The 108,986-nt window shown below is 67.5% G+C and carries 111 protein-coding genes and 5 pseudogenes; 39 read left to right on the top strand and 77 right to left on the bottom strand.

Annotated elements, in window-relative coordinates; translation table 11 throughout:
• Positions 1-111, top strand: a 111-nt coding sequence (locus tag A5753_RS24895) for a hypothetical protein (RefSeq protein ID WP_231990085.1), incomplete at its 5' end; no start/stop codon positions are given.
• 74 nt (positions 112-185) lie between these two features.
• Positions 186-1,343 (top strand): alpha-hydroxy-acid oxidizing protein, encoded by a 1,158-nt coding sequence (locus tag A5753_RS15325; protein WP_067129544.1) that lies wholly within the window; start codon positions 186-188, stop codon positions 1,341-1,343.
• Here A5753_RS15325 and A5753_RS15320 read toward each other — a convergent pair.
• The 5 genes from A5753_RS15320 to A5753_RS15300 all read right to left on the bottom strand — a co-directional run bounded on the left by A5753_RS15320 (position 1,334) and on the right by A5753_RS15300 (position 6,338).
• Positions 1,334-2,917, bottom strand: a complete 1,584-nt coding sequence (locus A5753_RS15320) for a DNA polymerase Y family protein (protein ID WP_197694702.1) — start codon at positions 2,915-2,917, stop codon at positions 1,334-1,336. The genes A5753_RS15325 and A5753_RS15320 overlap by 10 nt on opposite strands.
• A gap of 4 nt (positions 2,918-2,921) precedes the next feature.
• Positions 2,922-3,605, bottom strand: a complete 684-nt coding sequence (locus A5753_RS15315; protein ID WP_067129533.1) for a hypothetical protein — start codon at positions 3,603-3,605, stop codon at positions 2,922-2,924.
• Positions 3,606-3,753: 148 nt separating this feature from the next.
• Positions 3,754-5,349, bottom strand: coding sequence for a glutamine-hydrolyzing GMP synthase (gene guaA / locus A5753_RS15310; protein ID WP_067129531.1), 1,596 nt, complete (start codon positions 5,347-5,349; stop codon positions 3,754-3,756).
• A gap of 5 nt (positions 5,350-5,354) precedes the next feature.
• The gene (locus A5753_RS15305) at positions 5,355-5,654 is read right to left on the bottom strand and encodes a hypothetical protein (RefSeq protein WP_067129529.1); all 300 of its coding nucleotides are present in this window, start codon (positions 5,652-5,654) and stop codon (positions 5,355-5,357) included.
• A gap of 42 nt (positions 5,655-5,696) precedes the next feature.
• Complete coding sequence (locus A5753_RS15300) at positions 5,697-6,338, bottom strand: helix-turn-helix domain-containing protein (RefSeq protein WP_067129578.1); 642 nt, start codon at positions 6,336-6,338, stop codon at positions 5,697-5,699.
• An 80-nt stretch (positions 6,339-6,418) separates the two neighbouring features.
• On the opposite strand from A5753_RS15300, the gene A5753_RS15295 reads away from it, so the two are divergent.
• Genes A5753_RS15295 through A5753_RS15280 form a run of 4 tightly spaced genes read left to right on the top strand, consistent with a single transcriptional unit; the run spans position 6,419 to position 10,542 of the window.
• Entirely contained in the window at positions 6,419-7,972 is a 1,554-nt protein-coding gene (locus tag A5753_RS15295; RefSeq protein WP_067129527.1) for an MFS transporter, read from the top strand.
• A gap of 41 nt (positions 7,973-8,013) precedes the next feature.
• Positions 8,014-8,850 carry a class I SAM-dependent methyltransferase gene (locus tag A5753_RS15290; protein ID WP_067129575.1) on the top strand — a complete coding sequence of 279 codons (837 nt, stop codon included), beginning with the start codon at positions 8,014-8,016 and terminating at the stop codon, positions 8,848-8,850.
• Positions 8,847-9,650, top strand: a complete 804-nt coding sequence (locus A5753_RS15285; RefSeq protein ID WP_067129525.1) for a class I SAM-dependent methyltransferase — start codon at positions 8,847-8,849, stop codon at positions 9,648-9,650. Before A5753_RS15290 ends, A5753_RS15285 begins: the two co-directional genes overlap by 4 nt.
• Positions 9,651-9,654: 4 nt before the next feature.
• Complete coding sequence (locus A5753_RS15280) at positions 9,655-10,542, top strand: alpha/beta fold hydrolase (protein ID WP_067129522.1); 888 nt, start codon at positions 9,655-9,657, stop codon at positions 10,540-10,542.
• A gap of 67 nt (positions 10,543-10,609) precedes the next feature.
• On the opposite strand, the gene A5753_RS15275 is transcribed toward A5753_RS15280, so the two are convergent.
• From A5753_RS15275 to A5753_RS15265, 3 genes are all read right to left on the bottom strand, one after another.
• Positions 10,610-10,837: a hypothetical protein gene (locus A5753_RS15275; protein ID WP_067129520.1), complete on the bottom strand. Its 228-nt coding sequence runs from the start codon at positions 10,835-10,837 to the stop codon at positions 10,610-10,612.
• A complete protein-coding gene (locus tag A5753_RS15270) occupies positions 10,834-11,739 on the bottom strand; it encodes an SPFH domain-containing protein (RefSeq protein ID WP_067129518.1) in 906 nt (301 codons plus the stop codon). The genes A5753_RS15275 and A5753_RS15270 overlap by 4 nt, the downstream gene beginning before the upstream one ends.
• Positions 11,740-11,814: 75 nt before the next feature.
• Complete coding sequence (locus tag A5753_RS15265; RefSeq protein ID WP_082971335.1) at positions 11,815-12,972, bottom strand: NmrA family NAD(P)-binding protein; 1,158 nt, start codon at positions 12,970-12,972, stop codon at positions 11,815-11,817.
• A 111-nt stretch (positions 12,973-13,083) separates the two neighbouring features.
• On the opposite strand from A5753_RS15265, the gene A5753_RS15260 reads away from it, so the two are divergent.
• From A5753_RS15260 to A5753_RS15250, 3 genes are read left to right on the top strand one after another with little or no spacing between them, the layout of a single operon-like run.
• Positions 13,084-13,722 carry a TetR/AcrR family transcriptional regulator gene (locus A5753_RS15260; RefSeq protein WP_067129514.1) on the top strand — a complete coding sequence of 213 codons (639 nt, stop codon included), beginning with the start codon at positions 13,084-13,086 and terminating at the stop codon, positions 13,720-13,722.
• A gap of 52 nt (positions 13,723-13,774) precedes the next feature.
• Positions 13,775-14,536: a beta-phosphoglucomutase family hydrolase gene (locus tag A5753_RS15255; RefSeq protein WP_197694705.1), complete on the top strand. Its 762-nt coding sequence runs from the start codon at positions 13,775-13,777 to the stop codon at positions 14,534-14,536.
• The gene (locus tag A5753_RS15250) at positions 14,533-16,899 is read left to right on the top strand and encodes a glycoside hydrolase family 65 protein (protein ID WP_067129510.1); all 2,367 of its coding nucleotides are present in this window, start codon (positions 14,533-14,535) and stop codon (positions 16,897-16,899) included. The genes A5753_RS15255 and A5753_RS15250 overlap by 4 nt, the downstream gene beginning before the upstream one ends.
• On the opposite strand, the gene A5753_RS15245 is transcribed toward A5753_RS15250, so the two are convergent.
• Positions 16,893-17,468, bottom strand: coding sequence for a TetR/AcrR family transcriptional regulator (locus A5753_RS15245; protein WP_067129507.1), 576 nt, complete (start codon positions 17,466-17,468; stop codon positions 16,893-16,895). The genes A5753_RS15250 and A5753_RS15245 overlap by 7 nt on opposite strands.
• Before the next feature lie 61 nt (positions 17,469-17,529).
• On the opposite strand from A5753_RS15245, the gene A5753_RS15240 reads away from it, so the two are divergent.
• Positions 17,530-18,423: a TauD/TfdA family dioxygenase gene (locus tag A5753_RS15240; RefSeq protein ID WP_067129505.1), complete on the top strand. Its 894-nt coding sequence runs from the start codon at positions 17,530-17,532 to the stop codon at positions 18,421-18,423.
• Here the strand turns inward: A5753_RS15240 and A5753_RS15235 are convergent.
• From A5753_RS15235 to guaB, 3 genes are read right to left on the bottom strand one after another with little or no spacing between them, the layout of a single operon-like run.
• On the bottom strand, positions 18,420-20,165 hold the full coding sequence (locus tag A5753_RS15235; RefSeq protein ID WP_067129502.1) for a GMC oxidoreductase: 1,746 nt from the start codon (positions 20,163-20,165) through the stop codon (positions 18,420-18,422). The two genes, A5753_RS15240 and A5753_RS15235, sit on opposite strands and share 4 nt — an antisense overlap.
• 48 nt (positions 20,166-20,213) lie before the next feature.
• Positions 20,214-21,341: a GuaB3 family IMP dehydrogenase-related protein gene (locus A5753_RS15230; protein ID WP_067129499.1), complete on the bottom strand. Its 1,128-nt coding sequence runs from the start codon at positions 21,339-21,341 to the stop codon at positions 20,214-20,216.
• A gap of 8 nt (positions 21,342-21,349) precedes the next feature.
• Entirely contained in the window at positions 21,350-22,945 is a 1,596-nt protein-coding gene (gene guaB / locus A5753_RS15225; RefSeq protein WP_065028373.1) for an IMP dehydrogenase, read from the bottom strand.
• A 160-nt stretch (positions 22,946-23,105) separates the two neighbouring features.
• Here guaB and A5753_RS15220 point away from each other — a divergent pair, with 160 nt between their 5' ends.
• Positions 23,106-23,519: a DUF5319 domain-containing protein gene (locus A5753_RS15220; protein ID WP_003879523.1), complete on the top strand. Its 414-nt coding sequence runs from the start codon at positions 23,106-23,108 to the stop codon at positions 23,517-23,519.
• 4 nt (positions 23,520-23,523) lie between these two features.
• On the opposite strand, the gene A5753_RS15215 is transcribed toward A5753_RS15220, so the two are convergent.
• From A5753_RS15215 to A5753_RS15205, 3 genes are all read right to left on the bottom strand, one after another.
• On the bottom strand, positions 23,524-24,303 hold the full coding sequence (locus tag A5753_RS15215; RefSeq protein ID WP_197694701.1) for an anti-sigma-D factor RsdA: 780 nt from the start codon (positions 24,301-24,303) through the stop codon (positions 23,524-23,526).
• Positions 24,290-24,868 (bottom strand): sigma-70 family RNA polymerase sigma factor, encoded by a 579-nt coding sequence (locus tag A5753_RS15210; protein ID WP_067129494.1) that lies wholly within the window; start codon positions 24,866-24,868, stop codon positions 24,290-24,292. The genes A5753_RS15215 and A5753_RS15210 overlap by 14 nt, the downstream gene beginning before the upstream one ends.
• Positions 24,869-24,958: 90 nt before the next feature.
• Entirely contained in the window at positions 24,959-25,783 is an 825-nt protein-coding gene (locus tag A5753_RS15205; protein WP_067129492.1) for a hypothetical protein, read from the bottom strand.
• Between the two features lie 359 nt (positions 25,784-26,142).
• Between A5753_RS15205 and A5753_RS15200 the strand changes: the two genes are divergently transcribed.
• The 5 genes from A5753_RS15200 to A5753_RS15180 all read left to right on the top strand — a co-directional run bounded on the left by A5753_RS15200 (position 26,143) and on the right by A5753_RS15180 (position 29,060).
• Positions 26,143-26,451, top strand: a complete 309-nt coding sequence (locus tag A5753_RS15200) for a WhiB family transcriptional regulator (RefSeq protein ID WP_067129490.1) — start codon at positions 26,143-26,145, stop codon at positions 26,449-26,451.
• 155 nt (positions 26,452-26,606) lie between these two features.
• On the top strand, positions 26,607-27,521 hold the full coding sequence (locus A5753_RS15195; RefSeq protein WP_067129487.1) for a Rieske 2Fe-2S domain-containing protein: 915 nt from the start codon (positions 26,607-26,609) through the stop codon (positions 27,519-27,521).
• Positions 27,518-28,003 carry a hemerythrin domain-containing protein gene (locus A5753_RS15190; RefSeq protein WP_067129484.1) on the top strand — a complete coding sequence of 162 codons (486 nt, stop codon included), beginning with the start codon at positions 27,518-27,520 and terminating at the stop codon, positions 28,001-28,003. Before A5753_RS15195 ends, A5753_RS15190 begins: the two co-directional genes overlap by 4 nt.
• A 65-nt stretch (positions 28,004-28,068) precedes the next feature.
• Complete coding sequence (locus tag A5753_RS15185; protein WP_067129481.1) at positions 28,069-28,254, top strand: hypothetical protein; 186 nt, start codon at positions 28,069-28,071, stop codon at positions 28,252-28,254.
• Between the two features lie 41 nt (positions 28,255-28,295).
• Positions 28,296-29,060 (top strand): superoxide dismutase family protein, encoded by a 765-nt coding sequence (locus tag A5753_RS15180; RefSeq protein WP_067129478.1) that lies wholly within the window; start codon positions 28,296-28,298, stop codon positions 29,058-29,060.
• A gap of 92 nt (positions 29,061-29,152) precedes the next feature.
• Here the strand turns inward: A5753_RS15180 and A5753_RS15175 are convergent, their stop codons facing one another.
• The 3 genes from A5753_RS15175 to A5753_RS15165 all read right to left on the bottom strand — a co-directional run bounded on the left by A5753_RS15175 (position 29,153) and on the right by A5753_RS15165 (position 32,423).
• Positions 29,153-29,575, bottom strand: coding sequence for a Rid family hydrolase (locus A5753_RS15175; protein WP_067129460.1), 423 nt, complete (start codon positions 29,573-29,575; stop codon positions 29,153-29,155).
• Between the two features lie 67 nt (positions 29,576-29,642).
• The gene (locus A5753_RS15170) at positions 29,643-30,851 is read right to left on the bottom strand and encodes an FAD-dependent oxidoreductase (protein ID WP_082971334.1); all 1,209 of its coding nucleotides are present in this window, start codon (positions 30,849-30,851) and stop codon (positions 29,643-29,645) included.
• A gap of 45 nt (positions 30,852-30,896) precedes the next feature.
• On the bottom strand, positions 30,897-32,423 hold the full coding sequence (locus A5753_RS15165) for an adenylate/guanylate cyclase domain-containing protein (protein ID WP_067129458.1): 1,527 nt from the start codon (positions 32,421-32,423) through the stop codon (positions 30,897-30,899).
• A gap of 134 nt (positions 32,424-32,557) precedes the next feature.
• Here A5753_RS15165 and A5753_RS15160 point away from each other — a divergent pair, with 134 nt between their 5' ends.
• Positions 32,558-33,391 carry a mycofactocin-coupled SDR family oxidoreductase gene (locus A5753_RS15160; protein ID WP_067129456.1) on the top strand — a complete coding sequence of 278 codons (834 nt, stop codon included), beginning with the start codon at positions 32,558-32,560 and terminating at the stop codon, positions 33,389-33,391.
• Here A5753_RS15160 and A5753_RS23915 read toward each other — a convergent pair.
• The 6 genes and pseudogenes from A5753_RS23915 to groES form a co-directional block, all read right to left on the bottom strand.
• A pseudogene (locus A5753_RS23915) lies at positions 33,354-33,830 on the bottom strand (adenylate/guanylate cyclase domain-containing protein); the annotation flags it as partial. The gene A5753_RS15160 and the pseudogene A5753_RS23915 overlap by 38 nt on opposite strands.
• Positions 33,831-34,044: 214 nt before the next feature.
• Positions 34,045-34,509 (bottom strand): hypothetical protein, encoded by a 465-nt coding sequence (locus A5753_RS24370; protein WP_156656115.1) that lies wholly within the window; start codon positions 34,507-34,509, stop codon positions 34,045-34,047.
• A gap of 123 nt (positions 34,510-34,632) precedes the next feature.
• Entirely contained in the window at positions 34,633-34,962 is a 330-nt protein-coding gene (locus A5753_RS15145) for a hypothetical protein (protein ID WP_156656114.1), read from the bottom strand.
• A complete protein-coding gene (locus tag A5753_RS24365; protein ID WP_156656113.1) occupies positions 34,952-35,908 on the bottom strand; it encodes a hypothetical protein in 957 nt (318 codons plus the stop codon). The genes A5753_RS15145 and A5753_RS24365 overlap by 11 nt, the downstream gene beginning before the upstream one ends.
• 306 nt (positions 35,909-36,214) lie before the next feature.
• Positions 36,215-37,840 carry a chaperonin GroEL gene (gene groL, locus A5753_RS15140; protein WP_067129447.1) on the bottom strand — a complete coding sequence of 542 codons (1,626 nt, stop codon included), beginning with the start codon at positions 37,838-37,840 and terminating at the stop codon, positions 36,215-36,217.
• A gap of 80 nt (positions 37,841-37,920) precedes the next feature.
• A complete protein-coding gene (groES, locus tag A5753_RS15135; protein WP_067129444.1) occupies positions 37,921-38,223 on the bottom strand; it encodes a co-chaperone GroES in 303 nt (100 codons plus the stop codon).
• A gap of 283 nt (positions 38,224-38,506) precedes the next feature.
• On the opposite strand from groES, the gene A5753_RS15130 reads away from it, so the two are divergent.
• The gene (locus tag A5753_RS15130) at positions 38,507-39,145 is read left to right on the top strand and encodes a C39 family peptidase (RefSeq protein WP_156656112.1); all 639 of its coding nucleotides are present in this window, start codon (positions 38,507-38,509) and stop codon (positions 39,143-39,145) included.
• On the opposite strand, the gene tsaD is transcribed toward A5753_RS15130, so the two are convergent.
• From tsaD to glmS, 11 genes are all read right to left on the bottom strand, one after another.
• The gene (gene tsaD, locus A5753_RS15125) at positions 39,142-40,167 is read right to left on the bottom strand and encodes a tRNA (adenosine(37)-N6)-threonylcarbamoyltransferase complex transferase subunit TsaD (RefSeq protein ID WP_067129442.1); all 1,026 of its coding nucleotides are present in this window, start codon (positions 40,165-40,167) and stop codon (positions 39,142-39,144) included. The two genes, A5753_RS15130 and tsaD, sit on opposite strands and share 4 nt — an antisense overlap.
• A complete protein-coding gene (gene rimI / locus A5753_RS15120; protein ID WP_067129440.1) occupies positions 40,164-40,631 on the bottom strand; it encodes a ribosomal protein S18-alanine N-acetyltransferase in 468 nt (155 codons plus the stop codon). Before rimI ends, tsaD begins: the two co-directional genes overlap by 4 nt.
• On the bottom strand, positions 40,628-41,251 hold the full coding sequence (gene tsaB, locus A5753_RS15115; protein ID WP_067129439.1) for a tRNA (adenosine(37)-N6)-threonylcarbamoyltransferase complex dimerization subunit type 1 TsaB: 624 nt from the start codon (positions 41,249-41,251) through the stop codon (positions 40,628-40,630). The genes rimI and tsaB overlap by 4 nt, the downstream gene beginning before the upstream one ends.
• Complete coding sequence (tsaE, locus tag A5753_RS15110) at positions 41,248-41,745, bottom strand: tRNA (adenosine(37)-N6)-threonylcarbamoyltransferase complex ATPase subunit type 1 TsaE (protein ID WP_255361366.1); 498 nt, start codon at positions 41,743-41,745, stop codon at positions 41,248-41,250. The genes tsaB and tsaE overlap by 4 nt, the downstream gene beginning before the upstream one ends.
• On the bottom strand, positions 41,738-42,787 hold the full coding sequence (locus tag A5753_RS15105) for an alpha/beta fold hydrolase (RefSeq protein ID WP_197694700.1): 1,050 nt from the start codon (positions 42,785-42,787) through the stop codon (positions 41,738-41,740). Before A5753_RS15105 ends, tsaE begins: the two co-directional genes overlap by 8 nt.
• Positions 42,788-42,839: 52 nt before the next feature.
• Positions 42,840-44,006, bottom strand: coding sequence for an alanine racemase (gene alr / locus A5753_RS15100; protein WP_067129434.1), 1,167 nt, complete (start codon positions 44,004-44,006; stop codon positions 42,840-42,842).
• Between the two features lie 181 nt (positions 44,007-44,187).
• On the bottom strand, positions 44,188-45,552 hold the full coding sequence (locus tag A5753_RS15095) for a glutamate decarboxylase (protein ID WP_156656120.1): 1,365 nt from the start codon (positions 45,550-45,552) through the stop codon (positions 44,188-44,190).
• Between the two features lie 44 nt (positions 45,553-45,596).
• Positions 45,597-47,018 (bottom strand): NAD(P)H-hydrate dehydratase, encoded by a 1,422-nt coding sequence (locus tag A5753_RS15090; RefSeq protein ID WP_067129416.1) that lies wholly within the window; start codon positions 47,016-47,018, stop codon positions 45,597-45,599.
• 126 nt (positions 47,019-47,144) lie between these two features.
• A complete protein-coding gene (locus A5753_RS15085; protein WP_231990083.1) occupies positions 47,145-47,861 on the bottom strand; it encodes a rhomboid-like protein in 717 nt (238 codons plus the stop codon).
• A gap of 69 nt (positions 47,862-47,930) precedes the next feature.
• Positions 47,931-48,866, bottom strand: a complete 936-nt coding sequence (locus A5753_RS15080; protein WP_067129413.1) for a DUF4436 domain-containing protein — start codon at positions 48,864-48,866, stop codon at positions 47,931-47,933.
• 123 nt (positions 48,867-48,989) lie between these two features.
• Complete coding sequence (gene glmS, locus A5753_RS15075; RefSeq protein ID WP_067129410.1) at positions 48,990-50,864, bottom strand: glutamine--fructose-6-phosphate transaminase (isomerizing); 1,875 nt, start codon at positions 50,862-50,864, stop codon at positions 48,990-48,992.
• Positions 50,865-51,007: 143 nt separating this feature from the next.
• Here glmS and A5753_RS15070 point away from each other — a divergent pair, with 143 nt between their 5' ends.
• The 5 genes from A5753_RS15070 to A5753_RS15050 all read left to right on the top strand — a co-directional run bounded on the left by A5753_RS15070 (position 51,008) and on the right by A5753_RS15050 (position 54,127).
• The gene (locus A5753_RS15070; RefSeq protein WP_082971336.1) at positions 51,008-51,349 is read left to right on the top strand and encodes a DUF2510 domain-containing protein; all 342 of its coding nucleotides are present in this window, start codon (positions 51,008-51,010) and stop codon (positions 51,347-51,349) included.
• Positions 51,350-51,547: 198 nt separating this feature from the next.
• Positions 51,548-51,745 (top strand): Rv1535 family protein, encoded by a 198-nt coding sequence (locus A5753_RS15065; protein WP_067129562.1) that lies wholly within the window; start codon positions 51,548-51,550, stop codon positions 51,743-51,745.
• Between the two features lie 81 nt (positions 51,746-51,826).
• A complete protein-coding gene (locus A5753_RS15060) occupies positions 51,827-52,666 on the top strand; it encodes a dienelactone hydrolase family protein (protein ID WP_067129406.1) in 840 nt (279 codons plus the stop codon).
• A 31-nt stretch (positions 52,667-52,697) separates the two neighbouring features.
• Positions 52,698-53,048 (top strand): ester cyclase, encoded by a 351-nt coding sequence (locus A5753_RS15055; protein ID WP_067129403.1) that lies wholly within the window; start codon positions 52,698-52,700, stop codon positions 53,046-53,048.
• Positions 53,049-53,086: 38 nt separating this feature from the next.
• On the top strand, positions 53,087-54,127 hold the full coding sequence (locus A5753_RS15050; RefSeq protein WP_067129400.1) for an LLM class F420-dependent oxidoreductase: 1,041 nt from the start codon (positions 53,087-53,089) through the stop codon (positions 54,125-54,127).
• A gap of 4 nt (positions 54,128-54,131) precedes the next feature.
• On the opposite strand, the gene A5753_RS15045 is transcribed toward A5753_RS15050, so the two are convergent.
• From A5753_RS15045 to eccCb, 9 genes are all read right to left on the bottom strand, one after another.
• Complete coding sequence (locus A5753_RS15045; RefSeq protein WP_067129398.1) at positions 54,132-55,541, bottom strand: hypothetical protein; 1,410 nt, start codon at positions 55,539-55,541, stop codon at positions 54,132-54,134.
• Between the two features lie 3 nt (positions 55,542-55,544).
• Entirely contained in the window at positions 55,545-55,874 is a 330-nt protein-coding gene (locus A5753_RS15040; RefSeq protein WP_067129395.1) for a type VII secretion target, read from the bottom strand.
• A 42-nt stretch (positions 55,875-55,916) separates the two neighbouring features.
• A complete protein-coding gene (gene glmM, locus A5753_RS15035) occupies positions 55,917-57,263 on the bottom strand; it encodes a phosphoglucosamine mutase (protein ID WP_067129392.1) in 1,347 nt (448 codons plus the stop codon).
• Positions 57,264-57,412: 149 nt separating this feature from the next.
• The gene (gene rpsI, locus A5753_RS15030) at positions 57,413-57,931 is read right to left on the bottom strand and encodes a 30S ribosomal protein S9 (RefSeq protein WP_369829321.1); all 519 of its coding nucleotides are present in this window, start codon (positions 57,929-57,931) and stop codon (positions 57,413-57,415) included.
• A 17-nt stretch (positions 57,932-57,948) separates the two neighbouring features.
• Positions 57,949-58,392 (bottom strand): 50S ribosomal protein L13, encoded by a 444-nt coding sequence (gene rplM / locus A5753_RS15025; RefSeq protein ID WP_067129560.1) that lies wholly within the window; start codon positions 58,390-58,392, stop codon positions 57,949-57,951.
• Positions 58,393-58,640: 248 nt separating this feature from the next.
• The gene (locus A5753_RS15020; RefSeq protein ID WP_067129390.1) at positions 58,641-58,937 is read right to left on the bottom strand and encodes a WXG100 family type VII secretion target; all 297 of its coding nucleotides are present in this window, start codon (positions 58,935-58,937) and stop codon (positions 58,641-58,643) included.
• Between the two features lie 15 nt (positions 58,938-58,952).
• Positions 58,953-59,270 (bottom strand): WXG100 family type VII secretion target, encoded by a 318-nt coding sequence (locus tag A5753_RS15015; RefSeq protein ID WP_067129374.1) that lies wholly within the window; start codon positions 59,268-59,270, stop codon positions 58,953-58,955.
• Between the two features lie 43 nt (positions 59,271-59,313).
• A complete protein-coding gene (locus A5753_RS15010; protein ID WP_067129372.1) occupies positions 59,314-60,558 on the bottom strand; it encodes a type VII secretion-associated protein in 1,245 nt (414 codons plus the stop codon).
• Complete coding sequence (gene eccCb / locus A5753_RS15005) at positions 60,555-64,247, bottom strand: type VII secretion protein EccCb (RefSeq protein ID WP_067129364.1); 3,693 nt, start codon at positions 64,245-64,247, stop codon at positions 60,555-60,557. The genes A5753_RS15010 and eccCb overlap by 4 nt, the downstream gene beginning before the upstream one ends.
• Positions 64,248-64,341: 94 nt before the next feature.
• Between eccCb and eccD the strand changes: the two genes are divergently transcribed.
• On the top strand, positions 64,342-65,760 hold the full coding sequence (gene eccD / locus A5753_RS15000; RefSeq protein WP_067129361.1) for a type VII secretion integral membrane protein EccD: 1,419 nt from the start codon (positions 64,342-64,344) through the stop codon (positions 65,758-65,760).
• Positions 65,760-67,070, top strand: coding sequence for a type VII secretion-associated serine protease mycosin (mycP, locus tag A5753_RS14995; RefSeq protein ID WP_067129358.1), 1,311 nt, complete (start codon positions 65,760-65,762; stop codon positions 67,068-67,070). Before eccD ends, mycP begins: the two co-directional genes overlap by 1 nt.
• On the opposite strand, the gene eccB is transcribed toward mycP, so the two are convergent.
• Positions 67,035-68,411, bottom strand: coding sequence for a type VII secretion protein EccB (gene eccB / locus A5753_RS14990; RefSeq protein ID WP_067129350.1), 1,377 nt, complete (start codon positions 68,409-68,411; stop codon positions 67,035-67,037). The genes mycP and eccB overlap by 36 nt on opposite strands.
• Before the next feature lie 121 nt (positions 68,412-68,532).
• Between eccB and A5753_RS14985 the strand changes: the two genes are divergently transcribed.
• The 3 genes from A5753_RS14985 to A5753_RS14975 are packed head-to-tail and all read left to right on the top strand — an operon-like array spanning position 68,533 to position 70,781.
• Positions 68,533-69,450 (top strand): cutinase family protein, encoded by a 918-nt coding sequence (locus A5753_RS14985; protein WP_197694699.1) that lies wholly within the window; start codon positions 68,533-68,535, stop codon positions 69,448-69,450.
• 42 nt (positions 69,451-69,492) lie between these two features.
• The gene (locus A5753_RS14980) at positions 69,493-70,128 is read left to right on the top strand and encodes a cutinase family protein (RefSeq protein WP_067129347.1); all 636 of its coding nucleotides are present in this window, start codon (positions 69,493-69,495) and stop codon (positions 70,126-70,128) included.
• 2 nt (positions 70,129-70,130) lie between these two features.
• A complete protein-coding gene (locus tag A5753_RS14975) occupies positions 70,131-70,781 on the top strand; it encodes a cutinase family protein (RefSeq protein WP_082971332.1) in 651 nt (216 codons plus the stop codon).
• 4 nt (positions 70,782-70,785) lie between these two features.
• On the opposite strand, the gene truA is transcribed toward A5753_RS14975, so the two are convergent.
• The 8 genes from truA to infA form a co-directional block, all read right to left on the bottom strand.
• Positions 70,786-71,640 (bottom strand): tRNA pseudouridine(38-40) synthase TruA, encoded by an 855-nt coding sequence (gene truA / locus A5753_RS14970; RefSeq protein WP_082971331.1) that lies wholly within the window; start codon positions 71,638-71,640, stop codon positions 70,786-70,788.
• A complete protein-coding gene (gene rplQ, locus A5753_RS14965) occupies positions 71,627-72,259 on the bottom strand; it encodes a 50S ribosomal protein L17 (RefSeq protein WP_067129342.1) in 633 nt (210 codons plus the stop codon). Before rplQ ends, truA begins: the two co-directional genes overlap by 14 nt.
• Before the next feature lie 116 nt (positions 72,260-72,375).
• A complete protein-coding gene (locus tag A5753_RS14960) occupies positions 72,376-73,419 on the bottom strand; it encodes a DNA-directed RNA polymerase subunit alpha (protein ID WP_067129339.1) in 1,044 nt (347 codons plus the stop codon).
• Positions 73,420-73,495: 76 nt separating this feature from the next.
• Positions 73,496-74,101, bottom strand: coding sequence for a 30S ribosomal protein S4 (rpsD, locus tag A5753_RS14955; protein WP_067129336.1), 606 nt, complete (start codon positions 74,099-74,101; stop codon positions 73,496-73,498).
• Between the two features lie 9 nt (positions 74,102-74,110).
• Positions 74,111-74,530, bottom strand: coding sequence for a 30S ribosomal protein S11 (gene rpsK / locus A5753_RS14950; RefSeq protein WP_067129334.1), 420 nt, complete (start codon positions 74,528-74,530; stop codon positions 74,111-74,113).
• A gap of 5 nt (positions 74,531-74,535) precedes the next feature.
• Positions 74,536-74,910 carry a 30S ribosomal protein S13 gene (gene rpsM / locus A5753_RS14945; RefSeq protein WP_067129331.1) on the bottom strand — a complete coding sequence of 125 codons (375 nt, stop codon included), beginning with the start codon at positions 74,908-74,910 and terminating at the stop codon, positions 74,536-74,538.
• 186 nt (positions 74,911-75,096) lie between these two features.
• Entirely contained in the window at positions 75,097-75,210 is a 114-nt protein-coding gene (rpmJ, locus tag A5753_RS23910; protein ID WP_003879483.1) for a 50S ribosomal protein L36, read from the bottom strand.
• Positions 75,211-75,262: 52 nt separating this feature from the next.
• Positions 75,263-75,484: a translation initiation factor IF-1 gene (infA, locus tag A5753_RS14940; RefSeq protein WP_003418601.1), complete on the bottom strand. Its 222-nt coding sequence runs from the start codon at positions 75,482-75,484 to the stop codon at positions 75,263-75,265.
• Between the two features lie 251 nt (positions 75,485-75,735).
• Here infA and A5753_RS14935 point away from each other — a divergent pair, with 251 nt between their 5' ends.
• The 5 genes from A5753_RS14935 to rfbC all read left to right on the top strand — a co-directional run bounded on the left by A5753_RS14935 (position 75,736) and on the right by rfbC (position 81,545).
• Positions 75,736-77,400 carry an FAD-dependent oxidoreductase gene (locus A5753_RS14935; protein WP_067129328.1) on the top strand — a complete coding sequence of 555 codons (1,665 nt, stop codon included), beginning with the start codon at positions 75,736-75,738 and terminating at the stop codon, positions 77,398-77,400.
• Complete coding sequence (locus A5753_RS14930) at positions 77,397-78,923, top strand: ATP-binding protein (RefSeq protein WP_067129324.1); 1,527 nt, start codon at positions 77,397-77,399, stop codon at positions 78,921-78,923. The genes A5753_RS14935 and A5753_RS14930 overlap by 4 nt, the downstream gene beginning before the upstream one ends.
• A gap of 28 nt (positions 78,924-78,951) precedes the next feature.
• Positions 78,952-79,800, top strand: a complete 849-nt coding sequence (locus tag A5753_RS14925) for an LLM class F420-dependent oxidoreductase (protein ID WP_067129321.1) — start codon at positions 78,952-78,954, stop codon at positions 79,798-79,800.
• Between the two features lie 118 nt (positions 79,801-79,918).
• Positions 79,919-80,914, top strand: coding sequence for a dTDP-glucose 4,6-dehydratase (gene rfbB, locus A5753_RS14920; protein WP_067129318.1), 996 nt, complete (start codon positions 79,919-79,921; stop codon positions 80,912-80,914).
• 1 nt (position 80,915) lies between these two features.
• Positions 80,916-81,545 (top strand): dTDP-4-dehydrorhamnose 3,5-epimerase, encoded by a 630-nt coding sequence (gene rfbC / locus A5753_RS14915; protein ID WP_156656118.1) that lies wholly within the window; start codon positions 80,916-80,918, stop codon positions 81,543-81,545.
• On the opposite strand, the gene A5753_RS14910 is transcribed toward rfbC, so the two are convergent.
• The 7 genes and pseudogenes from A5753_RS14910 to A5753_RS25210 form a co-directional block, all read right to left on the bottom strand.
• Complete coding sequence (locus A5753_RS14910; RefSeq protein ID WP_067129312.1) at positions 81,517-81,903, bottom strand: hypothetical protein; 387 nt, start codon at positions 81,901-81,903, stop codon at positions 81,517-81,519. The genes rfbC and A5753_RS14910 overlap by 29 nt on opposite strands.
• Positions 81,900-82,828: pseudogene (locus A5753_RS14905) on the bottom strand (metallophosphoesterase). Before A5753_RS14905 ends, A5753_RS14910 begins: the two are co-directional and overlap by 4 nt.
• Positions 82,825-83,226 carry a cupredoxin family copper-binding protein gene (locus A5753_RS14900; RefSeq protein ID WP_067129309.1) on the bottom strand — a complete coding sequence of 134 codons (402 nt, stop codon included), beginning with the start codon at positions 83,224-83,226 and terminating at the stop codon, positions 82,825-82,827. Before A5753_RS14900 ends, A5753_RS14905 begins: the two are co-directional and overlap by 4 nt.
• Before the next feature lie 30 nt (positions 83,227-83,256).
• On the bottom strand, positions 83,257-83,961 hold the full coding sequence (locus tag A5753_RS14895; RefSeq protein ID WP_067129306.1) for a ubiquinol-cytochrome c reductase iron-sulfur subunit: 705 nt from the start codon (positions 83,959-83,961) through the stop codon (positions 83,257-83,259).
• Positions 83,958-84,509, bottom strand: coding sequence for an RNA polymerase sigma factor (locus A5753_RS14890; RefSeq protein WP_067129303.1), 552 nt, complete (start codon positions 84,507-84,509; stop codon positions 83,958-83,960). The genes A5753_RS14895 and A5753_RS14890 overlap by 4 nt, the downstream gene beginning before the upstream one ends.
• 124 nt (positions 84,510-84,633) lie before the next feature.
• Positions 84,634-84,732: pseudogene (locus A5753_RS24890) on the bottom strand (hypothetical protein); the annotation flags it as partial.
• Positions 84,733-85,042: 310 nt separating this feature from the next.
• Positions 85,043-85,225: pseudogene (locus tag A5753_RS25210) on the bottom strand (DUF4226 domain-containing protein); the annotation flags it as partial.
• Positions 85,226-85,401: 176 nt separating this feature from the next.
• Here A5753_RS25210 and A5753_RS14880 point away from each other — a divergent pair.
• Genes A5753_RS14880 through mmsB form a run of 3 tightly spaced genes read left to right on the top strand, consistent with a single transcriptional unit; the run spans position 85,402 to position 88,987 of the window.
• A complete protein-coding gene (locus A5753_RS14880) occupies positions 85,402-86,922 on the top strand; it encodes a CoA-acylating methylmalonate-semialdehyde dehydrogenase (protein WP_067129297.1) in 1,521 nt (506 codons plus the stop codon).
• A gap of 7 nt (positions 86,923-86,929) precedes the next feature.
• Complete coding sequence (locus tag A5753_RS14875; protein WP_067129294.1) at positions 86,930-88,090, top strand: acyl-CoA dehydrogenase family protein; 1,161 nt, start codon at positions 86,930-86,932, stop codon at positions 88,088-88,090.
• Positions 88,091-88,102: 12 nt separating this feature from the next.
• Entirely contained in the window at positions 88,103-88,987 is an 885-nt protein-coding gene (gene mmsB, locus A5753_RS14870; RefSeq protein WP_067129291.1) for a 3-hydroxyisobutyrate dehydrogenase, read from the top strand.
• Between the two features lie 2 nt (positions 88,988-88,989).
• On the opposite strand, the gene A5753_RS14865 is transcribed toward mmsB, so the two are convergent.
• The 14 genes from A5753_RS14865 to secY all read right to left on the bottom strand — a co-directional run bounded on the left by A5753_RS14865 (position 88,990) and on the right by secY (position 103,076).
• Positions 88,990-90,081: a methyltransferase gene (locus A5753_RS14865; protein WP_067129290.1), complete on the bottom strand. Its 1,092-nt coding sequence runs from the start codon at positions 90,079-90,081 to the stop codon at positions 88,990-88,992.
• Between the two features lie 14 nt (positions 90,082-90,095).
• Positions 90,096-91,295, bottom strand: a complete 1,200-nt coding sequence (locus A5753_RS14860; protein WP_067129287.1) for an NAD(P)/FAD-dependent oxidoreductase — start codon at positions 91,293-91,295, stop codon at positions 90,096-90,098.
• A 75-nt stretch (positions 91,296-91,370) separates the two neighbouring features.
• Positions 91,371-91,877, bottom strand: coding sequence for a MarR family winged helix-turn-helix transcriptional regulator (locus tag A5753_RS14855; protein WP_067129284.1), 507 nt, complete (start codon positions 91,875-91,877; stop codon positions 91,371-91,373).
• A 34-nt stretch (positions 91,878-91,911) separates the two neighbouring features.
• Positions 91,912-92,949: a histidinol-phosphate transaminase gene (locus A5753_RS14850; protein WP_067129281.1), complete on the bottom strand. Its 1,038-nt coding sequence runs from the start codon at positions 92,947-92,949 to the stop codon at positions 91,912-91,914.
• On the bottom strand, positions 92,949-93,968 hold the full coding sequence (locus A5753_RS14845) for a 3-oxoacyl-ACP synthase III family protein (RefSeq protein ID WP_067129278.1): 1,020 nt from the start codon (positions 93,966-93,968) through the stop codon (positions 92,949-92,951). The genes A5753_RS14850 and A5753_RS14845 overlap by 1 nt, the downstream gene beginning before the upstream one ends.
• Before the next feature lie 10 nt (positions 93,969-93,978).
• Entirely contained in the window at positions 93,979-94,644 is a 666-nt protein-coding gene (locus A5753_RS14840; RefSeq protein WP_067129274.1) for a hypothetical protein, read from the bottom strand.
• Entirely contained in the window at positions 94,625-96,370 is a 1,746-nt protein-coding gene (locus tag A5753_RS14835; RefSeq protein WP_067129272.1) for a thiamine pyrophosphate-binding protein, read from the bottom strand. Before A5753_RS14835 ends, A5753_RS14840 begins: the two co-directional genes overlap by 20 nt.
• Before the next feature lie 92 nt (positions 96,371-96,462).
• Positions 96,463-97,803 (bottom strand): FAD-binding oxidoreductase, encoded by a 1,341-nt coding sequence (locus tag A5753_RS14830; RefSeq protein WP_067129269.1) that lies wholly within the window; start codon positions 97,801-97,803, stop codon positions 96,463-96,465.
• Between the two features lie 9 nt (positions 97,804-97,812).
• On the bottom strand, positions 97,813-99,003 hold the full coding sequence (locus tag A5753_RS14825; RefSeq protein ID WP_067129266.1) for an NAD(P)/FAD-dependent oxidoreductase: 1,191 nt from the start codon (positions 99,001-99,003) through the stop codon (positions 97,813-97,815).
• A gap of 45 nt (positions 99,004-99,048) precedes the next feature.
• Complete coding sequence (locus tag A5753_RS14820; RefSeq protein WP_067129552.1) at positions 99,049-99,759, bottom strand: anti-sigma factor; 711 nt, start codon at positions 99,757-99,759, stop codon at positions 99,049-99,051.
• 39 nt (positions 99,760-99,798) lie between these two features.
• Positions 99,799-100,344, bottom strand: a complete 546-nt coding sequence (locus A5753_RS14815) for a sigma-70 family RNA polymerase sigma factor (RefSeq protein ID WP_082971329.1) — start codon at positions 100,342-100,344, stop codon at positions 99,799-99,801.
• Between the two features lie 61 nt (positions 100,345-100,405).
• A complete protein-coding gene (map, locus tag A5753_RS14810) occupies positions 100,406-101,206 on the bottom strand; it encodes a type I methionyl aminopeptidase (protein WP_067129260.1) in 801 nt (266 codons plus the stop codon).
• 2 nt (positions 101,207-101,208) lie between these two features.
• Complete coding sequence (locus A5753_RS14805; RefSeq protein WP_067129257.1) at positions 101,209-101,754, bottom strand: adenylate kinase; 546 nt, start codon at positions 101,752-101,754, stop codon at positions 101,209-101,211.
• Positions 101,751-103,076 carry a preprotein translocase subunit SecY gene (gene secY / locus A5753_RS14800; protein ID WP_067129549.1) on the bottom strand — a complete coding sequence of 442 codons (1,326 nt, stop codon included), beginning with the start codon at positions 103,074-103,076 and terminating at the stop codon, positions 101,751-101,753. Before secY ends, A5753_RS14805 begins: the two co-directional genes overlap by 4 nt.
• Positions 103,077-103,364: 288 nt before the next feature.
• On the opposite strand from secY, the gene A5753_RS14795 reads away from it, so the two are divergent.
• Positions 103,365-104,279: a class I SAM-dependent methyltransferase gene (locus A5753_RS14795; RefSeq protein WP_067129254.1), complete on the top strand. Its 915-nt coding sequence runs from the start codon at positions 103,365-103,367 to the stop codon at positions 104,277-104,279.
• Positions 104,280-104,282: 3 nt separating this feature from the next.
• Here A5753_RS14795 and A5753_RS14790 read toward each other — a convergent pair whose 3' ends face one another.
• Entirely contained in the window at positions 104,283-104,948 is a 666-nt protein-coding gene (locus A5753_RS14790; RefSeq protein WP_067129251.1) for a GNAT family N-acetyltransferase, read from the bottom strand.
• Positions 104,949-104,957: 9 nt separating this feature from the next.
• Entirely contained in the window at positions 104,958-106,319 is a 1,362-nt protein-coding gene (locus A5753_RS14785) for an FGGY-family carbohydrate kinase (protein ID WP_067129546.1), read from the bottom strand.
• Positions 106,320-106,349: 30 nt separating this feature from the next.
• Between A5753_RS14785 and A5753_RS14780 the strand changes: the two genes are divergently transcribed.
• Together A5753_RS14780 and A5753_RS14775 are read left to right on the top strand one after the other, a co-directional pair.
• Complete coding sequence (locus tag A5753_RS14780) at positions 106,350-107,330, top strand: NAD(P)-dependent oxidoreductase (RefSeq protein WP_067129248.1); 981 nt, start codon at positions 106,350-106,352, stop codon at positions 107,328-107,330.
• Complete coding sequence (locus A5753_RS14775; protein WP_067129245.1) at positions 107,327-107,980, top strand: L-fuculose-phosphate aldolase; 654 nt, start codon at positions 107,327-107,329, stop codon at positions 107,978-107,980. Before A5753_RS14780 ends, A5753_RS14775 begins: the two co-directional genes overlap by 4 nt.
• On the opposite strand, the pseudogene A5753_RS14770 reads toward A5753_RS14775, so the two are convergent.
• Positions 107,959-108,888 (bottom strand): annotated as a pseudogene (locus A5753_RS14770) (zinc-binding dehydrogenase); the annotation flags it as partial. The gene A5753_RS14775 and the pseudogene A5753_RS14770 overlap by 22 nt on opposite strands.
• Positions 108,889-108,986: the final 98 nt, after the last annotated feature.

Below are 108,986 nucleotides of genomic sequence, written 5' to 3'. Positions count from 1 at the left end.
GACCTCGACGTCGTGGCCGGCAAACCACGGCCGGGCAACTACGAGTACGCGATCAACAACTCGTTCGGGTTCGGCGGACACAACGTGGCCATCGCCTTCGGGCGCTACTGACCCGAAGGCCCGTCCGCGCCGGGCTGATCCTCGAGCGCTCGTTTGGTGATCCAAGCACGGGGAAGTCGGCGACTATGGCCTTCGCCGATTATCAAAAAGAGCTCTACGACCAGTCACTGCACGGAAATCAGCCGCAGTACCCGATCAAGTTCGAGGACCTGGAGGCAAAGGCCGCCGCGGCGATGACGCCGAAAGTGCTGCAATACGTCGCGGGCGGCGCCGGTGACGAGCACACCCAACGCGCCAACTGTGCGGCCTTCAAGCGCTGGGGTCTGTATCCGCGGATGGGGATCGCCCCAGAGGAACGCGACATGTCGGTCGAGTTGTTCGGCATGAGGTTTCCGTCTCCGATCTTCATGGCGCCCATCGGCGTGATCGGGGTGTGCGACCAGAACGGCCACGGGGACATACTCTGCGCGCGGGCCTCGGTCCGCACCGGCGTCCCGTTCTTCGTCGGCACGCTTACCTCCGACCCGATGGAAGATATTGCCGCCGAGCTGGGCGATACGCCGGCGTTTTTCCAGCTGTACACGCCGCCGGATCGCAAGATGGGCGCCAGCCTGGTGCACCGCGCCGAGGCGGCCGGCTTCAAAAGCATCGCCGTCACTCTGGACACCTGGGTCACGGGCTGGCGGCCTCGCGACCTGAGCGGGGGGAACTACCCGCAGGTGCCCAGTGGATGCCTGGCCAACTACACCAGCGATCCGGTTTTTCGCGCCGACCTGAGCCCAGGCGAAGACGCCACCGAGGCGGCGGTGCGCAAGTTGCCGATCTTCGGCGGCCCGTTCCGGTGGGAGGACCTGGAGTGGCTGCGGGCGGAAACCGACCTGCCCCTGATGGTCAAGGGCATCTGCCACCCCGACGATGTTCGCCGCGCCAAAGACATTGGCGTGGACGGCATTTACTGCTCCAACCACGGCGGGCGGCAGGCCAACGGTGGGCTGCCCTGCTTGGATTGTCTGCCCGAAGTGCTCGAGGCCGCCGATGGGATGCCGGTACTTTTCGACTCGGGTGTGCGCAGCGGGGCCGACATCATCAAGGCGCTCGCGCTGGGGGCGACGGCCGTCGGGATCGGCCGGCCCTACGCCTACGGTCTGGCGCTCGGCGGCGTCGACGGCATCGTGCACGTGCTGCGCTCGCTGCTGGCCGAAGCGGACCTGATCATGGCCGTCGACGGATACCCGTCGCTGAAGGACCTGACACCCGAGGCGCTGCGGCCCACCTATTCGTAACTCCCCTCCACATACCAGCGTCGCTGGCGATAGCACAGCAGCAGCGCACGCTCGCTCTCCAGCAACACCTGGGCGCGGGCGGTGCGACCCTTACTCAATTCGGGGTCCCACCATCGCTCGTCGACCGGCCAGGGCCCGGACCACCAGTACAGCCGTTCGTCGCGGCCATGGGCGATCATGCGCGCGGGGTCGGCGGAGAACAGCCCCCGGATGGTCACTCGTATCGGGTTTCCTTGGGCGTCAAGCAGTTCCACCGGGTCATCCAGCAGGACCGCCGGTGACGGCTCGGGCAGCCGGCCGGGCCACGGCGGATCGGGATCGGCCCGCGGCACCGGCTCGTCGCCGAGCGGGATCAGCGTGATGCGCTCGGCCGGGCCGCGCCCGCCGGACAGCACCGGCACTCGCACCGCCTCCGGGCCGAGCAGACCCTGCACCCGCACCAGCGCCCGGCGAGCCCGCAGCCTGTCCTCCTCGCCCAGGCCGCCCCAGAGCGGCAACTGCAGCGCCTCGGCGGATACCACCTCCACCGCCTTGAGCCGCAACAGCGTCACCGCAGCGGTGGGACGGGGATTGCGCGTGGTGCGGCTGCTCAACCATCCGTCGAGCTGCCAGCGCACCCGGTCGGCGGTGGCGTCCTCGGTCAACGGCTCAGCGCACCGCCACACCCGCTGCAGTTCTTCGCCGTTGGCGGTGACGGCGTGGATGGCCAGCCGGGTGCATCCCACGCCCGCGGCCATCAGCGTCTGATGCAGCCTGCCGGCCAGTGAGCGCCCGGCGAACGCCGCGGCATCCACCCGGTCGATCGGTGGGTCACAGTCCAGCACGGCCTCGAGTTCGGCCGGCGGCTCCCTGCCGGAGGGGGGCCGGTCGGGTTCGCCGCGGGCCAACCGGTGCGCGGTTACCCCGTCGGCGCCGAACCGGGAAGCCACGTCGCTGCGCGACAGCGCGGCGAACTGCCCGATGGTGCGAATCCCCATCCGCCACAACAGGTCCGTCAGCTCTTCGCGGCCGGCGCCGGACAGGCTCGGCTCGGTGGCAAGTTGGCGGATGGACAGCACCGACAAGAATTTCGCGTCACCCCCCGGCTCGACGACACGACCCGCCCGCGCCGCGAAGACCGCGGTGGACAACTGGTCGGCGACCCCGGCCTGACACTCGGCGCCGGCCGCGGCCACCGCGTCGATCAGCCGTTCGGCGGCGGTGGCTTCGGACCCGAAATAGCGGGCCGCCCCGCGCACCGGCAACACCAGGAGGCCGGGCCGCAGCACCTCGGCGCGGGGCACCAGGTCGTCCACCGCCGCTATCACCGCTTCGAAAAAGCGGGCGTCGCGGTCCGCGTCGGCGGCGGTGACGTGCAGTTGCGGGCATCGGGCGGCCGCCTCCCGGCGCCGCAGGCCCCGCCGCACCCCCGCCGCGCGGGCCGCCGACGAGCAGGCGATCACCCGGTTGGCCAGCGTGACCGCGATCGGGGCGGTCGCGGACAGACCCGCGGCCGCCGCCGCCGCGACCGCGGGCCAATCCATGCACCAGATCACCAAAACCCTTGAACCAGAAGGGCCAGAAAGACCGGCCATGGGTTTACCCGGCTCGCGCTGGGGTCATCACCCGTCGTCCCGCGCACGTCCCGCTGACCTGCAGCCGCACCCCGCCGATCCGGCCGAATCCGGGACGGCCGTCTGCGGTGATCTCATAACCACAGACCCGGGCGGCAAGGCGCGTCGGTGCCCCCTGCCAATCGCCGCCGGTGACCAACAGGGTGCAGCCCTTGTTCCGGGCGCGGGCCACCACCGCCCGCGCCCGGGTGGGCGGTACCCGGCGCCCACCCAGCCCCAGGACCACGAGATCCATGCCGTCGGTGAGCACCGCGGCCACCTCCACCGGATCGGTGCCGGGATCCGGTATCACCGCGAGCCGGCTCAGATCCGCCCCCATCTCCGCGGCGGCCAACAGCCCGATGTCCGGCTGGCCGACGATTGCGGCGTTGCCACCGGCCGCCGTGACGGCGGCCACCATGCTCAACAGCAGCGACCGGGCACCCGAGAGCACCGCGACCGTCCCCCGCGGCACCGGCACCGGCAGCAGTTCGGCCAGCCACGGCGGCAGAGCCAGCTGGGATTCCGAGTTCGGCAGCAGGTCCTCGGCGGGCGCGGCGGCGGCAGGCGCGGCCTTCCTCCCGGAGATGCTCGCCATCCGCCGGCGAAGCGATTCCAGCTGCTCAGCCCGGGTTTCCCGATGGGGATTGGAGGCAAAAGCCGCGGTCATGACCCAGCCTCCTCGATCGGCGTTCGAAAGTATGTTCGAAGTAAACACTCGCCCTCCGACACCCGTCAAGCAACGTGAGGGACAGCGTTATGCGATCGATACTGATGGGGCTGATGGTGCTGTTTTGGTGAAAATTTCCGGCCGAGGGTCACTCCCATTCGATGGTGCCGGGCGGTTTGCTGGTGATGTCCAGCACCACGCGGTTGACCTCGGCCACCTCGTTGGTGATGCGGGTCGAGATGCGCTCCAGCACCTCGTAGGGAACCCGGGTCCAGTCGGCGGTCATGGCGTCCTCACTGGACACCGGGCGCAGCACGATCGGGTGCCCGTAGGTCCGGCCGTCGCCCTGCACACCGACCGATCGGACGTCGCCCAGCAGCACCACCGGGCACTGCCAGATCAGGGTGTCCAGGCCCGCCGCGGTCAGCTCCTCGCGCGCGATCGAATCCGCACGCCGCAGGGTGTCCAACCGCAACGCGGTGACCTCGCCGACGATCCGGATTCCCAGGCCGGGACCCGGGAACGGTTGGCGCGCAACGATTTCCTCCGGCAGGCCCAGTTCGCGCCCGACGGCGCGGACCTCGTCCTTGAACAACAGCCGCAGCGGCTCGACGAGCTTGAACTTCAGATCGCCGGGCAGACCGCCGACATTGTGGTGGCTTTTGATGTTCGCGGTGCCGCTGCCGCCACCGGACTCCACCACGTCCGGATACAGCGTGCCCTGCACCAGGAACTCAACGTCGGAATCCCCGTGTGCGCCGCTGTCTTGCACGATGTCTCGCACCGCGCCCTCGAAGGCGCGGATGAACTGGCGGCCGATGATCTTGCGCTTGCCTTCGGGATTGGTCACTCCCGCGAGCGCATCCAGGAAGGTGTCGGCCGCATCGACGGTGACCAGTTTGGCGCCGGTGGCGGCGACGAAATCGCGCTGCACCTGCGCGCGCTCGCCGGCGCGCAACAGCCCGTGGTCGACGAAGACACACGTCAGCCGGTCACCGATGGCGCGCTGCACCAGCGCCGCGGCGACCGCGGAATCCACCCCACCAGACAGCCCGCAGATCGCGTGGCCGTCCCCGATCTGGGCACGCACCTGCTCGATCAACGCCTCGGCGATGTTGGCGGCCGTCCACTGAGCGCCGAGCCCGGCGAAGTCGTGCAGGAATCGGCTGAGCACCTGCTGCCCGTGCGGGCTGTGCATCACTTCCGGGTGGTACTGCACCCCGGCCAGCTGCCGCGCCCGGTTCTCGAAGCCAGCGACCGCAGCGCCGGGGCTGCTGGCCACCACCTCGAACCCGTCCGGCGCGGCCGTGACCGCGTCGCCGTGGCTCATCCATACCGGTTGCGAACTCGGTAGCCCCGAATGCAGTTCGCCACCAAGGACTTTAAGCTCGGTGCGACCGTATTCGCTGGTGCCGGTGCGGGCCACGGTCCCACCCAGCGCCTGCGCCATCGCCTGAAACCCGTAGCAGATGCCGAACACTGGCACCCCGAGATCGAACAGGGCCGGATCGATTTGGGGCGCGCCGTCGGCGTAGACACTGGACGGGCCGCCGGAGAGCACCAGCGCCAGCGGGTCGCGGGCCTTGATGTCGTCGACCGTGGCGGTGTGTGGAATGACCTCTGAGAACACCCGCGCCTCGCGGACGCGCCGCGCGATCAACTGCGCATACTGCGCGCCGAAGTCCACGACGAGCACCGGTCGAGCCGGCGATCCGGACGCGGCTGGATCAGCGGGTTCGGCCATGGCAATCAGCTTAGCGGCGATGCGACCGAGGTCCTGGTGTGGTTCAGCTGGGAGGTTCCGGTCACAGGGACCAGATCGAATTCGACCGACATGGTGGGCAGGTGGGGCGCTGCAGCCAGCACAAGCGTCGCGGTGCCTCTGCCGAGGTCGCGCGGCACAGCGCGGTTTTGGCGCCGCCGATGCGGTGACGGGCCAGCCGGAACCTCGTGCCCACTGAAGCCGTTGCTCACCGCCGCGTGTTCGACGGCGTCCCACGCCTCGTACCGCTCGGTGATGCCGGCGACGGTGGTGATCAGGTCCCACACCTTGTCGGGCGGCGTCGCGATGCGTATCGACTCGGACAGCGTTTACAGCGAAAACACGCGACGCATTATGTCGATGGCCTCCGGGTCGCCTTTGAACTCGATGCGCCGCAGCGCCGCCTTGCGCTTACCCTCGCTCGCCCCCAGCCGGGCGGTGACCAGGTCGGCCGCGGTGGCGGTGAGGGTCACCGCAGGTTCGCCGCGTGCGGCACCGAGCCCGCCCTGCGTCACGGCGAACTCGAAACGACGGCCGTCGATCTCGGCGCGATACGTCGCCTCCACGCCTGCCGCGTTAGCGGCGTTGCCACCCAGCAGTATTCCCGCGAGGAACCCGTTCAGCGGCGACACCGGGCCGTCCTCGACGGGGTCCAGCCGGTCCAGCCCGAACCACGCAATGCTGTGCAGGATCGGCAGTACCCGCTGCCAGCCCATGTCGCTGAGCGTGTACACGGTGCGACCGATCGGGGCGGGCAGGTCGGCACGGTCGACGAGCCCGGCCTCTTGTAATTCCTTGAGCCGCTCGGCGAGCAGATTTGTCGCGATACCGGGCAGCGCGTCGCGCAGGTCGCCGTAGCGGCGGGCGCCGCCGACCAGCTCGCGCAGGATCAGCAACGTCCACCGCTCACCGAGGACGTCGAGTCCGCGGGCGATCGGACAGTTCTGGTTGTAGTTCCTGCGGGGCGGCACCACGCCAGCCTACCAGCGTTTAGACATCTTTTTCAACTATTTACTTGATTTATTTGTCTAATAGCTTTAGCGTCGTGTCCATGCGCACCGCCCCGATACTTCCGGTTTTTCGGAATCACCCCGTCGCTGCCCTCGCCGTCATCTGCCTCGGTGTCTTCGTCATCAGCGTCGACGCCACCATCGTCAACGTCGCGCTGCCCACCCTGTCACGCGAACTCGGCGCCGACACCGCACAGCTGCAATGGATCGTCGACGCCTACACCCTGGTCATGTCCGGCCTGCTGCTCTCGGTGGGCAGCCTGTCCGACCGCTATGGCCGGCGGGGCTGGCTCAACTCTGGGCTGGCGCTGTTCGCCGTCACCTCCGCCGTTGCGGCGCAGGTGAATTCGGCTGACGCGTTGATCGCGGCGCGCGCCGCGATGGGCATCGGAGCGGCGGTGATCTTCCCAACCACTCTCGGGCTGATCACCAACATCTTCACCGACCCGGCGCCGCGCGCCAAGGCGATCGGGCTGTGGGCGGCCATGGTCGGCGTTGGCGTGGCCGTGGGGCCGATCAGCGGCGGCTGGCTGCTCGAGCACTTCTGGTGGGGCTCGATCTTCATGGTCAACATCCCGATCGCCGCGGTGGCCATCGTCGGCGGCGTCCTGTTCGTTCCGACCTCGCGTGACCCGGCGGCGCCCCGCGTCGACGTGCCCGGGTTGCTGCTCTCCGCAGCCGGGATCACGACGCTGGTCTACACGGTCATCGAGGCACCCAGCTGGGGATGGACCAACGGCCGAACCGTGGCCGGATTCGCCGCATCCGCATTCGTTCTCGTCGGGTTTGCGCTGTGGGAGCGGCGCAGCACCCACCCCATGCTGGACGTCACCGTGTTCTTGAACCGCCGGTTCTCCGGCGGCAGCCTGGCCGTGACGGCCGGCTTCCTGACGCTCTTCGGCTTCATCTTCGTCATCACCCAGTACTTCCAATTCATCAAGGACTACACCGCCTTTCAGAGCGGCGTGCGGTTGCTGCCGGTTGCCGCCTCGATCGCGCTGGCCAGCATCCTTGGACCGCGGCTCGTCGAACGGATCGGCACCACAGCCGTCGTCTGCGCGGGCCTCGCCATATTCGCCGGCGGGCTGGCGTGGGCATCCACGGCCGACGCGGCGACGCCCTACAACCAGATCGCACTGCAGATGCTCCTGCTCGGCGGCGGTCTCGGCCTGACCTTTTCACCGGCCACCGAGGCGATCATGGGATCGCTGTCCGCCGACAAGGCCGGGGTCGGCTCCGCCGTCAACGACACGACGCGCGAGCTCGGCGGCACCCTCGGCGTTGCCATCGCGGGCAGCATCTTCGCCTCGGTGTACTCCGGCCGCCTGGGCACCTCGGCGTTGACAGGATTGCCCGCCGATGCCATGCATCACTCAATGGCGGTGGCCCACACGGTGATCCAGCAGCTACCGGCGCCACAGGCCGGCGCCGTCCGCGACGTCGTCAACCGCGCGTTCCTGGACGGGATGCAGGCCAGCTCGTTGGTATGCGCGGGCATCGCGCTGGGCGCGGCGATCGTCGTCGGCTGGCTGCTGCCGGCGCGGACCCACCAATCGACACCGTCCGCCAAGGCCTCGGCGCTGGCCGAGGCCTAAAGAAGCCCTGAAGCGTCCCGACACCGAAAGGCATGAAAAGCATGACTACAACGCCATCCGCTACCGGCAGCACTTATGTCCTGGGCCACGCCGACGTGGAGGTGCAGCGGTTGCTCCTGCAAGGACGGCTGTACAACGACTACACCGAGCACGCGCTGCGGCTCGCGGGGCTTCGGCAGGGCATGCGGGTGCTCGATGTCGGCTGCGGCCCCGGCGATGTCTCGTTCATCGCCGCCCGACTGGTCGGCCCGACGGGATCCGTCCTCGGTGTGGACGCCGCACCCGAGATGATCGCGCTGGCCCTGGCCCGCGCCGCCGAACAGGGCCTGCCGACAGTGCATTTCATACAGGCCGCGATTGACGCGCTCGCCTTGGACGAACCGGTCGATGCCGTAATTGGCCGGCTGATCCTGATGCACCTGCCCGATCCGGCCGCCACGCTGCGGCGTCTGAGCTCCCACGTGCGCCCGGGCGGCGTGGTCGCGTTCTCCGAAAACGACATCACCGGTGCGCACGGCGTTCCGGACACGCCGCTGTTCCGGCGGGTGACGGGTGGGATCGTCCGCGCCTTCGAGGCTATGGGGCTCAGCGCCCGGTTCGGCACCACGCTGCACACCATCTTCGCCGACGCCGGCCTGGGCGCGCCACGGCTGACCCTCGGCACGCCGATCGGAACCGCCGCCGACACCGACATCCTTGCCTACCTCACGGAAGTCTGGCGGCTGGTGTCCCCCATCGCCGAACAAGGGGGCTTCGCCGTCGACGAGCTCGCCGACATCGACGAGTTCGTCCCGCGATTCCGCCGAGAGGCGCTCGCGGTCAACGCGCTCATTGCGATGCCTCCCATCATTACCGCATGGGCTCAGGTGCGGCGATGAACGACACGATCCAGGACCAGTATTCGACGGGCCTGTCACGCAATAACATCGAGCGGGCGCTGGTGTCGGCCGGGAAGGACCTCGACCGCCTCGCAGCCGCCGACCTGGGCCTGCTGGAGGACTTTCACACCATGGGCCGCATTGCCACCGCGCAGCTGGTGGACTTGGCACAGATCACCAGGGACAGTGAAGTTCTCGACGCCGGCAGCGGTGTCGGCGGCACCGCCCGCTACGTCGCCGACCGCTACGGCTGCCGAGTCGCCGCGGTCGATCTCACCGATGAATACTGCGAAACGAACCGCTGGCTCAATAGGCTCGTCGGGCTCGACGACCGGATCTCGGTCCGTCAGGCGGACGTGACCAAACTCCCCTTCACCGACGGCGCTTTCGATGTCGCCATCAGCCAGCACGTCCAGATGAATGTGGCCGACAAGACCCGGCTGTACTCCGAGGCGCGCAGAGTCCTCAAAGGCGGCGGACGGCTTGCCCTGTGGGACATCACAATCGGGGACGGTCGCGCGCTCGACTATCCGCTGCCGTGGGCCGACCAGCCCATGCGCAGTCACCTGGTCACCCCCGACGAGCTGCGAGCCGCCGTAGAGTCCGCCGGCTTCGCGGTCATAGCGTGGAATGACCTCACCGACCAGGCGGCCGCGGTCATGCGCGCCGTGCTGGCCCAGCCCGCCAGCCCGCTGGGTCTGCACGCGTTCGTCACCGACTTCGAGCGGAAGGCCGAAAACCTCACCCAGGCCCTGGCCGACGGACGGCTGCGGGCCATCCAAGCAATTAGCGAACGGTAACACCATGCAGTCCAACGAGGTTCCCGATCAGCGCTACACCATGACGTGGAGCGGCGGCCGCGGCGAGGTCAAGTTCCTAAGCCGGTCCGATGGGTCGCGGCTGCGCTACTTCACGACCGGAACCGGCCCGCCGCTGGTCCTGCTGCACACGGTCCGCACACAGCTGGACTACTTCCAGCGCGTCGTACCCGCGCTCTGGGACGAATTCACCGTCTACGCAGTGGATTTTCCCGGTATGGGGTGGTCCGACATTGTTCGGGGCGCCCGATACGGCGAGCCCGAACTGCGCGGCGCCGTCGTCGAATTCGTCAGAACGCTCGGCCTGCACGACGTCACACTGGCCGGCGAATCGATGGGGGCCGCGATCGCGCTATTGGCCTCCATCGAACTGACGGACGACGTCCGCAACGTGATCGCCTTCAACGCCTACGACTACCCGAGCGGACTCGAACGGGGCAACTGGTTTGCCCGCGTGATCGGAAGGGGCGTCCGGCTGCCCGGTTCGGGGCCGATCTTCGCCCGAATGGAAACCCGGATGATCTTACGAGGCATCCTGCGCGGCGGCTTCGCCGACCACCACGCGCTGGAGGAAGACTTTCTTGGCGAGTTACGGCGAAGCGGCCGCCGGCGGGGCTACCCGACAGTGGCCCGGGCCATCATGCGCAGCCTCACGGATCTGGTCAACGCACGAAGCCGCTACCCGCAGGTGAAGGTCCCCGTCACGTTGGTCTACAGCGAAAACGATTGGTCTCGCAAGGCGGAGCGGGAGCACGCTGCTCGCCTACTGAAAGTCGACAGCATCACAGTGCCCGGCGCGGGCCACTTTTCCGCCCTTGAGCGCCCGGCGGAGATGGTGCGCATCATTCGCCAACGCGCACCCGCCCATCGCTGAAGCAGACCCTCGCCGCGTCGTGGCTTCCGGTGACGATCTGCCTGACCACGATCGGTATCTTGGGGTGCTAATCGCTCTCCGTCGCGGTGCCGGATTTATCCGCTGTCGCTCTGGGACGGCCCCTCTTGGGCGGGGGCGCAACGTGTTTCGGCATCCGACCGGCGTCGTCGAGTGCTCTGCGCAGGATCATTTCGACCTGGGCATTGAGGCTGCGGAACTCGTCGTTGGCCCAGCGAGTGAGCGCGTCGTGCACGGCGGGGTCGATCCGCAGCAGTACCTGTCGGCGGCCGCTCACGTGTAGAGCGTGCCGGTGTTGACCACGGGCGAGGGCGGTTGGTCGGCGCACAGCACCACCATGAGGTTGCTGACCATGCTGGCGGTGCGCTCCTCATCGAGCGCCACGACGCCGCTGTCGGCGAGTCGCTCTAACGCCAGGTGGACCATCCCGACGGCGCCCTCGACGATGCGGGTGCGCGCGGCGATGACCGCGCCCGCCTGCTGACGACGCAACATGGCTTGCGCGATTTCTTGGGCGTAGGCCAGGTGGGAGATGCGAACCTCGACAATCTCTACGCCAGCGATATGGACGCGCTCAGCTAGTTCGCGGGCGAGGTCGGCGACCACTTGTTCGGTGGAGCCGCGCAACGAAGTGCCGGCGCCGGTGGGCTCGTCATAAGGATGACTGGTGGCGACGTGGCGCAGCGCCGACTCGGCCTGCATTGACACGAAGCCTTGGTAGTTATCCACCGCGTAGGTCGCCTTGGCGGTATCGGCAACCTGCCAGACCACGATCGCTGCGATCTCTACCGGGCTACCGTCGGCGTCGTTGACCTTCAAGTGCGCCGTCTCAAAGTTGCGCACCCGCAGGCTGACCCCGCGGCGCACCGTCAGCGGCGCCACCCACCAGAACCCCGGACGGCTCACGGTGCCGATGTAGCGCCCGAAGAACTGGATCACCGAGCTCTGCCCGGGCGCAACGACCACCAACGAGCTGACGACCAAGGCAAGGATCACGATCGGCAGCCACAGCAGGTCACGTTTGTTGTTGGCCGTCAGGACAATTCCGGCGATGCACGCGGCGATGACGAGCACACCGAGCCAGCCGGTGACGGCGCTGGCCCGACGCTGATCGATCTCGACCTGGGCTCCCTGGTGTCCGACGACGTGGGCGTTGTTGGGTAATTCAGAGCTGTCCACCGGTACCGACCTCCTCCCAAAATATGATATAAAAAGATATCATTTTTTGGTGCGCGGAGCGGTACCCGAATCCTCTTAGGACGACAATCGCTGGCCCCACAGGCGCTCCGGGGCGTCCGATACGGGAGTGATCGTGGCTGGGCCGAACCGGTACCGGAGCGGGTCAACGGACGGTGTGTGCTCGCTTCGCCACACGGCCGACTCGGCCGAATGCCGGGGCTGGGCGGGCTGGGGATGCTGCTGGCGCCGGTCGAAGCGGTCAAGCCGGTGCGCTGGCACCACCCCGGTCAGCATGAGAGTCCCGATCTCACGCAGCATGTTTCGTGCGGTGCGCCGGGTGTCTGCCGCGGTGACGTAGCGGCGGGCGATGGTGAGAAAGTCTTCGGGTTCAACCCCGGCGACATCACGCACATGGGTGGTCGGACCGCCCACTTCCCAGGTCCCCAGGCCGGTCTCGGGCAGGTAATGACGCAAACCGGACTCGAAGTACATGTCCACTCCGAGTCGCTTGGCGCCCACGCGCACCGCTCGCATGAACATCCACGGGGGAATTTCCATGAGGCGAACCCGCCGTCCCAGCGCCTCGCCTATCGCGTCGGCAATGTCATTGGCGGACAATAGCTTTGGCCCGGTCGGGCGATAGGCCCGTCCGTCGTGGCGGTGCGGGTCGAGCAACGCGCCCACCGCGACCCGCGCGATGTCTTCGTTGGACGGCGGCGCGTTGAGTCGGCCCCCCGTCTTCGGCATCGGCAACACCCCGAGCTGGGCGGCAACGGGCAGAACTTGGAAATAGTTGTCAGCAAAAAACCCGGGATCAACCGCGACGTGGGCGGTGTCCGGCAGCAGTTGAAACAGTTTGTCGGACAACCACTGCTGGCGCGTCATCAGCGCGGGATGCTCCGGACTGGCCAGCCACTGGCCCAGCGCGACCACTGCCTCAACGCCTGCGCTGCGCGCGGCCACGGCAAAGGCGACCGAGCTGTCCAGTGCATGCGGGTGGTACGGGGGGTTGAAGAACAATCGATTCACACCGTCGACTGCGGCCCGAACCTGTTGAATATCAAGCATATCCGCCACCACGATCTCGGCGCCTAAGGCACGCAAACGGGCGCTGCGCCAGTCGTCGCGACGTACCAGGGCCCGCGTAGCCACGCCCCTTTCCAACAATTGGGCCGCCACCGCCCCGCCGATTCTTCCGGTGGAGCCGGTGACCAGCACACGTGTGTTTGTCATTGGAGTTCCCTTCCTATCGGATACCCATGATGTGACCGGTGGTTACTTTCCCAGTATGCGACCGCGATGTGACCGTTGTCAACATACGGGCCGGCGTGAGATCGTGATGGCATGGGATCCGTCGGCGCCGACCCTCCGGGCAAAAAGGGCTACCACCACGGTGCGTTGCGCTCGACCCTGATCGAGGCGAGCATCGCGCTGGCCCGCGAGGGCGGACCCGATCGGGTGATCCTGCGCGAGGCGGCCAGGACGGCCGGAGTGTCGCACTCGGCCGCCTACCGCCACTTTTCCGACCGCGAGGCACTGCTCGCCGAGGTGTCGCGCTTTGCGCGCAGCGAGCTCGCCGCGCGGATGCGTCAACGCGTCGATCGCACCAAGGACCCTCGCAAGAAACTGCGCGCGGTGGGCAACGCCTACATCGACTTCGCAACTTCGCAGCCGGGACTGTTTCGCGCCGCGTTCACCTCGCACCCCGCGACATCCCCCGACGCTGAGCCCACTGCCGCCGGTGCCGACCCCTTCGAGGTCCTTGGCCAGGTGCTCGACGAAGCGCAAGCCGCCGGTCTACTGGACGCTCGCCGCAGGCCGGGCGCCGAGATCGCCGCCTGGTCAGCGGTGCACGGGCTGGCTTACCTGCTGCTCGACGGGCCGCTACCGACGAGCCCCGCCGCCGTCAGCTTCGCGCGAGCCCAAGTGTTGGGCCTCATCGAGCACGGACTCCTGGACGGGCACCCGAGTGACCACCGCTGAAAACCTGGCGGCACACGCACAAGCATGGTGGAGTGGATACCGCCCAACCCCGATACCCGAGAGTGAGGTACCCGTGCTGGGTCTGCCCGAAAAAGTGCGTGCCTGCCTGTTCGACCTCGACGGTGTGCTCACCGACACCGCCAGTGTGCACACCAAGGCCTGGAAGGCCATGTTCGACGCCTACCTGTCCGACCGGGCCAAGCGCACCGGAGACAAGTTCGTTCCCTTCGATGAGGCCGCCGACTACCGCGAATACGTCGACGGCAAGAAGCGCGAGGATGGCGTCCGCTCGTTCTTGGAGAGCCGCGACATCCACCTGCCCGACGGCGGCCCCGACGATCCCGACGACGCCGAGACGATCTACGGCCTGGGCAACCGCAAGAACGAAATGTTCCAGAAGGTTTTGAAGGAGGACGGCGTCAAGGTGTTCGAGGGATCCCGCCGCTACCTCGAGGCGGTATCGGACGCGGGACTGGGCATCGCGGTGGTGTCCTCGAGCGCCAACACCCGCGACGTCCTCGAGATCACCGGCCTGGACCGGTTCGTGCAGAAGCGGGTGGACGGCATCACCCTGCGCGACGAACACATCGCCGGCAAGCCGGCCCCCGACTCCTACCTGCGGGGGGCGCAGCTCCTCGACGTTCCCGCCGACGCCGCGGCCGTGTTCGAGGACGCCTTGTCGGGGGTGGAGGCCGGCCGGGCCGGTAACTTCGGGTTCGTGGTGGGTGTCGACCGGGTGGGCCAGGCCGAGGACTTACGCCGCAACGGCGCCGACGTGGTGGTCACCGACCTCGCCGAGCTGCTGCAGTCATGATCACCGACGAATTTTTCCCCGTTGACCCCTGGCATGTGCGCGAAACCCAGCTCGACCTCAACCTGCTGGCGCAGTCCGAATCCCTGTTCACCCTGTCCAACGGGCACATCGGGCTGCGGGGCAACCTCGACGAGGGTGAGCCCTACGGCCTGCCGGGCACCTACCTGAACTCGTTCTACGAGATCCGGCCGTTGCCCTACGCCGAGGCCGGTTACGGCTACCCCGAGGCTGGCCAGACTTTGGTCGACGTCACCAACGGCAAGATCATCCGGCTGCTGGTCGAGGACGAGCCGTTCGACGTCCGCTACGGCGAATTGCTCTCCCACGAGCGGGATCTGGATCTGCGCGCCGGAACGCTGACCCGCACGGCGCACTGGCGCTCGCCCGCGGGCAAAGAGGTCAAGGTGGTCTCCACGCGGCTGGTGTCCCTGGCCCAGCGCGGCCTCGCTGCCATCGAGTACTGCGTGGAGGCGGTCGACCAGTTCGTTAAGGTGACGGTGCAGTCCGAGCTGGTCACCAACGAGGACCAGCCTCACACCTCTGGCGACCCGCGGGTCGCGGCCATCCTGGAGAACCCCCTCGAGGAGGTCGCTCACGAAAACACCGACACCGGTGCGGTCCTCATGCACCGCACGCGCGGCAGCGCCCTGATGATGGCCGCCGGCATGAATCACGAGGTCGACGTTGAAGGGCGGGTCGAGGTCGGCACCGATGCGCGCGCCGATCTGGCGCGGACCACCGTCATCTGCGGTCTGCGCCAGGGGCAGAAGCTACGCATCGTCAAATACATCGCGTACGGCTGGTCGAGCATGCGCTCGCGTCCGGCGCTGCGTGACCAGGTCGCCGCCGCGCTGCACAGCGGTCGTTACACCGGCTGGCAGGGGCTGTTGGATTCGCAGCGCGAGTACCTCGACGATTTCTGGGATTGCGCCGACGTCGAGGTCGACGGCGACTCCGAATCCCAGCAGGCCGTGCGATTCGGGCTGTTCCACCTGCTGCAGGCCAGCGCCCGCGCCGAGCGGCGCGCGATCGCCGCCAAGGGGCTCACCGGAACCGGCTATGACGGCCACGCGTTCTGGGACACCGAGGGTTACGTGCTGCCGGTGCTCACCTACACCGCGCCGCATACCGTGGCCGATGCGCTGCGCTGGCGCGCCTCCACCCTGGACCTGGCCCAGGAACGGGCGGCCGAACTGGGCCTGGAGGGCGCCGCCTTCCCGTGGCGGACCATTCGCGGACAGGAGTGCTCGGCCTACTGGCCGGCCGGGACGGCGGCCTGGCACATCAACGCCGACATCGCGATGGCCTTCGAGCGCTACCGCATCGTCACCGGGGACGACGACTTGGAGGCCGAGTGCGGCCTGCAGGTGCTCGTCGAGACCGCCCGGCTCTGGATGGCCCTCGGCCATCACGACCGGCACGGCGTCTGGCACCTCGACGGTGTCACGGGCCCGGACGAGTACACGGCGATCGTGCGTGACAACGCCTTCACCAACCTGATGGCCGCGCACAATCTGCGCGTCGCCGCCGACGGCTGCAACCGCCACCCCGAGGTGGCCAAGGCGCTGGGGGTCACCACCGAGGAGACGGCGTCCTGGCGCGATGCGGCCGAGGCCGCCAACATTCCGTACGACTCCGGGCTGGGAGTTCATCAGCAGTGCGAGGGATTCACCACGTTCGCCGAATGGGACTTCGAACGCAACACCACCTACCCGCTGCTATTGCACGAGGCCTACGTGCGGCTGTACCCCGCACAGGTGATCAAGCAGGCCGACCTGGTGCTGGCGATGCATTGGCAGAGCCACGCCTTCACGCCCGACCAGAAGGCCCGCAACGTCGACTATTACGAGCCGCGCATGGTGCGCGACTCGTCGCTGTCGGCGTGCACCCAGGCGGTGATGTGCGCCGAGGTCGGGCATTTGGACCTCGCGCACGACTACGCGTACGAGGCCGCCCTCATCGACCTGCGGGACCTGCACCACAACACCCGCGACGGTCTGCACATGGCCTCACTGGCCGGTGCCTGGAACGCGCTGGTGGCCGGCTTCGGTGGCCTGCGCGATGACGAGGGCATCCTGTCGCTGGATCCCCAACTGCCCGATGGCATTTCGCGGCTACGGTTCCGGCTGCGGTGGCGCGACTTCCGGGTTACCGTCGATGTCAACCACGACGACGTCACCTACACGCTGCGCGACGGCCCCGGCGGCGAGCTGACCATCCGGCACGCCGGCGACGAGCTCGAGCTGAACACCGAATCCGCGACGACAGTCGCGATCTGCCCCCGCAAGCCACTGCTGCCGGCTCCGCAACAGCCACCCGGCCGCGCGCCCCTGCACCGGCGGGCACTGTCGCGGCGTCACTGAGGGTCGGCGGGCTCGAGAATCCGTTGCACCTCGGCGGTGACTGCGTGGCGAAGTTCGGTATCCGTCAGGTCTTCGATCCCGGTGGCCGAGCGCAAGATTGGCGCGAACAACCGCCAACCGAATTGCAGGGCAAGGGCATTGGCGACCGCGAGCCGGGCCTTGGCCTCGTCGTCGTATTGCGGCCGCACTCCGTCGAGCAGCGTCGCGATGTTGGGGAAGCGTTTCTGAAGCTGGGCCGCCGGATAGCCGTCCAGGACGGTGCGGGCCATCACCCGCATCTGCCGGTCCAGATGGCTCTCGAGCACGCCCGCGGGCGCATCGGTGCCCAGCAGGGCGCTCAGGTCGGCACCCAGATGGTCGAGCACGGCACCGACCAATTGCTCCTTGGTACCGAAGTGGCGGAACACCAATCCATGGTTGACGTGGGATCGCGCGGCGATGTCGCGGATGGACGTCGCTGCCGGACCACGCTCGGCGAACAGGTCGGTGGCGGCCTCCAGGATCGCCGCGGCAACTTCCGCGCGCCCGGTGGGCGTTTTCCCGCGACCCGTTGCGGAAGTTGTAGTCATCTGACTACACTACCAAATGTAGTCAGCTGACTACACCCGTTTATCTCCAAGGACCACGAAAATGACAGGTCAATTAACCGTCACGAAGCTCGGCAGCCGCATCGGCGCCCGGGTGGACGGGGTTCGCCTCGGCGGCGACCTCGACCAGGAGGTGATCGAGGAGATCCGCCGGGCGCTGTTGGCCCATAAGGTGATCTTCTTCCGTCGCCAGCACCACCTCGACGACGAGCAGCAGCTCGCGTTCGCCGAGCTGCTGGGCACCCCCATCGGCCACCCGGCCGCCGGCGCCCTGGCCGCCCGGAACGTCCCGGTGATCACCCCCATCGACTCCGAGTACGGCAAGGCGAACCGCTGGCACACCGACGTGACGTTCGCCGCCAACTATCCCGCGGCGTCGATCCTGCGCGCGGTCAAGCTGCCGACCTACGGCGGTTCGACGCTGTGGGCGTCGACCGCGGCGGCATACCAGCACCTGCCCGAGCCGCTGAAAAGTCTGGTGGAAAATCTCTGGGCGCTCCACACCAACCGCTACGACTACGTGACGACAGAGTCGATGAGCGACGCCCAGCGGTCGTTTCGGCAGGCGTTCGAAAAGCCGGACTTCCGCACCGAGCATCCCGTGGTGCGGGTGCACCCGGAAACCGGTGAACGGACCCTGCTGGCCGGCGATTTCGTGCGCGGCTTCGTCGGCCTGGACAGTCACGAGTCCACTGTCCTGCTGGAACTGCTGCAACGGCGAATCACCTTGCCGGAGAACACGATTTGCTGGAACTGGGCGCACGGCGATGTCGCCATGTGGGACAACCGCGCGACCCAGCATCGGGCGATCGACGACTACGACGACCAGCCCCGGCTGATGCACCGCGTCACCCTGATGGGCGACGTGCCGGTCAACGTGCGCGGCGAGCGCAGCCGGGTGGTCAGCGGCGCACCGCTGGACGCGCTTGCGAGCTAACTGGCGTCGGCGGTGGAACTGATGTGATTGCTCGGCAACCAGCGGAGCGCGCCGGGCGCCTCGGCCGGGACGACCGGCGCCTTGGGCGGGATCGGCTCCAGCCGGCGATACGGCTCGCCCTGCGCCGGGCGCTCGTCGTTCTCGCCGACGTTCGGCCACAACGACGCGGCCCGCTCGGCCTGGGCGGTAATTGACAACGAGGGGTTGACGCCCAGGTTGGCCGAGATCGCCGCGCCGTCGACCACGAACAGCGTCGGGTAGCCGTAGACCCGGTGATACGGGTCGATCACCCCGTGCTCGGCGTTGTCGCCGATCACGGCGCCGCCGAGGAAATGTGCGGTCAGCGGGATGTTGAACAGCTCTCCCCAGGTGCCGCCGGCCACGGCGTCGATTTTGTCGGCGATGCGGCGGGTGACCTGGTTCCCGACCGGAATCCAACTCGGGTTCGGCTCGCCGTGTCCCTGCTTGCTGGTGTACCAGCGGATGCCCAGCTTGCCGCGCTTGGTGTAGGTGGTGATCGAGTTGTCCAGGTGCTGCATGACCAGGGCGATCAGCGTGCGTTCGCTCCACTGACTGACGTTGAGCAACCGCATCATCCGGCGCGGATCTTCGCGAGCCTGGTCCAACAGCTGCTTCCAGCGCGGCACGTCGCTGCCCTCGGGGCCGGTCCCGTCGGTCATCAGCGTCTGCAGCAACCCCATTGCGTTCGAGCCCTTGCCATAGCGGACCGGTTCGATGTGGGTGTCCGACGTCGGGTGGATCGACGACGTGATCGCCACCCCGTGCGTCAGGTCGAGGTCCGGGTCGACCTCGAGCTTGCCGGCACCGACGATGGACTCGGAATTGGTGCGGGTAAGCATGCCCAGCCGATTCGAGAGCCGCGGCAGCAGACCCTGATCGCGCATGTTGAACAGCAGATGCTGGGTGCCCCAGGTTCCGGCGGCCAGGATTACATGCTTCGCCGTATAGGTGCGCCGGTCGCGGCGCAGCCAACTTCCGGTGCGCACGGTGCGAACTTCCCACATCCCGTCGGGACGCTGCGCGAAACGCTTCACCGTGGTCATCGGAATCACTTGCGCCCCAGCGGATTCCGCGAGAGCCAGGTAGTTCTTCAATAGGGTGTTCTTGGCGCCGTAACGGCAGCCCGTCATGCAGCAACCACACTCGAGGCATCCGGTGCGCTCCGGCCCGGCGCCCCCGAAGTACGGGTCCGGCACCGTCTTGCCCGGGGCCTTGGTGCCGTCCGGGCCGAAGAACACCCCGACCGGCGTCGGCACGAACGTGTCGCCACAGCCCATCTCGTCCGCGACCTGTTTGACGATTCGGTCGGCGTCGGTGAAGGTCGGATTCTCCACCACGCCGAGCATCCGCTTGGCCTGCTCGTAGTGCGGCATCAGCTCGTCGCGCCAGTCGGTGATGTGCTTCCACTGCTGGTCGTTGAAGAACTGCTCCGGCGGCACATACAGGGTGTTGGCGTAGTTCAGCGAGCCGCCGCCCACCCCGGCGCCGGCCAGGATCAACACGTTCTTCAGCGGGTGGATGCGCTGAATCCCGTAGCAACCCAGCTTCGGCGCCCACAAAAACTTACGCAGATCCCAGGACGTCTCGGCGAAGTCCTTGTCCTCGAATCGGCGGCCGGCCTCGAGCACGCCGACGCGATAGCCCTTTTCGGTCAGCCGCAACGCGCTGACGCTGCCCCCGAAACCCGAACCGATGATCAGTACGTCGTAATCCGGCTTCATCGCACCAGTATGGCCTTACCCGCAGGTAACAAGCCAGCGGCCTTCCGGTCAGCTACCGACGGTCAGGCCGACCTTCTGGAACTCCTTGAGGTCGCAATAGCCGGCCTTGGCCATCGACCGGCGCAGGCCGCCGACCAGGTTGAGGCTGCCGAACGGGTCGTCGGAGGGCCCGCTAAGCACCTGCTGCAGCGGCGGGCGCTCGCCGACGGCGATCTGCAGCAGCGCCCCGCGCGGCAGCGACGGGTGCGCCGCGGCGGCCGGCCAGAACCATCCCTCGCCCAGCGCCTCGGCGGACTCGGCGAGCGGCGTGCCGAGCACCACCGCGTCGGCGCCGCAGGCGATCGCCTTCGCCAGCTCGCCCGAGGTGTGGATGTCGCCGTCGGCCAGCACGTGCACGTAGCGGCCGCCGGTCTCGTCGAGGTACTCCCGCCGCGCGGCAGCGGCGTCGGCGATCGCGGTGGCCATCGGCACGCTGATGCCCAGCACCTCGTCGCTGGTGGTCACTCCCCTGGTCGCGCCGTAGCCGACGATGACGCCCGCGGCGCCGGTGCGCATCAGGTGCAGTGCGGTGCGGTGGTCTTGCACCCCGCCGGCGACCACCGGCACGTCGAGCTCGGCGATGAAGGTCTTGAGGTTCAGCGGTTCACCATCGCTGGCCACCCTTTCGGCCGAGACGATGGTGCCCTGGATGACCAGCAGGTCGATGCCGGCCTGCACCAGCACCGGCGTCAGCGCCTGCGCATTCTGCGGGCTGACCCGTACCGCGGTGGTGACGCCTGCGTCCCGGATGCGGGCGACCGCGGCGCCCAGCAGGTCCGGGTTCAGCGGCGCCGCGTGGAACTCCTGCAGCAGCCGGATCGCCGCCGAAGGTTCGGGCTCCTTGCTGGCCGCCTCGACCAACTGCGCGATCTTCGCCTCGACGTCGGCGTGCCTCCCGATCAAGCCCTCGCCGTTGAGCACGCCCAGACCGCCGAGCTTGCCGAGTTCGATCGCGAACTCGGGCGACACCAGCGCGTCGGTCGGGTGGGCCAGCACCGGGATCTCGAATCGGTAGGCGTCCAGCTGCCAGGCGGTCGACACGTCTTGCGACGAGCGGGTGCGCCGGGAGGCCACGATGCTGATTTCGCTCAGTTCATAACTGCGGCGGGCGACGCGGCCCATCCCGATCTCGACCATCTCCGGCCTCAGCGTGCGTAGTAGTTGGGGGCTTCGACCGTCATGGCGACGTCGTGCGGGTGGCTTTCCCGCAGTCCGGCCGCCGTGATCCGGACGAACTGCGCCTGCTGCAGCGCCTCGATGCTCGGCGAGCCGGTGTAGCCCATGGCCGCGCGCAGGCCGCCGGTCAGCTGGTGGATCACCGAGGACAGCGGGCCGCGGAAGGGGACCCGACCCTCGATCCCCTCCGGCACCAACTTGTCTTCGCTCAAAGCGTCGTCGGCGAAATAGCGGTCCTTGGAGTACGACTTGCCGCTGCCCGAACCGCGGCCGGCCATGGCGCCCAACGACCCCATCCCCCGGTAGCTCTTGAACTGCTTGCCGTTGACGAAGATCAGCTCGCCCGGGGCTTCGGCGGTGCCCGCCAACAGCGAGCCCAGCATGGCCGTCGACGCGCCGGCGGCCAGCGCCTTGGCGATGTCGCCGGAGTACTGCAGTCCGCCGTCGGCGATCACCGGCACGCCCGCCGGGCCGCAGGCCGCGACCGCCTCCAGAATCGCCGTGATCTGTGGCGCGCCGACCCCGGCCACCACCCGGGTGGTGCAGATTGAGCCCGGCCCCACGCCCACCTTGACCGCGTCGGCGCCGGCGGCGACCAGGGCCGCGGCCGCCGAGCGGGTGGCGACGTTGCCGCCGATCACCTCGACCTTCTCGCCCACCTCCGCCTTGAGCTTGCCGACCATGTCGAGCACCAGCCGGTTGTGCGCGTGCGCGGTGTCCACGATCAGCACGTCCACCCCGGCGTCGACCAGCATCATGGCCCGCACCCAGGCGTCGCCGCCGACGCCCACCGCGGCGCCCACCAGCAGCCTGCCGTCGCTGTCCTTGGTGGCCAGCGGGTGTTGTTCGGTCTTGACGAAGTCCTTGACGGTGATCAGACCGGTCAGCCGGCCGTGGCCGTCGACGATAGGCAGCTTCTCGATCTTGTGGCGGCGCAACAGGCCCAGCGCCGCGTCGGCGGACACGCCCTCCTGCGCGGTGATCAGCGGGGCCTTGGTCATCACCTCGGCGACCTTCTTGGTCTGGTCGACCTCGAACCGCATGTCGCGGTTGGTGATGATGCCGACCAGCGCGCCCGACTCGTCGACCACCGGCAGCCCGGAGATCCGGAACCGCGCGCACATCGCGTCGACCTGGGCCAGGGTGTTGTCCGGGCGGCAGGTGACGGGGTCGGTGACCATGCCGGCCTCCGAACGCTTGACCATCTCGACCTGGCCGGCCTGTTCGGCGACGGGCAGGTTGCGGTGCAGCACGCCCATGCCGCCGGCCCGGGCCATCGCGATCGCCATCCGCGACTCGGTGACCGTGTCCATCGCCGAACTCACCAGCGGCACTTTGAGCCTGATCTTCTTGGTGAGTTGGCTGGAAGTGTCCGCGGTAGCGGGGACGACGTCGGAGGCCGCGGGCAGCAGCAACACGTCGTCGAACGTGAGCCCGAGCATGGCGATCTTGTGCGGGTTGTCGCCCCCGGTGGGCACCGGGTCATCGACCAGGCCGCCTACCCGCACATAAGCACTGCCGACGAGGTCAGAGCTGTCTTCCAGGTGGGACGTGCCACGGGTCATCTCCTGCGCCCTCCATACGATGCGGCGTGAGAGACCCATCCTATCGGCTCACCTCCCGCCTCAGTCCGCTTGCTCGGGCGCGCCGCCCGCACCAAACGAAGGGAATGGCGCGTGGGCTGCCTGCTGGCGTTATCCCGGGCGGGCTGCGTAGGCTAGGGGCGTGCGCGACCACCTCCCACCGGGTTTGCCGCCCGACCCTTTCGCCGACGACCCCTGTGATCCGTCGGCTGCGCTGGACGCCGTCGAGCCGGGCCAGCCCCTGGATCAACAGGAGCGGATGGCCGTCGAGGCCGACCTCGCCGATCTGGCCGTGTATGAAGCACTGCTGGCGCACAAGGGCATTCGCGGGCTTGTGGTGTGCTGCGACGAATGTCAGCAGGATCACTATCACGACTGGGACATGCTGCGCGCCAACCTGCTGCAGCTGCTGATCGACGGGACCGTGCGCCCGCACGAGCCCGCCTACGATCCCGAGCCGGATGCCTACGTCACGTGGGATTACTGCCGCGGCTACGCGGACGCGTCGCTCAACGAGGCGACGTCAGACGCCGACGGCTTCCACCGCCGGCACTGATCGCTTACTGATCCGGACTCAGCGGCGCCACCGGGGGTGGCGTCTGGCCGTGATGATGATGCTTTCCCACTGATGGACTCGGCGACACGCTCGGCGGGCCGATCGGCGCGGGCGTTGCCACCTTCGGCGGTGCGATCGAGGCGGCGGGCGGTGCCGCCGGAATCGCGGTGGCCGGCGGGGGTGGCGCCGCCGGGGGCGAGGCGACCGGCAGCGTGGCGTTCGGGTCGCGCGCATCGACCTTGGCATTCAACAGCTTCAGCTGGTTCGTCAGGTCTTGTTTGCTGGCCGGGTCGCTGATCGACTGCACCAGGCTGCTCACCTCGGTCAGCTGATTCTTGGCCTGATCCCATTGGCCCCGGTCGATCGACTCCTGGACCTTAGCCAGGTCGGCCTTGGCGGCCAGCATTTCCTGACTTCCGTGCAGCTGGGGCTCGTCGAAGAACATCGCGTGCAACCCGTACAGGGTGCCGCCGGGTCGGGCCTCGACCACCATGGCGCCGAAGCCACTGAGCACTATCAGCGCCGCGGCGACCGACCCGAGGACGGCCAGGCCACGATGGCCCCGCCGGCGCTCGGCCAGTCCGGCGCGCAACGCGTTCACCGCCTCTTCGGGCGTCACCAGCGCGCTTGCCGGCGGCCACCTCAGGTTGTCGCGCCAGTCCTCCAGCAGCGAGGTCAGCACGTCGACGTCGGGATCCTCGGCGTCCACCGGCCGGCGCTGGGCGAGCGCATCGAGCAGCAGGTCGGTGCGGGCGAATTCATCCAGGGATTCAGGCACAGTCACCTGCCGCGATCATCTCGGACTTCAACCGCGACAGTGCGCGGTGTTGAGCAACTCGGACCGCTCCGGTGGTACTGCCGACCGCGGCGGCGGTCTCCTCGGCGGACAGCCCGACGACGACACGCAGGATCAGGATTTCGCGCTGCTTGGCGGGCAGGATCTCGAGCATTTCGCTCATCCGGCTCGCCGAATCCGCTTCGATCGCAAGCTGTTCGGGTCCCGCGTCGTTCGACCACCGCTCGGGAATCGTGTCGGTGGGGTAGGCGAGATCGCGTCCTGCGGCCCGGTGCGCATCGGCGACCTTGTGGGCCGCGATGCCATACAGGAAGGCCAGGAATGGGCGTCCGCGATCGCGATAACGCGGCAGTGCCGTGATAGTCGCCAAGCACACCTCCTGTGCCACGTCATCCGCTGACAGGCCACCCCGATCGACTGTGCCGACACGCGCTCGGCAATATCGCACGACGATCGGACGAATGGTCTCCAGCACCTCCTTCAATGCGTTGTGGTCTCCGGTGACGGCCTGGGCGACCACAGCGTCGAGACGTTCCCCTGCTGGAATTGTCATCGACGGTGATCTCTCCAACGTTACGAAGCGGACACATCGCGGCCCAATCGGGCTAACTCACGAAATGACGATAACGGGCGGAGAGGCGTTTCAAGCGCAACGCCACGTCCCCCCGGCGCGCCGCACCTGGCCTGCACAGACATCGCGGATTTCGTGCAGCTGATGTGTTGGAAACGTGACACTTTCGAGATCGATCAGCAAGCAAGCCAGCGCCCAACGAAGTGGAAGCAGCCCCAACCGTTCGGTGGCCTGCAGCGCGGCGTCGGCGGCGGTGCGGGCGCGCTCGAGATCGCCCGCGCAGCACAGCGCGGCGGCCAGGACCACATCGCTTTTGACCCGGTGCCGCGGCGACGCGACGGCCATGGCCGCCGCCAGCTGCACACCTTCGCCGGCAAGACGGACGGCGGCCTCACCGTCGCCCCCGGCCATCGCGAGTTCGGCGCCCACCCACCGCCGGCGCACCGGCAGCCGGTCGGGCAGCGCTGAGTCGAGCGATGCCAGCAGCGGGTCGGCGCGCGCCAATAGGTTTGCCGCGGCCGCGACGCGCCCGACTCCCAACGCGTCTGCGGCCAGCCCGATGAGGGCGTCGGCGCTCGCCTCGGCATCCCCGGCGGCCAGCGCGAGGGCGCGCCCGTCCCAGCCGCGGGCCTGGGCGTGCCAACCGAGTTGGCGCAGGAACGACCCCTGTGTGCTCATGCCCAACGACGCCAGCCGGCCCGCCGGCGCGCTGCGCCGCAGCGCCGCGAGGTCGCCGAAGGCGGCGCCGTAGCGTCCCTGTCCCCCGGCCGCCACGGCGCGCAGCCACAGTTGCGCCGGCGTCGTCGCCGAGGGCAGCGGCCAGCTACCGGGCCGGTCCCCAAACGCGCCGGCGGCCAGTTGCCGCTCAATCGAGGAAGTGTGACGAGTTTCAATCACAATGATGTAGTAAACAGTTTGTGGTCTTCACGTTACCGAATCGTTAATCACTATAGCCCATGGATAAATTTGCCTTCTCCCTCATCCGCGCGCTGACCTGGGGAATCACGTTTCGGTCAACTGCCTGGTAGCACGGGGCGGGTTTCGCTTTTTCAAGAGACATGAACGCAAAGTTAATTCTGCTCCAACGAGTACATACTTTGCCCGGCTAAGTGGCTATTGACGGAAATTCACCGCCGCCCTTAACGTCTACGCATGACGGGCAGTCATCGGCGACCCCACTCCACTTAATTTAAGTTGCATCCAGTCGCTTTCACGAACCTGACCTCGAGCGGACAGTGCAGAGAGGGAACGAACCAATGCCACAGCCGGAACAGCTACCTGGACCCAATGCGGACATCTGGAATTGGCAACTGCAGGGCTTGTGCCGCGGCGTTGACTCATCGATGTTCTTCCACCCCGACGGCGAGCGCGGCCGGGCACGCATGCAACGCGAGCAGCGCGCCAAGGAAATGTGCCGGCAATGCCCGGTGATCCAGGAGTGCCGATCGCACGCGCTCGAAGTCGGTGAGCCCTATGGGGTTTGGGGCGGCCTGTCGGAGTCCGAGCGTGACCTGTTGCTCAAGGGCGACATCGGGCGCGGGCGCGCTATCCCCCGCTCGGCCTAGCCCCTGCCCCTAATTCGGCCCTCTCGCGGGTGAACGATCCACGCAGTCAACCCGTGTCCTAGTCATGGACTTGGCCGGCCGGGTCGTGGTCCTAGTCGACGCGGCGTCGAAGCCCGTTGCGTCACGCCGGCTCTCGCATACGCCGGAGGGGCGTAATGAATCAGTGGCAACGTTTCGAAAACCGGATCCGCAGTACCGGGCCCGCGGTGCTGACCCGCGCGGGACAACAAGACTGGCTGGATCGGCCTAGCTACCGGCTGGAGCACGCCTTGACCTTCTTGTTCGCGACCCTGGGCCGCAACCGCGATCGAGTCAGCAACGCATTGCATGGCACCTGGCTCGGCCATCCGCTTCATCCAGCGCTGACGTCGGTGCCCACCGGCGCGGTGGCGACGACGCTCGTCATGGATGCGGCCAGCGTCCTGCCTGGGAGTGCCGCCCGGTTGCGTGACGGGTCGAGGTTCACGTTGGGTGTCGCACTCGTGGGAAGCGTCGGCGCCGCGGCGACCGGCATGACGGACTGGCAGCACACCCATGAGCAGTCGCGTCGGATCGGCCTTGTTCATGGCGCGCTGAACGCGATCGCCACCGCGCTGTATGCGGCGTCGTGGTGGGATCGGCACCGCGGCCGCCACCGGCGCGGGATGGTGAGCAGCGCGCTGGGCTATGGCCTTACCCTCGCCGGCGGCTACCTTGGCGGGGCTTTGGTGTTCGGCGCCGGCACCGGCGTCAACCGGTCTGGCGCCCGGTTGGGGGGCGACCGTTGGATGCCGGTGCTGCGCGCCGCCGCGCTGGACGGCCAGCCGCGGCGGGTAGCGGTAGACGGCGTCGGTGTGGTCCTGTATCGCACCGAGGGCCGGGTGGTCGCGGTCGGTGAGCGGTGCCCGCACCTGGGCGCACCGATGAGTGACGGGTGGATCGACCGCGGCCGAATCGTGTGCCCGTGGCACGGTTCCAGGTTCGCGTGCGGATCGGGTGACGTGCTGCGCGGACCGGCGACAGCGCCGCTGCCGAACTACCCGGTGCGGATTCGCGACGGGTTCGTCGAGGTACACGGGGTGGCGAAATGAACGCCTACGATGTGCTTTTCGAGCATCACAAAGTTCTGCGCGATCACTGCACGAAGATCACCGAAATGCCGACGGATAGCGACGAGCGGCAAGAGGCGCTGGATGCGCTGCTGATCGAGCTGGACATCCACATGCGCATCGAGGACGACCTGTTCTACCCGGCGGTAGCGCAGGCCAGCGCACTGGTCGCCATCGCCCATGCAGAGCATAGGCAGGTGTGGGACCAGCTGGCGGTGTTGCTGCGCACGCCGCCCACCGCGCCGGAATACGCCGACGAATGGAGTTCGTTTGTCACGGTTCTGGACGCCCATGCCAGCGAAGAGGAGCGCGACTTATGCCCGGCTCCAATAGATTTGAGTGAGGACATGCTCCTCGCGCTGGGAAATCGAATGGCAGAGCGCATTGCTGCGCTGCATCAATCCCCCATCAACAAGTTCCGCGTCCGCAGCCGCAAGGCACTGTTGAGCTGCCTTAGGGCGTAGGCGGGTCCCTAGATTAGGGTATACAAGTGTTCACCGCACATGAAGGCGTACCCGAGGGGGACCGGATGCCCGACAAAGTGTCAGAACGCGCTATTAACAACGCCTTTGAGGCCGTGAACACGACGGTGACGCATCTTGGGCGCATCGTGGGCCTGGTCGCCGGGGCGGCGGGCCGGGCCGCGCAGGAGGTCAAGGATTTGGTCTGGGACTACCGCGACCTGGCCAGTGAGGTGCGCAAGCCCGCGGAGTAGATCGCCGTTTCGGCGCGGGTCAATGTGGGTAGGCACCGCAAATGAACAAGGCCGCATGTTTTGCGGTCGCGGCGCTCACCGCGACCGTCGCACCGCTTGCCGCATGCTCGAGTCAGCAAGGCAATCAGCCAAACACCTCGCCGCTGACCAGTCCGACCTCCGGGGCCGAGAGGCTGACCACCCAACTGAAGGCCGCCGACGGTAGCCCGGTCGCCAACGCCACCTTCGAATTCGCCAACGGCTACGCGACCGTGACCGTGGAAGCCGGCCCCAACCACGTGCTCAGCCCCGGCTTCCACGGGTTGCAGATCCACGCCGTGGGCAAGTGCGAGGCCAATTCGGCTGCGCCGAACGGGGGCTCGACCGGTGACTTCGACTCCGCCGGAAGCGTTTATCAGGCGGCCGACCACACGAGTTATCCCGCCAGCGGTGACCTGACCGCCTTGCAGGTGCGCTCCGACGGCTCGGCGAAACTGGTGACCACTAGCAACGCATTTACCTCCGCCGACCTGAGGAACAGCTCGGGCACCGCGCTGATCATTCACCAGACCGCGGACAATCTGGGCACCACCGCCCCCACGGGCGAATCGGGCAAGCGGCTGGCCTGCGGTGTGATTGCGGCGTCGTCCGCGACGACGACCTCGTCGACCACCAGCGTCACGACGAGCACCACCACCACCGTCGTGCCACCGGCGTCCACCAGCACCAGCACCAGCACCGTGACGGTCACCGGCACCCCGACCACGACGTCGACACCGACAACGACGACGGCGACCACTCCGCAGTACTATCCGCCCGGCCGCTGACGCCCAAGCCACCATGAAAGAAACACCCCCGATCCGCAAGGGAACGGGGGTGTTTCGCACGGTCTAGTCGGCATCGGCCTGGGCGGCTGCGGTCAGTTGGGCGATGGCTCGATGGCGGCGACTTGAATTTCGACGCGCATCTGCGGGCCCGCCAAAGCGGCGACGCCGATGCATGTCCACAGGGGCGCACGGTCGCCCATGCGCCGGCGGAACTGTTCGACCATGGTGTCGAGGTGCTCGCGCCCAATCTGGCCGTCTGCGTCCGGCAGGTGATAGGAGTGCACGTGCACGACGTCGCGCCAGGACGCTCCGGCCGTCGCCAAAGTCCGTTCGACATTGTCGAAGGCCGCAATGACTTCCTCGCGAACCGACTCGGGATAGCGCCAGCGCTCGTCCCAACCTCCTTGGCCGGCGGTCTCTATCCGGTTGCCGTATCGAACGGCCTGTGAATAGTGGAACTCCCGCAGCTGATGATCGCCATAGCCAGGAGTGACAGAGAATATCGGCCTATCCATGTGGGCCATCTTCGTCGCCGACGGCGTCGCAGGCGACTGTTAACCGGAATCCAAGGGGCGCGCCCGGCTACAGCGCGTGTACGTCCGGCGTCCGAACATGCTCGGGACGGAAACCGCGCCCGACGAGGATCGGCGGAATCGCCTGCAGCGGGCCAAATCCCACGATCTTGGGAACGCGGATCGCGGATAGGTCACCGCTCAGATTGGGCGCGATCGCGTTGTCTTGCATCAGCACCTGGACAGCCTGGACGATCCTGGTGGGCAGCTCACGCCGCCGCTGGACCCTGGCGAGATCGTTGTCGCCCAACCGGCCTTGGCGCAGCGGGCCGCACAAGATGTTGGCCGCGGCCACCGCATCGGCGACAGCGAGGTTGATGCCGACGCCGCCGGCCGGCGACATGGCATGCGCGGCATCGCCGATGCACAGCAAACCGGTACGCCACCACGTCTCGAGCCGGTCCACGCGCACGTCGAGCTCGCTGGTGTCGTCCCATGAGCTCAGGTCGTCGACGTGCTCACGCAGCCGTGGTTGCGCGGTCACAATCCGATTTTTGAACTCCTCCAGGGACCCGTCCCGCGGGTTTGATCCTTTCGGCACCAGATAGGCGATTTGCCAATAGTCACCGCGGTAAATCATCGCCATCATCAGGCCCTTGCGCAGCACCGCGAACAGTTCCTGAGGGTCGCCGGGCCGCCATCTCAGCCGGAACCACAGCACGTCCATCGGAGAGTGCGCTTGGGCGGTCTGTAGCCCGGCGGCGACGCGCACCGCGGACTTGCGCCCGTCGGCGGCGATGACCAGCTCGGCGCGCACCTCGAGATCCGGCGTGCACAGCCCGGCCACCCGATCGCCGTCGAATATCAGGCCGGTGACCTCCGCGTTGCGAACCAGGGTGAATTCCGGATAGGCAGAAGCCTTTTCGGCGATGAAGTCGAGAAAGTCCCACTGCGGCATCATGGCGATATAGGGCTGCCTGAATCCCAGCCGCTTGAGCACTTTGAAGTTGCCGAAGGTGCGAATCGAGCCATCGGTGTCGAAGGCGACGCGATCGATCTTGGTGTGCGGTAGCCGAAGGAACTCGTCGATGAAGCCCAGCTCGTCCATGATTTGCAGGGTGGTCGGGTGCACGGTGTCGCCGCGGAAGTCGCGCAGGAAGTCGTTGTGCTTCTCCAGGACGACGACCCGGATTCCGGCCCGCGCCAGCAGCAGGGCGTGAACCATGCCGGCGGGACCGCCGCCTGCAACGCACACCTGGGTCTGCATCACATGCGTCATGGTTCTGGATTCCTCGCGAGAGTGTGGAAGACAAATGCAGACTACTCACCCGCCATCGGCCGGAGTCACTGCTGGGTCGAGCGCGAAGACGCTGACAGCGGCCAACTTGCCTTTCAGCTCATGTGCCCCACGGTCGACGAGTCCGTGCGGTCGGCAAGCCAACGCGTCGACGGTCTGTTGGGTGAGCAGGATTGTGTCGCCAGTAATCTTGGTGAGTTGCTCGAGGCGCGCCGCGACGTTGACCGTGTCACCGATCAAGGTGAACTCCAGCTTGCTTGCGCCGCCGATGGTTCCGGCGATCACCTTCCCGGTGTTGATGCCGATGCCGATGCGAAGCTCACCGCCGAATCGCTCGGCCACGAGGCGATGAATCAGCACCGCCGCGGTCACCGCCGCATCGGCATGATTGGCGAGGTCGTTCGGGGCACCGAAGACGGCCAGCGCACCGTCGCCGAGAAACTTGTTCACGTGTCCACCGCCGTCAACAACGGCGGGCACGACGATCCCGAACAGCCCGTTGAGACGCGCGACCGTGTCCTCGGCGCTATTCGCCTCGGCGAACGGGGTGAAGTCGCGGATGTCGACGAACATCACCGTCACCTCGCGGCGCTCCCCGGTAAACGCGTCGTCGCCCTGCTGCAGCAGCCGCGCCGCCAACGCCGGATCGACGTATGTGCCGAATGCACCCTGAAGTCGTTGCCGCTCAGCCAAACCCGCCTGCATGCGATTGAACGACGCGGCCAGCGCGCCGAGGTCGTCGTCCTGAACAACCGGCAGGCGCCGACTGTAATCACCCGCCGCCACACGTTCGGATCCTGCCGCGAGGTCGCGAATCGGCCGCAGGGAGGGCGAGAACCCGGCGCCGACAGTAATCGGCACCGCGAATCCGACCGTCAAAGCGCCCGCGATTGCTGCGCACAGCAGAGGCACGTCGTCGGTGCGGTGAATAACGGCAGCCAGCATGGCGCCGCCTAGTGCGAACGCGAAGGCGCACCCGAGCATGGAAACGTTCGACCAGGCAGCAAAACTCGGGCGCGAGCGCGGGAGGTCGTCGCCGAGGCTGCTGTCACCGGCGAGGGCCGCCCTGGCTGGGCGCAGCGCCGTTTCAGGAAAGCTGTGCACGGCGATCGCCGCCACGGACGCTCCGGACGCGGCACCCAGCACTGCGTATTGAGTGAGGCGAGATCCAGTCGCTCCGGTCATCGCCCCGACCGCGAGCAACTGTGCGGCGATCACAATGACGTTGGCGCTCACCGCTCGAGGAGCGGCGGCCCGGGTCCACGAGTACGCGGCGTTCAGCACCTTCACCCGGTCTGGCTCGTGGCCGGCTGCCCACTGATCAATGAGGCGGCTGCGACCCAGGCCGGGAAGGATCATCGCGTACACCATCACCAGCACCAGTCCGACAGTGATCAAAGCCGCCGCGACGTAGTGATTCGACCTCTCGAACGCAACAACGATCATCGCGAGGACGAGGTAGATCGGGAGCAACGTGGCGACGGTGACCGTGTAGATCGCCCACGAGTACCGTCCCGCGTGCCGGTCCCACGCCCATTGCCAGATGCGGTCCATGGCGCGAGATTAGACGTGTGACGCCTCTGAGCTAGCGGAAACGCCCGGACTCCCGGAGAGATTGGGTAGTCGATTACCCGATCAAAGCCAAGTCTCCCGGCGGATACTCGGCTCAGGCCGGGAAGGAGATTGTCATGTCGAACCAATTCGATGGCAAGGTCGCGTTCATCACCGGCGCCGCACGTGGACAAGGACGGTCGCATGCGATTCGGTTCGCCGAGGAGGGTGCGGACATCCTCGCGTTCGACCTCTGCGGTCAGATCGACAGTGTCGCCTACCCGATGACGACCCGCGAGGATCTCGACGAGACGATCAACCTGGTCGAAAAGACCGGTCGCCGAATCGTCGCGGAGCAAGGCGACGTCCGCGACTTCCAGAGCCTGAGATCCGCTGTCGCGAACGGCCTGGCCGAGTTGGGCAGAGTCGACTTCATACTCGCCAACGCCGGGATCCTCCCGGCGGTCGGCGAACAGCGCTACGACATGGCCGCCTACGTCGATTCGGTAAACGTGTTGCTCAACGGTGTGTACTACACGATCGAGGCCGCCCTGCCCGCGATGCTCGACCACGGCGAGGGCGGGGCCATTGTGATCACGAGCTCGACCGCAGGGCTGAACAGCCTTTGCCCGACGTTCAGCGGCCGGAGCCACGGCTTGGCCGGCTACCAGGCCGCCAAACATGGGGTGGTCGGCCTGATGAGGTATTACGCAACCTCTTTGGCGGAGAAGAACATTCGGGTCAACACGGTGCATCCGACCGGAGTCGCAACTCCGATGATCGTCAACGAACCATTTGCCCAGTTGATGGCCGAGCACCCCGAAGGTGCATCCGCGTTGCAGGCGCCGTTGCCCGTCGAGCTCATCGAAGCCGCGGATGTGAGCGAGGCGATGGTTTACCTCTGTGGGCGCTCGGGCCGCTATGTCACCGGAATCACCTTGCCGGTAGACGGCGGAATCTCGGTGAAGTAGTTCGGCGCGAGTAATGAACCGCTGAATCGAGTCCGAAGATCTTGACAGCGGCGGACTTGCCTTTCAGTTCATGTGCCCCCGGTCGACGAGTCCGTGCGGTCGACAAGCCAACACATCGACGGTCTGCTCGGTAAGCAGGATCGTGTCGCCGGTGGTCTTGGTGAGTTGCTCGATGCGCGCCGCGACGTTGACCGTGTCACCGATCAAGGTGAACTCCAGTTTGCTTCCGCCACCGATGGTCCCAGCGATCACCTCGCCGGTGTTGATGCCGATACCATGCGAAGTTCACCGTCGAATCGCTGGGCCACCAAGCCCTGAATACCCACGGCAGCGCCCACCGCAGCATCGGCATGATCGGTGAGGTCATCGGGGCGCCGAATACGGCCAGCGCACCATCACCGAGGGACTTGTTCACATGCCCGCCCGCGTCGACGACCGCGGCGTTCACACGGCTAGCCTCGACGTTTGGCTTGACGGGACGCGAGACCTCCCGGGGGCTCGGGACGGGTCAGTGAGGCGTACCCCAAGGGGATACCCCTCCCCAGGCCCTCCTGACCGGTCGGTTATGCGGCAGACCTATCGTGTACGGGTTTTACGGTTTCATAAGCCAACTGCGAGCACCACTGCGCACGGCTGGGGGTGCGCTGGCTACATCAACCTGCTGCCGCGTGCCGCTGATGTGCCGCCGCATCAACGGTCGCAATATCGGTTTCTGTCAGGAAATACTGTTTAGACAGGTCGCTCTTGAGTTGATTCGTCAGCTTGCCTATTTCCACTGTTCGCCGAGCGTCGTCAAGACCTTCAGCTTCCGCCGCCTTATCGATGATCTTGTTGAAGGTTTGGGATGGCATTCGGCGAGCGAGCTGTATACCCAGCATTGATGGAAAGACCGCGGCGAAGGCCTTCCTAGCTTTTTCAGCGCTTGGAGCCATTCCAAGAAAGTTCAGGAGAAATTCCGGCCGCATGATGTACCGAGCCCCATTTTTCTCGATTATGTCCTCGGTAAGTCTGACTATTTTGGTTTCGCCGGTGAGCCACCAGGTGCCCCAACCGAATTCGGTAACTCGGGATGTCTCACCTCGCTGTCGTCGCCTTCCATAGACGGCAAGTGCCAGCAAGGGGTCATTTCGCGCAAGTTCGGCATTATATTTTATCGCTACCCGCTTCTCAGTAAGACAGTGTAGATCCTTAAGCTCGACCAATTTCTCCAGATCGGCTGCGGATTCATAGTGAAATCCGAATTACGATTGCAAGTATTGACGTATGTCCTCATACGCATCCCCTTTTTGCAAGGTAGCGTAGGTGCAAAATTGCCCCACGAAACCGGACCAGTCGGTTGGACGTCGCCGACCGAGATCAGGGTATAATTTCGCGTAGAGGTAAGCACGCAGCATGATCTGCGGCACGGCGCGGGCAATATCGTAGCTGAGCGCATGCTCCATCTGGCGGATATGGTTTGAATACTCGAGATCCGCAGTTCGAAGATGACTTACTACTTCGTTTAGAACTGGCTCAGTCAGAATCAACTTGGCACCCGCGCGGGCCGCGATGAGCAAGGTGTTACGCGTCATGCGGTCCGGCTCCGGAATAAAATGCTCGCTGAGGGCTCGCACGATTGTCCGCACCAACGTAGAGCCGGAAATCTAACGACATATCCTGGAAGAACTCCAGGAGCCTCGGCTCCGTATTTAGCGTGAATAGTAAGGCATACGTCCTAGAAAGAGTCTGCAGATATCGACGCTCGTCTTCGGTCGAGCTGTACAGAACTCCACGCAAGGCAGTGAACGCCGCATCACCGATAAGCTGTCCCGTTTTTCCATAGTGCTGGTGTTCCACGAGAGCTTGTCGAAGAGCTTCGGTAATGGTAGGAAATTCGCCTTCGTTGCCAGCGATGTAAATTGAGAATTCGAGACCTTGACGTTCGAATGCAAGTTGAAGTGCTCGCAAAGCGGTTGCTGCGGCCTGGCGCGTTCGCACCTCGCCAAGCCCCGGCTGAGGGCCGGTTGTGGCTCGTATTCGATCTTCAAGCTGTTGGAGAACTCGTAAGCGCAGCGGCTCGTCTTCGGTATTCTCTTCCTCGATTTTTTTGCGAATTTCATATTGAAGGCAGAATGCATCGACTGGCTTGTGCCAGTTGACTGCTCGGCCGCCGCGGTAGTTTCTTTTGCTCATCTTTCTGAGTCGCGATGTAATCCGCTGGCCAACCAATTCGCGGACCGACGGCAGCTCGTCAGTGATACGTTCAAGCACTTCGTCGACAGTGCGGAGGATGCAGTGGTAAGCCGCTTTTGTGCCGTCGTCATCGTTAATATGCAGCGCGATATAACCGCCATCGCGAATGGCGATCGTCACGTTGAGTTCTTTGGTGAGCTCCCGTTCAACTCGGTCGGAGTAGCGCACAGCATTTGGTGTTAGATAGACGAGATTCGTCGGTGTTCGTCCGAATTCTTTGATCCGAGCTACGGTGCGGCGAATTTTCGCCTCTACATCTTCCTCGATGCTGGCCTGGTAGAACACTCCGGGCTCTGTCGCGTCCCCCCAAATCTGGCCGTCGCGCGCATCAGCGCACCGTCCTTATACCCACCCAGGGGTATAAATTTGGTACCAACGATGGTTGAGTAGAAGGCGTTTACAAAATTCTCAAATGGCACGCCTTCGGCACGCTCTAAGGCGATTTGGACGTGGTCGGGGTGGACTCGCTGGCTTGTCATGGCACCGTGGACATCATACCGACCGTGGGCAGCAGGCGTGTCGCATGCTAGGTGTCCCATTGCGGCAACGAGAAAACCCCCGCCGTAGCGGGGGTTCCTCGTACCTCTCAATTCAGTGAGCGTGGCCGTGATGATGCCCGTGGCCGTGGTCGTTGGCCTCCTCGGCCGGCTTGTCGACAATCGCCGTCTCAGTGGTGAGGACCATCCGGGCCACCGACGCCGCGTTGAGCACCGCCGAGCGGGTGACCTTGACCGGGTCGATGACGCCGTCGGCGATCAGGTCGCCGTAGGTCAGCTTGTCCGCGTTCAACCCGTGCCCGGTGGGCAGCTCGGTCACCTTGTGCACAGCGACCGCGCCGTCGAGTCCGGCGTTAGTGGCGATCCAATACAGCGGTGCCGCCAACGCGTCGGAGAAGACGTCGACACCCAGTGCCTGATCGCCGCTCAGGGACTTGCGGAGCTTTGTCAGCGCATCGCGGGTCTGCAGCAGCGCCGAGCCGCCACCCGCGACAATGCCTTCCTCGACAGCCGCTTTCGCGGCCGCTACGGCATCCTCGACGCTTTCCTTGCGTTCCTTGAGCGCGGTCTCGGTGGCCGCTCCCACCTGGATCACGGCCACGCCGCCGGCCAGCTTGGCCAGCCGCTCCTGCAGCTTCTCGCGGTCCCAGTCGGAGTCGCTCGCCTCGATCTCGGCGCGTAGCTGCTTGATGCGGTTGGCCACCGCATCCTTGGCGCCACCGCCGTCGACGATGACGGTGTCGTCCTTGCTGACCACCACGCGGCGGGCCGAGCCCAGCACATCCGTGCCGACCTCACGCAGCAACAGGCCCGCGTCGGGGTTGATCACCTGGCCGCCGGTCACCACCGCCAGATCCTCCAGGAAGGCCTTGCGGCGGTCGCCGAAGAACGGCGCCTTGACCGCGACGGCCTTGAGCGTCTTGCGGATGGAGTTGACGACTAAGGTCGCCAGCGCCTCGCCCTCGATGTCCTCGGCGATGATCAGCAGCGGCTTGCCCGATTCGGCGACCTTCTCCAGCATGGGCAGCAGGTCGGGCAGCGAGCTGATCTTGTCCTGGTGCAACAGGATCAACGGGTCGTCCAGGATGGCCTGCTGCGAGTCGAAGTCGGTGACGAAATACGCCGACAGGAACCCCTTGTCGAAACCGACGCCCTCGGTGAACTCGAGCTCGGTGCTCAGCGTCGAGGATTCTTCGACACTCACCACGCCGTCGGTGCCGACCTTGGTCATCGCCTCGCCGACCAGCTCACCCAACAGCTGGTCGCGCGACGACACGGTCGCCACCTGCGCGATGGCGTCCTTTCCGGAGACCGGGGTGGCCGACGCCAGCAACGCCTCGGACACCGCGTCGGCGGCCTCGCTGATTCCCACGCCAAGTTCGATGGGGTTGGCGCCGGCCGCAACCAGCCGCAGGCCGCCCTTGACCAGCGCCTGGGCCAGCACGGTCGCGGTCGTGGTGCCGTCGCCGGCGACGTCGTTCGTCTTGGTGGCCACCGACTTCACCAGCTGGGCGCCCAGGTTCTCGAACGGGTCTTCCAGGTCGATCTCACGGGCGACGGTCACACCGTCGTTGGTGACGGTCGGGCCGCCGAATGCCTTGGCCAGCACCACATGCCGGCCTCGCGGCCCGAGGGTCACCCGCACCGCATCGGCGAGCCTGTTGACGCCCGCCTCGATCGCGCGACGCGCTGTCTCGTCGTACTCAATGATCTTGCTCATCAAACTCCTTCAGCCAAACGCATGCCGCCCCGGAAATCACCCGCGCATGACGCGGGGATCGCCGGGGCGGAACACGGTTCTTACTTGGAGACGACAGCCAGCACGTCGCGTGCCGACAGGATCAGGTACTCCTCGCCGCCGTACTTGATCTCGGTGCCGCCGTACTTGCTGTAGATGACGGTGTCGCCTTCCGAGACGTCCAGCGGGATGCGCTTCGCGCCATCGTCGTCCCACCGGCCGGGGCCGACTGCGACGACGGTGCCTTCCTGCGGCTTCTCCTTGGCGGTGTCAGGAATGACCAGACCAGACGCGGTCGTGGTCTCGGCCTCGTTGGCCTGCACGAGAATCTTGTCCTCGAGTGGCTTGATATTCACCTTCGCCACGATTGGAGCCCTCCACTGTTTGGGTCGGGTCCGGGACGCGCCCGGACCGGAGTTGACGGCCGGTACGGGTTGACCCCGCACCTGCCGAGTTATCAGGTGTTCGGCATCCGTCCATGCCCGAGCGCCGTCGTCGCGGGTGCCGACACAGGGCTTGGCCGATTGCCACCTAGCACTCTATACACGAGAGTGCTAGCACTCAAGGGCACCCCGTTGCTTCTCAGTAGAGTCGCGGTCGTCGCGGCGAGTCGCTTCGCACAAACCGGCCGAAGTGAATAATTGATCCGTGCACTCGGGCATCTGGCGTGCCACCGGCGCCGCCTTGGCGATAGCGAACATCATGGCGTTCTCGGCGGTCTGCGCCGGGTTGACCGGGGTGGCCCACGCCGACCCGAACGGCCAGATGTACGGCAACCCCCAAGCCGCCGCGCCCTACTGGCGCTATCAGATCGGCGAAGACTGCGGCCTGATGGCCGTCGCCGACGTGGTCGGCCAAGTCACCGGCAAAGAACCCAGCCAGGTCGGCGTCGAGTTGCGTGGCGTGTTCACCAGAAGCGAAGTCCACCATGGCGGTGTCTACTTCTTTGACGGCACCTCTCCGCAAGACATGGTGCTGCTGCTGAGCAAGTACGGTGTCCAATCCCAGCTGACGACGGGCAACACCTTGCCCGGAATGGAGCAGGACCTCGCCGCCGGCCGCAAGGTGATCGCGGCGATCAACGCCGAGACCATCTGGAACTACCCGCAGGGAAAGGGACAGCGGACCAGCGCCGACCACGCGGTCGTCGTCACCGGCGTCGACACCCGCAACAACATCGTTCACCTCAACGACAGCGGCACACCCAACGGTCGCAACGAGCTGATTCCCTTGGCCACCTTCACCCGGGCCTGGGCGACGAGCAACAACCTGCTCATCGTCGCCTAGGCCACCTGCCCGCGGACCACCGGCAGCCCGGGATCGCTGGGTACGTCCAACGGTGACTGCGGCGCCCCGGCGGCCACCAGGTGCGCGGCGAAGGACGCGATCATGGCCCCGTTGTCGGTGCACAGCCTGGGCTTGGGGATCCGCAGCATCAGCCCGGCTTCGGCGCTGCGCTGCTCGGCCAGCTCGCGCAACCGCGAATTCGCGGCCACTCCACCGGCGATCAGCAGGGTCTTCACGCCGAGATCGGTGGCCGCGCGCACCGCCTTTTTGGTCAGCACGTCGGCGACGGCTTCCTGGAACCCGGCCGCAATGTCGGCGTTCACCGCGTCCGGGTGGCTTTCCAAATAGCGCGCCACGGCCGTCTTGAGCCCGGAGAAGCTGAACGCGTACCGGTCGTCGCGCGGCCCGGTCATGCCGCGCGGGAAGGCGATGGCATCGCGATCGCCGGTGCGCGCCAGCTCGTCGAGGACCCTGCCGCCCGGATAGCCCAGGCCGAGCAGCCGCGCCACCTTGTCGTAGGCCTCGCCGGCGGCGTCGTCGACGGTGCTCCCCAGCTCGACGATCGGCTCGCCGAGCGAACGCACCTGCAACAGGTGGGTGTGCCCGCCGGAGACCAGCAACGCCACACACTCGGGCAGCGGCCCGTGCTCGTAGACGTCGGCGGCGAGGTGTCCGCCCAGGTGATTCACCGCGTAGAAGGGCACCCCCCACGCGGCCGAATACGCTTTGGCCGCAGCGACTCCCACCAGCAGTGCACCGGCCAGTCCGGGACCGATGGTGGCCGCGACGACGTCGGGCTTGTCCAGGCCGGCGGTCGACAGCGCGCGGCGCATGGCGGGCCCCAGCGCCTCCAGGTGCGCGCGTGAGGCGATCTCGGGAACCACGCCGCCGAACCGCACGTGCTCGTCGACGCTGGACGCCACCTCGTCGGCCAGCAGCGTCACGGTGCCGTCGTCGTGCAGCCGCGCGATGCCGACTCCCGTTTCGTCGCACGAGGTTTCGATTGCGAGGATAGTTGTCACAGCGCCTCCCTGCGCATCGTGTACGCGTCGGCGCCGCTGATCCGGTAGTAGCGGCGGCGCAGGCCGATCTGCTCGAACCCGAGGCTGGTGTACAGCCCGATGGCCGCCTCGTTATCGGTGCGAACTTCCAGGTACACGGCGCCGCCCTCGGCGAAGGTCAGCAGCTCCTCGAGCAGCCGGCGACCGATGCCCCGGCCCTGGTAGGCGAGATCCACGCCGATGGTGTGCACCTCGTACTCGTAGGGTGGGGTGCGGCCTAGCCGCGAGATGCCGGCGTAGCCGACCAGCGTGTCGCCGACCCGCGCGGCCACGTAATGGTTGTGGGCACTGGCCAGTTCGCGGTGGAACGCCGCCGCGGGCCAGGGGTCGTCGCCGTCGAAGAGCTGGGCTTCCAGCTCCGCGCAGCGTCGCGCGTCGGCCCGGGTCAGGCCGCCGACCGTCACGGCCTCACCGTGGGCGGTCATTGGCGGGCCGCCAACGGTTTGGCGTCGGGTCGACGCAGATACAGGGCCACCAGCGGTTCCGGGTCGACCTGCCAATCGGCCACCGCCGCAACCAATCCGGCGGGCGTCGGGCAGCTCGGATCGCACACCGGCAAACCGAACAGGCCGGTGTGTTCGGGTGAGCCCGCGACGGCCGCAGCCGAGCCCGGGTTGACGTCGGCCGCGGCGTTGACCGCGGGTCCGTGAGTGCGTACGCCGTCGCGATACCGGGCCCAGTAGACCTCCCGCCGGCGGGCGTCCGTAACCACCAGTGTGTCCCCGGCGGTTCGCACGCCGATGGCGTCCAGGCTGCACACACCGAAAACCGGGACGTTCAGCGCGTGCCCATAGGCGGCGCCGGTGGCCATTCCGGCCCGCAGTCCGGTGAAAGGCCCCGGTCCACACCCCACCACGACGGCATCCAGGTCGGCCATCGTCAGACCTGCATCGCCCAGGGCCGCAACGACATTCGGAGTAAGCCGTTCGGCATGGGCCCGGGCGTCGACGGTGACGCGCTCGGCGAGCACACACAAGTCCTCACGGCGCACGACCCCGGCCGTCACGGCCGGCGTGGAGGTGTCCAGCGCGAGCACGATGCTCATGAACCACACTCATTGCCGGCGTTGTCGGCCCACCGCCAGGTCGCTATCCGCACATCGGATCCGGTGACGCGCTCGAGCCGGATGTCCAGGTGCCGTTCGGCCAGCCGCTCGACCAGGCCCTCGCCCCATTCCACGACGACGACAGCGTCGTCGAGATCGCTGTCCAGGTCCAGCGAATCGAGTTCGCCGAGCAGGCCGGCGCCCTCATAGTCGGCGTGGTCGAGCAACCGGTACATGTCGACGTGGATCATGGCCGGGGCGCCGGACCGCCGCGGCGGATGCACCCGCGCCAGCACGTAGGACGGTGAGGTGACCGGCCCGTCGACATCCAATGCCGCCGCAATTCCCTTGGCCAGCACAGTCTTTCCCGCACCGAGCGGACCGGAGAGCACCACCACGTCACCCGTCCGCAGTTGTTGCCCCAGCCGCGAGCCCAGCGCCATGGTGTCCTCGACGCGCTCCAGCGTCGCGTTGCCGCCATCAAATTCAGCCACGGCGCCGCAACCTTTCTCGCATCCGTCGCATCCGCAGCGCGACCCTGCCCGGGGTGGCCCGACTGACCAATCGGGCCAGCCCGCCGTTGATGGCTTCGGGCTTGTCCAGCAACGCCAGATGGCTGGCCCCGGCGACGATGACCAGCTCGGACTGCGGCAAGCTCGCGGCCATTCTTCGGGAATACTCGTCCGGGGTGAGCAAATCGTGGTCGCCACAGGCGATCAGGGTCGGGATGCGCAGCAAGGTCCACAGCCCGGCGGTCTCGTCATGCTTTTCCAAGGCGTCCAGAAAGCCCACCATCGTGGGGATCGGGGTGCCGTTCATCATGCGCTGGGAGAACGCGTCCAGGCTCCGGCTGACCTGCAGGTCGCTGTAGGAGGCGGCCCGCAGCACCGGGCCGATCAACGATCGGGACACGTTGCGGCCGCGGTGCATCAGCTTCGGCGCGGACCGTGCTGCGACCCGGACCGCTTCCAGCGCAGGATTTTTGAGTATCTCGCCCAGTGGCGACCTCGAAACACCCTCCGCCGCCGAGGATATTAGCGCGGCGCCCACGATTCGGCGTCCGTACTGCTCGGGAAACTGGCGGGCATGCGACAGCACCGTCATGCCGCCCATCGAGTGGCCCACGAGCACGATCATTCCACGCGGTGCCACCACGTTCAGCACGGTTTGCAGGTCCCTGCCGAGTTGGGTCAGCGTGTAGGTCTCGGGATCGGCCTCGCCGGATCTGCCGTGCCCGCGCTGGTCGTAGAAGACCATCCGCACGTCGGGACCCAACTGTTCGGGCAGCCGCGTGCGCTGAAAATGAAAGGCGCCCATCTGCAGACAGAATCCGTGAACGAACACCAGGGTCAGTGGTGCGTCGGCCGGACCGGCTTCGCGGACCGCCAGCGGTATCCCGTCGGGAGTGGTCACCACCAGGCTGGTGTCGTCCTCGAGCCTGTTGAAATCCTCATGGGCGTACGGGTCTTCGATCGCGGCACGCTGGGTCATCGACCGGCGGGCCGAGGCTCCGATGATGGTGGCGACGGCCGTCACCCCCGCACCTCCCGCAAGCCAGGCCCTACCCCTACGGCGCCTGCGGGATTCCTCAGGACTCAACGGTTCGCGCCTCGCGGTAGGTTCGGGTGATCCGCCCGCGGGGGCTGGTCACCACTTCGTAATGGATGGTGCCGAGCAGATCGGCCCACTCCTGTGCGGTGGGCTCACCGCTGACGCCCGGCCCGAACAGGATCGCCTCGTCGCCTTCGGCCACGTCGGTGCGTCCCGGCCCGAGGTCGACGACGAACTGGTCCATGCAGATGCGCCCGACGCCCGGTCGCCGCTTGCCGTTGATCAACACCTCCAGCCGACCACCCAGCGACCGGAAGACGCCGTCGGCGTAGCCGACCGGGATCAGCGCGAGGTTGGTGTCGCGCTGCGCGGTCCAGGTGTGGCCGTAGGACACACTCTCGCCCGCGCTGATCGACTTCACCAGGGCCACAGTGCATTTCACCGTCATCGCCGGCACCAGACCCATGTCGCCGCGCTCGGGCACCGGGCTCAACCCGTATATCGCGATGCCGGGGCGCACCATGTCGAAGGCCAGGTCGGGACGCGACATCGTGGCCGACGAGTTCGACAGGTGCGCCACGTCGAACCGCACGCCCTGGTCGCGCGCCTCGGCCAGCATGTCGCTGAATCGTTGAGCCTGAAGGTTATTCACGGGATTGGCGGGCTGGTCGGCGTACACCATGTGCGACATCAGCCCCCGCAGCACGATGGCCTCCTCGGCGGCGGCCCGGCGCAGCGCGGTCAGCATCGAGGGGTATTGCGCCGGGGGTACCCCATTGCGGTTCAGTCCGGTGTCGACCTTGACGGTCACGGCCGCGGTCCGGCCGGTGCGGCGCGCCGCGTCCAGCAGCTCGTCGAGTTGGCGCTCCGACGACACGGCGACCTGAATGTCGGCCAGCAGCGCGGGCCCGAAGTCGATGCCAGGCGGGTGCAGCCAGGCCAGCACCGGCGCGGTGATTCCGGTCCCGCGCAGCGCCAGCCCCTCGGCGACGGTGGCGACACCCAACTCGGTGGCCCCCGCGGCCAGTGCTGCGCGCGCCGTCTGGGCGGCTCCGTGGCCGTAACCGTCGGCCTTGACCACAGCCATCACCTGAGCGTCGCCGGCCTGCTCGCACAGCAGCCGCACGTTGTGCCCTATCGCGCCCAGGTCGACCAGGGCCTCAGCAAGGATGCCCGGTGTCAGGGATATCGGCGTAACGGCCAAGGAAGTCGCGCTCCCACTCGTCTGTCTGTCAGTTCCGCAGCAGCCATTGTCCCAGAACGCGTCGGCCACGCCGTTCGCCGACGGCGGGTGGAGCGCCCGCAGCCGGGACAGCATCGCCGCAGTAGCCACAGTCGCCACACGCGTCCCGGCGGCCGGCGGGCCCGCAGCCGGTGCGACGGACTCAGTGCGCGAAGTGCTCGGCGCTGTAATGCCCGCCCGGCTTGAGCTTGTCCAGCGACGCCAGCGCGGTGCGGGCGTCGTCGTGCAGGGACCGGGCCAGGTCGGCGGACAGCCCCTCGCGCACCACGATGCGCAACACCGAAATGTCGGTGGCGTTGTCCGGCATGGTGTAGGCCGGCACCTGCCAGCCGTAACCGCGCAGCTCGTGGGAGACGTCGAACTCGGTGTATCCGCGGTCCCTGGAAAGCCGGAAGCTGACCACCGGGATCGCCGAGCCGTCGGAGATCAGCTCACAATGCTCACCGGTCCGCAGCTGGTCACCCAGCCAGCGCGCGGTCGACGACAGCGTCTGCATGACCTGCGTGTAGCCCTCGCGGCCCAGCCGCAGGAAGTTGTAGTACTGGCCGACCACCTGGTTGCCGGGCCGGGAGAAGTTCAGCGTGAAGGTCGGCATGTCCCCGCCCAGATAGTTCACGTGGAACACCAGATCCTCGGGCAGGTACTCCTTGCTGCGCCACACCACGAACCCGACGCCCGGATAAGTCAGCCCGTACTTGTGGCCGCTGACGTTGATCGAGACCACCCGGGGCAGCCGGAAGTCCCACTTCAGGTCGGGGTGCAGGAAGGGCACCACGAACCCGCCGCTGGCGGCGTCGACGTGGACCGGAACGTCCACCCCACCGCTGGCGGCCAGCTTGTCCAACGCCGCACAGATCTCGGCGATGGGCTCCAGTTCGCCCGTGTAGGTGGTGCCCAGGATCGCCACCACCCCGATCGTGTTCTCGTCGACGTTGTCAATGACCTGCTCGGGCGTGATCACGTAGCGCCCCTGCTCCATCGGCAGGTAGCGCGGTTCGACGTCGAAGTAGCGACAGAACTTCTCCCAGACCACCTGGACGTTGGAGCCCATCACCAGGTTCGGGGTGCGTGTCTTCCAATCCTTGCCGACCTTTTCTCGCCAGCGCCACTTCATCGCCAGCCCGCCCAGCATCACCGCCTCGCTCGAGCCGATGGTCGACACCCCGCATGCGCTGGACGGGTCGTCGTCGCGCAGGCCGTCGGCGTGGAACAGGTCGGCCACCATGCACACGCAGCGCTGCTCGATGGCCGCGGTCGCCGGGTACTCGTCCTTGTCGATCATGTTCTTGTCGAACGTCTCGGCCATCAGCCGCCCGGCCTGAGGATCCATCCAGGTGGTGACGAAGGTGGCCAGGTTCAGGCGCGAGCTGCCGTCGAGCATCAGCTCGTCGTGGATGAAGCGGTAGGCGGCCTCCGGATCCATCGACTCGTCGGGCATCCGCAGCGCCGGCACGGGCGCGGTGAACAGGCGGCCCGTATACGCCGGGGCGATGGAATGCGCGGGCATGGAAGGGTGTTGGGGCACAACGAATCCTTTCTCAAGGTCTGTTCTTATATGGCGGCCAGGGCGGCTCGGATGTGCGGCACTATGCGCGACGCCGAGGTGGGCGCTTCGCCGGGGCCCGGGTGAGCGGCCGACAGGGCGGCCGCCCGCGCGTGCACGAAGGCCGCGGCTGCCGCCGCCTCGGCTGACGGCAGCCCCGACGCCAGCAGCGCGCCGATCATCCCGGACAACACGTCGCCGGAGCCGGCGGTGGAGGCCCACGACTGCCCGGCCGGATTGAGGTACACGGGGCCGCCCGGACCGGCGATGACCGTGACGTTGCCCTTGAGCAACACCGTGGCGCCGTACGCGTCGGCCAGCTTGCGGCACGCACCCACCCGGTCATCACCGGGTGAGTTACCCGCCAGCCGGGCGAATTCACCCGCGTGCGGGGTCAGCACCGTCGGTGCGGTGCGGTTGGCCACCAGCTCGGGATGGGCCGCCAAGATCGTCAGCCCGTCGGCGTCCACGATCACCGGCAGATCGGTTTCCAGCGCGAACCACAGCGCCGCGGCGCCGACGTCGTCTGTGCCCAATCCCGGCCCGACGACCCAGGACTGCACCCGCCCGGCCGACGCGAGGGTGGGCGACGCGATCACCTCGGGCCAGTGTGCGAGCACCTCGCGGTGCGCGCTGCCGGCGTAGCGGACCATGCCGGAGGTCGCAGCGACGGCGGCGCCGGTGCACAGCACGGCGGCGCCCGGATAGGTCGACGAGCCGGCCATCACACCGGTGACGCCCTGGGTGTACTTGTCGTCGTGGGGTCCGGGCACCGGCCAGCGGGCCGCCACGTCGTCGGCCTCGAAGCCCAGCACGTCGGTGTCGGGCAGATCGAGTCCGATGTCGATCAACTTCACCCGTCCGCAGTCGCCCAGTGCGTGCACGGGTTTGAGCCCACCGAAGGTGACGGTCAGGCAGGCGTGCACCGCGGGACCGGTGGTCGCCCCGGTCGCGGCGTCGATGCCGCTGGGGATGTCGACGGCGATCACCGGGATTCTCGCGTCGTCGACGGCGGCGAACACCTCGGCCGCGGCGGGTCGCAGCGCTCCGGAGCCGGAGATGCCCACCACGCCGTCGATGACGAAATCGGTTGTGGTCGAGACGCTTTCGACGATGCAGCCGCCGGCCCGCCGAAATGCCGCCAGGCCTTTACGGTGGGTGCGCTCGGGGTTGAGCAGAATCGCGTCGGCGGCCGCGCCGCGACGGCGCAGAAAGGTGGCCGCCCACAGCGCGTCACCGCCGTTGTCTCCGGAGCCGACGACCGCGCACACACGGCGCCCGGTAACCCCGCCGGTGCGGGCGTCCAATTCGCCGATGATCTCGGTGGCCAGCCCATACGCCGCGCGCCGCATCAGCGCACCGTCGGGCAGGCTGGCCAGCAATGGCGCCTCGGCCTGGCGGATCGCGTCTACGGAGTAGTAATGCCGCATCGGAATCAGATTACGTGCCGTCGCGGCGCGGGACAGCCGCGCTCGGTTCGCCGGCGCCCATGGCGGCCGGCGTGACCTCGGAATGAACTGGTGCTCAAGGTCTTTCGGCTCCGGTCGGTGCCGGCATCAGGCCGAGGGCTCCGGCGGCACATTGCGGCGCGCCATGGCCCGCAGACGCACGGGACTCAATGGGCTGCTGCGTTTCGAGCGCGTGCGAGTCATCGGGTAGAAGCACAAGCCGATGAAGATCGAGGTGAAGTGCCCGATCGCGGTGAAGTTCAATTCGCCGCCCATCGTGATCAGCGGGAAACCGAAGATGATGAACAACACCCCGAGATATCCCCAGCGCCACGGCCGGACGATGTGGTAGCTCAGCACGGCCATCACGCCGACGAGGAAATAGCTGACCCCGATGTCGCGGGCGTGCACCAGCCGTTGCGGGGCCTCGTGGTCCTCGATCGCGAAGTAGAGGATGCCTTCGCTGATGTAGGTGGCAAGGATGTGTGAGCTCAATCCCACAGTGAGCCAGCGGAGCTGGCCGAGCCAGTGTTCGGCCGGCGCGAGAAACAGAGTGAACAGCAGCAGGTAGGGCTCGAAGTTTTTGCCGTCGATCCACAGCAGGCTGGCGAACAGGACGCCGAGCGGGTCGCTGCCCAACTCGTGAATGTTGGTGGAGCGGTGCAGCAGTACGGAGTGCAGCTCCCGGCCGGTGAGATGGGTCTGGATGAAGGTCGTGATCATGAGCACCAACAGCCAGCCGTAGGTCAACGGGGCGCTGATGACGAAATTCCAGACCACCAGCGTCATGCTGCGCACTCGTTCGCGAACCGATGGACCAGCCACGACATCAACCTTCGCACGCGCGGCGGGGCGCCGGACGACTTCGGCGGCAAACACGCCGCCCGCGACCGGCTACTTCGCCGGCGTGGGGGCCCGATCCACCGGCGCCGGATCCGGTTCCGGGGCCGGATCCGGTGCCGGAGCGGTGGGCGCCGGCGCGGGGGCGGGTACCGGCAAATGCCTCCACCAGCAGCCGATGTAGAGAATCATCGAGACCGCCAACGCGACCAGCACCCAGATGATGACGGTGATATCGACCCAGCTGCCGAATGGCGGCGAGCCGGGTAGCGCGTTGCGCAGTGGCACGACCGCGAACAGCATGGCCGCGTACCACGTCGTCATGGGTGGCTGAAACGGCCGCCGGTCGCGCGCCGTCTGAATCGCCACGACCAGAGCCAGACTGGCGATCGTGATGAGCACGCCGAGGATCACGATCGCGAACGCCGCGGTGCTGAGCGAGCGCCGCACGTTCAGTCGGTAGGGACCGTCCGCCTGCGATCTGGTGGCCGATAGCCGCCACCCCGAAAGGTGATCGACGAAGGTGATCGGCACATGGTCGGGTGCCCGGTCGGTGTCAGGACCGTAGAAGATCTCGACTTCGATCGGCCCCGAGCGATATTGATCGAAGGGCCAGCGCTCGATCTGGCCGGCGATGGTCAGCGGGACGGCCATCAGGCCCGGAAGCATGCCCTTGGTCCAGGTATGCCGGGAAGGCATCGCGGCCGACCTGACGCGCAGGCTCAGATCGTCCTTGAGGTGGTGGGTTTTCGGGTCCAGCAACGCCGATCCGGGATTGAACGCCAGATTGACGGCAAGCACGCTGTTGTTGGACTGAATGTCTTCTACGTTGATGGTCGCCGACGGCTTGTCGCCGTCGACGGTCGCAGTGGCAACATCAAGACGCCGGCCAGTTCCGCTTTGCGCGTACATCCCGACCGCTACCGCGTATGCGGCGAGGATCAGGACGACGAGGCCTACGACGCCGTATTTCGTGCCGGCCGATCGCATACTTCCTCCCGTACGGACTTCAACCCAACCCGCCTGCCGCAAATGCTGCCCCAGGGCAATGTAATGGATCGGCCGGATGTCCACCGGTGATACGGGCGAAGAAGCGGCGCGAGCTATGCGCGCCTATTCAACGGTGACGGACTTGGCCAGGTTTCGCGGCTTGTCCACGTCGTAGCCGCGGGCCTGGGCCACCGACGCGGCGAACACCTGCAGCGGGATGGTCGACAGCAGCGGCTGCAGAAGCGTTGACACCGAGGGGATTTCGATCAGGTGATCGGCGTAGGGGCGCACGGTGTCGTCGCCTTCCTCGGCGATCACGATGGTGATCGCGCCGCGCGCCTGGATCTCGCGGATGTTGGACAACAACTTGGCGTGCAACACGGCCGACCCCTTAGGGGACGGCATGATGACGATGACCGGCAGATCGTCTTCGATCAGCGCGATCGGGCCGTGCTTGAGCTCGCCCGCGGCAAAGCCCTCGGCGTGCATGTACGCCAATTCCTTCAGTTTCAGCGCGCCTTCGAGCGCCACCGGGTAGCCGACGTGGCGGCCCAGGAACAGCACCGTCGGGGACTGGGCGAACTGGTAGGCCAGGGCGGCCACCGGCTTGATCGTCGCGATGACCCGCGCGACGAGGTCCGGCATTGCTTCCAGTTCGTGGTATTCGCGCTGCACCTCGTCGGGGTACTTGGTGCCCCGGGCCTGCGCCAGTGCCAGCCCCACCAGATAGTTGGCGGTGATCTGGGCCAGGAACGTCTTGGTTGAGGCCACTCCGATCTCCGGGCCGGCGCGGGTGTAGAGCACGGCGTCGCACTCGCGGGGAATCTGCGAGCCGTTGGTGTTGCAGATCGCCAGGACCTTGGCCTTCTGCTCCTTGGCGTGCCGGACCGCTTCAAGGGTGTCCGCGGTCTCGCCGGACTGCGAGATGGCGACCACCAGGGTGCTGCGGTCCAGAACCGGGTCGCGGTACCGGAATTCGCTGGCCAGCTCGACCTCGACCGGCAGCCGCGTCCAGTGCTCGATGGCGTACTTCGCCAGCAGGCCGGAGTGATACGCGGTGCCGCAGGCCACCACGAACACCTTGTCGATCTCACGGAGTTCCTGATCGGAAAGGCGCTGTTCGTCGAGCACGATCCGGCCGTTGACGAAGTGTCCCAGCAGGGTGTCGGCCACGGCGGTGGGCTGCTCGGCGATCTCCTTGAGCATGAAGTACTCGTAGCCACCCTTTTCGGCGGCGGCTAGGTCCCAATCGATGTGGAACTCGCGGTACGCCCCGGGTCCCAGGTCGTCGTTGCCGTCGAAATCGGTGATCCGGTAGCCGTCGGCCGTGATCACCACGGCCTGGTCCTGCCCGAGTTCGATGGCGTTGCGGGTGTGCGGGATGAAAGCCGCCACGTCGGAGCCGACGAACATCTCGCCGTCGCCGATGCCGATCACCAGTGGGGTGGACCGGCGGGCGGCGACGATGGTGCCGGGCTCCTCAGCGTTGGCGAACACCAAGGTGAAGTGGCCGTCCAGGCGGCGCAGCACCGCGAGCACCGACGCGCCGAAATCGCCTGCGGTGGGGCCATGGCGGTATGCCTGCGACACCAGATGCACCGCCACCTCGGTGTCGGTGTCGCTGGCGAACTCCACGCCCTGGGCCTCCAGCTCGTGACGGAGGTTGGCGTAGTTCTCGATGATGCCGTTGTGGACCACCGCGATCTTGCCGGCGGCGTCGCGATGCGGGTGCGCGTTGCGGTCGGTGGGGCGGCCGTGGGTGGCCCACCTGGTGTGGCCGAGGCCGGTGGTTCCGGTCAGCGCCGACGCCGGCATTTCGGCGACCGCCTCTTCCAGGTTGGCCAGCCGGCCGGCACGACGGCTGACCGTCAGCGTGCCGTCGCCGTTTACCAAGGCGACGCCCGACGAGTCGTAGCCGCGGTACTCCATCCGGCGCAGCGCGGACATGACGACCTCACAGGCGGGCTGCTGCCCGACGTAGCCGACAATTCCGCACATTCTGAACAGGGTAGTGCAGGTGGCGCACCAACCCCGCACTCCGCGGGTAGGGTTAGGCCGCCCACCTGCGCGAAAGGCCCACTGTGACCTACCCCTACCGCCAGTTCACCCTGCGGCTCACCGAGCACATCGGTGCGGTCGTCATGTTTCAACAGCGCACCTACACCTTCACCGGCACTCTCGAGCAATGCGAACGGGCGTACCGCAGCGCGCAAACGCACAACTTGGTGGCCGGTTGGTGGAGCGTGTTGTCGCTGTTGGCGATGAACTGGGCCGCGCTGATCTCCAACTGGACCGCCATCCGGCAGGTACGCAGGCTGGCCGGCCAGCCCCCGCCGGCCGGCCACATTCCCGCGCCGCCCGTGGCGGCCGGCCCGCCACCGGGGTGGTATCGCGACCCTTCAGGGCCCGGGCAGCGATACTGGGACGGCGCCAGGTGGACGTCGTGGACCCATCCGCAGAGCCCATTCACTTATTCGCCATAAACGGCGGAAATGTATTTCACCTGATGTGTTTGCAGCGTTTCCGATCGCATCGATATTTACGGGAAACATCGCCCTAACATTCGAATCACTAGCAAATACCGAAGTCGTCAATGGTTGTTAACCGGAAATTGCGCAACGGGTCGTATTGAGATGCGTAACTTTCTGCGACCGCCCGCCGGGCGCCATCAGGAGGCAATCATGACCGCAGTTCGCTACGACGATCTGGTGGCCGCCCCCATGGCGCCGGCGCATCGGCCGGTGCCGAGGCCGCGCCCGCAGGCGTCGGCAGACTGCGGGAACCCGTTGATGGAGATGACCACCAGGCTGTTATCGGTTCCGCTGCACCAGCTCTACGCAGCGCTGTGGCGGATGGGCGTCATCGAGGTCAGGGGCTAGAAACGCCCCGCCCCTCGGCCGGGCTGGCGGGCGGCATTCCTTCTCACCCGGCGCCCGATTGCGATGCGCTAACGTCAACGCGTGGCCCGCATCCGCAAACTCGTCGCAGCTCTCAGCCGCCGTGGCCCCCATCGGGTTTTGCGTGGTGACCTGGCCTTCGCCGGCCTGCCGGGCGTGGTCTACACCCCCGAGGCGGGGCTGAATCTGCCCGGTGTGGCGTTCGGCCACGACTGGCTCACAGGCGCGGCCCGGTATTCGAACTTGCTGGAGCATCTGGCGTCGTGGGGCATTGTGGCCGGCGCTCCCGACACCCAGCGCGGCCTGGCTCCCTCGGTGCTGAACTTTGCCTTCGATCTCGGCACCGCCCTGGACATCGTGTCCGGCGTGCGCCTGGGCCCCGGCAAGATCAGCGTGCACCCGGCCAAGCTCGGCGTGGCCGGTCACGGCTTCGGCGGCTCGGCGGCGGTGTTCGCCGCGGCCGGGATGCCCGCCAAGCCCGCCGCGGTCGCGGCGATTTTCCCCAGCGTCACCAGCCCGCCGGCCCAGCAGCCGGCCGCCACGCTGAAGGTTCCCGGGGTGATCTTCACCGCGTCCGGCGATCCCAAGACGCTGAACTCCAACGCGTTGGCGCTGGCCGAGGCGTGGGACGCCGCGACGCTGCGCATCGTCAGCAAGGCCGAGCCCGGTGGGCTCGTCGAGGGCCGCCGACTGACGAAGGTGCTGGGGCTGGGTGGCGCGCACCGCCGCACCCAGCGGTCGGTTCGGGCGCTGCTGACCGGTTACCTGCTCTACACCCTGGGCGGCGACAAGAAGTACCGCGATTTCGCCGACCCGCAAGCGCACCTGCCGGGCACGGATGCGATCGACCCCGAGGCCGAAGCTATTCCCCTGGAAGAGAAGGTCGTCGCGCTGCTGAAGTGAGGCCGCAGGGCTGATTGGGTAAGTGACCTCTATGTCGACCGTGCAAGCGCTCTATGACCGCTGGATCATCGAACTGTGGAACGGCCGGCCCATCGCGGCCGAGATCGTCACCGACGACTTCGTGGGCCACTGGCCCGGCCGGGACGTGTGCGGACCCCTGGAGCTCGCGCAGATCATCGAGCAAACGCGAAGCATGTTCTCGGACTTAAGTTTTGCCATCGAAATCGGTCCGCTGTCGGACGGCGACCTGGTCGCCGGACGCTGGGTGGGCACCGGTCTCGGTCCGGACGGTCCCGTCTCGTTCACCGGCAACGACATCCTTCGCCTCGCCGCCGACGGCCAACGGTTCGCGGAGTACTGGACGGGCACTTCTGCGGGCTGAGGATCCCGGCCCGCGTTACAGCGTGGTAAGTGTCATTGATGCGAATCGGGATCGCCCTGAACTACTCGGGTGGCTTTCACGAGGCCGTGGACCGCGTGGTCGAACTCGAAAAGTCCGGCATCGAAGTCGTGGTGGTGGCCGAGGCGTACGCCTTCGACGCCATCAGCCAATTGGGCTACCTGGCCGCCAAGACCAACACCGTCGAGTTGGCGTCCGGGGTGCTGCCCATCTACATCCGCACGCCGTCGCTGCTCGCGATGACCGCCGCGGGGCTGGACTACGTGTCCGACGGACGATTTCGCCTCGGCATCGGCACCTCCGGGCCGCAGGTGATCGAGGGATTCCACGGCGTCCCGTTCGACGCCCCGATCGGCCGCACCCGCGAGGTCGTCGAGATCTGTCGCAAGGTGTGGCGCCGCGAACGCGTGCAATACGACGGCAAACACTACCAACTGCCGTTGCCCGCGGATCGCGGAACGGGTCTGGGCAAATCGCTGCAACTCATCAATCATCCGGTGCGCGAACGCATTCCGGTCAGCATCGCCGCGTTGGGCCCCAAGAATGTCGAGCTCACCGCCGAGATCGCCGAGGGCTGGCAGCCCGTCTTCTACCTGCCTGACAAGGCCGCCTCGATCTGGGGCGAGTCGCTGGCGGCCGGCGCCGCCAAGCGCGATCCCGCCCTCGGACCGCTCGACGTGATGGTGCACGCGTCGCTGGCCATCGGGGACAACCTCGACGATCGGCTGTCGTGGGTCAAGCCGCAGCTGGGCCTCTACATCGGCGGGATGGGCGCCAAAGGCCGCAATTTCTACCACAACCTGGCGACGCGGTATGGGTTCGGAGAGGTCGCCGACCGGATCCAGGAGCTGTACCTGTCCGGCCGCAAGCGGGAGGCCATCGACGCGGTGCCCGACGAGCTGGTGCGCGGCTTGTCGCTGATCGGCCCAGCCGAATACGTCGCCGAACGCATGGCCGCCTTTGCCGACGCGGGTGTGACCACCCTGTTGGTGAACCCGCTGGCCGCCGACCGCGCCGAATCCATGCGGTTTGTCGAGGAAGCCCTGAAGCTGCAGCCCTGAGCTGTCACTGGCCCGCCTGCGGAAGCTGGTCGGCGGCAATCTCGCACGGCGTCGAGCCTTGGCCGGCCGCGGGTGCCGGTTCGGCGACGGGAGCGGCGGGCGGTGCCGGTGGCGCGTCAGGTTCCGCCGTGTCGGCCGGCGGTGGGGCCTCGACCGGCGTGTCGTCGGGCCCGGGCTGAGGTTCGCTGACGGGCTGGCTGATGTCGACGGGATCGTCTGGATCATCGGGGGTCTCATCGGCACCGGCCTCGTCGTCGGCGACGTCCACGGTGTCCTCGGGATCATCTGCATCGAAAGGCGTTTCGTCGAAAGGATTCTCGCCGTCGCTCAGTACATCCGCGCCGTCCGGCCCGTCACCGGTCGATCCAATCAGCCCGGCCACCGCGTCGACGATCCGGCCGGCCAGCCCGAGAAGGCCGCCGCCACCGCCGAGTCCGCCGCCGAGCCCGCTACCGAGGTCGCCGTCGCCGAGCCCGCTACCGAGGTCGCCGCCGCCGAATCCGCCGCCGAGTCCGCCCAGATCGCCTGCCGGCACGCCGAGGGCATCGCCGAGCGCGGTTCCCCAATTCGCAGGCGGCGCGGCGGCCGGCGGGGGTGCCGGAGTCACCGGAGTCGTTGCGGCACCGACCGGATCGGGCACAGCGGCCGCTAACGTCGGCGCGGGATCCACGGTCGGTACGGGCGCCGTGTCCACCGGCGGGGCGAGCTGCACCGGCGCAATTCCCGCCCCGAGATCGCCCGGGAATTCGAAGCGCGCCGTCGGGACGGCGGTCATCTTGTCGATGACCATGGCATAGGCCGTCTCGACGCCGTCCGAGGCGGACCGCATCGCCGTCACCCAGTCGTTACGAATGTCGTTGTCCACGTAGGGCATCAGCTGCTGGCGCACCACTTCGGCCGCGCCGTCCCGGTCCCCCGCCAGCACCGCGGCGGCGGCGGCCAGCCATGCCGGCCGCTGAACACGCACGCGGTCGTCGACGGCGATGGCGGTCGCCACCTCCGAATCGACCAGATACCAAAGGTTGTCGCGCAGCGACTCGCAGCGTTGGGCCGCCGCGCGCAGTTCGGTGACGACGGCGTCGCCGGTGTCGCAATGCCGCTGCAGCAGCTGCACCGCGGCGTCCGCGCCCGGACCTGTCCACGCCGCGGCCAACTCGGCCACCTGACCGCGCTGCATCCGCAGCGCTTCGGCCGCCACCACGCCCGCCGCCCGCAACTCCGCACAGTCGCGGTCCAGCACGCGCAGGTCCAGGCCGTCCTCACTCGCATACCGCTCGCGCACCTGCACGGGATGCGTTGTCAGATCGGTGTTTTGGTAGCCCAGCGCGTGACAGGCCTGCACGTAGGTCTGGGCGTGCTCGACTGCGGCCCGGCCCTCGGCGAGGCGCGCGGCCACATCCAGTCGGTCGGCCACGGGCTAGGCGATCCGTGCCGCGGCATACAGGTCTGCGTCGGCGTAGCGTTCGGCGCTCGACCGCAGCGCGGCGGCGATCTCGGCCGACGCACGCGACCACTGCGACACCTGCGCGGCCAGCCGCTCCAGCTCGACGCGCAGCGCGTCGCCGCGCGCGGTGTGCATTCGCCCGGCGGTGCCCCCGCCGAAAGCCAGCCTGGACAAATGGTCGCATACCGCGCGGTCGATGAATTCGGCTGCCATCGCGAATTGGCTAGCGACCCGCCGCGCCGCCGACAGGTCGATCTGCGTGCGGGCGATGGTTACAGGTCGTGTTCCCCCAACGGATTTCATGTCTTATCCGACGCCCCCGGGCGCGGTGGGGTTCCGGGGAATCTACAGCGCGTCGCTGACCACTTCGGCGACTCGGGTGGCGACCCGCTGAGCGAGGTCCTTCTCGGGCGCCTCCACCATCACGCGGATCATCGGTTCGGTTCCGGAGGGGCGCAACAGGATTCGGCCGGTGTCGCCCAGTTCGGCCTCGGCCTGTCCGACGGCGCTCTGCACCGCGGGCGCGTTGGCCGCGGTGTCCTTGTCGGCGACCGTCACGTTGATCAGCACCTGCGGCAACGTCTTCATCGCCGAGGCCAGCTCGTCCAGCGACGAGCCGGTTTGCACCATGCGGGTCATCAGCCGCAGGCCGGTGACGATGCCGTCGCCGGTGGAGCCCAGCGCGGGCATCACGATGTGCCCGGACTGCTCGCCACCGAGGCTGTAGTCGCCCGCCCGTAATTCCTCGACGACGTAGCGGTCGCCAACTCCGGTGGTGCGCACCGTGATTCCGGCCGAGCGCATGGCCAGATGCAGGCCCAGATTGCTCATCACGGTGGTCACCAGTGTTTTGGACGCCAGTTCGCCGGCCTCGTGCATCGCGAGCGCGAGCACCACCATGATGTGGTCGCCGTCGACAAGGTTGCCCCCGGCGTCGATGGCCAGGCAGCGGTCGGCGTCCCCGTCGTGCGCCAGGCCCAGGTCGGCGCGGTGCGCGACGACGGCCGCGCGCAGCGATTCCAGGTGCGTGGAGCCGCAGTCGTCGTTGATGTTGAGCCCGTTGGGATCGGCGTTGATCGCGATCACGCGGGCACCGGCCGCGCGGTAGGCGCGCGGGGCCACCGCGGACGCCGCGCCGTGGGCGCAGTCCACCACCACCGTCAAGCCGTCGAGGCGCAGCGTGCTTGCCTTGCTCAGGTGGCGCAGGTAGCGGTCGTCCGCGTCCTCGGCATCGATGACCCGGCCGATCCCGGCGCCGACGGGACGCAGCCCGGGATCGACAGGGACATCGGCGAGCAGCGCTTCAATGTCATTCTCGGTGCCGTCGTCGAGCTTGTGGCCGCCGGGCCCGAAGATCTTGATGCCGTTGTCGGGCATGGGGTTGTGCGACGCCGAGATCATCACCCCGAAGTCGGCGTCATAGGCGCCGGTCAGGTAGGCCACCGCGGGCGTCGGAAGCACCCCGACCCGCAGCGCGTCGACGCCCTCACTGGTCAGCCCGGCGATCACCGCGGCCTCCAGCATTTCGCCGCTGGCCCGTGGATCGCGGCCGATCACCGCGACCCTCCGGCCCGGTGCCGGCGCGCTCGCCAGGTGACGCGCCGCCGCGGAACCCAGCGAAAGCGCCAGCTCGGCGGTCAACTCGCGATTGGCGACCCCACGGACACCGTCGGTGCCGAATAGTCGACCCATGCGACCAAACCTCTCACAGTTGTCGGGCTAGCACCTAACTTGCCCGTTCCTTTGTGAACGAAACGGGCCGCGTCAGGGCGCAGACACGCCGCAACCGGCCACAACTTGCGCACCAAGATGCCAAGTTGTGGCCGGATAGCGACTGCTGATCAGCGCTTGCTGTACTGAGGCGCCTTGCGGGCCTTCTTCAGGCCGTACTTCTTGCGCTCGGTGGCACGCGGGTCACGGGTGAGGAAGCCCGCCTTTTTCAGCGGGGGCCGGTCCTCGGGCTGGGCCACGATCAGTGCCCGGGCGATGCCCAGTCGCAGCGCGCCGGCCTGCCCCGAGGGGCCGCCGCCGTGCAGCAGCGCGTAGATGTCGAAGCTCTCCACCCGGTCGACGGTGACCAGCGGCGCCTTGATGAGCTGCTGGTGCACCTTGTTGGGGAAATAGCCCTCCAAGGTGCGGCCGTTCAGGTTGAACTTGCCGGTGCCGGGCACCAAACGCACCCGCACCACGGCCTCCTTGCGGCGGCCGACGGTCTGGATGGGCCGGTCGAACACGAAGGACGCCGCGGGAGCGGGGGCTTCGGCGGTCTCAGAGGCCTCGACCGGGGCTTCGGTCACCTCGGCGACGGCCTCTGCGGCTTCTGGGGTTTCCGGGGTTTCCGGGTTCTCCGGGTTTTCCAAGGCCTCGGTCGTTTCGGTCACTGGGCCACCTGCTTGATCTCGTACGGAACGGGCTGTTGTGCGGCGTGGGGGTGCGTCGGACCGGCGTAGACGTGCAGCTTGCGCGCGATCTGACGGGCCAGCTTGTTCTTGGGCAGCATGCCGACGATCGCGTCCTCCACGACACGGTCGGGGTGCTTGGCCATCAGCTCGCGCATGGTGCGGCTGCTCAGACCGCCGGGATACCCCGAGTGGCGGTAAGCCAGCTTCTTGTCCAGCTTCTGGCCACTGAAGGACACCTTCTCGGCGTTGATGACGATGACGAAGTCACCGCCGTCGACATTGGGGGTGAACGTCGGCTTGTGCTTGCCGCGCAGCAGGGTGGCTGCCGCGACGGCAAGGCGGCCAAGCACCACGTCCGTGGCGTCGATGACGTGCCACGACCTCGTGGTGTCACCCGCCTTTGGCGTGTACGTAGGCACAGCGCTTACCTTCTTCTTCTCGAGGTGGATCCCGGAGTGACCCGGGGGCCGGTCAGGCGTTCGCGGTGAGGGCTTGGTCTCGGCGACCGACATTGACCCGAGGCCCCGGCGTACCGCACGCCAAAGGAGCAGCTTACCGACCGCTATCCCCGCAGGTCAAAATGACTGTGTGGTCCCAACGGCTCTCCCCCGTCAGGACCACACAGTCTCACGGCGCGGCTACCTCCGCGCGGTGGTCTTTTCGGCCGCTACCTCGCCCAGACGCCGGCAGCCCGGCGATCGGCGTTGGCCACCTCTTCGGCACCGTCGCGCACGGCGTTTCCCAGGGCGGCCAGAATTTCGTTGAGGGCCGTCGCCGACTGGTGCCATTTGAGCTGCTCAGCCTGGTAGGCGGTGGCCGCTTCGCTGGTCCACAGCTGCTGCAGCGGCGCGATCTGCGATCTCAGCTCCTCCAGCGCGGCATTGAAGCGTGCCGACGTGGAGTGAATTTCCTGGCGCACCGCATGTTCGATTTCGCCGAAGTTATAGGAAAGCACCGGGTCCACGGGCGTCCTCTCTCGTCACAGGTCGCCGCCGGCGGCGGCGATGTGGTGTGCATGGTTTTGGCCGGCCTCCCCTAGGGCGGCCGCGTTGTGCCGAATGGTGTCGGCGATGGTGTTCAGGGCGTGATAGAGCCTCACCGACTCCGCGTTCCAGCGATCCATCACGTCCTTGAAGCGAGCGGCGGCGAGTCCACCCCACGCCGACGGCGGCACGCCGTTCATGCGGCCGACGAACGCCTGCAGCAGCGCCCTGATCTCCTCGTTGCGGGCGTCGGTGGTACCCGCCACCGACCGCATCAGGTCGAGATCGGTGCTTAATGTGTTCGATGCAGCCATACCAAATACGACCCCCGGCGCGGTCCTTCGGTTCCACGAATTTTCATCCGATCGCGTGTGCGGATCGCACCGCCTGATCGCAGGCATCGCGGACCGCGTCTTCGTCGCCGGCCCGGCTCTGGCAACCGATGCTGATCCGAACCGGGCCGTCCAGGAGGACGGCCCAGTGCACGTCATGACCGGGGCGCACTTCGCGGTAAGTCACCGCCGGGCGCCCGGCTCTGGCTCCGGACGGGTTGAAGTCGACGAACACCCCCGGGGCCTCGGCATCGATCGCGTGCTTCAGCCGCTCGGCGGTACCACTGAGCGTCTCACCGGCGACCGGTGACTGGGTGATGTGTAAGGCCACGTCGGAATTTGTCAGCGAGGTGACCTGCACCCGGGCCGAGCCGGGTCCGCTCACCACCCGCTGCACCGACCACGTCGCCGGCACCGACAACGTCACCCCGCCTTCCACCAAAACTGTTGTGGGCGCGGTTTCCACCGCCTTCGGCGCCACCACCCCGGATCGGCCCATCGTCATTGCGGTCGGCGCCGCCGCGGCGATCACGATTGCGGCCGCCACGAGCCCGCTGCGCGTCCTGCCGCGCGGTCGGTCGGTGGCATGTGCGAGGGCGGCCGCCGACGACGGCTCCGCGGCAGCCGGGTAGGTCGACCGCGCAAGGCGGCCGAGCCGAATGTCGGTTATTTCGAGCAGGTCTGGGATGTTTTCTCCGCCACCGCGTACCGCGTCGGCGATCAGCGCCGCCAGCGCCGGCGCGCCGGCCACGGTGCTTGGGGTGTCGATCAGCACGGCTTCGGGCGCCATCGCCGCAACGACGTCCGCAACGTCCTGGGCGACGGACCGCGGTTCGGCCGTGCGCGGTACAGCCGTGACTTCGGTTGCGGTGATCGCCACCAGCCGCTCGGCGATTTCGATCACCACCGTCGCCTCCGGTGCGGAGCCAGACGCAGACGCCTGCCTCAGCAGCGACGATCGCGTCCGCGTTCGACCCGACACGGTCGTGGCGGCCTCGCTCACCACACCCACGCGCGACGCTGGCCACCACGACGGATGCACGACGACCATTCCGTCGCAGTGCCCCCGGGCTGCTGATCGCAACGCTGCTTCCCACAGCGCGTTTACGGCCGCCGGCCGTTCCCCTACCAGCGCCACCCGGTCGTCTATCGCATCGAGTGCCGCCCGAACGATGTTGGCCATCTCGTCGTCGGCGACGAAACGTGCGCCGCAACATATCCGCCGGATCGCGCCGGGCCCGGCTTCAACGATTGCGGGGTGCTCGCTCATGGTGGGCTCCACGCAACCTGGACAACCTCCTCCTCACCGGCCCGAGTGGCCAGTACGCCGCGACCCGGCGGCAATCGCAGCGGTGCCGTGGAAGCCAACGATGCACCCTGCGTGGGACACCCGCTCATCATCAACGACGCGCAACCGAGGTCGCGCAGACGCGCCAACATCGGCTCGAACATTGCGCGCTCGAGTCCGCCGCTGCGGCGAGCGATAACCATGTGCAATCCCAAATCTGCTGCGTACGGCAGGAATTCGACGATCGGTGCCAGGCCATTACCTGCCGCGCTAACCACCAGGTCATAATCATCGACGATGACGTAGAGCTCCGGTCCAGACCACCAACAACCGCTGCGCAACTGTGCCTGGCTGGCGTCGAGTGGCGGCATCCGCGCCTGTAGAGACTCGAGCAGATCGGGCAGCGACGCAGTCAGGGCGGCGGGCGACATGGCGTAACCGCGCAGATGTTCCGACTCGACGACACCGAGCAGCCTGCGCCGAAAGTCGACGATCAGCACCTGGGCTTGGGCGGGCGTCGTCGTCCGGACGATCTCCCGGCACAACGCCCGCAGCGTCGCGGTCTTCCCGCACTCGTTGTCACCGAGAACGAGGAGATGCGAGCACCGTTCGAAATCGACTGCGGCTGGCTTCAGTTCGCGCTCCCGTAGACCGAGCAGTATCCGCGTACCCGACTCGGGAGCCCACCGGCGCACCACATCCTCGTGCTCCACGCGCTCCGGCAGCAGCGGTATCGGCGGGGCAACCGCTTCGCCACCGGGCACCTCGGCGATGGGCAAGGCGATCACCATGTGCAGGCCTTCACGGGAAAGGCCACGACCCGGGATGTCATGCGGAACATGCTGGGCCGCCTTGCGGTCGATTTCGGAATCGGCGGGATCACCCAGCCGCAACTCGATACGCGTGCCAATCTGATCCCTCAACGACGGCCGCACCTCGGACCACCGCGATGCGGACAACACCACGTGCACGCCGTACGAAAGCCCCTGAGCCGCCAGCGCGGTGACCGGCTCCTCGAGTGTGTCGAATTCTTGGCGGACGCTCGCCCAGCCGTCGATGACGAGGAAGACGTCGCCGAACGGATCATCGGATGCATGGATGTCGCGCCGCCGCTGTCGGTATTCGGCGATCGACGCGATGCCATGCTCGCGGAACAAGGCTTCACGGCGACGGACGACCGACTCGCATTCGGCGACTATCCGGCCGACCAGACGCGGCTCCGCCCGACCCGCGACCGCGCCCACATGCGGCAGCGTGCGCACCACCGACAACGCCCCACCACCGAAATCCAAGCAGTAGAACTGCACCTGGTGCGGGCGATGCGTGGCCGCCAAGGCCGTAGTGAGTGTGCGCAATGCCGTCGACTTCCCCGATTGGGGTGCACCGATGACCGCCAGATTGCCCGCGGCTCCGGACATGTCGACCACCAGCGGTGTCCGGCATTGGTCGAAGGGCCGGTCGACGATGCCGATGGGGACGGCGAGGCCACCCGGCGCGCACGCGGCGTCGGCCAGGATGGCGTGCAGCGCCGGCGCCCTCCCCAGCGGGGGCAACCAAACACGATGCGCGGGCGGCCCCGTGCCAGTCAGGCGGTCCAGGACTGCACTCGAGATGGTTCGTCCGGGCGATTCGCTCAGCTGGGTGCCGCGGCTGACCGCTCCGGTCACCCAGGTGCCGAACAGCCGCACCGTTCGTGCCGCCACAGCTTGCGCACTGGTCGACGGGTTCGTCGGCAGCGGCGCCGAAACCAAGGTGGCCTGGAAGCGGATCGGTTCGCCGCCGCCGATGCGCAAGAAGCCGCCGCCAGGGGCGCTCGGCAGCCGATATGCGTCCAGACTACCCAATATGGTCTGGGATTCGTTGGCCGACAGCGTCTTCAGGCACATTCGATACGACAGGTGGGCTTCCAGCCCGCGTAGCCGGCCCTCATCGAGTCGCTGACTCGCCAGCAGCAGGTGCATGCCCAGCGACCGGCCGAGGCGACCGATCGCGGCGAATGTGTCGGCGAAATCCGGATGCTGGCTGAGCAGCTCGGAGAACTCGTCGACGATGATGAACAGCGTGGGTAACGGGGGCAACCTTCTGACACCGCGGGCCCGTACGTATGCCGCGACGCTGGCGCAACCCGCCGTCCGCAGCAGCTGCTGGCGGCGGTTCATCTCACCGGAAAGGGCAGCGCGCATCCGTGCCACCAGCGGCGCGTCGTCGGCCAGATTGGTAATCACCGCCGCCACGTGCGGGGCGTGCACATAGTCGAGAAACGTTGCGCCGCCCTTGAAGTCGATAAGCAGCAGGTTGAGCTCCTCCGGCGGGTTGTGCGCCATCATGCCCAAGGCGATGGTGCGCAACAGCTCAGACTTGCCGGAGCCGGTGGCACCGATGCACAACCCATGTGGGCCCATCCCGCTTTCGGCCGGCTCTTTGATATCCAGATCGAGTGGTGCGCCCCCAACGGTGGTTCCGATCGGCACCCGAAGTCGGTCGCGGTCTCGTCGGCGACGCCATAAGGCGGCGGGGTCCAGGCGGTCCAGATCGGAAAGCCCCATCAACTGTGGCCAATTCGGCTCAGCACCGCCCGGGCGACCGGTGCCCGGGTGGTGTCCGGCCAGTCGGCGCGCACATATCAGCGCGTCGATGGGCGCCATCAGGTCGGGACACCATCCCGGTGCCGGATCGGCGGGCGACCGGATCGTCAGCGGGTCGCCGTCGCAGCCGGTGCCGACTCCGATCGTGGTCACGCCGACGATCGAATCGATACCCGAGGCCAGGTCCGTGACCAACACCGCTTCGGGTCCTTGGACCGCGGCGAGCGCTTGCTCAGCTTCCGTCATGCTCGGGTAGATCATCCGCACCGGGCCCGCCTCGTCGATGTCGACCGGATGTTGATTGTGCGGAACCCATTTCAGCCAATCCCAGTGCTCGCGATTTTCGTCGTCGACAGCCGCCACGATCCGCACTTGGTCGGGTCGGTGCAGCACGGCAAGTTGGCAAAGCATCGCGCGCAGCAGGCCGCGCACCTCGGCTCGATCGCCGTCGATCGTCACGCGTATTCCGGCGCGCAGGCCGATCGTGACTGGAGCGCGGACCGTCGAGCGCGCATGCAAGAAGCGCGTGAGCGCCGTGGCGGTGACCGGATCGCGGAGTTCCTCCGGCGGAAGTTGCGGGCCGATCAAGCGGCGGGCGAGCGGCTGGGTTCCCATGCCCACCCGGACGACGCCGAAGTCGGCGTCGGTTGGTCGCCGCTCCCACATCCGCGGACCACCGATCAATGTCCATAGCGTGTCGGGATCGGGATGGCGGCCGATCGCTGACCGCAGTTGTGCCACAGCGATTTCCGACACGGACCGGCTCAGTGCGCTGAGGTAGCTCAGATAATGATCGCGGTCGGCATCGACGCTACCGCCTTGCCTGCGCGCGCGGCCCGTCAGCCCCGTCACCACGCTGGAAACCAGCATCATGGCCGGGAAGGCCAGAAACATGGGGTTACGGGCCGCGCCAGTCCCAGCGGTGAACATCGCGGCCATGACGCCCATGCCCACCAGAGAAAGCGCAACCGGCAGCAGCCGGGCAAGTGCGCCCGGCACTGTCGGCGGCGAGATGTCCGGCGGCGGCTCGACAACGATGTCCGCCGCCGGCAGCCGCGGTTCCGCCGGCACGACAGCTTGGGTCACCTCATCCCCTTCCCGTTCGACGACGCTAAGGAGCACCGATACCGGGGGCAAGTCGCCTGTGCACAACCGGATACCGGGCTGTGCGGAACTGGCTATGTTCTTTGCAGTCCAACGGAAGGGTTCGCTGTTGCCTGCATTCGATACCGGGCTGCGACGCGTCTCAGTGCACGGGGACGCTGCCCTCGTCGACGTCACCCTGCCCGCAGGAATCCCTGTCGCCGTGCTGATTCCGTCGGTCGTCGACATCCTCAGGATTGACCATCTCGACGACGAGGCCTGGCGCTACCGCTTATCGCTGCCCGGGGCAGCCGCGTTGGATCCGTCGATGACGTTGGCGCAGCACGGCATCGGCGATGGCGCAATCCTGATGCTGAGCCGGAGCGCCCCGCCGTTGCCTGATCCCCGCTACTTCGATGTGGCGGAGACCGTTTCGGCCACACTCGACGCGGCGGCCGAGCCGAGCGGCGGCACTTCACACGCGCGCCCTGTCCGCCTCATCGCGGCGGCGGCCGCGATCGTCTGGTCCGCCGTCGGAGGGCTGACGATCGTGCGAAACTCATTGCACAGCAACGATAGCCAAGCCAACGCCACTACGGTCACCGGGTTGGTGGCGGCCGGCTGCCTCGCCGTCGTTCTGGCGGCCGTCGCGCACCGCCGCTATCAGGACCAGACCGCCGGGCTGGCGTTGAGCCTTATCGCTACGGCGCTCGCGGCGGTTGCCGGCTTTGTGACGGTGCCCGGCGCGCCAGGCATGCCCAATGTGCTGCTGGCCGCGGCGGCTGCCGGCGTCACCGCGGTCGTCGCGGTGCGCCTATCGGGTTGCGGTGTGGTCACATCGACCGCCGTGGCGAGCTGCGCCGTCCTCATCTCGACGGCCGGACTGGTGGGCGTGGTCAGCGCGGCGCCACTGCGCGTCGTCGCTTCGGCCGCTGCGTTGGTATCCGTCGGCCTGCTATCGATGGCGGCACGCGCATCGATCGCGTTGGCCGGATTGTCGCCCCAACTGGGGACACCGGAGGCGACGGAGATCGAACCGAGCGATGCGAGAACGCGTCTGCAAGCGGTCCGCGCCGACAGGTGGTTGACAAGCCTGCATGCCGGATTATCGGCATCGGCGACGCTGGGCGCCGTGGTCACCGTGCTTGCCGACGCACCAAGCCCGGCATGCATCGCCTTCGGCATCCTCACCGGTGCACTACTGCTGCTGCGCTCCCGATCCACCGACACGAGAAGAATGCTGGTGTTCGCGACATGCGGGATCCTGGTTGCCGCAACCACCTTCGGCGTCGCGGCCGCGCGCTCGCCGGTGCCTGGCCCTTGTATCGCGGCGGTTACGATAATGGCCGTCGCCGTGGCGATGTACCTGGGCTTCGTCGGCCCTGCACGGCCTGCCTCGCCCGTCGTGCGCCGAAGCGTCGGGCTCCTGGAGTTGTCGGCGCTGACCGCAATGGTTCCGTTGACCTGCTGGATAGGCGGCCTCTATGGCGCCGTCCGGGGATTGAACCTCACGTGATGAGTCTTTGCGCGGCCGGTCGGCTGTTGACGGTAGCAGCGCTGGCACTGGCGGCTGCGCTGGAAATGCCGACAGCACACGCGTTTTCACCGCCGAAGATCGATGACAGCTGGCTGCCCAAGCCCGCCTTACCGGCACCTCCGGGGCCGACCGTGCAACGCGAAATCTGCGCGACGGTGACGGTCGACTCGGGTCCGGGCCGCAACCAGCCAGGGCGACTTGGCGACCTATCGGCGGTCTGGCAACTCACCCGCGGCGCCGGACAGCGGGTCGCGGTCATCGACACCGGAATCTCACGACACCTTCGGCTGCCCGATGTAGTGCCGGGCGGCGACTACGTGTCCACTGGCGACGGCACGCAGGATTGCGACGCGCACGGCACACTGGTGGCTGGAATCATCGCGGCCGCAGCCGATTCCAAGGCCGACGGCTTCAGCGGGATGGCACCGGAAGCCACGTTGATCAGCATTCGCCAGTCCAGCGCGAAATTCGGCCCCACCGGCGACCGGTCCCGCACCGGAGTCGGTGACGTCGACACATTGGCGAAGGCCGTTCGGACAGCGGCCGATCTGGGAGCCTCGGTGATCAACATTTCATCGGTTGCATGCGCGCCGGCGGCTTCGGCACTCGACGACCGCGCATTGGGCGCGGCACTGGCCTACGCCGTCGACGTCAAAAACGCCGTCGTCGTGGCCGCGGCCGGCAATTCGGGCGCGGGACAGTGTCCAGCGCAGCGGGCCGACGCGACCTGGCAGACCATCACAGTCGCCGTGAGTCCGGCGTGGTACGACGACTACGTGCTGACCGTCGGCTCGGTGAATGTCGGCGGAGCGCCGTCGGCATTCACCGTTGCCGGCCCCTGGGTGGATGTCGCGGCTCCGGGTGAGGCGGTGACATCGCTTGCGCCGGAACCGGTATCCGGCACGAGCTATGCCGCCCCGGTGGTCAGCGGACTGGCCGCGCTGATCCGGGCCCGCTTCCCGGCATTGACGGCCCGCCAGGTGATGCAGCGCATCGAGACGACCGCGCATCATCCGCCCGCCGGCTGGGATCCCCTCGTCGGCAATGGCACGATCGACCCGCTCGCCGCGGTCAGCACCGGTACGGGCCCGCCCGCCAACAGTCCCGGCCCGGCGAAGGCCCCCGTGCCGATCAGCGCGCCGCCGCCGAGCCATCCGCGCGATTCTCGCGCGCGGGAGACCGCTCTGCGTGGAGCCGCGATATGCCTGGTTGCGCTGGCTCTCACTCTGGCCGCCGGGGCGATCAGGGGTCGCCTACGGCGAGCCGGCGACCGCATCGCGCGCGATTGATGCGTTCTGTCGGCTCAGCTCAGGTCCTGCGGGCAACAGCGTCAGAAGCGGCCACGGCGCCGGGCCCGCATCGTCAAGCCCGAGGGCGTGCGCGGCGTCGTCGTCGTGAACGGCGAACCGGACGCCGCTGTCGGTGATCAAATAGCGGGTACCGCCGCTGTCACCCGCCCGCACGTAGGCGGTTGCGCCGGGCGGTACGTACACGGCGTCCAGCGCGGGGCCAGGGCCGTCGGCTTGCGCCAATGCCACTGACGCTCGGCCGGACGGGATCGGTAGCCGGCTCTCGGCCAGGAACACGACGTCGCTTTGACCGGGCCGCACCTGCTCCCAGGCGGCGCACAAGGTACCCGCCGGCTCGGAGAGCGCAGGCGCCCGGTCAGGAAAAAGGCCAACCGGCAGCTCGGCGACGACGGGAGCGGCCCGGATCGCGTCGGGCGCGACGGTGACAGGATTCGCGGTTTCCTGCGGGTTGTCGAACCGCAGTAGGTCAGCGGCCACTTGGCCGATCCGCTGCACTCCGGCGGCTAGGACGGCGTAGTACTCGTCGCCGTCGGCGCGTGTGATGCGAAGCACACTGCCGACCGCGAATCCGGGCAAACCGGGCGTCGTGGCGCCCCGACCGTGGATCCGCGGCGGCGCGATCGGTGGCGCTTCCGGCACGGCATTCAGCAATGCCGGCGAGACGAGCAGCGGCGTGCCGCCCTCGAGGCGCAGCGCGCGCACCACGGCGGCATCGTCGAGGTCCACCATCGCCCGGTGGCCGTCGTAGAGCAGGTAGGCGGGCGAACCGGAAGCCGTGGCCACCAGGATCGCCTGCCCGGTGGGAACGCGGTGCACCGCTGACGTCTCGGAGCGGCGGCCGATGATCACGGTCGTGGTGCTAGCGCCAGTGCTAGCGCATATCGACCAACCCACATCCTCTGAAGGCAGCGGCCTGCCGAGAAACTGCGGTGCGCCCGGGATACCCAGCAGCGGGCCGCGTTTGGTGGTGTTCAGGTCGGACTCGGTGACCGGTTGCGGGTTGGCGGCCGTCGCGGCGATGAGCCGGGCGGAGGCCAGGTTGGGCACCGGATGCCACACGTCGCCCACCCGGACGAAGAGGGCACCCGACTCCGGACTCACCAGGATCTGCGCGCGATCCAGAGCCACATGGGGCCGCAGCACGGCGAGAAGCGCGCAGCCGGCCACCACAACCGCGGTGACCACGCACCCGAACGTCATCGGACGCGGGCTCGAGCGAAACCCGGCCCGGTCCTCCTCCCCAAGCAATGCGCTTTCGATGCGCCGCAGCAAATACCGGTGAGCGCTGACGTGCAGCCACATGGCCGGCCGACGCGGCACCTGATCTCCTGACGTCGAGGTTCCGTTAACCACCACGGTAGGGCGCCGCTTCGGGGCGCCACCGCGGCTATCCACAGGTCGTCGGCTTTTCGGCGCACCACGAGTTGGGTAAAATCGCCCGGTGCGAACTCACCGTGTACGTACCCGTCGGGCGGGCACCGCGCGGTCAGCGGGCCATCTGATCACCCTGGGTGTTTCTGCCCTGGTTATCGCTGCTGGCCTGGTCGCAACCCCCGCCGCGGCACCCAAAGCCTCCGCCGACGACTGCCCGGACGTCGAGGTCATCTTCGCCCGCGGCACCAACGAGCCCCCCGGCCTGGGCCGCGTCGGCGACGCACTCGTGGACTCGCTGCGTCAGCAGACCGGCGGCCTGAACATCCTGCCCTACGGGGTGAACTACGCCGCCAGCAAGCTGCAGCTGCACGGCGGCGACGGCGCAAACGACACGATCGACCGCGTCAAGAAGAGCGTGGAGAAGTGCCCCAACACCAAGATCGTGCTGGGCGGCTATTCCCAGGGCGCCTCGGTGATGGACATCGTGGCCGGCGTGCCGATCGGCGGCATCAGCTGGGGCAGCACCCTGCCCGCGCAGTACGCCAACAACATCGCCGCCGTCGTGACCTTCGGTGACGTGGCCGACCGCGCCGGAGGGTCGCTGCCCACCAAGAGCGCGATGCTGGGCTCCAAGGCCGCCGACTATTGCAACCCCAACGACCCGATCTGTCACGCGGGCGAGGGCAACGAGTGGAGCGGGCACACCGAGGGTTACGTCCCCGTCTACACCACCCAGGCGGCGGCGTTCGTCGCGCAGAAACTCGCGGCGGCCGGTGTCGGCCAGCAGGCGCCCGCGTTCGGCCCACCGATGGGCCCCGGCTACGGACCGCAGACCCCCGGCTACGGGCCTCAGCAGTCGCCGGTTTACGGGCAGAACCCGCCCGGGTCGGGCCCATCGATCCACGGCGGTCCCGGCCCCGGTCCGGCCCCCGGGCCAGCGGTGCCCGCGCCGGCTACGGACGCACCGCAAGCACCTCTCGTCTAAATCGTTACCGTCGGGTTATCAACGCCCCCTTAACATCGCTGTGTGAGGCTTATCCCGTTCGGGCTGGGCATCGGAGTCGGCGTGACGGGCGCGTTATTGATTGCTCCCCAATTGGTTCCGCATGCGTCGGCGTCGTGCCCCGGCGTTGAAGTGGTGTTCGCCCGAGGCACCGACGAGCCACCCGGCGTCGGCAAGGTGGGCGGTGCGTTCGTCAGCGCATTGCGCGAGCAGACCCGCAAAAGCGTTGGCGCATACGCGGTGAACTATCCGGCCAACAAAGATTTTCTGGCCGCCACCAACGGTGCCAACGACGCCAGCACCCACCTTCAGCAGATGGCCGTCAACTGTCCGAACACCAAACTGGTGCTGGGCGGCTACTCCCAGGGCGCCGCCGTCGTCGACATCGTCACGGCCGCACCGATATCGGCCCTCGGCTACCGCCAGCCGTTGCCGCCCCAGGCCGCCGACCACGTCGCCGCGGTCGCCCTGTTCGGTAATCCGTCCGGCCGGGCGGGTCAGCTCATGAGCGCCCTGTCCCCCAACTTCGAGGGCAAGACCATCGACCTGTGCAACCCGGGGGACCCGATCTGCTCGGGCGGCACGCAGTGGAGTTCGCACCTGAGCTACGTGCCCGGATTGACCAACAGGGCCGCAAATTTCGTCGCGGGCAGGGTCTGACCTTGAGTCAGCGCTGGTGCGGCACGGCTGGTGCCGCGTCCATCGCCGTGGCATCGCTTCTCGCCCTCGCGGTCACGACGCTCCCCGCGCCGGCCGCATCGGCGGAATGCCCGGGTGCCGAAGTGGTTTTCGCCCGCGGTCGCGAGGAGCCACCCGGCGTCGGTTACGTCGGAGCCGCATTCGTCAATTCCCTGCGCGCCAAGGTGCGTATGCCGGTGGGGGTTTACGGCGTCAACTATCCCGCCGATGTCAGCCCGGCCAAGGGCGCCAACGACATGAGCGCGCACGTCCAGCAGATGGCGAGAACCTGCCCTGGCACCCGCGAGGTCCTCGGCGGCTACTCGCTGGGCGCCGTTTCCGCCGATCTGGTCGTCGCCGTGACGCAACCGGCATTCGGATTCACCAACCCGCTGCCGCCGGCATTGGACCAGCAGGTGGCGGCGGTCGCCTTGTTCGGTAACGGCACCCGCAAAGTCCTCGACCCGGTTCCCGATTTCGACCCGGCGTTCGCCGCCAAGACCATCGACGTGTGCGCGAAGGGCGACCCGATCTGCTCGGCGAGTGGCCTGAATTGGCCTTCGCATCTGCAGCCTTCTTACATCGACTCCGGGCTGGTGGATCAGGCCGCAAACTTCGTCGCCGCCAGGCTGTGACCGCTCAGTCGCGCGAGCGCACATCCCGGGTGATCAGGTTGCGCGCGGCCAGCTGATCATCGGGCGGGTAGTCGACTTTGACCAGCGACAAGCCGTGGGCGGGCGCGGCGGCGAAGTCGCTGGATCGTGCTGTGGCGCTGAGTAATTCGCGACAGTAGGAGACGGGGCGGCGATGTTCGCCGACGGCCAGCAACGCGCCGACCAGTGAGCGCACCATCGACCAGCAGAACGCGTCGGCGCTGACGTGCGCGGTGATCAGGTCCCCGTCGCGGGTCCAGTCCAGTCGCTGCAGGTCGCGAATGGTGGTGGCGTTCTCGCGATGACGACAGAACGCGGCGAAGTCGTGCAATCCCAACAGGTCTCGCGATGCGGCGGTCATCGCCTCGACGTCCAGCGGGCGCGGCCACGCGGTGACGTAGTGGGCCTGCAGCGGCTGCACACCCCAGGGCGCCGTCGAGATGCGGTACACATAGTGACGGCGCAGCGCCGAGAACCGGGCGTCGAAACCCTCAGGCGCGCGGGTGATATCGACGACCCGGACATCGGCGGGCAGAAACCGGCCCAGCCGCCGCAGCAGCGGCAAGAACTCGGGTTCACCCACGTGCGGTGCACGCGGATAGGCGTTCGGCAGCGCGTCCACCGGCACGTCGACGTGAGCCACCTGGCCGGTGGCATGGACCCCGGCATCGGTGCGTCCCGCCGCGCGCAGCCGCACCGGCGTACGAAAGACGGTCGTCAGCGCCTCGTCGAGAATTCCCGCCACGGTACGCTGGCCGGCCTGAGTGGCCCAGCCCGCGAAACCTGTTCCGTCGTAGGCGATGTCAAGCCGCAGACGGACGTCGTCGCTAACTCTCGTCAGCCTCGTCGTTCGCCTCGGCGGCTTCGGCTTCGGCCCTCGCGGCGACGGCCTTCTCGGCCTTTTCCTCCGCCTCCGCCTGGGCCTTGGTCGGCTCGGTCTCGGGCGTGGTCTGCTCGGCCTCGGCCGTGGCTTCCTCGGCCGTCGGGCCGACGGCTTCCTCAGGCTCGACAGCAGCCTGAGGCGCCGCGGCCGCCGCGACAGGAGCGTCGGTCTTCTTTGAAGCCTTCACCCGGCGAGCGCGATCGGCCTCGGAGGTGACCGTCTTCTCCCGCACCAACTCGATCACCGCCATGGGCGCGTTGTCGCCCTTGCGCGGCTCGACCTTGATGATGCGGGTGTAACCGCCGTTGCGGTCGGCGAAGAACGGACCGATCTCCTCGAACAGGACGTGCACCACGTCCTTGTCGCGGATCTTCTTCAGCACCTCTCGACGGTTGTGCAGCGAACCCTTTTTCGCGTGCGTGATCAGCTTCTCCGCATACGGCCGCAGCGCACGCGCCTTGGGCTCGGTCGTCTTGATTCGGCCGTGCTCGAACAGCGACGTGGCCAGGTTGGCCAGCAAGGCCTTCTGGTGCGAAGACGACCCGCCGAGGCGAGGTCCCTTGGTGGGCTTGGGCATGCGACTATCTCCTAATTGGGGCCGGCCCCCGTATCAGGTAGGGCCGGGACGGACGTGCTTATCGGTGTCCGGTTCCTCAGCGGCCGCACACGGCCGCATCGTCACCGGACGGCCTTTTACAGCTGTTCGGTTTCCGCGTAGTCCTGGTCGTCGTAGGACGCCTCGCTGGACCAGGTGCCGGTGGCGACGTCGTAACCCGCGACCTGCGAGGGATCGAAGCTCGGCGGGCTGTCCTTGAGCGACAGGCCCAGCTGGTGCAGCTTGACCTTCACCTCGTCGATGGACTTCTGACCGAAGTTGCGGATGTCGAGCAGGTCGGACTCGGTGCGGCTCACCAGCTCGCCGACGGTGTGCACACCCTCGCGCTTGAGGCAGTTGTAGGAGCGCACCGTCAGGTCCAGATCGTCGATCGGCAGGGCGAACGACGCGATGTGGTCGGCCTCGGCCGGCGACGGCCCGATCTCGATGCCCTCGGCCTCGACGTTGAGTTCGCGTGCCAGACCGAACAATTCGACCAGGGTCTTACCGGCCGACGCCAGCGCGTCGCGCGGGTTGATCGAGCTCTTGGTCTCGACGTCCAGGATCAGCTTGTCGAAGTCGGTGCGCTGCTCGACACGGGTGGCGTCCACCTTGTAGGTGACCTTGAGCACCGGCGAGTAGATGGAATCGACTGGGATACGGCCGATTTCGGCACCGGAGGCGCGGTTCTGCACGGCGGGCACGTAGCCGCGGCCGCGCTCGACGACCAGCTCGACCTCGAGCTTGCCCTTGTCATTCAGGGTCGCGATGTGCAGGTCGGGGTTGTGCACGGTGACACCGGCCGGCGGCACGATGTCACCCGCGGTGACCTCACCCGGACCCTGCTTGCGCAGGTACATGGTGACCGGCTCGTCCTCCTCGGAGGACACCACCAGGCTCTTGAGGTTCAAGATGATCGCGGTGACGTCTTCCTTGACGCCCGGCACGGTGGTGAACTCGTGCAGCACGCCGTCGATGCGGATGCTGGTGACGGCCGCGCCCGGAATTGAGGACAGCAGCGTGCGTCGCAGCGAATTGCCCAGGGTGTAGCCGAATCCCGGCTCTAGCGGCTCGATGACGAACTGGGACCGGTCGTCGGTGAGAATTTCCTCCGACAGTGTGGGTCGCTGAGAGATCAGCATGGTGTTTCTTCTTCTCCTTCTCGGCACCCGCTATTTGATGCCGTCAAGACCTGCACCGGCCTGGCGCAGGGGGTCTTTACTTCGAGTAGAACTCGACGATCAGCTGCTCGGTGAGCGGCACGTCGATCTGCGCCCGCTCGGGCAGCTGGTGGATGAGGATGCGCTGACGCTCCCCCACCACCTGCAGCCAGCTCGGGATCGGCCGGTCGCCCGCGGTCTCCCGTGCGATCTGGAACGGCACGGTGTTCAGCGAGCTGTCCCGGACGTCGATGATGTCGTGCTGCGACACCCGGTAGCTGGGAACGTTGACGTGCACGCCGTTGACGCTGAAGTGCCCATGGCTGACCAGCTGACGCGCCATCCGGCGGGTCCGCGCCAGTCCGGCGCGGTACACGACGTTGTCCAGCCGGCTTTCCAGGATGCGCAGCAGCTCTTCACCGGTCTTGCCGGATTGCCGGGAGGCCTCTGCGTAGTAGCGACGGAACTGCTTTTCCATCACGCCGTAAGTGAAGCGGGCCTTCTGCTTCTCCTGCAGCTGCAGCAGGTATTCGCTTTCCTTGATCCGCGCGCGGCCGTGCTGGCCGGGGGGGTAGGGACGCTTCTCGAACGCCTGGTCGCCACCGACGAGGTCGGTGCGCAGCCGGCGCGACTTGCGAGTGATGGGTCCGGTGTAACGAGCCATGGTTGTCTCCTAGACCCTTCTGCGCTTCGGCGGGCGGCAGCCGTTGTGCGGCTGGGGAGTGACGTCGGCGATCGCGCCGACCTCGAGGCCGGCGGCCTGCAACGACCGGATCGCGGTCTCGCGGCCCGAACCCGGGCCCTTCACGAACACGTCGACCTTCTTGACGCCGTGTTCCTGCGCCTTGCGCGCGGCGTTCTCGGCGGCCAGCTGGGCCGCGAACGGGGTCGACTTCCGGGACCCCTTGAAGCCGACGTGACCCGACGACGCCCAGGCGATGACGTTGCCCTGAGGGTCGGTGATCGTGACGATCGTGTTGTTGAAGGTGCTCTTGATGTGGGCGGCGCCGTGCGGGATGTTCTTCTTTTCCCGCCTGCGGGTCTTCTGACCCTTCTTGGGCGCCGAGGCGCCCGCCTTCTTTGCTGGTGGCATCGGGGTTACCTGGCCTTCTTCTTGCCGGCGATGGTGCGCTTGGGGCCCTTGCGGGTGCGCGCGTTGGTCTTTGTCCGCTGACCGCGTACCGGCAGGCCGCGGCGGTGCCGCAGGCCCTGGTAGCAACCGATCTCGATCTTGCGGCGGATGTCGGCCTGCGTCTCGCGGCGGAGGTCACCCTCCACCTTCAGATTTGCCTCGATGTAGTCACGCAGGTGGGTCAGCTGGTCATCGGTCAGATCCCTGGTGCGCAGGTCCTTGTCGATGCCGGTCGCTGCGAGAATCTCGTTCGACCGGGTGCGGCCGACGCCGAAAATGTAGGTCAGGGCGATCTCCATCCGCTTGTCACGCGGAAGGTCGACGCCGACTAGTCGAGCCATAGGTGGCGTTTCCTCTTTTTCTAGGCGGAGGTCTGTTCCCAGCCCGTTCCCGCAACCCCGGTAGGAGTCATGTCTCGCGGGGCCCGGCCTCCGACCGGGCGTGGATGAGCTGGCCCATCTCTATAGATGCCAGCCGCTCACTGGTGCTGGGAGGTCTGCATTCAGTTGTGTCGGAGCCGGGGCAGGTCAGCCCTGGCGCTGCTTGTGGCGCGGATCGGAGCAGATCACCATGACCCGCCCATGCCGACGGATCACCCTGCACTTGTCACAGATTGGCTTGACGCTCGGGTTCACCTTCACGGCTGTTCGATCCTGTTCTGTTTCGTTCGTAGTTGTCGGAGATCAGACGCTGTTACTTGTACCGGTACACGATGCGGCCACGGGACAGGTCGTAGGGAGACAACTCCACCACCACCCGGTCCTCGGGCAGGATGCGGATGTAGTGCTGCCGCATCTTGCCGCTGATGTGGGCAAGCACCTTGTGACCGTTCTCCAACTCAATGCGGAACATCGCATTGGGCAGGGGCTCGACCACCCGGCCTTCCACCTCGATGGCGCCGTCCTTCTTGGCCATAACTAGTTAAGAATCCTCGTCGTATAGTTTCGTTCTCGTCTGCGCCCAGTCGACGCAACATTGCACCGACTTGGAACGTGAGCCGGTGGCAGGAAATTCCTTGGAACTTGGCACACAAAAAGTCGGCGCGGATGCCGCACCGTTGTTCCACGATACCTGGTGAATCCGCTGCACCAAAATCGCTGTCGGCGGAACCCGGCCGGCGTCCTCGACCTCCCGCACGGCCGCTGACGAGCGCATACTTGACGCCGATGACCAACCCCTCAAGCCAGCGCAAGCCCGTCATGCTGACCGTCGACGACGATCCCTCGGTCTCCCGGGCGGTTGCCCGCGACCTGCGCCGCCACTACGGCGAAGAGCATCGGATAGTCCGCGCCGAATCCGGGCCCGACGCCCTGGGCACGCTCAAGGAGCTCAAACTGCGCGGCGAGACGGTCGCGGTGCTCATCGCCGACTATCGGATGCCGCAGATGAGCGGCATCGAGTTCCTCGAGCAGGCGATGGACCTGTATCCGGCGGCACGCCGGGTGCTGCTGACCGCATACGCCGACACGCACGCCGCCATCGACGCGATCAACGTCGTCGACCTGGACCACTACCTGCTCAAGCCGTGGGATCCGCCGGAGGAGAAGTTCTACCCCGTCATCGACGGGCTGCTGGACGCCTGGCGGGCGGCACCCGAGCACCCCATCCCGCACACCAAGGTGATCGGCCACCGCTGGTCAGCGCGGTCCTGGCAGGTCCGCGACTTCTTGGCCCGCAACGGCCTGTACTACACCTGGTTCATGGCCGACGAGCCCGCCGGCGAGCGGCTGCTCAGTGCCGCCGGCGAGGACGGCCTGCGGCTGCCGGTGGTGGTCACCCAGCGCGGCGACACCCTGATCGAACCCACCGACGCGCAGCTGGCCGAGACGCTGGGCCTGACCACCACGCCGTCGCAGGAGTTCTACGACCTGATCGTCGTCGGCGGCGGGCCCGCGGGTCTGGCCGCCGCCGTGTACGGCGCTTCCGAGGGACTGCGCACGGTGCTCATCGAGCACATCGCCACCGGCGGTCAGGCGGGCCAAAGCTCGCGCATCGAGAACTACCTGGGCTTCCCGGACGGGGTTTCCGGCGGCCAGCTGGCCGAGCGCGCCCGCCGGCAGGCGGAGAAGTTCGGCGCCGAATTGATCACCGCCCGCAAGGCCGTCGCCCTCGAGGTGAACGGTTCCAAGCGCACCGTGCGGTTCGCCGACGGCGGCTCCGTCGACGCGCACGCGGTCATCCTCGCCACCGGGGTCGCCTACCGCCAGCTGCAGGCCGAGGGTTGCGGCGAGCTGACCGGCTGCGGCGTCTACTACGGCGCGGCCGTCTCCGTCGCGTCGGAGTGCCAGGACGAAGAGGTCTACGTGATCGGCGGGGCCAACTCGGCCGGCCAGGCCGCCATGTACCTGTCCCGGACGGCCAAGTCGGTCAACATCGTCGTACGAGCCCCGTCGCTGGAGGCGTCGATGTCCTACTACCTGATCCAGCAGATCGAGGCGAACCCGAAGATCAACGTCCTGACCTGCACCGAGGTGCAGCGCGCCTCCGGCGACGACCACCTCGAGAAGCTGACCCTGGTCAACAACCGGACCGAGGAAACCGAGGAAGTCGCCTGCGCCCGGATGTTCATATTCATCGGCGCCGCCCCGCGCACCGACTGGCTGGACGGGGTGGTGGCCCGCGACGACCACGGCTTCATCCTGACCGGTCCGGACCTGCGCAACGTGTGTGGCTGGACGCTGGACCGCCCGCCCCACCACCTGGAGACCAGCGTCCCGGGGGTGTTCGCCACCGGCGACGTCCGCTCGGCGTCGGCCAAACGGGTCGCCGCCGCCGTCGGTGAAGGATCGATGGCCGTCATGCTGGTCCACCGCTATCTGGCCGAAGCATGACCGCCACCGAATCGAGGCCGATGCCGTGTGAGCCCGACGAGCTGCGCAGCCTGTTCCTGTTCGAGGCGCTGACCGACGAGCAACTCGCGGTGCTGTGCGGCAACGGGCACATCCAGCACTACGAACCGGGTCCGATCTGCGTCGAAGGCGAACCGGCGACCTGCTTCTACGTCCTCATCGACGGGGAGCTGACCATGAGCAAACTCTCCGGCGGCCAAGACATCGAGACCAACCGCACCTCGCAGCGGGGCGTGTACTGCGGGGCCTGGCGGGCGTTCACCGGCGGCAACCAGAAGAGCTACGACGCCTCGGTGCACGTGACCAAGCCCTCGCGCTTCTTCGTGATGGATGCGCCGGTGTTCGCACAGTTCATGAAGGACCAGTTCCCGATGGCGGTGCATCTGCTCGACGGCATCGCCGTCGGCACCGACCGGACCCGGCGGATCATCGGCAACCGGGAGAAGCTGCTGGCCCTGGGCCGGTTGTCGGCCGGGCTGACGCATCAGCTGAACAATCCCGCGGCGGCGATCTCGCGATCCGCGGCGGACCTGCGCGAGCGCGTGGCCAACATGCGGCACAAGCTGGCCATGCTCGCCGACGGCACCATCAGTCCCGAGGCGTTGAGCTCGCTGGTGCGGTTGCAGGAGAGGGTGGCCGAGCAGGTCGCCAAGTCGGCCGCACAGCACCTGAGTGCGCTCGAGACCTCCGACCGCGAGGACGCCGTCGGCGACTGGCTGGAAGGCCACGGCATCGACGACGGGTGGGACATCGCGCCGACGTTCGTCGAGGGCGGCATCGACACCGATTGGCTGGAGCGGATTTCCGCGGTCAGCGAGGAGCTGGGGTCGACGTCGCTGGAGCAGGCGATCCGATGGATCAACTACACCATCGAGAGCGAGCTGCTGATGAACCAGATTCTCGAGGCCAGCAAACGGATTTCGGCGCTGGTCGCCGACGCCAAGCAGTATTCGCAAATGGATCGGGCCCCGTTCCAGGTGGCCAACGTGCACGACCTGCTGTACAGCACGCTGGTGATGTTCGCCGACCGGTTGACAAAGGACGGCAGCAAGGACGCGAAAGCGATCACCGTGGCCAAGGATTTCGACAAATCGCTTCCCGAAATACCTTGCTACCCAGGCGATCTCAACCAGGTGTGGACCAACATCATCGACAATGCGATCGCCGCGATGCGCGATACCGGCGGCACGCTGACCATCCGTACCTGCCGGGAAGGCGACAACCTGGCCCGCGTCGAAATCTGCGACACCGGGCCCGGTATACCGGAGGACGTGCGCGAGCACATCTTCGAGCCGTTCTTCACCACCAAACCCTTCGGCGAAGGCACCGGGCTGGGCCTGGACCTGGCGTTCAACATCGTGGTGAAGAAGCATCGCGGGGACCTGCGGGTGGAGTCGGTGCCCGGCGACACCCGGTTCATCGTGCTGCTGCCGCTGGAGCCACCCCCCGTCGACGCCGCCGCCGCGGACCTCGACGCCGATGAGGATGTCGCTGCCCCGGAATAGCTCTGGCGGGGCGCGGGTTGGGAACACCATGACCGATGCAGCGAGCAAACCCAATCTTGGCCGGTTCGGATCGTTCGGACGCGGCGTCACACCCGAGCAGGCCAGGGACATCGAAGCGCTGGGCTACGGCGCCGTCTGGGTCGGCGGGTCACCGCCCGCCGAGCTGGCCTGGGTCGAGCCCCTCCTGGAGGCGACGACGACGTTGCAGGTGGGCACCGGCATCGTCAACATCTGGACCGCGGCGGCCAAGCCGGTGGCCGAATCCTTCCATCGCATCGACAAGGCCTACCCCGGCCGGTTCCTGCTGGGCATCGGCGTCGGCCATCCCGAGGCTCACACCGAATACCGCAAGCCCTACGACGCGCTCGCCGACTACCTGAAGCAACTCGATGACTACGGCGTACCCGCCAACCGCCGGGTGGTGGCGGCGCTGGGCCCGCGCGTGCTCAAGCTCTCCGCGGAACGCTCGGCCGGGGCGCATCCCTACCTGACCACCCCGGAACACACCGCGCACGCCCGCGAACTCATCGGACCGTCGGCTTTTCTGGCGCCCGAGCACAAGGCGATCCTGACCACCGACCCCGAGAAGGCCCGGGCCGTCGGCCGCAAGGCCCTCGATATCTACTTCAATCTCGCCAACTACCGAAACAATTGGAAGCGGCTGGGTTTCACCGAGGACGAAGTCACTCGGCCTGGCAGCGATCGCCTGGTGGACGCGGTGGTGGCATACGGCACCGTGGACCAGATCGCGGCTCGACTCAAAGAACATCTGGACGCCGGCGCCGATCACGTCCCCGTGCAGGTCCTGACAAAGGATGAAAACCTGGTCCCGGCACTGGCCGAATTGGCGGGGCCGCTGGGTTTGACACCGCCGTGACATGCCGAAGGCGAGCCAGATGACCAACGGAGTCGCCGCTACCTGCCGTAAGTGAATCGGCCGGGCGCCTGGGGCTGACCCACGCGAACCGACCGACCGGCTCGGTTAGGGTTTGGGCATGCGGTTACTGGTCACCGGCGGCGCTGGATTCATCGGCGCCAACTTCGTGCACAGCACGGTCCGGGAACACCCCGAGGATTCCGTGACCGTGCTCGACGCCATGACCTATGCGGGTCGGCGCGAGTCACTGGCCGACGTCGAGGACTCCATAGAGCTGGTGGTCGGTGACGTCACCGACGCCGAGCTGGTGTCGCGGCTGGTCGCCGAATCCGACGCGGTGGTGCATTTCGCCGCGGAGAGCCACGTCGACAACGCATTGGACAGTCCCGAGCCGTTCCTGCACACCAACGTCGTCGGCACCTTCACCATCCTCGAGGCGGCGCGACGTTACAGCGTGCGGCTGCACCACATCTCGACCGACGAGGTCTACGGCGACCTGGAGCTCGACGACCCGAAGCGGTTCACCGAGGCGACGTCCTACAACCCGTCCAGCCCATATTCGGCTACCAAAGCCGCCGCCGACATGCTGGTGCGCGCCTGGGTGCGCTCCTACGGGGTGCGCGCGACGATTTCGAACTGCTCCAACAACTACGGGCCTTATCAGCATGTTGAGAAGTTCATCCCACGACAGATCACCAACGTGCTCACCGGTCGCCGGCCCAAGCTGTACGGCACCGGCGCCAACGTCCGCGACTGGATCCACGTCGACGACCACAACAGCGCGGTCCGGCGCATCCTGGCTTCCGGCGAGATCGGGCGCACCTATCTGATCGGCGCCGAAGGAGAGCGCAACAACTTGACCGTGCTGCGCACACTGCTGAAGATGATGGGCCGCGACCCCGACGACTTCGACCACGTCACCGACCGTGTGGGCCACGACTTGCGTTACGCCATCGACCCCTCGCCGCTGTACGACGAATTGTGTTGGGCGCCAAAGCATACCGATTTCGAAGACGGCCTGCGTGCCACCATTGACTGGTATCGCGCGAACGAATCGTGGTGGCGTCCGTTGAAAGACGCCTCGGAAGCCCGCTACCAACAGCGTGGGCAATAACGTGCACGTACGCGAACTGAAAATTCCCGGCGCCTGGGAGATCACTCCCACCGTTCATGGCGATTCGCGCGGTCTTTTCTTCGAATGGCTCAGCGACAAGGGATTCCGCTCCTTCGCCGGCCACGGGCTGGACGTCAGGCAGGCCAATTGCTCGGTGTCATCGGCCGGCGTGTTGCGCGGATTGCACTTCGCACAGCTGCCACCGAGCCAGGCCAAGTATGTGACCTGTGTTCGCGGCTCGGTGTTCGACGTCGTCGTCGATATCCGGGTGGGCTCGCCGACATTCGGGCAGTGGGATTCGGTCCTGCTCGACGACTCCGATCATCGAACGATCTACATCTCCGAAGGTCTGGGGCATGGTTTCCTTGCGCTGCAAGACAATTCGACGGTTATGTATTTGTGCTCCGCGGAATACAGCCCGCAGCGCGAACACACGATTTGCCCGACCGATCCGGCACTGGCCATCGACTGGCCGCTGGTGGACGGGGCGGCGCCCAACTTATCCGACCGTGACGCCGCGGCGCCCAGCTTCGCGGAGGTGCGCGACTCCGGCCTGCTGCCCACCTGGGACGAGGCGAGGGCGTTCGTCGACAGCATACGGCTCAAGCAGAAGCCGCCCGATCCCGACTAACCGCCAGAGCGGTCGCCCACATGGCCACCGTGAGCACCTCAGCGATCACGCTGGCGGCGGCGTACGGCGCTGGGTCCCAGCCCCTTTCGAGGAAACCGGACAGACCGACCGTGCGCGACATAACGAATGCGACCAGCGAACCGGCCGCGAGCGCCGCACCGGCCCAGCGCAGCCACCCGGGACCGCCGATCACGATCAGCAGCGCGACCGCGAACGAGAGGCTGGCCTGGATCAAGAATGCCGTGCCGATCATCGGAATATGCCGGTAGCCATGCACATAGAGGTAGGCGTGGCTGGCGGCGCTGATGGTCAACGACACGGCGAGGCCGAGGCGGACCAGAATGCTCGTCAAAGTCATTGCAGTGCAGTCTCCTTCAATGCCAGAGCGGCCTCACCCCTGGCGTAGCTGACCTCACGGATGCCCAGCGCGTCGCGCAGCTTGCCGGCCGGAAGCGTGACCGGCTTGGGCGCGGGGCCGTCACCGGGTCGCGGCAGCGGGTAAGCGGTGGTGGTGCCGCTGTAGAACGTGACGTTGTCCTCCATCTTGGAGAACAGTTGGTGGACATGACCGTTCAGGCACGTCACCGAGGAGAAGCGGCGCAGGTAGCTCAGCGCCTGGGTGGCATCGTCGGTGCCCCAGCCCCATTGCGGGTACATCGCAAACAGTGGGATGTGGCTGAACACGATGATGGGAGTATCGCTGGAAAGACGCGCGACGTCCTTTTTGACGAACTCCAACTGATCGGTGCCGAGATGACCGAGCTTGCACAGATTCAGCGTGTTGACCAACGCGATCAGATGCACGCCGGCGATGTCTTGGCTGTACCACCCGTCGCCAACGGAACCGGCGCCGAACGCGTTTCGATACTTCTGCCCCGCGTCGTCGATCGAGTCGTGCTCTCCGGGGACGGTGAACACGTGTGGCGTCTTGAGACCACTCATCATCTGCTTGACCTGGTCGAACTGCTCCGGGCTGGACAGGTGGGTGAGATCCCCGGTGTGGATGACGAAATCCGGTGTGTAACCGAGGTTGTTGACCAGATCGATCGCGTGGCCGAACGTAGCGGTGACGTCGGGGTTGGGCGCCCCGGTGAACCCGAGGTGGCTGTCGCTGATTTGGGCGAACCGCAGGGTGGGCTTGGCCGCCACATGCTGCGCCCCCGCCTGGCCCGCGACGTGCGAGATGACCTCCCCCCGGCCACGGCGAACCCGACCGCCGCACCGAACCATGCCGTGTGCCGGATGAGCTGGCGGCGCGTCATGCCCTTCTCCCCGGCGGTCATCCCGTCACCACCACGGTGCCGTGCATCATCGGATGGATCGAACACACGTACTCGAAAGTCCCTGCGGTGGCGAAGGTGTGGGTGAAGGTGGCACCCGTTCCCATGCCGGGCGAGTGAAACGAGCCGTCGCTCGCTGCCACCGTGTGGGGTTCTTCGTCGCGGTTGGTCCACGTGACGGTGGTCCCGGCGGCCACGGTCAGGGTCACCGGCGCGAACGCGAAGCCGTCGATGCTGACCTGGTCGCCGCGCACCGGAGCCGCCGGGGCGGTTATCGACACCGCGGTGGTGTTGGGGGCGGTGGTGGTCGCCGCAGGTCGTGGCTGCGAGCAACCGGCCAGCAGCAACACACCCGCGGCCGGCAGGGTCGCCAAAAGTCTTCGTCGCATGGGGACATCCATGCCAATAGATAGCGCGGTGGGTTACACCGTTCAGGCCGGGCGGTCGGGGCCCGCTGGGGCGAAAACCTCGATGACCCCATTGACCTCACGAACCATCAATGCGGGCAGTGGTTTTGGCGCTATCGGCAATTGGTGCGCGATCACTTGCCCGGCGGGTGAGAAGGACGTGGTGTGGCAAGGGCAGCGCAGTGTGTCGTCGGGCGCGTCGAACCACAGCTTGCAGCCCTGGTGGGTACACACCCCGGAGATCGCCTGGATCTTGCCGTCGACGCGGCGGACGAACCCGGTCACCGAGCCGAGTTCGAAGGCGCGCATGGCGCCGTCGGGCACGTCCGAGCCGGCCGCGACGCGCTGCCAGCTGCCCTCGTTGGGCGTGAGTTGCCCGGCAGCGGTCTCGGTACGACCGTCGCCTGCTTGGCCCGCGATCAGGGTGTGGTCAACGGCCACCGCAGCGACCGCGGCGGTGGCGGCGGCCGACGTGCCGACGATGACCTGGCGGCGCGTGCTGACGCGGCCCGGCGCCGTTTCCGTTGGCGCGCCCGACATCTGCTCGGCAACCCGCCGGTGCAGATCGGCGACGAATTCCGGGCGCGGCGCGTCGCCACCCTCGCGGGCCGCGCGCAACTCGATCGCGGTGCGGACCTGCGCGGCCTCGAAGTCGTCGGGCGCGAACGGCCTGGGCCGGCGCCCCCGCAACAGGTCGTCGACATAACGTCGCAGCCCTCGCGCATTCATGGCTGGCCCCCATCGTTGACCTGCGCCGCCAGCCGCAGGGCGCGGTGCTGGAGCACTTTGGCATTGGCCACGCTGATCCCGAGTTCCGCGGCTGACTCCTTGATCGAATTACCCCGCAGGAAGCGGGATTCCAAAATCTGGCGGTAACGGTCCGGCAGGCTGTCCAGAACCCGGGCAACACGCTGCGGTGCGGTGCTGATCGCGTCCTGGCTGTCGGCTGGCTGTTCGATGTCCTCGATCGAGGTTATCTCTCGCCCCAGCGTCTCGCGCCAATGCGCGGCCAACACCGTCCTGGCCGTCGCCCGCAGATACGCGCGCACCTCGCCGACGCTCGCGGTCAGCCGCAGCGGCCGCAGCGCGGCGAGGAACACCTCGGCGGTGAGGTCTTCGGCGTCGGTTTGGTTGCCGACGCGCGCGAACAGCGTGCGGTACACCCACGTCACGTTGTCGGAGTACACGGCTTCCCAGTTCGGGTAGCCGGCATCCTGGCCGTCGTCGGGCACCGCGCGCAGGGGTCGCGGCCCGACGGGTTCGTTTCTTGCCGCCACTCGCCTCCTTCACCCGATGAATATCGGCTCGGGTTACACGGCTCAGGGCACCGTGACGGCGTCGGTGGTGCGCATACAGCTGTCAGGCTAGCCTGGCTTGCGGCCGTTAAGAGTCGTCCACGCGCCACCCGACTGACTGGTTGCGCCATCCTTCGGGAAACTCCGGCAACGTGAAGTCGTTCTCGTACGGTGAGCAGCCCACCGTGCGGCCGATGTCGAGCGCCGGGTTGGGGTCCGGCAATCTCATAGGCGTCCGGATTGGGAGTGTGCAAATCCAATTCGGGCGAACATTCCTGTCGCACCATCTCGCGAAATTCGTTCGCCCGCTGCTCGCCGTCGGCGGCCCGATAGATGGAGACCGTAAGGTTCCGCGTGTGGCCTGTTTCTCGGTCTGCCCAACTGCATAGAAGCGAGTTGTCCCAGAACTTTTCGACGGTTTCCGAGGTGGGCCTCATGTTGCTCGGAAGCATGTCGCTGATCTGGGAGTACGGTTCCAGCTTTGCGGCAATCAGATCCCGGCGCCCGGTGTAGGTCCGCGGCGACCCTGCTCGCGAATCCGCCACCGTTTGGGCCACCACTCGGTTGATGTCTAGCGTCTTGGCGCGGAGAAATCTCGAGAACTCGGCCGCACCCGCCGGAGTGTCCAGCGCCAACGCCTGCTGTTTCGCGACGGCCGTTTCGATGTCGATCGCGATGGCCCCGAGCTGCCGCCGTCCCCGCAGCGCTCTCGACCGCGGGCCGCATGGCGCCACGTCCGGTCTGCTCCGCCACGCCGAAACGGTAATTACTGCAGAAAATGGCGATAAGTCACCCCACCTTGCCAACGTCCGACCCGGGTTACTAGGATATGCAAGTATCCGCTTTAAGCGCGTCAACCACACTCGAGGGCCCCATGACCACACAGATCCCGCACTTCATCGATGGGCGGCGCACCGCCGGTCAATCCGGCCGCAACGCTGACGTCTTCGATCCCAGCACAGGCCAGGTTCAGGCGACGGTGCCAATGGCCGGCCAGTCCGACATCGACGCCGCGGTGGCGTCTGCCGTCGAGGCCCAAAAGGGTTGGGCCGCAACTAATCCGCAGCGACGCGCGCGGGTGATGATGCGCTTCATCGAGCTGGTCAACCAGCACAACGACGAGCTGGCCGAGCTGCTGTCGCGCGAGCACGGCAAGACACTGGCCGACGCCAAGGGCGACATCCAGCGCGGCATCGAGGTCATCGAGTTCTGCCTCGGCATCCCCCACCTGCTCAAGGGTGAATACAGCGAAGGCGCCGGACCGGGCATCGACGTCTACTCGCTGCGCCAGCCCCTGGGCGTGGTCGCCGGCATCACCCCGTTCAACTTCCCGGCGATGATCCCGCTGTGGAAGGCCGGCCCGGCGCTGGCCTGCGGCAACGCGTTCGTGCTCAAGCCCAGCGAACGGGACCCGTCGGTGCCGGTGCGGCTGGCCGAACTGTTTCTAGAGGCGGGCCTGCCGCCCGGCGTGTTCCAGGTCGTGCACGGCGACAAGGAGGCCGTCGACGCTATCCTGAACCACCCCGACATCCAGGCGGTCGGGTTCGTCGGCAGCTCCGACATCGCCCAGTACATCTACGCCGGGGCCGCGGCCACCGGCAAGCGCTCGCAGTGCTTCGGCGGCGCCAAGAACCACATGATCGTGATGCCCGACGCCGACCTGGATCAGGCCGTCGACGCCCTGATCGGCGCCGGTTACGGCAGCGCCGGCGAGCGCTGCATGGCAATCAGCGTCGCGGTCCCGATCGGCGAGAAGACCGCCGACCGGCTGCGCGCCCGGCTCATCGAGCGGATCAACAACCTGCGCGTGGGCCACAGCCTGGACCCCAAGGCCGACTACGGCCCGCTGGTGACCGAGGCGGCCGTGGCGCGGGTGCGCGACTACATCGCCCAGGGTGTCGAGGCGGGCGCGGAGTTGGTCATCGACGGCCGCGAACGCACCAGCGACGACCTGGCTTTCGGTGACGCCAGCCTCGAAGGCGGCTTCTTCATCGGCCCCACCCTGTTCGACCACGTCACCCCGGAGATGTCCATCTACACCGATGAGATCTTCGGGCCCGTGCTGTGCATCGTGCGCGCCCACGATTACGAGGAGGCGCTGCGGTTGCCGTCCGAGCACGAATACGGCAACGGCGTGGCGGTGTTCACGCGCGACGGCGACGCCGCCCGCGACTTCGTTTCCCGCGTGCAGGTCGGCATGGTCGGCGTCAACGTGCCGATCCCGGTGCCGGTCGCCTACCACACCTTCGGTGGCTGGAAGCGTTCCGGCTTCGGCGACCTCAACCAGCACGGCCCGTCGTCGATCCTCTTCTACACCAAGACCAAGACGGTGACGTCGCGGTGGCCTTCCGGCATCAAGGACGGTGCCGAATTCGTCATTCCCACAATGGATTAGGCCGCACATGTTTACTCTCGACGACGACGAACGGGTGATCACCGAGACGGCCGCCGCCTTCGCCGCCAAGCGCCTCGCCCCGCACGCCCTGGAATGGGATGCGGCCAAACACTTTCCGGTCGACGTGCTGCGCGAATCGGCCGAACTCGGCATGGCGGCGATCTACTGCCGCGAGGACGTCGGCGGCAGCGGCCTGCGCCGGCTCGACGGGGTGCGCATCTTCGAGCAGTTGGCGATCGCCGACCCGGTCACCGCCGCGTTCCTGTCCATCCACAACATGTGCGCGTGGATGATCGACAGCTTCGGCACCGCCGAGCAGCGCAAGGACTGGGTCCCGCGGCTGGCGTCCATGGGCATCATCGCCAGCTACTGCCTCACCGAGCCCGGCGCCGGTTCCGACGCCAGCGCGCTGAGTACCCGCGCGATCAAACACGGCGGCGATTACGTGCTCGACGGCGTCAAGCAGTTCATTTCCGGCGCGGGCGCCTCGGACGTCTACGTGGTGATGGCCCGGACCGGTAGTGAGGGGCCGCGCGGCATATCGGCGTTCGTGGTCGAAAAGGGCGCTGCCGGGCTGAGTTTCGGTTCACTCGAGGAGAAGATGGGCTGGCATGCGCAGCCCACCGCACAGGTGATCCTGGAGGGCGTCCGGGTGCCGGCCGACGCCATGCTCGGCGGATCCGACGGCGAGGGCGCCGGATTCGGCATCGCGATGAAAGGCCTCAACGGCGGCCGGCTCAACATCGCCGCCTGCTCACTCGGTGGCGCCCAGGCCGCCTCCGACAAGGCCGGCGCCTACGTTCGCGACAGGCAGGCGTTCGGGTCGTCCCTGCTCGACGAGCCGACCATCCGGTTCACCCTGGCCGACATGGCCACCGGCCTCGAGACGTCACGAATGATGTTGTGGCGGGCGGCCAATGCGTTGGACGCCGACGATCCCGACAAGGTCGAGTTGTGCGCGATGGCCAAGCGCTATGTCACCGACACCTGCTTCGAAGTTGCCGACAAAGCTTTGCAGCTGCACGGCGGCTACGGCTACCTGCGCGAGTATGGTTTGGAAAAGATCGTCCGCGACCTGCGGGTGCACCGGATCCTGGAAGGCACCAACGAAATTATGCGGGTGGTCATCGGGCGGGCCCAAGCCGCACGGGTCCGCGCAAACGCGTAGAGAGGTCTTCACATGACCGAGCACCTGACGGTGGCCTTCCTGGGTCTGGGCCACATGGGCGGACCCATGGCGACGAATCTCGTTGCGGCCAAACACGCAGTGCGCGGATTCGATCCCGTGCCGGCGGCCTTGACCGCGGCGACCGAGGCCGGCGTCACCGGATTCGGCAGCGCCACCGACGCGGTGGCCGGCTCGGACGTGGTCATCACCATGCTGCCCAACGGGGAGCTGGTCAAACGCTGCTACGCGGAAGTCCTGCCCGCGGCGCGACCCGGCGCGTTGTTCATCGACAGCTCCACGATCTCGGTCAATGACGCCCGCGAGGTGCATGCGCTGGCCGAATCGAACGGCGTCGCGCAGCTGGACGCACCCGTGTCCGGCGGGGTGAACGGTGCCGTCGCCGGGACGCTGGCGTTCATGGTGGGCGGCGACGAGGACGCCCTGCAGCGGGCACGGCCGGTGCTGGAACCCATGGCGGGCAAGATCATTCACTGCGGCGCGGCCGGAGCGGGCCAGGCCGCAAAGGTGTGCAACAACATGGTGCTGGCGGTGCAGCAAATCGCGATCGGCGAAGCGTTCGTCCTGGCCGAGAAGCTCGGATTGTCCGCCCAGTCCCTGTTCGACGTCATCACCGGGGCCACGGGCAACTGTTGGGCCGTGCACACCAATTGCCCTGTGCCCGGCCCGGTACCGACCTCGCCGGCCAACAACGACTTCAAACCGGGCTTCGCCACCGCGCTGATGAACAAGGACCTCGGCCTGGCGATGGACGCGGTGTCCTCCAGCGGATCGGCGGCGCCGCTGGGCACACACGCCGCCGAGATCTACGCGAAATTCGCGGCCGACCACGCCGATAAGGACTTCAGCGCCGTCATCGAGATGCTGCGCGGCAGCTGAACTTATGCGATCCTCGCTTCCACCACGCTGAGCGGTGAAGCGGTTCGTATGATCCTGGTCATCTCAAAACCCGCCTCGCTCAGCAGATATCGGTACTCGGCCACCGTGCGTTCCCGCGCGCCCAGATTCAGCAGCATCTCCAGGTCCACCCAGTTTCCCGGGAAGTCACGGTCGTGCTCCGGGATGACCATTTCGACAAGCAGCACCCTGGCCTGCGGGCCCGCCGCTGCGCGAACGTTACGCAGGATCCGGACCGCCATATCGTCGCGCCAGTCGTGAATGATGTTCTTGAGAATGTAGGCGTCACCCCCACGCGGAACGGTGTCGAAGAACGATCCCTCCGCGATGCGCACCCGGTCGGCCACCCGGTGGCTTTCGAACATCGGGCGCGCGCTCGCGACGACCGAGGGCAGGTCGTACAGCACGCCGCGCGAACCGGGCGCCGCCGCGAGGACGGCGGCCAGCAGCGGACCGTGACCACCGCCGACGTCGACGATCGTGGGGTAGGCGCTGAAGTCGTAACCGGCGACCACCGACGCGGTGGTCAGCTCCGAAATGTTGGTCATCGTCTGGTTGAAGAGCTCAGCGAGCTCGGGCTCGTCGGCGAAGTAGGCGAAGCTGTCCTTGCCGTGCAGCGCGGGGACGACGGACAGACCGGTGCGGACCGAATCGACGAGCAGGGTCCACCGTTCGCGCTGCTCCCGTGATCCATAGAACCGCGCCGCGGACGTCGTCGACACGGGTGCACCCGAACACAGCGTCGCCGCAAGTGAATTCAACTCGTAGCGGCCGTCGCGGCGGCGGCGGAAAACTCCGCGGCCGATAAGCGCGCGCAGCAACCGTCGCAGCGCGTCGGCGTCCGCGCCCACCCGGTTCGCCAGTTCCGCGATCGGCAGCGGGCCGTTGGCCAGCGCGTCGGCGACGCCCAACTGGGCCGCGACGGTGATCGCCTGCGAAGTCCAAGTGGCGGTGATCATTTCCATCATCGCCGCCGGCGGGGGCACCAGCCGTTGATGTAGCCGATACAGGCGATGGCGGACCCATTCGACAACGCGGGCCACCCGCGGAGGCGGCAACTTTGCGCTCGTCGACATCACCTCACCTCCGATCAGACACGCGCGGGCGCGGCGGTCGCGAGGTCTCGACTGATCTCCGCGGACATCCGGCTGTGACTCACCTGGTGCAGGAACGACGCCAGCGCCCAAGTCATCAACCGGTCCGAGATCATTGCCGCCGGCCTGAGCATGGACTCGCTGCGGGACACCTGCTGCGTGGTCACCCAGGACACGGCCTTGACCTGGCGCCGCCGGGTCCTCTCGTACCAGCGCAGCGCGCTCGCGAGATGATGTCTGGCGCCGGGAGGGATTGGCCGGTCGAGATTCGAAAGCGCCTTGCACAACACCATCGTGTCCAGCAACGCCTGGTTGGTCCCCTGCGCAAGCGTGGGCGGCATCGTGTGCGCGGCATCGCCGAGCAGCGTGACAGCGCCACGGCCCGCGGGAGGAATCGGATGCCGGAAATGCGGGAACGGCGACGGGGCAAGATCCTCATCGTTCAGCGTCGCCAGCACGCGGTCGACAAGGGCGGACCACCCGGTGAAGTGGGAGCGCAGTGTGTCGATTGGGCTTGGCGGCCTGACGAAGTCCGACGACCACGGCAGGTCAAACCACCACTGCAGCTCCGAACCTCCCGCCGGCCACAGGCCAAGGTTTGCCTGCTCGCCGATGATCATCAGCGCGACGTTCCTATCGACGTCGCCCGCAAGCGTCACAAGCCCCTGCCAGCTGCACCAGCCGGTGGGCCGCGCGGCCGGCCCGCCAACATGATCACGGACCCTCGAATGCAGGCCGTCCGCGCCGATCAGCAGATCCCCCTCGGCCGAGGTGCCGTCGTCGAATTCGACCCGCACCCCGTTGCGGGTGTTGACGAAACCGACGGCGCGGCGGTGGAACCGAATGCGCTCTGCGGGAAACGCTTCCAGCAGGCGTTCGAGCAGGAGCCGACGCGGGACCATCCGGACCGGTCCGCCCAACCGTGCCGTGATCGTCGCCAGGTCCACAGTGGTGATCCGGCGACCCGTGGGTGTCTTGACACGAACGGTGGACAGTGGCTGCCCGGCGCCGTCCATATCGACACCAAGCTGCTCCAAAACCCTCGCGCCATTGGGCCAAATGGTTACGGCGCCGCCACCCGGCCGCGAATCCGGGCGTCGCTCGAAGACGGTGACGTCATGCCCGTCGCGCAAGAGTCCCCGGGCAACGGAGATACCCCCAGCACCGGCTCCGACGACGAGGATGCGAAGCGGCATCGGTGTTAGTTCCGCGCAGCGCAAGGATTCATCGCAGACCTCCTACCGCTTTCACGTAGGACGCCGGCGGGAGGTTCAAAAGTCGCCGGCGTTGCGCCGCAGCGTCTCAATGGACGACACGAGCGCTTCGGACTGATCGGCGTCGATTCCGATGTCGGCGAACACCTGCTCGTTGAGCGTGATGGTGGCGTCCTCGACGGTCGAGCGCCCGAGATCGGTGATCTGCACGAGTGTGGTGCGCCCGTCGGTGGGGTGTGGCACCCGCCGCACCAGCCCGTTGGCCTCCAGCCGACGGATCGCATGCGTGACGCTGGTGACGTGGACCTGCAGGCGGTCGGACGCCTTGGTGATGGGCAGCGCGCCGCTGCGGCTGAAGGCCAGGAGCCGCAGCAACTCGAAGCGGGAAAAGCTCAAGTCGTAGGGGCGCAGCGCGTTCTCGACGCGGGCGAGCAGGATCTGGTGAGCCCGCATCACCGACGTCACCGCGACCATGCCCGGCGCCACGTCACCCCAGCCGGAACGCGTCCAGTTCGCCCTCGCCTGCGCGATCGGGTCGGGTTTGTCGGATGCAGAAGGGGCCACGTCCTTTCTTACCGCACTTTGGTCGCGATTTTCCTCAGGCTTGTGACTTTGCCACCGCGGCCAGCACCGCTCGGGTGGATGCGCGGCTCCCGACGGTGATGCGCGCGCCTCCGTCGGGGTAGTGCCGGACCTTCAGCCCGGCCTCACCGAACACCTGTTGCCAGTGCCGCCCGACGGACGGCAGGTAAACGAAGTTGGCGTGTCCGTCGGTAGTGCGCACCCCCACCGCGGCGAGGCGCCGAGACAAATACTGCCGCTCACCGGCGATTCGCAGAATGCGTTGCCGCAACTGCTCGTCGGCGGCATAGGATGCGGCCACCGCGACCAGGCTGGTGATCCCCATGCCGAACGGCAGTTGCATCTTCCACAAGATCGCGGCGAGCTCCGGGGCGGCGAACCCGTAGCCGATACGAAGTCCGGCCAAGCCATAGGCCTTCGAGAACGTCCGCAGCACCACAACATTCGGGAATCGCCGCACCAGATTCGGCCCGCCGACACGGTACTGGGGGGCGACGAACTCGATATAGGCCTCGTCGAGCAGCACGACGGTGTCGTCCGGCACCCGGCGCAGGAATCGTTCCACTTCCGCGACGGGTTCCATCGTGCCGGTCGGATTGTGCGGCCGGCACAGCACGACGACGTTCGCGCCTGCCGCCGCCTCGGCCATGGCCCGCAGGTCGTGGTGACCCGATTCGTCGAGCGGAACGGTGATCGGCGTCAGGTGGGCCATATGCGCGAAGATCGGGTATCCGTCGAATGTCGGCTCGCTCAACACAACTCGGTCGTCGGGCCGCGTCACCGCGTGCAGGACCTGCATCGCCACCCCGCTCGCCCCGGCCCCGAGCACCACCTGGTCGTCGCCGACCCCGACGTGCCCGGCGACGAGGGTCCGCATCCGTTCGGGCCGGAATTCGGGATAACGGTTGGCGGCGTCGATCGACCGGATCAGCGCCGACCGCACGGCCGGCAGCGGCGGGAAGGGGTTCTCGTTGAGGGACAGCGCCAGCGGATCGATCGCATCCGGCAGTGCGCCGCGCGTCTCGACGGGTTCCGCTTCCAGCACGGCCGCCATCAGTCTCGCCCGCCCCAACGGACTGCGGCCGCGCCCGCGAAGTCGCCGGCGTGCGCGAAGGCCGCCATCATCACCACATCGCCGGCGTTGAGTTGGCCGTCGGATATCGCACGGTCGAGGTTGACGGGGATGCCGGCGCCGAACAGGTTGCCGCATTCATCGAAGGTGTCGCGATGACGTTCGGCCGGCACCTCGAGCGCCTCGCGCCAGTTACGCAAGAACACCCGATTCGGCTGATTGGTCACCAGCAGATCAATCTCGTTGGAGGGCAACCCAATGCGGTCGCAGACCGCGAGCGCGACTTCGGGGACCTGCCTGTTGCCGCGCGCCAACACCTTGGTGATCTTGCTTTCGGTGAAACCGATGCAGCCTTCGCCCGGTCCGGGTTGCCACCATTTGCGGGGCGGGTCGATGGCGATCGTCATGTCGCCGGCGTATGCGCCGTAGGTGCGGCACTCGACATCGAGAATGGGCGAATCGTCCGACAGCGTGACGAGGCCCACGGCGGCGCCGTCGCCGGGCACCGACGACTGCGCCTTGGTCCGCACACCGGGTTGGTCGAAGATCTGCCCGGCGGCGTTCTGCGCGACGGCGATGAGTGCGGTGTGCCCTTCGCCGGACATCAGGAGCCGGCGGGCCACCTTGAGCCCCAGCACGAACGCCGCGCAACCGCCGTTGTGCAGGTCCAACACCCAGTTGGGTCGCATGCCCAGGCGGTGCGCGATGCTGCCACCCCCGCCGTAGAACGGCATGTCGGGCATCTGAGTGTGGGTGATCAGGACGTCCACGCCTGCGATGACGTCGCGGCCGTTCCGTTCGATGACACCCGCGGCGGCCCGCTCGACCATGTCGACCGCGGTTTCATCGGCCGCGACGTGATGGCGGAATTTAGGGGCGCGGAACATCAGGTTGCCGGCCAGCTCATCGGAGCCGGCGAACTGCGCGTAATATCCTGCGCCGATGGGTTCTCCGGGCAGGTAGGTGGAGACGTCGGTCAGGCTCGCGGTTGGTTGCTTCATTGTGCGGTGCTCATCTCATCCAGACCGGCGTGATCGGCAGGCCGTTGCGGTGGCGGTACTCGGCGATCGTCTTGAGGTTGTTCAGCTCCACCCCGTGACCGGCGCCGAAGATGTCCCAGAAGTCACCCACCCAGCCCGGCCGCTCCGGCGGCGCCGCGTCGGTATACGGGTTGTCGTCGTAGAAGGGGTGGTGGCAATTGGTCCACAGCACAACGGAACCGGGTTTGTTCAGCACCATCTGCGCATCGACGACCCGCATCAGGTAGATCATCCAGAGGTGCTCGCCCTGGTCCCAGGCGCAGTGGTAGTCGACGGTGCCCGCTTGGGCGTTGGCCACCGTTCGGGCGAAGATCTTGGTATCCGGGAGCAACCGGTCGTACGCCAGCCACAGCCCGGGCTCGTCGGTAGGGGTGAAGTCGCGCAGCGTGTATGTCCACTCCTCGAGGCTGCGCGTATCGGCCAGGTATTCGAACAGCTCGTCGGGTGGGCATTCGACGTAGTCGCTGACCGTGCAGTATCGCCCGAAGACCTCGTCGTGCGGGTACACAGACCGCATCTGGGCCATGAACATCGGGGCGGTCTTCTCGAGCGGCGAGGTCTCGATCCGGACCAGCCCCTCGATCGGCTCAGTGGTGCCGGTATGAACGTGAATGTCGTCAAGCGCTGGCAGGGACATCTGATCTTTCCCCTTTGTGAGGTGTTGGTCGGCCAATGAGTTTGGTCGCTTGCTGGTTTAAAAACGTTGCAAAGGGCGGGATTTCGTCGGCGGAGCACTCGACGCTGATCACCGACGGGCCGTCCGCGGTCATCGCCGCTTCAAGGACGGCAGCCAGCGCGTCGACGTCGGCGACGTCTATCGCCGACAGCCCCGGGAACATCGCCGCCAGCCCGGCGCCAAGGCGGCTGGGGCCGAACCGGTTGTAGCTGTACAGGTCGTCGTAGAACAACTGCTCGCGGGTCACGCACATGGCGTGGGCATTGTTGTTGAACAGGACGAACGTCACCGGCAGCCGGTATTGCACCGCTGTGTGAACTTCCATGCCGTGCATGAAGAAGGCGCCGTCGCCGGCGATTACGACGGTGCGCCGGCTGAGCCGGCTGCCCACGGCACGGCCGAAAGCCATCCCGATGGCGGCACCGAAGCTGTAACCCATGCCCCCCATGCCGAGCGCGACGGCGAACCGCCCGCCACGCCGGACCGGCAGATGGTGAATGGCCGCCGCCCCGGTGTTGCCCGCGTCGACGACGATGTCCACACCCTCGGGTAGCACCCGGTCCAGCACCCGCAGTGCATCGCGGTAGCGGACACCCGGACCGCGGTAGGGCGGTGGGCGCAGTTCGGTGTCGGTCACGAAATCGGGGACCCGCAGGCCCCTCGGCCGCCCGTGGCCGGACAGTTCCATGGCCACCATGCGCAACGAGGTCCGTAGGTCATCCGTGTACACGTGGGTGCACTCGACGTACGGCGCCGCCGACCCGATCGAGACCGTCCGCGCCGCCGTCAGCGCGTCGTCGAGGCCTGCCCGGGCCGTCACCGACAGGCGGGTGCCCACCACCAAGCACACGGTGCAGTCACCGACCGCCTCGGCCACACCGGGATGTCCCATGACACCGGTCACGCCCAGCGCCGACGACGAACCCGAACCCGGCGTGCCCGCGACGTCTTTGGCGTCCGGCACGCAGGCCACCCGCGCGCGCAGCAGCGCGCGCAGCGTCTCCAGCTCCGCTCGGGCATCGTCGCGGGCCACCTGCTCGCCGGCGATGATCGTGACCGGCCCGTCGGCGGCACGCAGCGCGCGCAGTACCGGATCCAGGTCACCGATCCGGGGCGCCGCCGATGGACGGGTGGTATGCCCGTCGTAACCGATGACCGTGACCTGCTTCTGCTGAACGTCCTTGGGCAGCAACAGGACAGCCGGTCCACCGCCGCGTGCCGCCGCGATGGCCTCCGGCAGGGCGGTGACGATGTCGGAGGGTGTCAGCACCCGCCGGCACCAGACCGATACCGCGGAGAACAACGCCTCGGCATCCAGCGCGCCATTGCGGCCGCTGGTGTCCTGGAAGCTGCCGCGCCCGTCCATCGTTGTCGCCGGCTGGCCCACCAATGCCAGCACCGGGACGCGGCTGGCCAACGATTCCCCGAGGCCTGGAACAAGATTTAGGGCACCCCCGCCGGAAGTCGCCGCCACGACGCCCAGGCCGGCGCCGCTGCGGCTGTACCCGTCGGCCATCGTGGCCGCGGAGAATTCATGCTTGGCCAGCACGGCGGTGATGTCTGCGCAGAAGTGTGCGGCATCGTAAAGATCTTCGATGTTGGCGCCGTCGACGCCGAATATGTAATCGGCGTCGGCCCTTGCGAGATGCTCGACGATGTGGTCGACCACCCGGTGTTGCCTCGACATCTGGTCACCTAACTTATGACGATGCCAGTGACACGACCCGCGGGTAACTTCAGTTCACTCCGAAAGGGGATCCCCGCGGATTACCTGCACTTTTAGATGTGTGTCAAATAGCCGTGGAACCGGCCATCCGGGTCGTAGGCCGAGCGCACCCGGTCCAGCCGCGCCATGTTCGGTTCGGTGATGAATCGCGCCGGGCGCCGGCACAGGTTCTCGTCCGCCAGCGAGATACCGGTCGCCAGGTGCGACATCGCGGCCATGTTGGACGCGGCCCAGTCGCCGTACCGTTCGTCGTCCGCCGGGTCCTGCCAAATGGTGTACAGCGCCAGGTAGATGTCGTCTTCGAGGCCGTACACCATGTCGGTGCGGCTCGGCGACGTCTTCCAGCCCGTGAAGATGAAGTGTGACGGGTGCGGCGGCATGGTTTCGATGATCCGGCGGATGCCCGGCAGTAGTTCTTCGGCGGAAGCCGAGGTGAACATGCTATCCGCGATGTAGCGGTGGCCCTTCGGGTAACTGGTCATCACGGCCGTGTACCAATTGGTCAGGGTCGTCGGCGCGTAGGGAAGGCTGACGATCGCTTTGTCGACGACCGGGCAACTGCCCAGCGGGGCAAGGGCTTTGGCCGCGTCATCGTCTGAATCGGCGAAGACGGGCGAGGCGATCGTGATGCCCGGCCGGTCGAGGCCGGCTCCCGGGAAGCTACGGGCGGTGTGCATCTGCAGCTCGACCCGGTCGTCGAGCTCGCCGCTGATCGAGCGCGCCCACGTGAAGACCTCGTCGGCGAGTTCGATCGGGTACATGTACAGGCAGGTGCCCCAAACCGCCGGACGCGGATAGACCCGAAGCTTGAACGAGGTCACCACGCCGAAGAAACCGGGACCCGAACCGCGTGCAGCCCAATACAAGTCGGGATGGTTCTCGGGATCGCAATAGATCCGCTCACCGTCCGCGGTGATGACCTCCAGCCCGAGCACGCTCTCGCACGCCGGTCCGAGGGCCCTGCTGTTCCAGCCGTAGCCGCCTTGCAGCAGATAACCACCCAGGCAGATCCCCTCGCAATGGCCCGCGGGAAAGAACAGGTTTTGCCCGTCGAGTTCGGCCGCGAAGATGCTGGCGATCTTTCCCGGGCCCACGTCCGCGGTCATCCGTTCCGAATCGACGCTGCAGTGGTCGAGGCGGCTGACGTCCAGCAGCAGGCCGCCGTCGCGAAGGTGGTTGGCGACCCAGCTGCGCCCGCCCGAACGTACCCCGACGCGATGCCCGTTCGCCCGCGCATAACGCAGCGCCGAGACCACGTCATCGCAGTCGTGCGCCTGCACGATCACATCCGGAAATCGTTCCGGCACAAGGCCGTTCCAGACCGTATCGAGGCGGGCCGTTTCGTAGCCCGCGTCGCCGCGGAAGAAGGTGCGTTCGGTGGTGAGCAGAGACATTCGCGTTCCTTAAACCGTCGCCAGTTGGTCGCTGTTCTGCGACCGTCTGAGGTAGCCCGCGACCTTCGCGGCCAGGGGGGTGGCGGCCAGGCGGATCGCCCGCAGCGGGCCGTTCGGCGGAATCCCGTATCCGATCGCGAAGAGTCCCTCGCCGACATGGCAGGCGAAGCCGCCGCGCGGGTTGCCGTGCTGGTCGAGGACATCGAGGTGGCCGACCAAACCGTGCAGGTTCGCCTCGAACCCGGTTGCGGTGATGATCACCTCGGGCGTCAGCGATGTGCCGTCGGCGAGGATGACGGCGTGGGATTCCAGCCGCGTGACGGCGCCGACGACTTCGACGCGCCGCGCTCGCACCACGTCGACCAGCCCGTCGGCCAGCGTGGGAATGCGACCCCGGGTCTCGACAGTCGCTTTGAGGCCGACCGTGGGCCGCTGAAAACCATACGGGGACAGGTCGCCCCACATCAGGCGGGTCGCGCGGGCGATCAGCGGATCGACCATGCGGGCGGGGACCCTTGCGGACAGCTCGAGGAAGATGTCCGACGGGAACCCGCCGATGGCCCGCCGCACCAGGTGTGGCGGTGTGCGCACCGCCAGCCAAATCCGGCGGGCGCCGTCGTTGGCCAGCTGCACGGTGATGTCGGCGGCGGAGTTGCCCGCCCCGACGACGAGGACGTCTCGGCCGCGGTACGGCCACGCGTTGGCGAACTCCCCGGAGTGAACGATCTCGCCTTCAAAGCGATCAAGCCCGGGCCAGCGAGGGGCGGCCGGCACGCCATAGTTTCCTGTGGCGAGAACTATTGTCCGGCTCCGGATTTCGCCACATGATGTGTTGATCTGCCACACGCCCCCGCAACGATCGACCGAGTGGACTTCGCAGCCGAGCATGAGCGAAATCTTCTGCCGGACGACGTAGCCATCGAAGTAGCGGACCATGTCCTCCTTGGTGGGCCACCGGCCGGCACTCAACGGGATACGTTGTCCCGGTAGGTGGGACAAGAACCCGGTTGTGTTGAGGCGGAAGTCGTCATAACGAGTGCGCCAGGAGATTGCCGGCGCCGCCGCGCGGTCCAGCACGAGGGCTTTGACGGCGTGCCGGTGATCGAGTTGCCGTGCGACGGCCAGGCCCGCGGGTCCGGCTCCGATGACAACGGCATCGACGCTGTCCCGAAGCCCGGCCGCGAGGTGGGTCCCTGGCATGCCGGTGTAACGACACGCGAGGGCGTGGGGTTCAGTGCGCGGGATTTACAGCGATCGCTGCAACAAAACCTGTCCGGTGTCGGCGGCAACCACCTGCACGGCGGCGATCTGGTCGACCGGAGTCGAGATGGCACCCGCCGGTGTCGCCGTGTGGCCGGGCACGGCCACCCATGTCGCCAGCCGGGTCTGGCTGCCGTCGCGCCCCAACACGACCATCGCGAGCGTGTCATGGTGCGCGGTCAGCGGAGCCAGGCAGACGCAGCGCAGGTTGATGGATGTCCCCCAGTGCTGGCCGCTGACGGCGACCGTCGACGTCAGCAGGCTGGTGCCCACCTGCGCCATCGGCTCCGTCGACGCGGTCATCTGCTGGGACGGAGTTGCCGACCACCCGTGCAGGCCGACGAACACCGCGATGGCCAGTACCGCGGCCGCGGCCGCCGACGCAACCCAGGTCACTACCCGGGTGCGGCGCCGCCGCCAACGAACCGTCGCCAGCAGCGACGGCAGCAATTCCGCAGACATCTCCGGGGCCGGACCGGATTGTTCGATCGCGGCCACCTCGTCACGGTCGAGCTGTGACAGCAGGGCCGGCACACCACTGAGATCGGCGACGGCGGACCGACAGGCCGGGCAGTGCGCCATGTGCGTCTCGAATTCGCGCCGTTGCGCGGCCGACAAAGAGCCCAACACGTATGCGGCATCCCACATCGCGTAACGATCTTCGGGAGGGCCGATATCGCGCACCGGCGTCCTCATTTCATCCATCTCTCTCACCCCTCGCGCATTCGGAGCCCCTCATCGGGTAACCCCAAGTTCCTGCAGAGTGAGTCGCAACGCCCGCACAGCATAGTGTAGTCGCGACTTCACTGTTCCCTCTGCGATTCCGAGGTCGGCAGCAGTCTGTGTGGTGGTCCAACCGCGGTAGTAGGACCGTTCGATCACCGCTCGGTGGTCGGCGGACAACTGGGCCATCGCGTCCGCTATCAGCAATCGGTCCAGCGCCGCATTGACCTCGTCGGGCGTGGACTGTTCGGGCGCACCCGAGACGTCTGTGGAGCCGACGACATTGCGAAACCGCGCGCTGCGCCGGTCGTCGATGATCATGTTGCGCGCCACGGTGAACAACCACGCCCGCGCCGAGCGCTCGGTGTCGCCGATGACCTCGGGGTGTTGCCACGCCCGCAGCAGCGTTTCCTGGACCACATCCTCGGACTGGCTCGCGTCCCCCGTCAGCCGCAGCGCGTACCGCCACAGAACCGCGGCGTGTTCGTCGTAAAGCGCCTTCATCAGAGCGGCCTCGGCAGCCCCGGACGCCCTTCCAGTGCCAGCCACACGAGCCACTCGATCACCTCCTGCCCGGGAAACGAGGTGAGTGGGCGTTTAGTTCAAGGCTAGTCGGCCCCTAAGCCGAGGTCAGGATGCGTGGCCCCGCGTCGGTGACCGCCACGGTGTGCTCCCAGTGCGCCGCCCGTGACCCGTCGGTGGTGATGACCGTCCACTGGTCATCGAGCACCACGGTCTTGCCCGTTCCCAGCGTCAGCATCGGTTCGATGGCCAGGACCGACCCGGCGGCCAGCAATGGGCCGCGTCCCGGAGAGCCCTCGTTGGGCAGGAACGGGTCCAGGTGCATCTGGCGGCCGATGCCGTGGCCGCCGTAGCCCTCGACGATGCCGAACGCCCGCGAATGGCGGGCCTCGGCGTCGCGGGTGCCCATCTCGATGGCGTGCGATACGTCGGTCAGCCGGTTACCGGGCACCATGGCCGCGATTCCGGCCTCCAGCGATTCCCTGGTGGCCTGCGATAAGGCTTCGTCGGCCGCATCCAGCATCCCGACTCCGAAGGTGATCGCGGCGTCGCCGTGCCAGCCGTCGAGCACCGCCCCGCAATCGATCGACACCAGGTCACCGGGCGCCAAAATCTCGGCGGCCGAGGGAATCCCGTGCACCACGCGCTCGTTGACCGACGCGCAGATCGACGCGGGGTAGCCGTGATAGCCCAGGAACGACGGCGCCGCGCCGGCGTCCCTGATCACCGACTCTGCGATGTCGTCCAGGCTCAGCGTCGACACCCCGGAAACCGCGGCCGCGCGGACCGCCTGCAATGCGGCCGCCACCACCGCGCCGGCCGCGGCCATCGCGTCGAGTTCGCCGGCACTGCGCTGCGGCACCACCTTGCGACCCCGCAGCCGCGCCAGCGGGTTCATCCCTACTTGCCCAGCGCCTGCAGCGCCCGGGCGAACACCTCGTCCATGGTGCCGATGGCGTCGACCGTCTTGAGTTCGTCGCTGTAGTAATCCAGCAGCGGCGCGGTCTCGGCACGGTAGATCTTCATCCGGTTCAGGATGACGTCGTCGGTGTCGTCGGCGCGACCGCGGCCCTTCAGCCGCTGCAGCAACTCGTCTTCGGAGACCCGGAATTCCAGCACGGCGTCGATGTCGGTGCCCCGGCGTCCCAGCATGTCGTGCAGCGCCTTGGCCTGCTCGATCGAGCGCGGGTACCCGTCCAGGATGAAACCGTTGGCCGCGTCCGAATCGTTCAGCCGGTCGTCGACGAGCTGGTTGGTCAACTCGGAGGGCACCAGGTCGCCGGCGTCGAGGTAGCGCTTGGCCTCCAGGCCGAGCTTGGTGCCGTTCTCGATGTTGCTACGGAATAGCTCTCCGGTGGAGATTTGCGGGATCCCCAGCTTCTCCGCGAGCTTCTGGGCCTGCGTCCCCTTGCCCGCCCCCGGCGGGCCCAGCAAAACGACTCTCACTTGAGGAACCCTTCATAGTTGCGCTGCATGAGCTGGCTCTCGATCTGCTTGACCGTATCCAAGCCCACGCCAATCATGATCAACACCGCGGTACCGCCGAACGGCAGATTCTGAACCGCTCCGCTATTGCCAATCTGCAAGAACAGGTTGGGCAGCACCGAGATTGCGCCGAGGTAGATCGAACCCGGCAGGGTGATCCGACTCAGCACGAATCGCAGGTAATCGGCCGTCGGCTTGCCCGGCCGGATGCCGGGAATGAAGCCGCCGAACTTCTTCATCTCGTCGGCACGCTCGTCGGGGTTGAACGTGATCGAGACGTAGAAGTACGTGAAGAAGATGATGAGGCCGAAGTAGATGGCGATGTACACCGGATCGCTCGGGTCGGACAGGTAGGTGCCGACGAACTTGTCCCACCAGCTGTTGCCCACGCCTCCGGCGCCGCTGCGGATCAGCTGCGTGATCAGGTGCGGGATGTAGATCAGCGAGGACGCGAAGATCACCGGGATAACACCGGCCTGGTTGACCTTGAGCGGCAGATACGTCGACGTTCCGCCGTACATGCGGCGGCCGACCATGCGCTTGGCGTACTGGACCGGGATCCGGCGCTGGCCCTGCTCGACGAACACCACGCCGACGATGATGACCAGCGCGGCGATCAGGACCGCGCCGAAGATCATCCCGCCCCGGCTGTCCAGAATCTGCTTGCCCTCGGCGGGGATGCGCGCCGCGATGCCAACGAAGATCAGCAGGGACATGCCGTTGCCGATGCCGCGTTCGGTGATCAGCTCGCCCATCCACATCACCAGCGCCGCCCCGCTGGTCATCACCAGCACGATGACGACCAGCGTGAAGATGCTCTGGTCGGCGATGATGTCCAGCGAGCAGCCCTGCAGCAGCCCGCCGTTGGCCGCCAGGGCCACGATGCTGGTGGCCTGCAGGACGGCCAGCGCGATGGCCAGATAACGCGTGTACTGCGTCATCTTGGCCTGGCCGGATTGGCCTTCCTTGCGCAGCTCCTCGAACCGCGGGATGACCACCGTCAGTAGCTGCACGATGATGCTGGCTGTGATGTAGGGCATCACCCCCACCGCGAACACGGTGAGTTTGAGCAGCGCACCACCGGAGAATAGGTTGATCAGCGAATAGATCTGTCCGGCCGCGCCGCCGCTGGCCTCTTTGATGCACTGCTGGACGTTGGGGAAGTTGACGCCCGGGGACGGTAATGCGGCGCCGACCCGATACAAGACGACGATGCCAAGAGTGAAGAGGATCTTCCGTCTCAGGTCGACTGTCCGCAGCGATGAGATGAAAGCGGAAAGCAACTCTTCCTCCTGCGCAGCCGGGGTTTCCTGCATCACGCGCCCAACACCCGCAGGCCAGGACGTACGGCCGACTTATCTATAGCGCGTCAAACCGTGTACGAGACTAACAGCTGGTACGCCCAGGTCTGGTCAGGGCCTTTGGGTCGGCCCTTCGATCGCGCCGCGCGGCGCCGTCGGCCGGGTGTTCGCGCCGTCGCGGCACCGCGCGAAAAAACACAGGAAGCCGTAAGCCGTGCGGCGTAAAGTTCCTCCTGACTCGTTGCATTTGCTAAATAACTTGGGAGCAGCATGACACGCACTGACCAGGACAGCTGGGACTTGGCCTCAAGCGTCGGTGCCACGGCCACGATGGTCGCCGCGGCCCGCGCACTGGCCAGCGAGGCCGGCAACCCGATCATCAACGACCCGTTCGCCGCGCCGCTGGTGCGTGCCGTCGGTCTGGATTTCTTCCGGCGCCTGGTCGACGGCGAGGTCGCCGAATCCGACGGCTACGAGGGCAGCGGTCAGGATCTGGGGCTGGAGACCGACTCCATCGCCGTGCGCACCCGCTTCTTCGACGACTTCTTCCTCAACGCCGCCCGCGACGGGGTCCGCCAGGCCGTGATCCTGGCGGCCGGCCTCGACGCCCGCGCCTACCGGCTGAGCTGGCCGCCCGGCAGCGTGGTCTACGAGGTCGACCAGCCCGCCGTCATCGAGTTCAAGAGCACCACCATGTCCAGCCTGGCCGCCGCGCCGACCGCCGAGCGGCGCACGGTCAGCATCGACCTGCGCGAGGACTGGCCGGCCGCGCTGCGCGCCAGCGGTTTTGACGTGACGCAGCCGACCTCGTGGAGCGCCGAGGGTCTGCTGATGTACCTGCCGCCCGAGGCCCAGGACCGGCTCTTCGACAACATCACCGAGCTCAGCGCCGCCGGCAGCAAGCTGGCCACCGAGTACCACCCCGACACCACGGGCACGACGATGTCGCAGCGCGCCCAGGAGTTCAACGACAGGTGGGCCAAAATCGGCTGCGACATCGACCTGTCGGGCCTGTTCTTCGACGGCGAGCGCAGCAACGTCGTCGACTACCTGACCGGCAAGGGCTGGGAGGTGGCGGCCCGTCCGCGCCGCGAACTGTTCGGCGACTACGGCCTGCAATTCCATGACGACGAGGCGATGGCGCAGTTCCGCAACATCGTCGCCGTCACCGCCACCCTGCGCTGAAGCTCAGCGGGGATTGGCGGCGGGTGCGCGCACGACCATGGGCACCGCGGGGAAACACCACGCCATCTCCGAGCGCGACTTGCGCAGCGCTGCGGTGCCGTAACCCCGCTTGCGGTGATCGGGGTGAATCCAGATCCGGACGTCGACCTCGCCGCGGACCAGCTCGCCGAACACCATGCCGACCTTCTCGCCGGAGTCGATCGCCACGAACCACGCGGCCTCTTCGTCGTCGACGCGGCTGAGCGCGGCCCTGATCTCGTCGTCCACGTTGCCGGCGGGTCCACCGGAGCCGTCACCGGCAAAGCCGATGTCCTCGGTGCGGACGGCGAAGATGTCGCGGTCGATCGCGGCGGAGAAGGGCCGCAGCTCCAGCGTCTCGCCCAGGCTCGCCGGTCGCTCGCCCAGCGTGAAGCTCAGCTGCTTGTTCAGGTCTTCGAGTTCGGCGAGGATCTTGCGGCGCGAGTCGATGGTGAGCTGATCGAACGACATGCCCATCACCGCTTCGGCGGCGACATGCGAGGTGTCGAGCAGGCGGACGATCGCCTCCACCGCGGCCGCCTTGTTCTCCGATCCCACGACGAGGTCGGCGATTTCGTGCCGTCGCTCAAGGGCTTTCAACAGTGCGTCCGCGATTTCGCGGCGGGCGGCTTTGCGGTCCTGGTCGGTCATTGCACCAGCCTAGAACGCCGGTGGTGTCACCGCGCTACATCTTCGGCTTCCCAGCTCCTGGAAGCGCTGATAGCGATCCTCGACCGCGCTCGCCCAGGCGGGGTCGGGCTCGACTGTGCGCTCGATGCGCGCCCACCGGGCGGCATCGGCGATGGTCGTCTCCAGGCCGACCGCCATGCGCGCCAGGAAGGCCGCCCCCAGCGCGGCCCCTTCCGCCACGCCGGACACCTCGACCGGCCGCCCAGTGGCGTCGGCGATGGCCTGCAGCCACGGCCCCACTCGGGTGCCGCCGCCGGTGGCCACGATGCGCGACACCGGCGCACCGCCGAGTTCGATGAGCGTGCGGACCACGAAGCCGGACGCCTCGTAGGCGGCCCGTCGCAGCGCGGCGGCGTCGTGGGTCAGGTCCAGGGCCTCGAGCACGCCTCGGCGGTCCCGATCGTGAAAGGGGGTCCGCTCACCGCGCAGATAGGGTGCCCACACGGGAATGCGCCCGGGTTCGACGTCGGTCGGATCTGCCGCTGCCACAACGCGATCCACCCAGCCCAGGAACAGCCCGCCCGCGTTGCTGGCCCCGCCGATCTGGCTCTTGCCGGGCGTGGTGTGCGGAATGGTCCACAGGCCGGGCATCTGCCGGGCCTCCGAGATGGTGGTCCACACAATCAGCGTGGTGCCGCACATCACCAGCACGTCGCCATCGTGATCGGCGCCGGCGACGATCTGTTCGCACAGCGCGTCGATGGCGCCGGTGGCCAACGCGGCGTCGGTGCCGCGCACCTGTCCGACGACGGCTCCCATGCTCTCCACCCGCGGCATCTGCTCGACGGCCGCGCCGCGCTCGGCGCAGGCTTCGGGATTCCAGCCGGTCCCGTCGAACAAGGGGAACGCGGTGGCGGCGGTGGCGATGTCGATCACCGGCTGGCCCGACAGCGCGTGGTTGGCCACCGCCGGCGCGGGCCAATAGCCGGCGGCGCCCGGCGCGTGGGCGGCCGTCCAGCGCAGGAACTCCCCGGCCTCGCCGAGCGCGGGCAGCGGCTGAGCGTCGCCGCCGGGGGGGCGGCCGCGGCCGTCCCCGTAGAGAAGTCCCGGCGTGACGGGCGAGCCGCTGTCGTCGACCGCGGTCATCGACGGCACCATCGCCGAGACGGCCGCCGCCGCGATGCCGGGCTGATGGATCAGTCCGTTGAGCGCCGCCGACGGTCCACGCCGCCACGCCGCCTCGGCGTCGTGCTCCAGCCGGTCGGGTGCCGGTACCCGCAACTCATGCGGGATGCGCACGCGGCCCGTCACGTTGCCGTCGGCGTCGGCGGCTATCGCCTTGACCGCGGTGCTGCCGACGTCGATACCGATTGTGACGTCTTTGCGTGACACGGGCGTCACCGTACGCCAGCATTGGCACTCGTGACGTCCAAACCGCGCGCCTTGGTGACGGCCCCCATGCGGGGGGCGGGCTTCGCCAAACTGCGCGAGCTGACCGACGTCGTGTACGACCCCTGGATCGAAAAAGCCCCGCTGCGCATCTACAGTCCCGAGCAGCTGGCCGAGCGGATCAGCGGCGAGTCCGCCGAAATCGTGGTGGTGGAAAGCGATTCGGTGCGCGGCCCGGTGTTCGAGCAGGGCGTGCGGGTGATCGCGTCCACCCGCGGCGACCCGAACAACGTCGACATCGCGGGCGCCACCGCGGCCGGCATCCCGGTGCTCAATACCCCGGCCCGCAACGCCGATGCCGTCGCCGAGATGACGGTGGCCCTGCTGCTGGCCGCCACGCGTCACGTGCTGGCCGCGGACGCGGATGTACGCAGCGGCAACATTTTTCGCGACGGCAGCATCCCGTATCAGCGGTTCCGGGCGGCCGAGGTCGCAGGACAAACCGCCGGGCTGGTGGGCCTCGGCGCCGTCGGCCGGGCGACGCAATGGCGGTTGTCCGGACTGGGCCTGCGGGTCATCGCGCACGACCCCTACAACCCCGACGCCCGGCATAGCCTCGACGAGCTGCTGAGCGAGGCCGACGTGGTCTCGCTGCACGCCCCGGTCACCGAGGACACCGCCGGGATGATCGGCGCGCGGGAGTTCGCCGCCATGCGCGACGGCGTGGTCTTCCTCAACACGGCGCGCGCCCAGCTGCACGACACCGATGCCCTGGTCGACGCCCTGGCCGCGGGCAAGGTGGGCGCCGCCGGGCTCGACCACTTCGTCGGCGAATGGCTGCCGGTGGATCACCCGCTGGTGGCGATGCCCAACGTGGTTTTGACCCCGCATATCGGGGGCGCCACCTTCGACACCGAGGCCCGACAGGCACAGATGGTGGCCGACGACCTCGAGGCGCTGCTGGCAGGCAAGGCGCCCGTTCATATCGTCAACCCGGAGGTGCTGGGGCCATGAAGTACGTCGACAACCCGGAGACCGCGGTCCTGGACGCCGCTAAGGACATGCTGCGTCGCGGCCTCGTGGAGGGGACGGCGGGAAACATCTCGGCCCGGCGCGCCGACGGCAACGTCGTCGTCACCCCGTCGTCGGTGGACTACCGCGACATGCAGCTCGACGACCTGGTGGTCATCGACGCGGACGGCGCGGTGCTGCAGGCGGCCGAGGGCCGGTCGCCGTCGTCGGAAATGCAGCTGCACCTGGCCTGCTATCGGGCCTTCGACGACATCGGCAGCGTCATTCACAGCCATCCGGTGTGGGCGACCATGTTCGCCATCGCCCACGAATCGATCCCGGCGTGCATCGACGAGTTCGCGGTGTACTGCGGCGGCGACGTCCGGTGCGCCGACTATGCCGCATCGGGCACGCCCGACGTCGGCACCAATGCAGTCAAGGCGCTCGAGGGCCGCGGCGCCGCGCTGATCGCCAACCACGGCCTGGTGGCGGTGGGACCGCGGCCCGACAAGGTTCTGCACATCACCGCCCTGGTCGAGCGGACCGCCCAAATCGTCTGGGGTGCAAGAGCACTCGGTGGTCCGGTGCCCATTCCCGAGGACGTCAACCGCAACTTCGCCGGCGTATACGGCTATCTGCGCGCCAACACCTGACGCTGGTCGATGCCGACTTTCACCGCACCGCTCTCGCCCTGGTTGGCGATCGCCAGAAAGGCCTCGCGCCACTGCCCCAAGCCGAACGTGTGGGTGAGCATGGGGCGCAGATCAATTCGGCCCGCGGACGCCAGGTCGAGGTAATGGGCGATGGCGTGCTTGCGCTGCCCCTCCACCTCTTCGATGCCGAAGGCGTTCGAGCCGACGAACGAGGCCTCCTTGAAGTAGAGCGGGCTGTCCTCCCAGCGTCCGGGCGCATGAACACCGGCCTTTACCAACGTCCCTCGCGACCGCAGGACCCGGACGCCGACTTCGAAGGTCTCGGGCTTGCCGACGGTGTCGTAGACGACGTCGACCGTGCCGGGGTGAGCCATCGGCAGTCCCTGCAGCGGCTGGCGCAGCCGGCCGCCGCCCCACTTGACCAGTTCCTCGATGACGGCAAGGCGCGGTTCGTGCGCAAGGATTTTCGCGGCACCCAAGCGGCGCGCCAGCTCGGCCTGCGCAGTGAAGCGCGCCACCACCGCGACGGCAACGTCGGGATACAGCGCCCGCAGGATCGCGACCGCACACAACCCGAGCGAGCCGGCCCCGTACACCAGTACGGCGCCGGAGCGCGGCGGCGGATGGCGGGTGATCGCGTGCAGCGACACCGAGAACGGGTCGGCGAACACCGCCATCTCGTCGGGAATCGATTCCGGCACGGCGAACAGCATGCTGTCGTGGGCGGGCATCAGCTCGGCGTAGCCGCCGGTCACGTCGGCCGAGACCCCGGTGTGGATGCCGGGCTTGATGTCGCCGTCGGTGAAACTCCAGCACAGGCTGTAGTCACCGGCTTCGCATGCGGGACAAGGCGATTCGATGCCGCGCGGCCCGCAGGACAGCCACGGGTTGAGCACCACCCGCCGGCCCGGCGGGGGGGCCCGGGGCGGGGGGGGGGGGGGGCCCCCCGCGGCGGCGCCCGCGGGGGCCCGGGGGGGGGGGCGCGGACACAAACCCGGCACGGCCG

The organism is Mycobacterium sp. 852002-51971_SCH5477799-a (assembly GCF_001667145.1).
Lineage (GTDB): Bacteria > Actinomycetota > Actinomycetes > Mycobacteriales > Mycobacteriaceae > Mycobacterium.
Note: the sequence above shows the minus strand (reverse complement) of the source record. Positions and strands in the feature narration are given on the sequence as shown.

Bases quoted from the DNA above. Each gene is read 5' to 3' on its own strand.
- rpsM (WP_067129331.1), bottom strand. From the start codon at position 74,910: ATGGCTCGACTAGTCGGCGTCGACCTTCCGCGTGACAAGCGGATGGAG.
- A5753_RS15010 (WP_067129372.1), bottom strand. From the start codon at position 60,558: ATGAGCGAGCACCCCGCAATCGTTGAAGCCGGGCCCGGCGCGATCCGG.
- A5753_RS15160 (WP_067129456.1), top strand. From the start codon at position 32,558: ATGTCGAACCAATTCGATGGCAAGGTCGCGTTCATCACCGGCGCCGCA.
- A5753_RS15260 (WP_067129514.1), top strand. From the start codon at position 13,084: ATGGGATCCGTCGGCGCCGACCCTCCGGGCAAAAAGGGCTACCACCAC.
- A5753_RS14830 (WP_067129269.1), bottom strand. From the start codon at position 97,803: ATGTCTCTGCTCACCACCGAACGCACCTTCTTCCGCGGCGACGCGGGC.
- guaA (WP_067129531.1), bottom strand. From the start codon at position 5,349: ATGGCCGAACCCGCTGATCCAGCCGCGTCCGGATCGCCGGCTCGACCG.
- A5753_RS15070 (WP_082971336.1), top strand. From the start codon at position 51,008: ATGTTTCAACAGCGCACCTACACCTTCACCGGCACTCTCGAGCAATGC.
- rpsD (WP_067129336.1), bottom strand. From the start codon at position 74,101: ATGGCTCGTTACACCGGACCCATCACTCGCAAGTCGCGCCGGCTGCGC.
- A5753_RS15285 (WP_067129525.1), top strand. From the start codon at position 8,847: ATGAACGACACGATCCAGGACCAGTATTCGACGGGCCTGTCACGCAAT.
- A5753_RS15055 (WP_067129403.1), top strand. From the start codon at position 52,698: ATGTCGACCGTGCAAGCGCTCTATGACCGCTGGATCATCGAACTGTGG.
- tsaB (WP_067129439.1), bottom strand. From the start codon at position 41,251: ATGAGCATCGTGCTCGCGCTGGACACCTCCACGCCGGCCGTGACGGCC.
- A5753_RS14820 (WP_067129552.1), bottom strand. From the start codon at position 99,759: ATGAGGACGCCGGTGCGCGATATCGGCCCTCCCGAAGATCGTTACGCG.
- A5753_RS15280 (WP_067129522.1), top strand. From the start codon at position 9,655: ATGCAGTCCAACGAGGTTCCCGATCAGCGCTACACCATGACGTGGAGC.
- A5753_RS14960 (WP_067129339.1), bottom strand. From the start codon at position 73,419: ATGCTGATCTCTCAGCGACCCACACTGTCGGAGGAAATTCTCACCGAC.
- A5753_RS14845 (WP_067129278.1), bottom strand. From the start codon at position 93,968: ATGAAGCAACCAACCGCGAGCCTGACCGACGTCTCCACCTACCTGCCC.
- A5753_RS15095 (WP_156656120.1), bottom strand. From the start codon at position 45,552: ATGCCCGCGCATTCCATCGCCCCGGCGTATACGGGCCGCCTGTTCACC.
- A5753_RS15320 (WP_197694702.1), bottom strand. From the start codon at position 2,917: ATGGCCGGTCTTTCTGGCCCTTCTGGTTCAAGGGTTTTGGTGATCTGG.
- A5753_RS15185 (WP_067129481.1), top strand. From the start codon at position 28,069: ATGCCCGACAAAGTGTCAGAACGCGCTATTAACAACGCCTTTGAGGCC.
- A5753_RS14775 (WP_067129245.1), top strand. From the start codon at position 107,327: ATGAAGTACGTCGACAACCCGGAGACCGCGGTCCTGGACGCCGCTAAG.
- A5753_RS14900 (WP_067129309.1), bottom strand. From the start codon at position 83,226: ATGGATGTCCCCATGCGACGAAGACTTTTGGCGACCCTGCCGGCCGCG.
- A5753_RS15295 (WP_067129527.1), top strand. From the start codon at position 6,419: ATGCGCACCGCCCCGATACTTCCGGTTTTTCGGAATCACCCCGTCGCT.
- A5753_RS15230 (WP_067129499.1), bottom strand. From the start codon at position 21,341: ATGGTCGAGATCGGGATGGGCCGCGTCGCCCGCCGCAGTTATGAACTG.
- A5753_RS15315 (WP_067129533.1), bottom strand. From the start codon at position 3,605: ATGACCGCGGCTTTTGCCTCCAATCCCCATCGGGAAACCCGGGCTGAG.
- A5753_RS15190 (WP_067129484.1), top strand. From the start codon at position 27,518: ATGAACGCCTACGATGTGCTTTTCGAGCATCACAAAGTTCTGCGCGAT.
- infA (WP_003418601.1), bottom strand. From the start codon at position 75,484: ATGGCCAAGAAGGACGGCGCCATCGAGGTGGAAGGCCGGGTGGTCGAG.
- guaB (WP_065028373.1), bottom strand. From the start codon at position 22,945: ATGACCCGTGGCACGTCCCACCTGGAAGACAGCTCTGACCTCGTCGGC.
- A5753_RS15250 (WP_067129510.1), top strand. From the start codon at position 14,533: ATGATCACCGACGAATTTTTCCCCGTTGACCCCTGGCATGTGCGCGAA.
- A5753_RS14910 (WP_067129312.1), bottom strand. From the start codon at position 81,903: ATGACTTTGACGAGCATTCTGGTCCGCCTCGGCCTCGCCGTGTCGTTG.
- A5753_RS14835 (WP_067129272.1), bottom strand. From the start codon at position 96,370: ATGTCGAGGCAACACCGGGTGGTCGACCACATCGTCGAGCATCTCGCA.
- glmM (WP_067129392.1), bottom strand. From the start codon at position 57,263: ATGGGTCGACTATTCGGCACCGACGGTGTCCGTGGGGTCGCCAATCGC.
- A5753_RS15290 (WP_067129575.1), top strand. From the start codon at position 8,014: ATGACTACAACGCCATCCGCTACCGGCAGCACTTATGTCCTGGGCCAC.
- A5753_RS14895 (WP_067129306.1), bottom strand. From the start codon at position 83,961: ATGAATGCGCGAGGGCTGCGACGTTATGTCGACGACCTGTTGCGGGGG.
- A5753_RS15065 (WP_067129562.1), top strand. From the start codon at position 51,548: ATGACCGCAGTTCGCTACGACGATCTGGTGGCCGCCCCCATGGCGCCG.
- A5753_RS15210 (WP_067129494.1), bottom strand. From the start codon at position 24,868: ATGACAATTCCAGCAGGGGAACGTCTCGACGCTGTGGTCGCCCAGGCC.
- rfbB (WP_067129318.1), top strand. From the start codon at position 79,919: ATGCGGTTACTGGTCACCGGCGGCGCTGGATTCATCGGCGCCAACTTC.
- eccD (WP_067129361.1), top strand. From the start codon at position 64,342: ATGTTCTTTGCAGTCCAACGGAAGGGTTCGCTGTTGCCTGCATTCGAT.
- mmsB (WP_067129291.1), top strand. From the start codon at position 88,103: ATGACCGAGCACCTGACGGTGGCCTTCCTGGGTCTGGGCCACATGGGC.
- mycP (WP_067129358.1), top strand. From the start codon at position 65,760: ATGAGTCTTTGCGCGGCCGGTCGGCTGTTGACGGTAGCAGCGCTGGCA.
- A5753_RS15170 (WP_082971334.1), bottom strand. From the start codon at position 30,851: ATGACGCATGTGATGCAGACCCAGGTGTGCGTTGCAGGCGGCGGTCCC.
- A5753_RS15050 (WP_067129400.1), top strand. From the start codon at position 53,087: ATGCGAATCGGGATCGCCCTGAACTACTCGGGTGGCTTTCACGAGGCC.
- map (WP_067129260.1), bottom strand. From the start codon at position 101,206: ATGAACCCGCTGGCGCGGCTGCGGGGTCGCAAGGTGGTGCCGCAGCGC.
- A5753_RS14825 (WP_067129266.1), bottom strand. From the start codon at position 99,003: ATGCCAGGGACCCACCTCGCGGCCGGGCTTCGGGACAGCGTCGATGCC.
- rimI (WP_067129440.1), bottom strand. From the start codon at position 40,631: ATGACCGCCCACGGTGAGGCCGTGACGGTCGGCGGCCTGACCCGGGCC.
- A5753_RS15200 (WP_067129490.1), top strand. From the start codon at position 26,143: ATGCCACAGCCGGAACAGCTACCTGGACCCAATGCGGACATCTGGAAT.
- A5753_RS15040 (WP_067129395.1), bottom strand. From the start codon at position 55,874: ATGAAATCCGTTGGGGGAACACGACCTGTAACCATCGCCCGCACGCAG.
- A5753_RS14925 (WP_067129321.1), top strand. From the start codon at position 78,952: ATGACCGATGCAGCGAGCAAACCCAATCTTGGCCGGTTCGGATCGTTC.
- A5753_RS14795 (WP_067129254.1), top strand. From the start codon at position 103,365: ATGACACGCACTGACCAGGACAGCTGGGACTTGGCCTCAAGCGTCGGT.
- A5753_RS15145 (WP_156656114.1), bottom strand. From the start codon at position 34,962: ATGACGCGTAACACCTTGCTCATCGCGGCCCGCGCGGGTGCCAAGTTG.
- A5753_RS15180 (WP_067129478.1), top strand. From the start codon at position 28,296: ATGAACAAGGCCGCATGTTTTGCGGTCGCGGCGCTCACCGCGACCGTC.
- rpsK (WP_067129334.1), bottom strand. From the start codon at position 74,530: ATGCCACCAGCAAAGAAGGCGGGCGCCTCGGCGCCCAAGAAGGGTCAG.
- A5753_RS15325 (WP_067129544.1), top strand. From the start codon at position 186: ATGGCCTTCGCCGATTATCAAAAAGAGCTCTACGACCAGTCACTGCAC.
- A5753_RS14930 (WP_067129324.1), top strand. From the start codon at position 77,397: ATGACCGCCACCGAATCGAGGCCGATGCCGTGTGAGCCCGACGAGCTG.
- A5753_RS15235 (WP_067129502.1), bottom strand. From the start codon at position 20,165: ATGAAGCCGGATTACGACGTACTGATCATCGGTTCGGGTTTCGGGGGC.
- A5753_RS15165 (WP_067129458.1), bottom strand. From the start codon at position 32,423: ATGGACCGCATCTGGCAATGGGCGTGGGACCGGCACGCGGGACGGTAC.
- A5753_RS15195 (WP_067129487.1), top strand. From the start codon at position 26,607: ATGAATCAGTGGCAACGTTTCGAAAACCGGATCCGCAGTACCGGGCCC.
- A5753_RS14880 (WP_067129297.1), top strand. From the start codon at position 85,402: ATGACCACACAGATCCCGCACTTCATCGATGGGCGGCGCACCGCCGGT.
- glmS (WP_067129410.1), bottom strand. From the start codon at position 50,864: ATGTGCGGAATTGTCGGCTACGTCGGGCAGCAGCCCGCCTGTGAGGTC.
- A5753_RS14875 (WP_067129294.1), top strand. From the start codon at position 86,930: ATGTTTACTCTCGACGACGACGAACGGGTGATCACCGAGACGGCCGCC.
- A5753_RS14935 (WP_067129328.1), top strand. From the start codon at position 75,736: ATGACCAACCCCTCAAGCCAGCGCAAGCCCGTCATGCTGACCGTCGAC.
- A5753_RS15240 (WP_067129505.1), top strand. From the start codon at position 17,530: ATGACAGGTCAATTAACCGTCACGAAGCTCGGCAGCCGCATCGGCGCC.
- A5753_RS14865 (WP_067129290.1), bottom strand. From the start codon at position 90,081: ATGTCGACGAGCGCAAAGTTGCCGCCTCCGCGGGTGGCCCGCGTTGTC.
- A5753_RS15090 (WP_067129416.1), bottom strand. From the start codon at position 47,018: ATGCGGCATTACTACTCCGTAGACGCGATCCGCCAGGCCGAGGCGCCA.
- A5753_RS14790 (WP_067129251.1), bottom strand. From the start codon at position 104,948: ATGACCGACCAGGACCGCAAAGCCGCCCGCCGCGAAATCGCGGACGCA.
- A5753_RS15080 (WP_067129413.1), bottom strand. From the start codon at position 48,866: ATGCGATCGGCCGGCACGAAATACGGCGTCGTAGGCCTCGTCGTCCTG.
- A5753_RS14860 (WP_067129287.1), bottom strand. From the start codon at position 91,295: ATGCCGCTTCGCATCCTCGTCGTCGGAGCCGGTGCTGGGGGTATCTCC.
- groL (WP_067129447.1), bottom strand. From the start codon at position 37,840: ATGAGCAAGATCATTGAGTACGACGAGACAGCGCGTCGCGCGATCGAG.
- A5753_RS15265 (WP_082971335.1), bottom strand. From the start codon at position 12,972: ATGACAAACACACGTGTGCTGGTCACCGGCTCCACCGGAAGAATCGGC.
- rplQ (WP_067129342.1), bottom strand. From the start codon at position 72,259: ATGCCCAAGCCCACCAAGGGACCTCGCCTCGGCGGGTCGTCTTCGCAC.
- A5753_RS15175 (WP_067129460.1), bottom strand. From the start codon at position 29,575: ATGGATAGGCCGATATTCTCTGTCACTCCTGGCTATGGCGATCATCAG.
- A5753_RS15245 (WP_067129507.1), bottom strand. From the start codon at position 17,468: ATGACTACAACTTCCGCAACGGGTCGCGGGAAAACGCCCACCGGGCGC.
- A5753_RS15015 (WP_067129374.1), bottom strand. From the start codon at position 59,270: ATGGCTGCATCGAACACATTAAGCACCGATCTCGACCTGATGCGGTCG.
- A5753_RS14840 (WP_067129274.1), bottom strand. From the start codon at position 94,644: ATGTCCCTGCCAGCGCTTGACGACATTCACGTTCATACCGGCACCACT.
- A5753_RS14850 (WP_067129281.1), bottom strand. From the start codon at position 92,949: ATGGCGGCCGTGCTGGAAGCGGAACCCGTCGAGACGCGCGGCGCACTG.